This window comes from Enterobacter cloacae complex sp. ECC445, from assembly GCF_021892025.1.
GTDB lineage: Bacteria > Pseudomonadota > Gammaproteobacteria > Enterobacterales > Enterobacteriaceae > Enterobacter > Enterobacter chengduensis.
The window spans coordinates 170,761-282,115 of the sequence record NZ_JAKLRZ010000002.1 but is presented as its reverse complement, the minus strand read 5'-3'; the positions used below and the strand labels follow the sequence as shown (position 1 = coordinate 282,115).

121 protein-coding genes and 1 pseudogene (2 of these 122 running past the window's edge) are annotated in these 111,355 nt (G+C 56.9%); 75 read left to right on the top strand and 47 right to left on the bottom strand.

The features are described from left to right. The 7 genes in view from L6R44_RS02805 to L6R44_RS02775 are tightly spaced (at most 52 nt apart) and all read right to left on the bottom strand, a layout consistent with a single transcriptional unit that may run on beyond the window. On the bottom strand, positions 1 to 380 hold the 5' portion of the coding sequence (locus L6R44_RS02805; RefSeq protein ID WP_237423173.1) for a DUF3164 family protein. 232 nt of this gene lie to the left of the window's left edge; only the first 380 of its 612 coding nucleotides appear in the window; it begins with the start codon at positions 378 to 380; the stop codon falls past the left edge of the window. Between the two features lie 17 nt (positions 381 to 397). Then, positions 398 to 667 (bottom strand): hypothetical protein, encoded by a 270-nt coding sequence (locus L6R44_RS02800; RefSeq protein WP_237423172.1) that lies wholly within the window; start codon positions 665 to 667, stop codon positions 398 to 400. A gap of 2 nt (positions 668 to 669) precedes the next feature. Continuing rightward, on the bottom strand, positions 670 to 1,827 hold the full coding sequence (locus tag L6R44_RS02795) for an ExeA family protein (RefSeq protein ID WP_237423171.1): 1,158 nt from the start codon (positions 1,825 to 1,827) through the stop codon (positions 670 to 672). Between the two features lie 10 nt (positions 1,828 to 1,837). After that, a complete protein-coding gene (locus L6R44_RS02790) occupies positions 1,838 to 3,607 on the bottom strand; it encodes a DDE-type integrase/transposase/recombinase (protein ID WP_237423170.1) in 1,770 nt (589 codons plus the stop codon). Positions 3,608 to 3,610: 3 nt separating this feature from the next. Next, positions 3,611 to 4,519, bottom strand: coding sequence for a DUF3102 domain-containing protein (locus L6R44_RS02785; RefSeq protein ID WP_237423169.1), 909 nt, complete (start codon positions 4,517 to 4,519; stop codon positions 3,611 to 3,613). A gap of 9 nt (positions 4,520 to 4,528) precedes the next feature. Continuing rightward, a complete protein-coding gene (locus L6R44_RS02780; RefSeq protein ID WP_114683027.1) occupies positions 4,529 to 4,834 on the bottom strand; it encodes a helix-turn-helix domain-containing protein in 306 nt (101 codons plus the stop codon). Positions 4,835 to 4,886: 52 nt separating this feature from the next. Beyond that, the gene (locus L6R44_RS02775) at positions 4,887 to 5,075 is read right to left on the bottom strand and encodes a DNA-binding protein (RefSeq protein ID WP_032438825.1); all 189 of its coding nucleotides are present in this window, start codon (positions 5,073 to 5,075) and stop codon (positions 4,887 to 4,889) included. Between the two features lie 89 nt (positions 5,076 to 5,164). On the opposite strand from L6R44_RS02775, the gene L6R44_RS02770 reads away from it, so the two are divergent. Continuing rightward, on the top strand, positions 5,165 to 5,530 hold the full coding sequence (locus tag L6R44_RS02770) for a helix-turn-helix domain-containing protein (RefSeq protein WP_237423168.1): 366 nt from the start codon (positions 5,165 to 5,167) through the stop codon (positions 5,528 to 5,530). Between the two features lie 119 nt (positions 5,531 to 5,649). Here the strand turns inward: L6R44_RS02770 and L6R44_RS02765 are convergent, their stop codons facing one another. Then, positions 5,650 to 5,916, bottom strand: a complete 267-nt coding sequence (locus L6R44_RS02765; protein ID WP_237423167.1) for a hypothetical protein — start codon at positions 5,914 to 5,916, stop codon at positions 5,650 to 5,652. A 57-nt stretch (positions 5,917 to 5,973) separates the two neighbouring features. After that, complete coding sequence (locus tag L6R44_RS02760; protein WP_237423166.1) at positions 5,974 to 6,744, bottom strand: DNA adenine methylase; 771 nt, start codon at positions 6,742 to 6,744, stop codon at positions 5,974 to 5,976. Positions 6,745 to 6,987: 243 nt separating this feature from the next. Between L6R44_RS02760 and L6R44_RS02755 the strand changes: the two genes are divergently transcribed. After that, positions 6,988 to 7,554 (top strand): DUF2441 domain-containing protein, encoded by a 567-nt coding sequence (locus tag L6R44_RS02755; RefSeq protein ID WP_059386490.1) that lies wholly within the window; start codon positions 6,988 to 6,990, stop codon positions 7,552 to 7,554. Here the strand turns inward: L6R44_RS02755 and L6R44_RS02750 are convergent. Further along, positions 7,475 to 7,798 carry a hypothetical protein gene (locus L6R44_RS02750; RefSeq protein ID WP_237423165.1) on the bottom strand — a complete coding sequence of 108 codons (324 nt, stop codon included), beginning with the start codon at positions 7,796 to 7,798 and terminating at the stop codon, positions 7,475 to 7,477. The two genes, L6R44_RS02755 and L6R44_RS02750, sit on opposite strands and share 80 nt — an antisense overlap. 131 nt (positions 7,799 to 7,929) lie before the next feature. On the opposite strand from L6R44_RS02750, the gene L6R44_RS02745 reads away from it, so the two are divergent. The 30 genes from L6R44_RS02745 (at position 7,930) to L6R44_RS02600 (ending at position 30,256) form a co-directional block, all read left to right on the top strand. Beyond that, positions 7,930 to 8,280 carry a putative holin gene (locus tag L6R44_RS02745; RefSeq protein WP_237423164.1) on the top strand — a complete coding sequence of 117 codons (351 nt, stop codon included), beginning with the start codon at positions 7,930 to 7,932 and terminating at the stop codon, positions 8,278 to 8,280. Between the two features lie 2 nt (positions 8,281 to 8,282). Then, a complete protein-coding gene (locus tag L6R44_RS02740; protein ID WP_237423163.1) occupies positions 8,283 to 9,011 on the top strand; it encodes a transglycosylase SLT domain-containing protein in 729 nt (242 codons plus the stop codon). After that, positions 8,995 to 9,645 (top strand): hypothetical protein, encoded by a 651-nt coding sequence (locus tag L6R44_RS02735; protein ID WP_237423162.1) that lies wholly within the window; start codon positions 8,995 to 8,997, stop codon positions 9,643 to 9,645. The genes L6R44_RS02740 and L6R44_RS02735 overlap by 17 nt, the downstream gene beginning before the upstream one ends. Beyond that, positions 9,642 to 9,974 (top strand): hypothetical protein, encoded by a 333-nt coding sequence (locus tag L6R44_RS02730; RefSeq protein WP_182315781.1) that lies wholly within the window; start codon positions 9,642 to 9,644, stop codon positions 9,972 to 9,974. The genes L6R44_RS02735 and L6R44_RS02730 overlap by 4 nt, the downstream gene beginning before the upstream one ends. Next, positions 9,967 to 10,278 carry a hypothetical protein gene (locus L6R44_RS02725; protein WP_182315779.1) on the top strand — a complete coding sequence of 104 codons (312 nt, stop codon included), beginning with the start codon at positions 9,967 to 9,969 and terminating at the stop codon, positions 10,276 to 10,278. Before L6R44_RS02730 ends, L6R44_RS02725 begins: the two co-directional genes overlap by 8 nt. Then, on the top strand, positions 10,278 to 10,820 hold the full coding sequence (locus tag L6R44_RS02720) for a DUF3486 family protein (protein ID WP_115454734.1): 543 nt from the start codon (positions 10,278 to 10,280) through the stop codon (positions 10,818 to 10,820). Before L6R44_RS02725 ends, L6R44_RS02720 begins: the two co-directional genes overlap by 1 nt. Beyond that, positions 10,817 to 12,340: a hypothetical protein gene (locus tag L6R44_RS02715; RefSeq protein WP_237423161.1), complete on the top strand. Its 1,524-nt coding sequence runs from the start codon at positions 10,817 to 10,819 to the stop codon at positions 12,338 to 12,340. The genes L6R44_RS02720 and L6R44_RS02715 overlap by 4 nt, the downstream gene beginning before the upstream one ends. Beyond that, positions 12,340 to 13,836 (top strand): phage portal protein family protein, encoded by a 1,497-nt coding sequence (locus L6R44_RS02710; RefSeq protein WP_237423160.1) that lies wholly within the window; start codon positions 12,340 to 12,342, stop codon positions 13,834 to 13,836. Before L6R44_RS02715 ends, L6R44_RS02710 begins: the two co-directional genes overlap by 1 nt. Next, the gene (locus tag L6R44_RS02705) at positions 13,817 to 14,638 is read left to right on the top strand and encodes a phage head morphogenesis protein (RefSeq protein WP_237423159.1); all 822 of its coding nucleotides are present in this window, start codon (positions 13,817 to 13,819) and stop codon (positions 14,636 to 14,638) included. The genes L6R44_RS02710 and L6R44_RS02705 overlap by 20 nt, the downstream gene beginning before the upstream one ends. A gap of 2 nt (positions 14,639 to 14,640) precedes the next feature. Beyond that, on the top strand, positions 14,641 to 15,108 hold the full coding sequence (locus L6R44_RS02700) for a phage virion morphogenesis protein (protein ID WP_237423158.1): 468 nt from the start codon (positions 14,641 to 14,643) through the stop codon (positions 15,106 to 15,108). A 204-nt stretch (positions 15,109 to 15,312) separates the two neighbouring features. Then, complete coding sequence (locus L6R44_RS02695) at positions 15,313 to 16,410, top strand: peptidase (RefSeq protein ID WP_237423157.1); 1,098 nt, start codon at positions 15,313 to 15,315, stop codon at positions 16,408 to 16,410. A gap of 13 nt (positions 16,411 to 16,423) precedes the next feature. Next, complete coding sequence (locus tag L6R44_RS02690) at positions 16,424 to 17,377, top strand: major capsid protein (protein ID WP_237423156.1); 954 nt, start codon at positions 16,424 to 16,426, stop codon at positions 17,375 to 17,377. Between the two features lie 10 nt (positions 17,378 to 17,387). Further along, on the top strand, positions 17,388 to 17,744 hold the full coding sequence (locus L6R44_RS02685) for a DUF2190 family protein (RefSeq protein WP_237423155.1): 357 nt from the start codon (positions 17,388 to 17,390) through the stop codon (positions 17,742 to 17,744). A 1-nt stretch (position 17,745) separates the two neighbouring features. Then, positions 17,746 to 18,192 (top strand): gp436 family protein, encoded by a 447-nt coding sequence (locus L6R44_RS02680; RefSeq protein WP_182315882.1) that lies wholly within the window; start codon positions 17,746 to 17,748, stop codon positions 18,190 to 18,192. Further along, a complete protein-coding gene (locus L6R44_RS02675; protein WP_237423154.1) occupies positions 18,192 to 18,656 on the top strand; it encodes a Gp37 family protein in 465 nt (154 codons plus the stop codon). Before L6R44_RS02680 ends, L6R44_RS02675 begins: the two co-directional genes overlap by 1 nt. Continuing rightward, positions 18,656 to 18,922, top strand: coding sequence for a hypothetical protein (locus L6R44_RS02670; protein ID WP_237423292.1), 267 nt, complete (start codon positions 18,656 to 18,658; stop codon positions 18,920 to 18,922). Before L6R44_RS02675 ends, L6R44_RS02670 begins: the two co-directional genes overlap by 1 nt. Then, on the top strand, positions 18,912 to 20,339 hold the full coding sequence (locus tag L6R44_RS02665) for a phage tail sheath subtilisin-like domain-containing protein (RefSeq protein ID WP_237423153.1): 1,428 nt from the start codon (positions 18,912 to 18,914) through the stop codon (positions 20,337 to 20,339). Before L6R44_RS02670 ends, L6R44_RS02665 begins: the two co-directional genes overlap by 11 nt. Continuing rightward, positions 20,336 to 20,860, top strand: a complete 525-nt coding sequence (locus L6R44_RS02660) for a phage major tail tube protein (RefSeq protein WP_237423291.1) — start codon at positions 20,336 to 20,338, stop codon at positions 20,858 to 20,860. The genes L6R44_RS02665 and L6R44_RS02660 overlap by 4 nt, the downstream gene beginning before the upstream one ends. A gap of 105 nt (positions 20,861 to 20,965) precedes the next feature. Continuing rightward, positions 20,966 to 21,301, top strand: a complete 336-nt coding sequence (locus L6R44_RS02655; protein WP_237423152.1) for a phage tail assembly protein — start codon at positions 20,966 to 20,968, stop codon at positions 21,299 to 21,301. Next, on the top strand, positions 21,243 to 21,383 hold the full coding sequence (locus tag L6R44_RS02650; RefSeq protein ID WP_114683004.1) for a GpE family phage tail protein: 141 nt from the start codon (positions 21,243 to 21,245) through the stop codon (positions 21,381 to 21,383). Before L6R44_RS02655 ends, L6R44_RS02650 begins: the two co-directional genes overlap by 59 nt. Positions 21,384 to 21,457: 74 nt before the next feature. Continuing rightward, complete coding sequence (locus tag L6R44_RS02645; protein ID WP_237423151.1) at positions 21,458 to 23,926, top strand: phage tail tape measure protein; 2,469 nt, start codon at positions 21,458 to 21,460, stop codon at positions 23,924 to 23,926. Beyond that, positions 23,926 to 24,810, top strand: a complete 885-nt coding sequence (locus L6R44_RS02640; protein ID WP_237423150.1) for a phage tail protein — start codon at positions 23,926 to 23,928, stop codon at positions 24,808 to 24,810. The genes L6R44_RS02645 and L6R44_RS02640 overlap by 1 nt, the downstream gene beginning before the upstream one ends. Next, complete coding sequence (locus L6R44_RS02635; protein ID WP_237423149.1) at positions 24,810 to 25,022, top strand: tail protein X; 213 nt, start codon at positions 24,810 to 24,812, stop codon at positions 25,020 to 25,022. Before L6R44_RS02640 ends, L6R44_RS02635 begins: the two co-directional genes overlap by 1 nt. Beyond that, a complete protein-coding gene (locus tag L6R44_RS02630; protein WP_237423148.1) occupies positions 25,010 to 26,179 on the top strand; it encodes a phage late control D family protein in 1,170 nt (389 codons plus the stop codon). Before L6R44_RS02635 ends, L6R44_RS02630 begins: the two co-directional genes overlap by 13 nt. Then, positions 26,176 to 26,772, top strand: a complete 597-nt coding sequence (locus tag L6R44_RS02625) for a phage baseplate assembly protein V (protein ID WP_237423147.1) — start codon at positions 26,176 to 26,178, stop codon at positions 26,770 to 26,772. The genes L6R44_RS02630 and L6R44_RS02625 overlap by 4 nt, the downstream gene beginning before the upstream one ends. 55 nt (positions 26,773 to 26,827) lie before the next feature. Continuing rightward, complete coding sequence (locus L6R44_RS02620) at positions 26,828 to 27,175, top strand: GPW/gp25 family protein (RefSeq protein WP_237423146.1); 348 nt, start codon at positions 26,828 to 26,830, stop codon at positions 27,173 to 27,175. After that, on the top strand, positions 27,166 to 28,269 hold the full coding sequence (locus L6R44_RS02615) for a baseplate assembly protein (RefSeq protein ID WP_237423145.1): 1,104 nt from the start codon (positions 27,166 to 27,168) through the stop codon (positions 28,267 to 28,269). The genes L6R44_RS02620 and L6R44_RS02615 overlap by 10 nt, the downstream gene beginning before the upstream one ends. After that, a complete protein-coding gene (locus L6R44_RS02610; RefSeq protein WP_237423144.1) occupies positions 28,262 to 28,840 on the top strand; it encodes a phage tail protein I in 579 nt (192 codons plus the stop codon). Before L6R44_RS02615 ends, L6R44_RS02610 begins: the two co-directional genes overlap by 8 nt. Positions 28,841 to 28,842: 2 nt before the next feature. Continuing rightward, on the top strand, positions 28,843 to 29,820 hold the full coding sequence (locus L6R44_RS02605) for a gp53-like domain-containing protein (RefSeq protein ID WP_237423143.1): 978 nt from the start codon (positions 28,843 to 28,845) through the stop codon (positions 29,818 to 29,820). A 1-nt stretch (position 29,821) separates the two neighbouring features. Continuing rightward, complete coding sequence (locus tag L6R44_RS02600) at positions 29,822 to 30,256, top strand: tail fiber assembly protein (RefSeq protein ID WP_237423142.1); 435 nt, start codon at positions 29,822 to 29,824, stop codon at positions 30,254 to 30,256. Here L6R44_RS02600 and L6R44_RS02595 read toward each other — a convergent pair. Together L6R44_RS02595 and L6R44_RS02590 are read right to left on the bottom strand one after the other, a co-directional pair. Then, positions 30,228 to 30,827: a tail fiber assembly protein gene (locus L6R44_RS02595; protein WP_237423141.1), complete on the bottom strand. Its 600-nt coding sequence runs from the start codon at positions 30,825 to 30,827 to the stop codon at positions 30,228 to 30,230. The two genes, L6R44_RS02600 and L6R44_RS02595, sit on opposite strands and share 29 nt — an antisense overlap. After that, positions 30,827 to 31,318, bottom strand: coding sequence for a phage tail protein (locus L6R44_RS02590; protein WP_237423140.1), 492 nt, complete (start codon positions 31,316 to 31,318; stop codon positions 30,827 to 30,829). The genes L6R44_RS02595 and L6R44_RS02590 overlap by 1 nt, the downstream gene beginning before the upstream one ends. Positions 31,319 to 31,367: 49 nt before the next feature. Between L6R44_RS02590 and L6R44_RS02585 the strand changes: the two genes are divergently transcribed. Further along, positions 31,368 to 31,949 (top strand): recombinase family protein, encoded by a 582-nt coding sequence (locus L6R44_RS02585; protein ID WP_200028543.1) that lies wholly within the window; start codon positions 31,368 to 31,370, stop codon positions 31,947 to 31,949. Here the strand turns inward: L6R44_RS02585 and L6R44_RS02580 are convergent. Further along, a complete protein-coding gene (locus L6R44_RS02580; RefSeq protein WP_442876496.1) occupies positions 31,919 to 32,401 on the bottom strand; it encodes a BLUF domain-containing protein in 483 nt (160 codons plus the stop codon). The two genes, L6R44_RS02585 and L6R44_RS02580, sit on opposite strands and share 31 nt — an antisense overlap. A gap of 93 nt (positions 32,402 to 32,494) precedes the next feature. Next, the gene (locus L6R44_RS02575) at positions 32,495 to 33,976 is read right to left on the bottom strand and encodes an alpha/beta hydrolase (RefSeq protein WP_237423139.1); all 1,482 of its coding nucleotides are present in this window, start codon (positions 33,974 to 33,976) and stop codon (positions 32,495 to 32,497) included. A 266-nt stretch (positions 33,977 to 34,242) separates the two neighbouring features. Between L6R44_RS02575 and L6R44_RS02570 the strand changes: the two genes are divergently transcribed. From L6R44_RS02570 to L6R44_RS02540, 7 genes are read left to right on the top strand one after another with little or no spacing between them, the layout of a single operon-like run. Next, positions 34,243 to 35,097: a MurR/RpiR family transcriptional regulator gene (locus tag L6R44_RS02570; RefSeq protein WP_237423138.1), complete on the top strand. Its 855-nt coding sequence runs from the start codon at positions 34,243 to 34,245 to the stop codon at positions 35,095 to 35,097. A gap of 12 nt (positions 35,098 to 35,109) precedes the next feature. Then, the gene (gene ddpX, locus L6R44_RS02565; protein ID WP_032640681.1) at positions 35,110 to 35,685 is read left to right on the top strand and encodes a D-alanyl-D-alanine dipeptidase; all 576 of its coding nucleotides are present in this window, start codon (positions 35,110 to 35,112) and stop codon (positions 35,683 to 35,685) included. Positions 35,686 to 35,700: 15 nt separating this feature from the next. Further along, positions 35,701 to 37,233, top strand: a complete 1,533-nt coding sequence (locus L6R44_RS02560; protein ID WP_237423137.1) for an ABC transporter substrate-binding protein — start codon at positions 35,701 to 35,703, stop codon at positions 37,231 to 37,233. Positions 37,234 to 37,255: 22 nt separating this feature from the next. Continuing rightward, positions 37,256 to 38,278: an ABC transporter permease gene (locus L6R44_RS02555; protein WP_008501701.1), complete on the top strand. Its 1,023-nt coding sequence runs from the start codon at positions 37,256 to 37,258 to the stop codon at positions 38,276 to 38,278. Next, a complete protein-coding gene (gene ddpC / locus L6R44_RS02550; protein WP_237423136.1) occupies positions 38,275 to 39,168 on the top strand; it encodes a D,D-dipeptide ABC transporter permease in 894 nt (297 codons plus the stop codon). Before L6R44_RS02555 ends, ddpC begins: the two co-directional genes overlap by 4 nt. Beyond that, positions 39,168 to 40,154 carry an ABC transporter ATP-binding protein gene (locus L6R44_RS02545; RefSeq protein ID WP_237423135.1) on the top strand — a complete coding sequence of 329 codons (987 nt, stop codon included), beginning with the start codon at positions 39,168 to 39,170 and terminating at the stop codon, positions 40,152 to 40,154. Before ddpC ends, L6R44_RS02545 begins: the two co-directional genes overlap by 1 nt. Then, entirely contained in the window at positions 40,147 to 41,076 is a 930-nt protein-coding gene (locus L6R44_RS02540) for an oligopeptide/dipeptide ABC transporter ATP-binding protein (protein ID WP_237423134.1), read from the top strand. The genes L6R44_RS02545 and L6R44_RS02540 overlap by 8 nt, the downstream gene beginning before the upstream one ends. On the opposite strand, the gene L6R44_RS02535 is transcribed toward L6R44_RS02540, so the two are convergent. Then, positions 41,073 to 41,822 carry an SDR family NAD(P)-dependent oxidoreductase gene (locus tag L6R44_RS02535; protein WP_008501706.1) on the bottom strand — a complete coding sequence of 250 codons (750 nt, stop codon included), beginning with the start codon at positions 41,820 to 41,822 and terminating at the stop codon, positions 41,073 to 41,075. The genes L6R44_RS02540 and L6R44_RS02535 overlap by 4 nt on opposite strands. Before the next feature lie 115 nt (positions 41,823 to 41,937). On the opposite strand from L6R44_RS02535, the gene L6R44_RS02530 reads away from it, so the two are divergent. After that, positions 41,938 to 42,843, top strand: a complete 906-nt coding sequence (locus L6R44_RS02530; protein WP_237423133.1) for a LysR family transcriptional regulator — start codon at positions 41,938 to 41,940, stop codon at positions 42,841 to 42,843. Between the two features lie 23 nt (positions 42,844 to 42,866). On the opposite strand, the gene L6R44_RS02525 is transcribed toward L6R44_RS02530, so the two are convergent. Continuing rightward, positions 42,867 to 43,295: an OsmC family protein gene (locus tag L6R44_RS02525; RefSeq protein WP_014883900.1), complete on the bottom strand. Its 429-nt coding sequence runs from the start codon at positions 43,293 to 43,295 to the stop codon at positions 42,867 to 42,869. A gap of 75 nt (positions 43,296 to 43,370) precedes the next feature. Next, positions 43,371 to 44,252, bottom strand: a complete 882-nt coding sequence (locus tag L6R44_RS02520) for a LysR family transcriptional regulator (RefSeq protein ID WP_237423132.1) — start codon at positions 44,250 to 44,252, stop codon at positions 43,371 to 43,373. A 110-nt stretch (positions 44,253 to 44,362) separates the two neighbouring features. Between L6R44_RS02520 and L6R44_RS02515 the strand changes: the two genes are divergently transcribed. From L6R44_RS02515 to L6R44_RS02445, 14 genes are all read left to right on the top strand, one after another. Next, positions 44,363 to 45,214: a Vmh family MBL fold metallo-hydrolase gene (locus L6R44_RS02515; protein WP_237423131.1), complete on the top strand. Its 852-nt coding sequence runs from the start codon at positions 44,363 to 44,365 to the stop codon at positions 45,212 to 45,214. Between the two features lie 232 nt (positions 45,215 to 45,446). Continuing rightward, a complete protein-coding gene (gene bdm / locus L6R44_RS02510) occupies positions 45,447 to 45,662 on the top strand; it encodes a biofilm-dependent modulation protein (protein WP_237423130.1) in 216 nt (71 codons plus the stop codon). Between the two features lie 95 nt (positions 45,663 to 45,757). Further along, positions 45,758 to 45,895 (top strand): stationary-phase-induced ribosome-associated protein, encoded by a 138-nt coding sequence (sra, locus tag L6R44_RS02505; protein ID WP_032640700.1) that lies wholly within the window; start codon positions 45,758 to 45,760, stop codon positions 45,893 to 45,895. A gap of 176 nt (positions 45,896 to 46,071) precedes the next feature. Beyond that, positions 46,072 to 47,769: an NAD-dependent malic enzyme gene (locus L6R44_RS02500; RefSeq protein WP_008501715.1), complete on the top strand. Its 1,698-nt coding sequence runs from the start codon at positions 46,072 to 46,074 to the stop codon at positions 47,767 to 47,769. A gap of 335 nt (positions 47,770 to 48,104) precedes the next feature. After that, on the top strand, positions 48,105 to 48,797 hold the full coding sequence (locus tag L6R44_RS02495; protein ID WP_237423129.1) for a hypothetical protein: 693 nt from the start codon (positions 48,105 to 48,107) through the stop codon (positions 48,795 to 48,797). A 234-nt stretch (positions 48,798 to 49,031) separates the two neighbouring features. After that, a complete protein-coding gene (locus tag L6R44_RS02485; protein WP_237423127.1) occupies positions 49,032 to 49,511 on the top strand; it encodes an Hcp family type VI secretion system effector in 480 nt (159 codons plus the stop codon). A 414-nt stretch (positions 49,512 to 49,925) separates the two neighbouring features. Further along, positions 49,926 to 51,638 carry an ABC-F family ATP-binding cassette domain-containing protein gene (locus L6R44_RS02480; RefSeq protein WP_237423126.1) on the top strand — a complete coding sequence of 571 codons (1,713 nt, stop codon included), beginning with the start codon at positions 49,926 to 49,928 and terminating at the stop codon, positions 51,636 to 51,638. A 196-nt stretch (positions 51,639 to 51,834) separates the two neighbouring features. Further along, positions 51,835 to 52,845, top strand: coding sequence for an alcohol dehydrogenase AdhP (adhP, locus tag L6R44_RS02475; RefSeq protein WP_237423125.1), 1,011 nt, complete (start codon positions 51,835 to 51,837; stop codon positions 52,843 to 52,845). A 149-nt stretch (positions 52,846 to 52,994) separates the two neighbouring features. Further along, positions 52,995 to 54,614 (top strand): TIGR04028 family ABC transporter substrate-binding protein, encoded by a 1,620-nt coding sequence (locus L6R44_RS02470; RefSeq protein WP_237423124.1) that lies wholly within the window; start codon positions 52,995 to 52,997, stop codon positions 54,612 to 54,614. 10 nt (positions 54,615 to 54,624) lie between these two features. Further along, complete coding sequence (locus tag L6R44_RS02465) at positions 54,625 to 55,569, top strand: ABC transporter permease (protein WP_237423123.1); 945 nt, start codon at positions 54,625 to 54,627, stop codon at positions 55,567 to 55,569. Beyond that, positions 55,566 to 56,417, top strand: a complete 852-nt coding sequence (locus L6R44_RS02460) for an ABC transporter permease (RefSeq protein ID WP_237423122.1) — start codon at positions 55,566 to 55,568, stop codon at positions 56,415 to 56,417. The genes L6R44_RS02465 and L6R44_RS02460 overlap by 4 nt, the downstream gene beginning before the upstream one ends. After that, positions 56,414 to 58,021: a dipeptide ABC transporter ATP-binding protein gene (locus tag L6R44_RS02455; protein ID WP_237423121.1), complete on the top strand. Its 1,608-nt coding sequence runs from the start codon at positions 56,414 to 56,416 to the stop codon at positions 58,019 to 58,021. The genes L6R44_RS02460 and L6R44_RS02455 overlap by 4 nt, the downstream gene beginning before the upstream one ends. Beyond that, the gene (locus tag L6R44_RS02450) at positions 58,018 to 59,007 is read left to right on the top strand and encodes a putative FMN-dependent luciferase-like monooxygenase (protein ID WP_237423120.1); all 990 of its coding nucleotides are present in this window, start codon (positions 58,018 to 58,020) and stop codon (positions 59,005 to 59,007) included. Before L6R44_RS02455 ends, L6R44_RS02450 begins: the two co-directional genes overlap by 4 nt. Positions 59,008 to 59,017: 10 nt before the next feature. Further along, the gene (locus L6R44_RS02445; protein WP_237423119.1) at positions 59,018 to 60,109 is read left to right on the top strand and encodes an alkylhydroperoxidase domain protein; all 1,092 of its coding nucleotides are present in this window, start codon (positions 59,018 to 59,020) and stop codon (positions 60,107 to 60,109) included. A gap of 6 nt (positions 60,110 to 60,115) precedes the next feature. Here L6R44_RS02445 and araJ read toward each other — a convergent pair whose 3' ends face one another. Next, positions 60,116 to 61,291 carry an MFS transporter AraJ gene (araJ, locus tag L6R44_RS02440; RefSeq protein WP_032640721.1) on the bottom strand — a complete coding sequence of 392 codons (1,176 nt, stop codon included), beginning with the start codon at positions 61,289 to 61,291 and terminating at the stop codon, positions 60,116 to 60,118. Positions 61,292 to 61,456: 165 nt separating this feature from the next. On the opposite strand from araJ, the gene ppk2 reads away from it, so the two are divergent. Beyond that, positions 61,457 to 62,275, top strand: coding sequence for a polyphosphate kinase 2 (ppk2, locus tag L6R44_RS02435; protein WP_237423118.1), 819 nt, complete (start codon positions 61,457 to 61,459; stop codon positions 62,273 to 62,275). A gap of 60 nt (positions 62,276 to 62,335) precedes the next feature. On the opposite strand, the gene fdnI is transcribed toward ppk2, so the two are convergent. The 3 genes from fdnI to fdnG are packed head-to-tail and all read right to left on the bottom strand — an operon-like array spanning position 62,336 to position 66,928. Continuing rightward, positions 62,336 to 62,992, bottom strand: a complete 657-nt coding sequence (gene fdnI / locus L6R44_RS02430) for a formate dehydrogenase-N subunit gamma (protein WP_237423117.1) — start codon at positions 62,990 to 62,992, stop codon at positions 62,336 to 62,338. After that, a complete protein-coding gene (gene fdxH, locus L6R44_RS02425; RefSeq protein WP_032640729.1) occupies positions 62,985 to 63,869 on the bottom strand; it encodes a formate dehydrogenase subunit beta in 885 nt (294 codons plus the stop codon). Before fdxH ends, fdnI begins: the two co-directional genes overlap by 8 nt. Positions 63,870 to 63,880: 11 nt before the next feature. Beyond that, on the bottom strand, positions 63,881 to 66,928 hold the full coding sequence (gene fdnG / locus L6R44_RS02420; protein ID WP_100249851.1) for a formate dehydrogenase-N subunit alpha: 3,048 nt from the start codon (positions 66,926 to 66,928) through the stop codon (positions 63,881 to 63,883). Positions 66,929 to 67,149: 221 nt separating this feature from the next. On the opposite strand from fdnG, the gene yddG reads away from it, so the two are divergent. From yddG to L6R44_RS02405, 3 genes are all read left to right on the top strand, one after another. After that, complete coding sequence (gene yddG, locus L6R44_RS02415; RefSeq protein ID WP_237423116.1) at positions 67,150 to 68,028, top strand: aromatic amino acid DMT transporter YddG; 879 nt, start codon at positions 67,150 to 67,152, stop codon at positions 68,026 to 68,028. A gap of 589 nt (positions 68,029 to 68,617) precedes the next feature. Beyond that, positions 68,618 to 69,700: a porin OmpC gene (ompC, locus tag L6R44_RS02410; protein ID WP_032640739.1), complete on the top strand. Its 1,083-nt coding sequence runs from the start codon at positions 68,618 to 68,620 to the stop codon at positions 69,698 to 69,700. Between the two features lie 77 nt (positions 69,701 to 69,777). Beyond that, positions 69,778 to 70,218, top strand: a complete 441-nt coding sequence (locus L6R44_RS02405) for a GFA family protein (protein WP_237423115.1) — start codon at positions 69,778 to 69,780, stop codon at positions 70,216 to 70,218. Here the strand turns inward: L6R44_RS02405 and L6R44_RS02400 are convergent. Continuing rightward, the gene (locus L6R44_RS02400; RefSeq protein WP_032640741.1) at positions 70,208 to 71,152 is read right to left on the bottom strand and encodes a LysR substrate-binding domain-containing protein; all 945 of its coding nucleotides are present in this window, start codon (positions 71,150 to 71,152) and stop codon (positions 70,208 to 70,210) included. The genes L6R44_RS02405 and L6R44_RS02400 overlap by 11 nt on opposite strands. A gap of 170 nt (positions 71,153 to 71,322) precedes the next feature. Here L6R44_RS02400 and L6R44_RS02395 point away from each other — a divergent pair, with 170 nt between their 5' ends. The 7 genes from L6R44_RS02395 to L6R44_RS02365 are packed head-to-tail and all read left to right on the top strand — an operon-like array spanning position 71,323 to position 77,774. Further along, positions 71,323 to 72,273 (top strand): branched-chain amino acid ABC transporter permease, encoded by a 951-nt coding sequence (locus L6R44_RS02395; protein ID WP_237423114.1) that lies wholly within the window; start codon positions 71,323 to 71,325, stop codon positions 72,271 to 72,273. A 7-nt stretch (positions 72,274 to 72,280) separates the two neighbouring features. Then, the gene (locus L6R44_RS02390; protein ID WP_032640746.1) at positions 72,281 to 73,387 is read left to right on the top strand and encodes a branched-chain amino acid ABC transporter permease; all 1,107 of its coding nucleotides are present in this window, start codon (positions 72,281 to 72,283) and stop codon (positions 73,385 to 73,387) included. Beyond that, complete coding sequence (locus tag L6R44_RS02385; protein WP_237423113.1) at positions 73,384 to 74,160, top strand: ABC transporter ATP-binding protein; 777 nt, start codon at positions 73,384 to 73,386, stop codon at positions 74,158 to 74,160. Before L6R44_RS02390 ends, L6R44_RS02385 begins: the two co-directional genes overlap by 4 nt. Beyond that, positions 74,145 to 74,864: an ABC transporter ATP-binding protein gene (locus L6R44_RS02380; RefSeq protein WP_237423112.1), complete on the top strand. Its 720-nt coding sequence runs from the start codon at positions 74,145 to 74,147 to the stop codon at positions 74,862 to 74,864. The genes L6R44_RS02385 and L6R44_RS02380 overlap by 16 nt, the downstream gene beginning before the upstream one ends. A gap of 28 nt (positions 74,865 to 74,892) precedes the next feature. Beyond that, positions 74,893 to 76,050, top strand: coding sequence for a branched-chain amino acid ABC transporter substrate-binding protein (locus tag L6R44_RS02375; RefSeq protein WP_237423111.1), 1,158 nt, complete (start codon positions 74,893 to 74,895; stop codon positions 76,048 to 76,050). 18 nt (positions 76,051 to 76,068) lie between these two features. Next, a complete protein-coding gene (locus L6R44_RS02370) occupies positions 76,069 to 76,551 on the top strand; it encodes an L-2-amino-thiazoline-4-carboxylic acid hydrolase (RefSeq protein ID WP_032640754.1) in 483 nt (160 codons plus the stop codon). Next, complete coding sequence (locus L6R44_RS02365) at positions 76,548 to 77,774, top strand: Zn-dependent hydrolase (protein ID WP_237423110.1); 1,227 nt, start codon at positions 76,548 to 76,550, stop codon at positions 77,772 to 77,774. Before L6R44_RS02370 ends, L6R44_RS02365 begins: the two co-directional genes overlap by 4 nt. A 39-nt stretch (positions 77,775 to 77,813) precedes the next feature. Here L6R44_RS02365 and L6R44_RS02360 read toward each other — a convergent pair whose 3' ends face one another. Together L6R44_RS02360 and L6R44_RS02355 are read right to left on the bottom strand one after the other, a co-directional pair. Further along, positions 77,814 to 79,697: a potassium transporter Kup gene (locus L6R44_RS02360; protein ID WP_237423109.1), complete on the bottom strand. Its 1,884-nt coding sequence runs from the start codon at positions 79,695 to 79,697 to the stop codon at positions 77,814 to 77,816. 77 nt (positions 79,698 to 79,774) lie between these two features. Continuing rightward, on the bottom strand, positions 79,775 to 81,262 hold the full coding sequence (locus L6R44_RS02355) for an MFS transporter (RefSeq protein ID WP_237423108.1): 1,488 nt from the start codon (positions 81,260 to 81,262) through the stop codon (positions 79,775 to 79,777). 116 nt (positions 81,263 to 81,378) lie between these two features. Here L6R44_RS02355 and L6R44_RS02350 point away from each other — a divergent pair, with 116 nt between their 5' ends. Further along, entirely contained in the window at positions 81,379 to 81,972 is a 594-nt protein-coding gene (locus L6R44_RS02350) for a TetR family transcriptional regulator (protein ID WP_237423107.1), read from the top strand. Positions 81,973 to 82,029: 57 nt separating this feature from the next. On the opposite strand, the gene L6R44_RS02345 is transcribed toward L6R44_RS02350, so the two are convergent. The 12 genes from L6R44_RS02345 to L6R44_RS02290 all read right to left on the bottom strand — a co-directional run bounded on the left by L6R44_RS02345 (position 82,030) and on the right by L6R44_RS02290 (position 95,315). Beyond that, positions 82,030 to 83,469, bottom strand: coding sequence for an anion permease (locus L6R44_RS02345; RefSeq protein WP_237423106.1), 1,440 nt, complete (start codon positions 83,467 to 83,469; stop codon positions 82,030 to 82,032). Positions 83,470 to 83,565: 96 nt separating this feature from the next. Continuing rightward, complete coding sequence (locus L6R44_RS02340; protein ID WP_237423105.1) at positions 83,566 to 86,160, bottom strand: bifunctional aconitate hydratase 2/2-methylisocitrate dehydratase; 2,595 nt, start codon at positions 86,158 to 86,160, stop codon at positions 83,566 to 83,568. A 17-nt stretch (positions 86,161 to 86,177) separates the two neighbouring features. Further along, positions 86,178 to 86,726: an RBBP9/YdeN family alpha/beta hydrolase gene (locus tag L6R44_RS02335; protein ID WP_237423104.1), complete on the bottom strand. Its 549-nt coding sequence runs from the start codon at positions 86,724 to 86,726 to the stop codon at positions 86,178 to 86,180. 27 nt (positions 86,727 to 86,753) lie between these two features. Next, on the bottom strand, positions 86,754 to 87,629 hold the full coding sequence (gene citG / locus L6R44_RS02330) for a triphosphoribosyl-dephospho-CoA synthase CitG (RefSeq protein WP_237423103.1): 876 nt from the start codon (positions 87,627 to 87,629) through the stop codon (positions 86,754 to 86,756). Next, positions 87,604 to 88,143, bottom strand: a complete 540-nt coding sequence (citX, locus tag L6R44_RS02325; RefSeq protein WP_237423102.1) for a citrate lyase holo-[acyl-carrier protein] synthase — start codon at positions 88,141 to 88,143, stop codon at positions 87,604 to 87,606. Before citX ends, citG begins: the two co-directional genes overlap by 26 nt. Positions 88,144 to 88,148: 5 nt before the next feature. After that, complete coding sequence (gene citF / locus L6R44_RS02320) at positions 88,149 to 89,669, bottom strand: citrate lyase subunit alpha (RefSeq protein WP_237423101.1); 1,521 nt, start codon at positions 89,667 to 89,669, stop codon at positions 88,149 to 88,151. 28 nt (positions 89,670 to 89,697) lie between these two features. After that, entirely contained in the window at positions 89,698 to 90,573 is an 876-nt protein-coding gene (gene citE / locus L6R44_RS02315) for a citrate (pro-3S)-lyase subunit beta (RefSeq protein WP_237423100.1), read from the bottom strand. After that, complete coding sequence (gene citD, locus L6R44_RS02310) at positions 90,573 to 90,863, bottom strand: citrate lyase acyl carrier protein (RefSeq protein ID WP_032647419.1); 291 nt, start codon at positions 90,861 to 90,863, stop codon at positions 90,573 to 90,575. Before citD ends, citE begins: the two co-directional genes overlap by 1 nt. 24 nt (positions 90,864 to 90,887) lie before the next feature. Then, positions 90,888 to 91,955 (bottom strand): [citrate (pro-3S)-lyase] ligase, encoded by a 1,068-nt coding sequence (citC, locus tag L6R44_RS02305; protein WP_237423099.1) that lies wholly within the window; start codon positions 91,953 to 91,955, stop codon positions 90,888 to 90,890. An 18-nt stretch (positions 91,956 to 91,973) separates the two neighbouring features. Beyond that, entirely contained in the window at positions 91,974 to 92,837 is an 864-nt protein-coding gene (locus tag L6R44_RS02300; protein ID WP_237423098.1) for a fumarylacetoacetate hydrolase family protein, read from the bottom strand. Between the two features lie 71 nt (positions 92,838 to 92,908). Then, the gene (locus L6R44_RS02295) at positions 92,909 to 94,153 is read right to left on the bottom strand and encodes an MFS transporter (protein WP_237423097.1); all 1,245 of its coding nucleotides are present in this window, start codon (positions 94,151 to 94,153) and stop codon (positions 92,909 to 92,911) included. 73 nt (positions 94,154 to 94,226) lie between these two features. Beyond that, positions 94,227 to 95,315: a 4-oxalomesaconate tautomerase gene (locus L6R44_RS02290; protein WP_237423096.1), complete on the bottom strand. Its 1,089-nt coding sequence runs from the start codon at positions 95,313 to 95,315 to the stop codon at positions 94,227 to 94,229. A 154-nt stretch (positions 95,316 to 95,469) separates the two neighbouring features. Here L6R44_RS02290 and L6R44_RS02285 point away from each other — a divergent pair, with 154 nt between their 5' ends. From L6R44_RS02285 to L6R44_RS02275, 3 genes are all read left to right on the top strand, one after another. After that, positions 95,470 to 96,396: a LysR family transcriptional regulator gene (locus tag L6R44_RS02285; protein WP_237423095.1), complete on the top strand. Its 927-nt coding sequence runs from the start codon at positions 95,470 to 95,472 to the stop codon at positions 96,394 to 96,396. Positions 96,397 to 96,497: 101 nt separating this feature from the next. After that, complete coding sequence (locus L6R44_RS02280) at positions 96,498 to 97,211, top strand: isochorismatase family protein (RefSeq protein ID WP_237423290.1); 714 nt, start codon at positions 96,498 to 96,500, stop codon at positions 97,209 to 97,211. Between the two features lie 61 nt (positions 97,212 to 97,272). Further along, a complete protein-coding gene (locus tag L6R44_RS02275; protein WP_237423094.1) occupies positions 97,273 to 98,226 on the top strand; it encodes a GlxA family transcriptional regulator in 954 nt (317 codons plus the stop codon). A gap of 9 nt (positions 98,227 to 98,235) precedes the next feature. Here L6R44_RS02275 and nhoA read toward each other — a convergent pair whose 3' ends face one another. Beyond that, on the bottom strand, positions 98,236 to 99,072 hold the full coding sequence (nhoA, locus tag L6R44_RS02270) for an N-hydroxyarylamine O-acetyltransferase (protein ID WP_237423093.1): 837 nt from the start codon (positions 99,070 to 99,072) through the stop codon (positions 98,236 to 98,238). 108 nt (positions 99,073 to 99,180) lie between these two features. On the opposite strand from nhoA, the gene L6R44_RS02265 reads away from it, so the two are divergent. From L6R44_RS02265 to L6R44_RS02250, 4 genes are all read left to right on the top strand, one after another. Beyond that, positions 99,181 to 99,753: a flavin reductase family protein gene (locus L6R44_RS02265; protein ID WP_237423092.1), complete on the top strand. Its 573-nt coding sequence runs from the start codon at positions 99,181 to 99,183 to the stop codon at positions 99,751 to 99,753. A gap of 138 nt (positions 99,754 to 99,891) precedes the next feature. Further along, the gene (locus tag L6R44_RS02260; RefSeq protein ID WP_237423091.1) at positions 99,892 to 100,605 is read left to right on the top strand and encodes a hypothetical protein; all 714 of its coding nucleotides are present in this window, start codon (positions 99,892 to 99,894) and stop codon (positions 100,603 to 100,605) included. Between the two features lie 186 nt (positions 100,606 to 100,791). Next, entirely contained in the window at positions 100,792 to 101,271 is a 480-nt protein-coding gene (locus tag L6R44_RS02255; protein ID WP_237423289.1) for an Hcp family type VI secretion system effector, read from the top strand. A gap of 86 nt (positions 101,272 to 101,357) precedes the next feature. Beyond that, a complete protein-coding gene (locus L6R44_RS02250) occupies positions 101,358 to 101,783 on the top strand; it encodes a DUF3828 domain-containing protein (RefSeq protein WP_237423090.1) in 426 nt (141 codons plus the stop codon). 56 nt (positions 101,784 to 101,839) lie between these two features. Here the strand turns inward: L6R44_RS02250 and fusA are convergent, their stop codons facing one another. After that, positions 101,840 to 103,942 (bottom strand): elongation factor G, encoded by a 2,103-nt coding sequence (gene fusA, locus L6R44_RS02245; protein WP_237423089.1) that lies wholly within the window; start codon positions 103,940 to 103,942, stop codon positions 101,840 to 101,842. A gap of 160 nt (positions 103,943 to 104,102) precedes the next feature. On the opposite strand from fusA, the gene L6R44_RS02240 reads away from it, so the two are divergent. Continuing rightward, a complete protein-coding gene (locus tag L6R44_RS02240; RefSeq protein ID WP_063142676.1) occupies positions 104,103 to 104,402 on the top strand; it encodes an ArsR/SmtB family transcription factor in 300 nt (99 codons plus the stop codon). Here L6R44_RS02240 and L6R44_RS02235 read toward each other — a convergent pair. The 9 genes and pseudogenes from L6R44_RS02235 to L6R44_RS02195 all read right to left on the bottom strand — a co-directional run. After that, entirely contained in the window at positions 104,395 to 105,036 is a 642-nt protein-coding gene (locus L6R44_RS02235; protein ID WP_237423088.1) for a helix-turn-helix domain-containing protein, read from the bottom strand. The two genes, L6R44_RS02240 and L6R44_RS02235, sit on opposite strands and share 8 nt — an antisense overlap. Before the next feature lie 168 nt (positions 105,037 to 105,204). After that, positions 105,205 to 106,206: a Kdo(2)-lipid IV(A) acyltransferase gene (locus tag L6R44_RS02230; RefSeq protein WP_237423087.1), complete on the bottom strand. Its 1,002-nt coding sequence runs from the start codon at positions 106,204 to 106,206 to the stop codon at positions 105,205 to 105,207. A 190-nt stretch (positions 106,207 to 106,396) separates the two neighbouring features. After that, positions 106,397 to 106,627, bottom strand: coding sequence for a tautomerase PptA (gene pptA, locus L6R44_RS02225; RefSeq protein ID WP_032640783.1), 231 nt, complete (start codon positions 106,625 to 106,627; stop codon positions 106,397 to 106,399). Between the two features lie 37 nt (positions 106,628 to 106,664). Next, positions 106,665 to 107,282, bottom strand: coding sequence for a glutathione S-transferase family protein (locus tag L6R44_RS02220; protein ID WP_237423086.1), 618 nt, complete (start codon positions 107,280 to 107,282; stop codon positions 106,665 to 106,667). Between the two features lie 42 nt (positions 107,283 to 107,324). Beyond that, a complete protein-coding gene (locus L6R44_RS02215; RefSeq protein ID WP_032640787.1) occupies positions 107,325 to 108,212 on the bottom strand; it encodes a transporter substrate-binding domain-containing protein in 888 nt (295 codons plus the stop codon). A gap of 9 nt (positions 108,213 to 108,221) precedes the next feature. Beyond that, positions 108,222 to 108,995 (bottom strand): amino acid ABC transporter ATP-binding protein, encoded by a 774-nt coding sequence (locus tag L6R44_RS02210; protein WP_045326522.1) that lies wholly within the window; start codon positions 108,993 to 108,995, stop codon positions 108,222 to 108,224. After that, positions 108,979 to 109,905 carry an amino acid ABC transporter permease gene (locus tag L6R44_RS02205; RefSeq protein WP_237423085.1) on the bottom strand — a complete coding sequence of 309 codons (927 nt, stop codon included), beginning with the start codon at positions 109,903 to 109,905 and terminating at the stop codon, positions 108,979 to 108,981. Before L6R44_RS02205 ends, L6R44_RS02210 begins: the two co-directional genes overlap by 17 nt. Positions 109,906 to 109,914: 9 nt before the next feature. Further along, positions 109,915 to 110,424, bottom strand: a complete 510-nt coding sequence (locus L6R44_RS02200; protein WP_237423084.1) for a GNAT family N-acetyltransferase — start codon at positions 110,422 to 110,424, stop codon at positions 109,915 to 109,917. A 9-nt stretch (positions 110,425 to 110,433) separates the two neighbouring features. After that, a pseudogene (locus tag L6R44_RS02195) lies at positions 110,434 to 111,355 on the bottom strand (NtaA/DmoA family FMN-dependent monooxygenase) (it continues 1,342 nt past the right edge of the window).

Sequence of the window (111,355 nt, the reverse complement as noted above, 5' to 3'; positions counted from 1 at the left end):
TTGTCGTTCGCGCCTTCAGACCATTCGGTAACGCATTCGTCAATCAGGTCTTTGGCAATCTGCAGTTCAGGCCCGAACGTCAGGGTTTCCTGCACGCGGATAGTGATTTGCTCGCTACCATCAAAACTGCTGAAGGTCACGTTACCTTTGGCCCCGCCGCGTGTTCTGCCGTACTTCTCAGCCACAAGGTCAAGCCATGCATAGCACTCGTCGAAAGCGCGTTGCTTGAAGTCGCTGAGGTCAGCGCTTTTGACTTTCGCCGCAGCGACCTGCTCCCGGACGAAAGAGTCCATGGCAAGGTCATAGTCAGATACCTGATTAATCGGCACCAGGCGCCCCTTGCGGTCTTTCATGTAGTCTTCTTTATTTACTTCGTTCATCTTCGTTCACCTTATGGTTAATGTAATGACTCTGACCAGGTAATACGGCAGCCATGCAACTCAAAGACACCCTGACGAAAGCGCCCCGAACCGTCATGGCCAACGTGGGTATAGCTTGCCTTGCCCTGTTCCAGCAGGCGGGCGCAGTGGCCGTTGCGGGCGATACGGATAACCGGCTTACTGCCCGCAATCATGACGCTCTGCACGGTGGTATTCATCGCGTTAAGCGCCATAATGGCGGACTGGACCTTGTTCATCTGCTGGTTGATATCAATGATGGTTTTCATGGCTAAACCCCTTTGACAACGTCGGCGTTGACCTGTGGAACCCCGATTTCAGCGGCCAGATTCATGGCGGCTATCACCAGGTTACTGACGGCCAGCGGATACAGCAGGCTGACCATGCTTTTACGGCTACTGCCAAGATTGCTCAGGCGGGCGCGGATAGCGTCCACCGCGCTGGCGTCCATGACGTCGGCCAGCTGCTTACCGGCGCGTTGCAGCTTGAACGCCAGAAACTCTTCGAGGCTGTTGTCCAGCGGCAGCAGTTCAACCACCTCGCAGCGCTGCACGACTTCACGCACTTCCATGTTGCGCTCGGACAGCTTGTCCGCCAGTTCAGGCTGGCCAATCAGCACGATGGACAGCAGTTTTTTGAAGCCGGACTCCAGCTCAAAAAAGCGCTTGAGGTGCTTCAGCGTCGGGATGGGCAGACTATGGGCCTCTTCAATCACCAGAACGTGGCTGAAACCCGCCTGGCTGCTGTCCTTCAGGACACGGTGCAGCTGACGGAAGCGAGCGTCCTGGCTGCGCTTGATGTTTTCCAGCGGCGCGATAGTGCTGATGATGGCCTCGGCGATAGCCGCTGCCTTCAGGGTTTTACCCTTCACGTCGTTGTCTTCCATGGCGATGATGTACGGTTCGATAACCACCACTGGCGCATTTTCGCGGTTGATGCGTTCAATCATGTCGCGGCGCAGCGTGGATTTACCCGCGCCGGACTCGGCAATAATCGCGATAAAACCACCGTGGCGGGCGGTCTGGAACAGCGCCTCACGCACGTAGCGGATATCCGGCGTGGTGAACACGTCGTCCGCACCCTGCATGGCCTCATCGGCGAACGGGTCACGGAAAAGGCCAAACGCTTTTTTAGTTGCTGGAAATAACACCTGCTTTTTGAGTAACATGTTCTCTTCCTCACTGAGGTTGGTTGTACCCGCTGTGCGGGGCGTGGCAGCGCCCTGTGCAGCATCAAAACTCTTCGCTGTATCAATCCCCTGACTTTCCAGATAAGACGCCAGACGCTGACGTACTTCCTCCGGGCTGGTGCGGGGCCACTCGTTATGGTTCACAATCTGGGCAAGCGTAGCCTCGGAGACGGCGACGGCTCTTGCAACCACCGCCTGCGGGATACGGGCCTCTTTAAGTTGTTGTTTCAGTACCAGCATGTTGTCCTCCTTAGTTGCCGTTAACGATGCTGATAACGCTGCTGCGGGCCGGGGTGATCAGCGTGGCCATCACCTCATCCAGCGCAGCTTCCGGCACACCATCAGGGTACTGCGCCGCTAACTGGCGGTAATGCTCCGGTGTCCAGGCCTGACCGCAGGCCGAGAACCTCTCGCGCAGGGCTTTCGCCGCCTCCACATGGGTCAGCGGACGCTGCTCGATACGCGGGCCGCGCACGTCTGAAGCCTGACCACGCTTAGGCATATAGGCTGGAAGCGTGGTGTCGTCGATATGTTTATACGGGTCAAGCTTCCCGCCGAACGGCAGCGCCTTCGCCTTACGCGCAGCAGCTGCATCGGCGGCGTTATCCGTGCCGGTGACCAGCTCTTCGATTTCTTTTGCTGCCGTCTGCGCCGGGGTCTCCGGCAGGGCTTTATAGCTTTCGCCAAACACCGCCGCGCTTTCGGCAAAGCCAAACTCGTTCTTTCTGACCTCATCAATCAGCAGGAAGGTTTCGTGGCCGTCTTCGCCGGTCAGTACCACCTGCGCCACATCGCTGCGCCATGGGTTACGGGTAATCATCAGCTTTTCACCAACCAGCACGCCCGGTACCGCCGACACGTCATACTCAACGCCCCGGAACGAGACACGCAGTTTTGGCGTGACCTTACGGAGTTCAGGTGCTGCCACCGCCAGCTCGCGGCAGACCTCAACGGATGGCGCTTTTTTCAGCTGCTCAGCGGTGATTTTCAGCCAGATATCCGTGCGTGTTTTACGGTGGCGACTGTGGACCGCAGTGGCATTAAAGTGGCTGCGCCATTTCACGGCCAGCGCGTTCAGCTCTTCCAGACTGTGAACCGGCTGGAACTTCAGGCCCGGCTCCAGCTTGCGCTCGATAATGTCACGCGCCTTTTCCACCTGCCCGGTGGCGCGGGCGTTATGCGGCTTGTGCGCTATCAGGTCAACGCCCAGCGAGCGGCACATGTTTTTCGTCATACCGGCGGTGTTCGCCGAGCCGGGGTCGAGGTAGAGTATTTTCGGTACGCCGTGCAGCACATCCGCACCACCGCGCTCCTGCATCGCATTAATAAGGACGGAGCAAAGGTTCTCGCCGGACTCCGCGCCCATCACGTACTCAACGTAAATCCAGCCGCTGGTATGGTCGGTAATCTCGTAACTCCATACGCGGTCGCTTGCGATACGCGCGACGTTAGCAGGCTTGTTTTTGTAGAACTTCGCGCTGTCCATCACCTGCAGCCCCTTGTGGCCGTTGCTCAGGTAGTAAAGCGTACAAAGCGACGCATCAATCTCCCAGACATGGTTGGGGTGCAGACTCGCCATCTCGGAGGACGGTGCCGGTGCGTCCAGCTGTTCCGGGTGCAGACCATAGTTGCGCAGGGCGCGGCTGATGGTGTCCTCAGACAGCGGGAAAAACTCGCCCGTCGCCTCGTCCGTTCTGCCAGCGGAGATAAAGCCGTTTGACCGCAGGGTCTCCACCGCATCGGCGATGGAGTACAGACGCTTTCCGTTTTTACGGGTAGCTTCGCGCAGCGTGGCAGATATCAGCGCGGCTTCGTCGCGGCTCAGGGCACTGCGCCCGGCGTCAGCGCGTTTTTTACGTTTGTCAGTCACTGATACCTCCTTCAGCTTGCGTAGCAGGGTGGCGCGGGACAGGCCCAGTTCGGCGCATGCGGCCTCGTAAATTGCACCGCGCTTACCATGCCCCGCATCACGTGCCGCGCGGGCAACATAAACCAGTCGTTCAGTCAGGGCGGCACTCATCGGTTATGCCTCCTGCCCGTTAATCTTCGGCGTCGGTTCAGTCAGCCATGAAGGGGCAACGTTGCCTGTCAGCTCATCCGGCAGGTCAAAGGTGGCGCGCAGGTTGCTGGCCGCGCGCTCCAGCTCGCAGACCAGACCCGCCATAAAGTCTTTGGGCGTATCAATGGTATTTTCAGCACAGTAGGCACATAAGGTTTCAAAGGCACTGGACAGTCGGACAGCGATGGCAGACTCCGCTTCGACCGCTAACCCCGTCACTTCCGCCCGCAGCTTTTTCACTTCTTCGTCAGGTTTCGGGGGCTGGACACGGGATTTTTTCTCAAGCTTCGTGGAAAGCGTGTCAATTTTTTCGTTCTTGTCGGCAAGCACACGCTGCTGTGCTGCGTTGGTTTCGCGGGCTTCGCGTAATGCAACCCGGAGTTCGCGGCTGGTCATGCGATCGATATCATCGAGGGTTAAGCCTGCAATTGTGCCACCTTCGGCTAACTCTGATAGTTCTTCGTCGTCCTCTGCTATCAATTCGAATAGTTTTGTTTTACCCAAATGTGCCAGCGCTGGCACATTTGATTTCAGTGTGGGAGATAAATATTTAGTAGCAGCCTGCATCATCCTTACGGAGGTTCGGTATGGTAAGCCAAGTTCATTTTCTAGGACGTTGATAAACTCCCCATGTGGCTCATTCTCTTTCAGTATCACTAAACGCTTACCGGCTTCGAGCATAGACTCAGCACTCTGAGCCATATAAAAGCGAGCTTCGTGAATAATTCGATCACGTTCATACGGCAGACCATCACCAAATTGCTGCATGATTTCGATGCGATGTTCGGTCATGGCGTTAAGGCTGACACTGAGGTCATCGGTCAGTGGTACATCTTCCACTAATTCAACTTGTTGTACTTTTGTGCGTCCCATGTCAACTCCTTAGCGACTGCCAGCCATAACGCGCTGGTTAATTTCATTGATTCGATCCTGTGCCCGCGCCATCTCGGTGCTATGCGCCATGGCGATTTGTAATAGCTGGACTCCTGGAGCAAAACGTCCGTTATCCAGTTTCAGCGCAAGGCCTTCCTCGATAAGGGTATTGAGTGCCCGATTGATATTTGCCGGGGACTCGCCCAGAGCTGATGCCAGTTCACCGTTAGAAACACCGTTCAGAGCGTGACCGCGCAGAGCTTTAAGGACACGCAGAATGCGAGAGCCAGAACTGGAAATATTTGCCTTACTCATGTCACATTCCCCTTTTTGCGATATGTGATAATCTGTTACATGGGCTAAAACGTTATGCCGCATTTGAATCTGGTTTCAGACCCAGCTTCACGGCAATTTCGTGGGATTTGCCGTAACGGGCTTTGGTGAAACCGTTAAGAACACGGTAGACCTCATTGCGGCTGTAGCCGTTTTCTTCTGCCCAGCGGGTGAACGTGACACCGCGCTGACGGAAGAGTGATTTGACTTGTTCTGCAGTCATCGTTGTCTCCTTTGTTGATGCAATGATGTTTGCCTTATGTGTGATAGATTATATACACAAACGTGTATAAAGCAACGAAAGAGACGCAAATGTGTATAGCCGAGCGATTAAAAGACGTACTGAAAGAAAAGAAAATCAGCTCAATCAAAGAGTTTGCTGAGATTTGCGAGCTACCCTACCGTACAGCCCAAAGCTATTTGAATGGCGACAGGGAGCCGAATATTGCAGGTCTAACAAAGCTATGCACACAATTGGGTATAAACCTCAATTGGCTTCTTACCGGTGTAGGTGAACAATTTATCCTGGGGGATAAAACTTCATTGGTGCAGGGAATATCAACAGAGAAGCAGGCTCTGATGGATGCGTTTGATGAAATGAGTCCTGAGCAGCGGAGGGCTATTCTTGAGGTTGGCAAAGTCCTCGCTCAACCAAAACCCAATAAATATGCTGGATAAAGTGAGGTATCACGTAAGCACCTCAGTAAAGGGGATGTTGTTGATCTGGCTGCTTTTCGGAGTAAAGGTTTAAAAAAGTGATATGGCAAGGACTAAAGCGCCTTGCCATGCGTGAAACATTAGTCTTTTACTGTGAACCAACCCTCGAAGTAAGTTCCTTTAGTTCCAGTTTCTTTCTTCTCACAGCCAAAAGCTTCATCGTTTGGCAACATTCCAGTCACCTTATCCGGAGTGTCCTGCACGATTTTCAAAGGCTCACCACCCTTGAGTTTGATGGCGGATAAACACTCCTGAAGCGAATGAAACTCTCCCTTCATTACATCATCAGCTAGTGAGTTTCCGGTAACTGCAAGAGATGCAACAAGTACAACTATCTTTAATTTCATGATGTTACCTATTATTAAATGGTCCGAGCATGGATGGTTTTTAACGATTTTATTTAATTAAAAGTTACAAATCACCAATTCTTTCCGTGGCGTAGCCTTGCCCGTTACTTTCAGGTTGTAGCTAATATCCACCGACTGAATGTTTAGCCCGTTAAAAGCTTGTCGCATTTCAGGGATGTCGTTCACCGATATAATCATTTTCCCCTTGATGCTTCTGGCCAGCGTCGCCATTCGGATATAGTTGCCTATTGGAAAATCCACGCCGTAGCCTTCTGTTCCCCAGTACGGCGGGTCACAGTAGAACAGCGTATGCGGGCGATCATAGCGCTCTATGCACTGATGCCAGTCCAGATGCTCAATTAGCGTTCTCGACAGGCGCAGGTGCGCCATTGACAGTTCTTCTTCGATACGCAGCAGGTTGAAGCGCGGAGCACTGGTGGTGGATGTTCCGAAAGTGTGATCGGCGACCTTACCACCAAACGCCTGCTTCTGAAGGTAGTAGAACCGGGCCGCCCGCTGAATGTCGGTGAGCGTATCTTCCGGAGTATCCTGCAGCCATTTGTAAATCTGACGGCTGACCAGTGCCCATTTGAACTGCCGAACAAACTCTTCCAGGTGATGTTTTACCACCCGATACAGATTCACCAGTTCGCCGTTGATATCGTTAATGACTTCGATCGTGCTGGGTGCCTTAAGAAAATAAAGCGCAGCTGCTCCGCAGAACGGCTCCACATAGCAGGTATGGGCCGGAAACAACGGTAAAATATGCTTCGCCAGACGACGTTTACCGCCAATCCAGGGAACGATGGGCAAAGATTGTTCTTTCATTATCCGTAAGCCTTTTGCAATCAGTGAAAATATGGCAGGCTAGTCTGGTCTCGCGAGACTGACTGAACCCTGGTCGGCTCACAGCACATACCTGTGGGTTGATGACCAGTCCGGTGTTCGAGCACCGGGCTGGTCGTTCTTTCACTGCCAGGATGCGGTTTATGGATAACTGTTTTCTATTAACGCAATTTACTGGATGTGTAACCTACGTGCAGTGTTTGTTCGATAAGGATTGTTTTCTGAATGGGAACGTATTACACACTTGATTCCGCTAATCGTCTGCCTTCGCCTTGCCATGTAATTACCGGAAAATACGAACCTGAAGTGCCGGAGCTGGCCGCTTTCCTTCATCAGATGTATCCCGATGGTCTTTCCAAGCACGGTCATAACTATCTCTATAACCCCGGCCCTAAAATGGAAGATGACAGCGGAGTCAGCAGAAGTCTGCTGGTCGGTCTGGTGTTTGAGTTAGTTCGCCGTAGCCATTTTCCTGACAAACCCTCCCGCTATCAGTCACTGTTTGCCTGTCAGCATCTGAGTGAAGTCAGGAAGTTTCGGGGATTACTGGCCGATGAGAGAGGCGAAGAGGAAATCAGAACGGCACCGATATATGAAGTCATCACAGATGAGCCGGTGCATCGCGGAGATATGAGGTTATTGAACAGTGATTGCCCGGTGCTGGAACTGTATCACCGGGCCTGGCTTTACTGGTCGGGAGAAGCGGCCCCGGTTAAGACTGGTGAGGAAGAACCGTTCTGGGAACTGCTGATTCCGCTTCCAGTATTCGTTGGTCGCAGGATAACTGAGTAGCAGGATTAGGTGCGGCTTTAAATCGTGATGTCGCCGCCACATTGCCAATCATCATGACGTTGTTTTCTCCGCTGGCGAAATGACTTCTTCTCTCTTCAAGTGCATCCAGCGCGTTTTTCAGTTCTGCAATCGCTTCGGTTGGGCAACATGCATCCACGCTTAGCGTGTAAGTTTTATTTTTCTCTCCGGTCCTGATCCCAAAGAGGAACCCTTTTTTAAAACCTGGCTGTTTCGGTTCAGTCATCGTGCTTGCCTCCCCTGTGTTTTGTGTGCCACCATTCTGGCCGCTTCCCTCTGCGAACACTTATAACGCGCTTTAAAATCCGTATCCCGCCACATTTGTGATGCTGTCTCCCACACAACAAGGAGACACTCATGAAAAACCTGAAAAAATTCATTCCCCCTGTTAAAAAGCCCCGCCTCAGCGGCTGGCTGCTGACCTCTGTGCTGTTGCTCGGCACCATCGGTCTGGTCTCGCCCCAGCAGCTGCCGGTGGTTGTCTACAAGCTGTCGCTCATCTCGCTGGCGGCTGTGCTGGGCTACTGGCTTGACCGTTCGCTTTTCCCCAAAGCCCGCCCCGGCCAGTACCTGAAGCATGATGAGAAGCTGATGGCTGACGGTCGCTTCCCCGTCCAGACCGGTCTCCACCTGGTGTTTTCCGCCGCGTTGATCCGCCGTGCGCTGATTGTTGCCGCAGTCTGTCTGGCCGTGGCGATGGGGCTGTGACCATGAACTGGCCTCAAATCACTCTCATCATCCTGCTCGCCTTCGGGCTGGGCGTAACGGCCATCAGGCATGGCGAACCACGCAACGATAAATACAGCTTCTGGTGGCAGCTCGCTGGCAACCTGGTGATTGCCTGGCTGCTCTGGTGCGGCGGTTTTTTCAGTCAGGCCAGTGCGGCCCAGCCTCCGCAGGCCGCGCAGCAGTATCGCAGTGATGTGATCCGCAATGCCCGACTTGAGTGGGGAATGTCAGCGCCGGTGGCGGACTTCGCCGCGCAGCTGCATCAGGAAAGCGGCTGGCGGCCCGATGCGGTCTCACCGGTTGGCGCTCAGGGTCTGGCGCAGTTTATGCCCGCCACCGCCGACTGGATAAGCCAGATGGTGCCTGAGCTTAACAACCGTGAGCCGTTTAACCCGGCATGGGCCATCCGGGCGCTGGTCAGCTATGACCGCTGGCTGTGGCAGCGCGTCAGCGCCACCGACAGCTGCGAACGCATGGCCATGGCGCTGTCGGGCTATAACGGAGGCTTAGGCTGGGTGCAGCGTGACAAGCGCCTTGCATCACAGAAGGGGCTGGACAGCGCCCGCTGGTTTGGTCATGTCGAGACGGTGAATGCCGGACGCAGCGCCGCCAGCTGGCGTGAGAACCGCCATTACCCGCAGCGCATCCTGCGGGAGCTGGCCCCCCGTTATCTCACATGGGGAGGCAGCAGCTGTGTGGAACCTGGTTAAAAGACTACCGTGGCGCGGCATGGTGCTGGCGCTTGTCCTGGTGGGTGCGCTTTATGGGCTGAACCGCTGGGGCTATCACGACGGTACTGAAGACGCAAAACGCGACGGTGACGCGGCGCTCAGTCGGCTGCAGTCGGCGTTTGATGCGTACAAAACCGAACAGACAACCCTTGAGAACGCCGCGCTCCGGGCATGGGCGAAGCGTTATCAGGAGCAGGTTGCCGCAGGCCATCAGGCCGAGGCCAGCTACCTTGAGCAAATCGCTCTGCTTGAGAGCCAGAACCAACAACTACAGGGGCAGATTAACGATGTCACACAGCGCTGGATTGATGAAAAAGGCAAGAGCCATCCCATTAACTGCGTGTTTACTCGCGGCTTCGTGCGCCAGTACAACGCCGCGCTCGGTTACGACAACGCCTCCGTCGACGCCGGTCCTTCAGGAACATCTGCCACCGCTGGCACCGGCGCTGGCGAAGCGTCCCGGCAACCTGAAGCCGCTGACGCCAGGCTACGCGACTCAGGCGTCAGCCAGCGCGACGTCCTTGCCAACATCATCGACAACGCAAAACAGTGCCGGGTCTGGCGAAGCCAGATAAACGGGCTGCTGGACGAACGAGAAGGATTACAGAAATGACGCTGCAGGTTGAATTCTGGACGGTGGTGGGCTTCCTCATCACCTTCATGAGCTTTGTCGGAGGGATGGCCAAGTGGCTTTTCAGTAAAGCAGAAGAACGACAGGCGGCGCGGTTTTCCTCGCTGGAGCAGTCGCTGCAGCAGTCCGCCTCCAACTGGGGTGAGCTGGAGAAAGAGTTCATGCGGTTTAAGGCGGACTTACCGCTGAACTACGTCCGTCGTGAGGACTATATCCGTGGTCAGACGGTCATTGAGGCCAAGCTGGACGCGCTTTATAACAAACTGGAAGTGGTACAACAGTACCGTATTACCGGAGGTAAACATGGTTGATATCGCCCGCGTGCGCCGGGAATCCCTGCGCTGGAGCCTGCTGGTCGCGCTGAATAAAACCCGCCCGTACACCGCCAGCGAAACGCTGCTGCTGGACGTGGCCCGCGCGATTTATCCCGACACCACCTCGCTTGAGCTGCGTCGTGAGCTGGACTACCTGTCTGACCGCAAAATGGTTGAGCTTGAGAAGAGGCCCTCCGGCGACTGGTTTGCCGACCTGACCCGCCTCGGCGTTGACCTCGTGGAATATACCGTGGAATGCGGCCCCGGCATCGCCCGTCCGGAAAAATACTGGAGTGAATGATGGCCAGACGCAGCACGATAGACAAGCTGCCGGAAGACGTGCGCCGCTGGCTTGAGCGGGCGCTGAACGAGTCCGGCTTCAGCGGGTATACCGAACTGGAGACCCTGCTGCGCGATCGGGGATACGTCATCAGCAAATCGGCTATCCATCGCTATGGTCAGAAGATTGAGCGCCGCTATGGTGCCATCCGCGCGGCCACCGAAGCGGCCCGGATGCTGACCGAGGGAGCCGCAGACGATCAGGATGCACGCTCTGAGGCGGTGATTGCCCTGATTCAGACCGAGCTGTTCGAGAGTATTGTCCTGCTGCAGGAGGACGAAGAAGAAATCGACCCCAAAGAGCGCGTGGCGCTGCTGTCCAAGGTCGCAAAGAACGTGGCCACGCTGTCCCGCGCCTCGGTCAACCTGAAGAAATTCCAGACCGAAGTCCGCGCCAGAGCGCAGCAGGCAGCCAGCAATGCCGAGAAAATTGCCCGCAAGGGCGGTCTGTCACATGAAGCGGCTCAGGCCATACGCCGCGAAATTCTGGGGATCGCATCGTGAATCCATTACCGCCAGTGGTACCCGACACCTCAGCCTCCGACGTTCCCGTCGTACTGATGCCCTACCAGCAGCGCTGGGTGGCTGATACCTCTCCGCTCAAGATTATCGAGAAGAGCCGCCGTACCGGTATCACCTGGGCCGAGGCGTCCGATAACGTCCTGACGGCGGCATCAGCGGTGACAGCCGGTGGCATGAACGTCTATTACATCGCCTACAACCAGGACATGACCGTCGAATACATTCAGGCCTGTGCGATGTGGGCGCGTATGTTCAACTATGCCGCCAGTGAAATCGAGGAAGGCTTCTGGGAAGAGGACGAAGACGACAAGCACATCAAGACCTACACCATCAAGTTTCCCGACTCCGGCTTTCGCGTTGTCGCGCTCTCCAGCCGTCCGTCTAACCTGCGTGGTCGTCAGGGCATCATCGTTATCGACGAGGCTGCGTTCCACGAGCAACTGGACGAACTGCTGAAAGCGGCGCTGGCGATGCTTATCTGGGGCGGCAAGGTGCGCGTTATCTCCACCCATGACGGCGATGATAACCCGTTCAATACGCTTATCGGCGATATCCGGGCCGGGCGTCAGGGCGGCAGCGTGCAGCGCATCCCGTTCAAGGAGGCCGTCGCGGAGGGGCTGTTCCGCCGCGTCTGCCTGCGTACCGGAAAGGTATGGTCACAGGAGGCGGAAGATGCCTGGATGGCGTCGGTGTACAAGTTTTACGGGACCGGTGCTTCTGAAGAGCTTGACTGTGTTCCGGCGAACGGTGGCGGAGCATGGCTCTCACGTGCCCTGATTGAGTCACGAATGTCGGCTGAAACGCCGGTGCTGCGCCTGACCTGCCCGGAGGGCTATGAACTGCTGTCCGACGAGGTGCGGTGGAGCGAGACGCAGGACTGGCTGGAGGAGAATCTGAAGCCGCTGCTGGAAGCGCTGCCTGCGGATGCCCGCTCGTTTTTAGGGCGTGACTTTGGCCGCAGCGGTGACCTGTCGGTGGACTATCCCCTGCTGCAGCAAAAGAACCTGGTACGGCGCGTGCCGTTCGTGATGGAGCTGCGTAACGTGCCGTTTAAACAGCAGGAGCAAATCACCTGGTACCTGATGGACGGTCTGCCCAACCTGATGGGGGCGGCGCTGGACGCCCGTGGCAACGGCTCCTATCTGGCGGAGTATGCCATGCAGCGCTACGGCTCCAGCCGTGTTAAGCAGGTCATGCCCACCGAGGGCTGGTACCGGGAACATATGCCGCCGGTCAAGGCCGCGCTGGAGGACGGTAACCTGGTGGATTTACCGAAGGATGAAGACACGCTGGACGACCTGCGGGCCGTGCAGGTCGTGAACGGTGTCCCCCGCGTGCCGGAGCAGCGGTCTAAGGCAAAGTCCGACAGTGGCAAACGCCACGGGGACTCGGCGGTCTCGCTGGCGCTGGCGTACTTTGCCAGCCGTGAAATTAACAAAGGGCCGGTGAAGGCAAGCTCACGCCGTCGTCGTCAGGCGGCCCGGATGCTGGAGGATTACTGATGGCCCGTGGAATCTGGGTTTCCCCGACTGAGTTTGTCTCTTTTGCCGAACCCGATAAAACGCTGACGGAGCAGATTGCCTCGCGCAGCCGCTCCATCGATTTCTTTGGGCTGGGTATGTATCTGCCCAACCCGGACCCTATCCTCAAGTCTCAGGGGCGGGATATCCGCATCTATCGCGAACTGCGTACCGACCCGCTGGTCGGCGGCTGTATCCGCAGGCGCAAGGCGGCGGTCCGGTCGCTGGAGCGAGGTCTTGAGCGTGGTCACGCCCCGGCGCGGGTGTTCAGCTTCATCCGGGATATGCTGGACGATCTCGATATTTCCCGCATCATCGGCGAGATGACCGACGCCGTGCTCTACGGGTACCAACCCTGTGAACTCATGTGGGGCCGTTCGGTGAAGTCGTGGACCCTCGACGATATCGTGGGCAAGCCCCCGGAGTGGTTCCAGTTCGACAGCAACAACCTGCTGCGCTTTCGGGCCAGAGATACCGGGCTGGAAGGTGAAGCCCTGCCGCTGAATAAGTTTGTGGTCCCCCGACAGGATGCGACCTACGACAACCCGTATGGCTTCCCGGACCTGTCCATGTGCTTCTGGCCCGTCACCTTCAAAAAAGGCGGCATGAAGTTCTGGGTACGCTTTGCTGAGAAGTACGGCTCACCGTGGGTCATTGGTAAGCATCCGCGCGGGACGGCGCAGGGCGAGATTGACCTGCTGCTGGATTCCATGGAGTCGATGGTCGAAGACGCGGTGGCCGCTATCCCCGATGATTCGTCAATTGAAATCAAAGAGGCCGCAGGCAAGGCTGACAGCAGCGATATTTATAAAGACCTGATAACGCTTGCCCGCAGTGAGATTTCCATCGCGCTGCTGGGGCAGAACCAGACCACCGAAGCCAACAGCAACCGCGCGTCTGCCATGGTAGGGCTGGAGGTCACCGATGATATCCGGGACGCTGATGCCGATATCGTGGTAAGCGCGGTGAATCAGGCCATCAAAATGGCGGTCTCGATGAACTTCGGCGACGTGGCCAGCCCCGTCTGGAAGATGTGGGAACAGGGCACGGTCGACGATACGCAGGCCACCCGTGACGAGAAACTCAGCCGCGCCGGTGTGGCCTTCCTGCCACAATACTGGAAGCGCGAGTACCAGCTGCAGGACGGGGATATCGACGAGACGCCCCCGTCTGAGCACCAGAAGAATGCGCTGCCGTTGTCTTTCGCCGAGGCGATTGATGCCGATATACAGGCCCAGCAGGACCTTGATGACGCGCTGGATATTCTGATGAACGGTGGCACGTTAAACGGCGTGCTTGCGCCGGTGCTGGAGCCGCTCTTTACGCAGGTGAAGGATGGTGTAAACCCGTCTGAGCTGCTGGGAGAGCTGGCCGAACTGTACCCGCAGATGAATGCGGATGACCTGCAGGAACGGCTGGCCCGCATCCTGTTTGTTGCTGGCATCTGGGGGCGTCTGCATGAGCGTAACCACGACTGAGCTAGCCTACTGCATGACGCTACCGCCTAAACGGGCCATCAGCTATCTGAAGTCCAAAGGGTATAGCTTCACATGGGACTGGGAGGAGATGTGGCAGGAAGCCCACGCCCGCGCCTTTACCGTCGCTAAAGTGACCCGGCTGGATATTCTGGAAGATATCCGAAGCGCCCTGCAGCAGGCGCTGGATGAGGGTAAGACTGACCGCTGGTTCCGCCAGCAGCTGGAGCCGGAGCTGCAGCGCAAGGGATGGTGGGGGCCGCGTGATACCACCGACCCGGTAACGGGCGAGCCAGTCACCATCCAGCAGGGCAGCCCGTGGCGGCTCGATACCATCTTTCGCACCAATATGTCTGTCCTCTACAGCGCCGGGCGCTGGGCGGAGCAGATGGAGAACGTCGACGACAGACCGTACTGGATGTATACCGGCATCAACGACAGCCATACCCGCAAGGCGCATCTGCTACTTCACAACCTAGTGCTTCGCTATGACGACCCGTTCTGGCAGGCGTTCTACCCGCCGAACGGCTGGCGCTGCCGCTGTGGGGTCATTGCCCTGAGCGCCGCCGAGGTTCGCGCCCGTGGTCTGAAGGTGACGAACTCAGGCTCCGCCATGGGGTGGGAGCTGAAGTTGGTGTCAGAGAAGACGGGCGAAATGCAGAACGTCGCCACCTTCAACACCGGCACCACGAAGGTTGCCACCGACGTCGGCTGGTCATACGCACCGGGTGCGGCGTACCGTCCTGACCTTGCCCGGTATCAGGGCACGCTCAAACCACTGGCACAGCAGGAACTGAGAGGATAACGATGGCTTCAGACAACCTGGTCACAATCACCATTAACGATAAATCCCTTCGCCAGAGCCTTCGTGCGCTGGAGCTGGCGGTGACGGACCTCTCGCCCGCGATGCGTAAAATCGCCGGAACTCTGCTGACGGAAACGTTGCTGAACTTCGAAGATGAAGGCCGCCCGGCCTGGACTCCCTCGCTGGCCGCGCAGGAGCGGGATGGCATGACCCTGCAGGACAAGGGGAATGCCGGTGGCCTGAAGGGGAGCATTTCCACTGATTATGATGCCAGCCACGCGATGCTCGGCACCAACAAAGTGTATGGCCCGATTCACCAGTTCGGTGGCGAGGCCGGGCGTAATCATTCCGTTGAGCTGGAAGCCCGCCCTTATCTGCCGCTAACCGGCGACGGTGAGCTGCAGCCGGAAGCCGAAACCTCGGTTCTGGATACGATTGTCCGGCATCTTGAATCAGCGGCCCACCGTTGAATTTAACCCTCTGGGGCGGGTGATTTACCGCATTACCCGCTCCGGAACCTTTATAAAGGTTTACAGCCCCCTCGTTTACCGCTTTAATCATCCCTGTTTCCCTTCGCCATACTTCTCTCCCCCAGTTTTTTCTAAAGCAGATTAAAAGCGCCATTGCGTGCTTTTCCGCAGACTGTCTCCGACAACGTAACGCGGGACAGCAAAATGTCAGCCATTCATATTTTTAAAGCCGGTACCCATACCGATATGCACGGCACGAAACTGCCGTTCACGCAGAGCGACCTTGCCGCCTGCGTCAAAGCCTACGATCCATCCGTCCACGAAGCTCCTCTCGTCATTGGTCACCCGAAAACCGAAGACCCGGCGTGGGGCTGGGTGAAGTCCCTGTCGCTCAGCGGCGCTGACCTGCTGGCAGAGCCTGAACAGCTCGACCCGCAGTTTGCCGAAATGGTGGGCAACGGGCGCTTCAAGAAGGTTTCCGCCTCGTTCTATCTCCCGGACTCACCGAACAACCCGAAGCCCGGCACGCTTTACCTGCGCCATGTTGGCTTTCTGGGGGCGCAGCCGCCTTCCATTAAGGGGCTGAAGCAGGTCTCGTTTGGTGAGAAAGAGGAAGGCGTCGTGGAGTTTGCCGACTGGAGTGATATCACCAACGCCTCTTTATGGGGTCGTCTGCGTGATTTTCTGATCGCCCGGTTCGGGATCGATGAGACCGACAAAATCATCCCGTCGTGGCAGCTGGATTCACTGCGTGATGAGGCTTACCGCGATGATGCCGTCAAAACCCCCGATTTCAGTGAACGTAATCCATCCCCTCAAAAAGAGAGTAACGCAATGACCGAAGACGAAATCAACGCGCTGCAGGCGGAAAACACCCGTCTGAAAGCGGAAGCGACCCAGCGTGCCGAGCTGGAAGCGAAGAGCAAGCTGGATACGCTCCATGCGGACAACGTCTCCTTTGCCGAGACACTGGTCGGCACTGGCCGTCTGACCCCGGCAGCAAAGCCGGTAGTGGTGGCCATTCTTGATGCGGTAGCCGGTGGCGACGAGCCGGTTGAGTTCGCCGAAGGCGATACCCGCACCCCGCTGGCCACGGCGTTTAAGTCGCTGCTGGACGGCGCTGCTCCGGTGCTGAGTTTCGGTGAGCACGCCACCAAGGACCGCGTGGACACGGATATCAAAACGACTTCAGCAGAGTTTGCTGAGGCCGACCCTGAGCGTCTGGCGCTGCATCAGAAAGCGCTGGACCTGTCGAAAAAAGAAGGCATCAGCTACGACGCTGCTGTCTCACGCTGCCTGTAATTGAGGAGAGAGCATGTCTGATTATTTAAAGGGTAAACGCGTCGTTGATCCGGTGCTGACCAGCATCGCACGCGGTTATAAAAATGCCGCCTTTGTCGGCGAGCACATCTTCCCCATCGTACTGACCGATAAAGAAGGGGTGAGCGTACCGACCTTCGGTAAGTCGGCCTTTGTGGAGTACGACACCGAGCGTGCCGTGGGGGCTGACAGCAACATCCTGGTCCGTGAGAAGACCGGCAAACTGGATCTGGTTCTCAACGAGCACGATCTGGCCGCGCCGGTGGACTACCGTGAGCAGGCGGAGTCGATGTTCAACGAAGAGGCCAAGGCCATCCGCCGCGTCACCAGCGGCGTCAACCTGCGTCGCGAGCTGTATGCCGCCCGACTGGCTCAGGACCCGAAGGTCTACACCAAAGAGAACGTCAAGGCGCTGGCCGCTGCCGAACGCTGGGTCGGTGGCAAAGGTGACCCGATTGGGGTCATTGAAGCCGGTATCGAGGCAGTGCGTAACAAAACGGGCCTGCGTCCGAACCTGATGACCATGGGGGCCAGCGTCATGTCGCTGCTGAAGTTCCACCCGGCGATTCAGGCGGCGATTGGCGCCAACGAGCGCAAGCGGATCACCCTCGAAATTCTGAAAGACCTTTTCCAGCTGGAAGACGTGGTTATCGGCGAGCCGGTGTCCATGACCTCCATGAAAGATGCGCAGGATAAGGACAAGACCCCGTCCGATATCTGGACCGACAACCTGATGCTGCACTACGTCGGTAAACCGCAGCCGGGTACCGACAGCGCGGACGAAAACGAGCCGTCGTTCGGCTATACCCTGCGCCGTAAGGGGATGCCGGTCGCGGATAAATATCAGGGTGTGGGCGGCAAGGTGAATTACTGCCGTTATACCGATATCTACAAAGTTGCCGTCGTCGGTGGCGATGCCGGGTATCTCATCAGCAACATCGTGAAATAAGGAGAGGACCATGGGTGCAACTCAACAGGTCATTCTGACCACGTCCGTGACGGCGCTGGCCGCCCTGACGCAGCAACGCTTTGTCGGGGCCGATAACGCCCCCTGTCAGGCCGGAGCGGTGGCGCTCGGCGTGGCGGAGGTGGATGCCGCTGCCGGTGATGTCGTGCCGGTGAACGTTCTCGGCATCATTGTCGTAGAGGCCGGTGCGGCAGTGACCAAAGGGCAGAACGTCCAGTCGGATGCGAACGCCTGCGCCGTTCCTCAGGTTCCCGCCGCCGGTGAGACCCCGGCAGGGATTTCCGCCGGGATCGCGCTGGATGACGCGCTGGCTGCCGGTGATGCCATCCGCATTCTGCGCGGGGTGTGACATGTACTGCACCCTGGCGGATTTGCTGGAGCAGGTGCCGGAACGGACGCTCATCGAGCTGACCAATGAGTCGGTGGGCTTTGATGAGCAGCCGCCGGTCAACGCGACCGTGGTGGAGAGCTGCATTCGCTACGCCGGTGAACTGATAGATGCCCACCTGCGCGGGCGCTATACCCTGCCGCTGGCGGAGGTACCGACCGTTCTGCGGGATATTGCCATCACGCTGACCCGTTACCGTCTGTACGTCCGTCGCCCGGAAGGGGCCACACCGGATACCGTCAAGGATGACAATAAGGAGGCCCGCCGACAGCTGGAGGCCATTCGCGACGGGAAGCTCACGCTGGGGCTGCAGTCCACTCAGAAGGATGTACCGGAGTCCGGAGAAATCCGGGCACGGTCACGCCGCCCCACCTTCGGCGGGCGCGACGGCTTACTGGAGAAGTACTGATGAACGTTCTGCCCGTTATTGATGCCGTGGTGGCCCGCCTTAGAGAGAAGCTCCCGACGCTGGCGGTGGAGTATTTCCCGGAGAAACCGGCGGAATACCGCCTGAACCATCCGAAGGGAGCACTGCTGGTGAGCTACGCCGGGTCGCGCTTCGACAAACCCAACGATATTGGCGCGGTGATCCAGTCCCAGACTATCCAGCTCTGTGTCACCGTGGTCTTTCGTCAGCTTAACGGTAAGCAGGGGGCGGTGGATGTGCTGGACGTGGTGCGCCGCATCCTCGGTGGATACACCCCGCCGAACTGCCGCCGTCGTATCTGGCTGACCCGTGAAGTCTTTATCGGGGAAGTTAAGGGGCTGTGGCAGTACACGCTCGACTTTGCGACGGAGAGCGTCTTTATCGAGGACAGCGACTTACCGTCCGGCCCGCTGTTAACCGAAGTGAACTATGAGGAGCGCGAGTGATGAAAGCACAAGCGACGAAAAATTATCGCTATTCCGGCCCGGCCAGCGGCGTAACGCTGTCGGACGGAACTGAAGTCCTGCTCTGGCCGGGGAAGACCATTCCCCTGCCGGAGGAGCATGACTATGTGAAGGTACTGGTGGCGCTGAAACATCTGACCCCGGTAGACGAAGAGACGCCGCCCGCCAGCCCACCGGAGACTATCCCGGTAAAACGCCGCAGCGGTAACGACACGGACACGAAAGCGGAGGACACCCATGTCAGCTAACTACCTGCACGGCGTTGAAACCATTGAGGTGGAGAACGGTGCCCGCCCGGTCAAAACGGTAAAATCTGCCGTTATCGGGTTGATTGGTACCGCCCCCATGGGGAGCATTAACACCCTGGTACAGTGCCTGTCCGAGAAGGATGCCGCTGCGTTTGGCAGCCAGCTTACCGGCTTCACCATCCCGCAGGCGCTGGACGCTATCTATGACCACGGCGCAGGCACGGTGCTGGTGATTAACGTCCTTGATCCAGACACCCATAAAACCGCCGTGGCCGATGAAGTGGTGACGTTCGACAAGGCCACCGGCAAAGCCACGCTCGCTCACCCTGTCGTCGCACAGCTGGTGCTGAAACCTGATGGCGACGGTCAGCCTTACGCTGAAGGTGAGGACTATGCGCTCGATGCGCAGACAGGCGTGCTGACAAACCTCGGTAAAAGCATCGCGCCGGGTGCCAAAGCGAAAGCCAGTTACAACTATGCCGACCCGACGAAGGTCACGGCAGCGGATATCATCGGTGCCGTTAACGCGGCGGGCAACCGCACCGGCATGAAGCTGCTGAACGACAGCTTCAACCTGTTCGGCTACTTTGCCAAAATCCTGATTGCCCCGGTGTTCTGTACCCAGAACAGCGTCTCGGTGGAGCTTATCGCCATGGCTGAAAAGCTGGGCGCGGTGACCTACATCGACGCGCCGGTTGGTACCACCTTCGCGCAGGCGCTGACGGGTCGTGGCCCGGCGGGTACCATCAACTTTAACACCAGCTCCGACCGTGTCCGCCTGTGCTATCCGCACGTTAAGGTGTATGACGCGGTCACCAACAGCGAACGGCTGGAGCCGCTGAGCCAGCGTGCTGCGGGCTTGCGTGCCAAAGTCGACCTGGACAAGGGCTACTGGTGGTCGTCCTCCAACCAGGAACTGCTGGGCATCACCGGCGTGGAGCGCCAGCTGTCGGCGATGATTGACGACCCGCAGAGCGAGGTGAACCTGCTCAACGAACAGGGCATCACGACGGTCTTCAGCAGCTACGGCAGCGGCCTGCGCCTGTGGGGCAACCGGACGGCAGCATGGCCAACGGTCACGCATATGCGCAACTTTGAGAACGTCAGGCGTACCGGTGATGTGATCAACGAGTCTCTGCGCTACTTCAGCCAGCAGTACATCGATATGCCCATCACCCAGGCGCTGATTGATGCGCTGACGGAGTCGGTCAACGCCTACGGGCGCAAGATGATTGGCGACGGTGCGCTGCTCGGCTTTAAATGCTGGTTTGATCCCGCCCGTAACGAAGAGACGGAGCTTGCCGCCGGTCACCTGTTGCTGAGCTACAAATACACGCCACCGCCGCCGCTGGAGCGACTGACGTTTGAGACCGAGATCACCTCGGAATACCTGTTAACCCTGAAGGGGAATAGCTGATGTCAAAGATTGAGATCAACCGCATCACCAATGCCAACATCTATCTGGATGGCGCTAACCTGCTGGGTCGGGCCGAGGAGGTCAAACTTCCTGACGTCTCCATGACCATGCAGGAGCATAAAGCGCTGGGGATGGTGGGCAAGGTAGAACTCCCGGCAGGCTTCGATAAGCTGGAGGGTGAGATTAAGTGGAACAGCTTCTACCGCGATGCGATGCTGTCTGCCGCTAACCCGTATAAGTCGCTGGCGCTGCAGTGCCGCTCCAGCGTTCAGCGCTACAGCTCTCAGGGCCTGATCGATGAAGTGCCGCTGGTGACGTTCCTGACCATCATGTTCAAGAAGAACCCGCTGGGTACCTTCAAACAGCATGAGAATGCGGAGTTCTCCAGCGCCTTCACCTGCACGTACATCAAACAGGTGATGGATGGCGAAGAGCTGCTGGAGCTGGATTATCTGGCCAACATCTTCCGCGTCGGCGGCGTTGACCAGTTGACCGATTACCGCATCAATATTGGCGGGTAGTCATTTTTCAGGGGGCCGCAAGGCTCCCTTTCTTCTTAACCCCCTTTAATATCCGCTCTCCCCTCAACTGGACATACTGCTCTGAAACCACACAGGAGCATGAACATGTCACAGGTACAACCCGAAGTATTCATTCCGAAATATCCATTCACGACCGCTGCCGGGACGCGCATTGAGCGCATTGAACTCAAGCGTCTGACCGTTAAGGACCTGAAGCTGGTTCGAAAAACCTCAAAAGACCCGGCTGACTGGGATGAAACCCTGATTGCCCGTAGTACTGGTTTCCCAACGGAAGACCTGGACAATATGGACCTTGCTGATTATCTGGAGCTGCAAACCCGATTTCAGAAAATCACAGGGGTGGGCAAGAAGCCCGGAGACGATGACAAAGGCGCAGGGGCTGCTGGCGAGGTGGTTCCGGTTCCAGCCGGGGGAAATTGACGCTCTCGATATTGACGATCTGGAAATGTGGCTGGAACAGGCTGAAGAACAGATCGCCAGCGAGTACGGCGACAAATCCTAGTATGAGCAGCCGCCAGTGGTGGCTGTTCTGCATTATCCCCCACATATTTTCATTCACCCCAGAGGTTAACCACTATGTCGGGTCAGTTTTCAGTCGGCGTTGTTATCGGCGGGATGATTGGCAGCACTTTCCGCTCTGCGATGAGCGGCACCCGTCGTGCGCTTGACTCCCTTAATGATACCTCCCGCCGTCTGCAGGAACGCCAGAACGCCTTAACACGTGCAACAGAACGTTATGGCCAGTTGGGTTCTTCTCGGATGCAGCGCCTCAACACTGACCTGCTGCGTGTCAGCCGAACGATGGAGCAAGTTGAGCGCCAGCAACGCCGTCTGTCTGCGGCCACTGCCACCAGTGATGCCCTAAAAGCCAACCGGATGGCGCTCTATGGTCAGGGAGCAGAAACCTACGCTATCGGTCGAACACTGGGTGCTCCCGTCATGGCATCCGTCAAACAATATGCCTCGTTTGAGTCTCAACTGCGCGATATCAGCGTGACCGGCGATCTGGATGCGAAGCAGGAAAGGGCAATCGGTCTGGCTATCAGGCAGGCTTCGCTGAAAGTTAACCAGCTACAGGAGTCCCTGATGGGCGGTGTCGGCCAACTGGTTGCTGATGGTATGGCCCCGGAACAGGCGGCAACATTTGCCGGGATGCTGGGCAAAGCAGCCACCGCCACGAAAGCAGATATGACTGACCTGGCAAAAATGACCTATGCCTTCAGCGATGCTCTCAAAATTACCGATGCGAAAGAGTTGGAACAGGCATTTGGGATGGCAGCGACAGGTGCGAAGCTCGGCTCGTTTGAACTGAAAGACATGGCAAAAGCTCTACCGGGGATGACAAAAGCTTTTGCAGCCCGTGGAATCACTGGAAAAGAAGCGATTATGCAGATTGTCTCCAGCCTTGAGGTGGGAAAAGGTAGCGGCTCTTCTGAAGAAGCCGTTACTAATATGTCCAACTGGCTGGCCGCTATGGGGCGTGGTGACACCATTCAGAAATATGGGAAAGCTGGGGTTGATTATCAGAAGTCGATGCAATCTTACGTTGCTCAGGGATTCTCCCAATATGAAGCATCTTTAATGATTGCTAACCGCTTTATCGATGGTAAGGGCAAGGCATTTTTACAACAATGGAATAGTGCAAAGGACTCAGGCGATCAGGAGGGTCAGCAAAAGCTGATGGAGTCTTTCGGGCTTGCAGAGGTGTTCACAGATATTCAGACGGTAAATCACCTTTTGTCAATGCGCCAAGGTTGGGACAAGTACCTCTCCAACAAGCAGGAAATGAAAAGCCCCTCAGCTCAAAATACGTTGAGTACTGATTTTACGAAGCAAAACGACACACTTGAAGCTCGTTGGCGTAGAACACAGGTAGGTTTTAACGAGGCGGCCATCAGTATTGGTGAGTCACTGCGTCCGGCATTGATTCAGTTGGGTGAAACGTTCATCCCATTAATGGACAGCGTCGGCAAGTGGATCGCAGCTAACCCACAGCTCGTCAGCGGTACCATCAAAGTGGTCGGTGCGCTGCTCGCGTTTAAGATGGCCACCATCGGTCTCAAGCTGGGGCTGAACCTGCTGATTTCCCCCTTTGTGAACGTCTGGAAAAATGCCATTTTGCTGCGTGCCAACTGGCTACGTCTGACGCTGTCGCTGGGGGAAGGTGGTAAGCTCCGCTGGCTGGTGACCGGCTTCAGTACGGTCGCTAAAGGAGCCGGAACGCTGGGGCGTGTACTGGCTGGCAGCCTTGTTCGCGGCATCATGCTCGTCGGACGGGCTGTTCTCTGGATGGGGCGGGCGCTGATGATGAACCCTATCGGTCTGGCCATCACCGCTGTTGCCGTGGCGGCTTACCTTATTTACCGCAACTGGGGAGCGGTCAGCGGCTGGTTTAAACAGCGCTGGGCAGACATTAAAACGGCGTTTAACGGCGGTATTGTGGGGATTGGCAAGCTGCTGATGAACTGGTCGCCGGTTGGCCTGCTGTACAAAGCTTTCGCTGCAGCTATGAAATATCTGGGCGTTGACCTGCCCGCAAAGTTTACCGACTTCGGCAGTAACCTCATCGACGGGCTGATTAACGGCATCAAAAACAAGTGGGACTCGCTCAAAACCACCGTCACCGACATGGGCGACAGCGTCGGCGGCTGGTTTAAAGAAAAACTGGGCATCCATTCGCCGAGTCGGGTGTTTATGGGCTTCGGTGACAATATCGCGCAGGGTGCCGCCATTGGCCTGCAGCGAACCACTCCGCTTGCGGCGCTGGCCGGACAGCGGCTGGCCGAAGAGATGACCCCGGACGTCCCCCGCCTTCCGTCACCAGAGATTATGGCCGCAGGATATGGCGGGCGTGGAGCCAGTGCTGCAGCCGGTAGCGGAGCGGCTGGCGGCATTCATGTGGATTTTAACCCCCAGTTCTACCTTAACGGTAAAGAGACGTCGACGCCCGCCGGGTTAACCGGTGCGCTGAATATGAGCGTGCACGAGCTGGAGAAAATGCTGGAGCGCCTGCTGGCCCAGCAACAACGCCGGAGGTACAGCTGATGTTTGCGGTTCTGGGCGATATTGAGTTTGAGCTGATTACCTACTGGGACGGCTTCGAGGCGACGTTCGGCGTCGATTATGCCGAGCATCCCCGCATCGAAGGGAAGCCCGGCCTGCAGTTCATCGGCGACAAGCTGGACGAAATCCAGATAAGCCTGGTCTTTCACCAGCACTATTGCGTGCCCGACGTCGAACTGGCCCGCCTCAGAACGGCGATGAAGGCCCATCAGGCGCTGGCGCTGGTCTTTGGCAACGGTGACTATCGCGGCTGGTTTGTGATAACCGACGTGACCGCGACCAGCGAACAGACCGACAGCACCGGCAACGTGCTGGCGGTCAACGCTACCGCATCGCTCCGGGAGTACATCGGCGACCCTAAAAACCCGCTGAAGCCGCCCGCCATCCGCACGCAGGTGCCGGGCATCGGCGCGGTGTCTTCTGCGGTTCCGTCGCCTTCAGGCGTGGCGCAGTACGTCCGGGACGGCGTCAACTATGCAAAGCAGGCACAGTCGATGCTCCAGACCACCATGAGCGCGGTGCGGATTGCGGAGAAAATGAAGGATAACCCTACCGTCGCACTGACCCGCGTGCCGGGTATGATGAGCGGGCTGGGGAATATCTCCGGGTCGCTGGGGAGCAGTATCCCGGCGTTTAATGCGCTGGCCGAGTCCATGCCGGAGGCCGTCAGTCTGGCTCGGGCCACCAGTGAGGCCGCTTCGTATGTTCAGCAGGCGCAGTCTTCGCTGAACGGCGTCGACGGTAGCAATATTGCGGCGGCGCTGGATGCGGTTTCCGGCCAGCTGAACTCCGCCAGTACCACCTTTACCCGCATGTCACCAGGGTTAAGCACCATGGCAGCCAGAATTATGGCGAGGAGTGTCTGATGTTCCTTAAACATGTCACCCGTAACGGGGAGCGCTGGGATGCGCTTGCATGGCAGTACTACGGCGACCCGATGGGCTACCCCCGGATTATTGCCGCTAATCCGCACGTAGCCATCACGCCGGTGCTTCCCTCCGGGCTGCTGTTGCTTATCCCGGTGATTGAGGCTGAAGAAGCCACATCAGAAGAGGATACCCCGCCATGGCTGAGGTAAGCAGCACGCAGGCATCGTCTGCCCTTACAGGCGTCAGCGACGTGTTGTCGCCGGTGTTCACCCTGTGGTACCTGAAAAAGAATATCACCAGCGATATTACCCCTTACGTCACCCGCATTACGTACAGCGATAACATCAAAAATGAGTCCGACACCATCGAGGTGGAGCTGGATGATACCGACGGTCGCTGGCTGGATGCGTGGTATCCGGGCAAAGGCGACACGCTGACCCTGAAGGTGGGCTACCGGGGGGAGAAGCTACTGGCCTGCGGTACCTTCTCCATCGACGAGATAGAGGTCAGTTCGCCCGCATCCGTGGTCTCCATCCGGGGCGTGGCCACCTCGGTCAACAGCGCATTGCGGACGAAATCAAACCGGGGCTTTGAAAGTACCACGCTGGCGGCCATCGCCGGGCGCATTGCCAAAAAGCATCAACTGAAACTGGTGGGCAGTATCGAGGCCATCAAAATTGACCGGGTGACGCAGTACGCCGAGACCGACGTGGCCTTTCTGCACCGACTCGCCAGCGAGTACGGCTATGCGGTGAAGATTGTCAGCGACCAGCTGATATTTTCGCATCTGGCCACACTTCGCAGCCAGGAGCCGGTTAAGCAGCTGAAGCCACAGGACGTGGCCCGCTACTCGTTGCGCGATACCATCAATCGGGTCTACAAATCCGCCAGGGTCAAGCACCAGAAGAGCAGCACGAAAAAGCTGATTGTGTATGAGGCTGACGGCGGCACCAGTGAGAGCAGCAAGCAAACCAAAGGTGGCAAGGTCACCAGCGCCGACCGTCTTCAGGTCAACAGCCGCGTCAGTGACCCGGACAGCGCCCGCATCAAGGCAGATTCCGCGCTGGCCCGGCACAATGAATATCAGCAGAGCGGCTCTCTGACCCTGATGGGAGCGTCCCAGCTGATAGCGGGTAATAAAATTGAGCTGTCTGGATTTGGTCAGCTGTCCGGGCCGTGGCTGATAACCACCGCCCGCCATACCCTCGACCGCAGCAGCGGCTACGTGACCGAACTGGACGTGGCACGGGGGCCGGTGACGCGGGGTAAGGCAAAGAAAGGTAACAAAACCGGCAAAACCCAGACGCTCACCGTCTACAAGCCTGACGGCAGCACATCCACGGTAATAAAGGAGAAGAAAAAATGACAGGCGTAACCCTGCAGACCGGTACAATCAGCGCTGTCGATGCTGATGGCGTGAAAGCCCGCGTCCGGCTGCCCGAGTGCGACAACATGCGCACCAACTGGCTGGACGTCCTGCAGCGCAACACCCAGAACAACAAAGACTACTGGCTCCCGGATGTGGGAGAGCAGGTCAAGGTGCTGCTGGACGAAAATGGCGAAGATGGCGTGATCCTCGGCGCGGTCTATTCAGCAGTTGATAAACCCTCGTTCAGCGACAAGGACGTTCGCGGGACAACATTCAGCGACAGGGCCGAGTTCAGCTACCACCGGGGCACCCATACTCTCACCATTAAGGGTGGAATCGAGCATCTTGTGATTGAGTGTAGTGCTGACGTGCTCGTGAAAACGCAGAAAGCCACGATTGATGCGCCACAGACCGAAATGACTGGGGACCTTCTTGTCAGGGGTAAGCTAACTTACGAGGGAGGCATGGCTGGCTCTGGCGGTGAAGGTGCCACCGCGACGATTAAGGGCAACATTGAGATTGAAGGGAATGCCCACTCCACCGGCAGCATGCTGTCTGATGGCGCAAACTCTAACCACCACTCCCACTGAACCTTCTTAAACGCCTTTAATATCGGCAATTCCTTCCGGGGGCAATACTGCCCCCATGAAAACGACCTCAGTATTCTGGCAACCGGCCCTGCAGGCCCCCGGCGAAATTGTCCAGGGGCTGGATGATATCTGGCAGGCCATTCAAATCATTCTGCGCACTCCTCGCGGCAGCGACCCGCACCGCCCGGAGTTCGGCAGCAATCTGCACCTTTATATCGACTGGCCCGTTGAGCGTGCCATTCCGCACGTCGTGCGCGAGTCCGTCGATGCCATTCGTCGCTGGGAGCCTCGCTGCCAGCTGACGTCGGTTAAACCCGCCGTTGACGGTGAACATCTTACGCTCCTGGTGAGCTGGAAAGGCTCGGATGGACAACCCCGGACTCAGGAACTGCTATGGCGCTGACAGAACCCGATTTTATTGAACGCGATGCCGACAAAATCACGGCAGAAATGATTGCGAAGTATGAGACTGACACCGGCAAGACGCTGTATCCGGCACAGGCCGAACGTCTGCTGATTGACCTGTGGGCCTACCGGGAAATGCTGGTCAGGGTGGCAGTGCAGGAGGCGGCAAAGCAGAATCTGGTCGCCTTTTCCCGTGAGCCGATGATTGATTACCTCGGTGAGCTGGTTGGCGTGTACCGTCTTGCCGCGCAGCCTGCATCCACTCCTCTCCAGTTCTCTGTCGACGAAGCGATGGTGGTGGATGTGCTGATACCGGCAGGCACCCGTGTCAGCGCCTCCGACAGCGTTATTTTCGCCACCGACACGGATGTGGTGCTGAAGGCGGGTCTGCTGCTGGTCAACGTCACGGCGACCTGTACCGAACCCGGTGATGCCGGTAACGGCTGGCAGCCTGCTCAGGTCAGCCAGCTGCTCGATGAGATTGACAACGTCGACCTGCAGGTCACCAACCTGTCCGCCAGTTCTGGCGGCTCAGAGCAGGAAGATAATGACCGGCTGCGTGAGCGCATCAGGCTGGCCCCGGAGTCCTTCACCAACGCCGGTAGCCGTGGCGCATACCGTTTTCATGCCATGGGGGCACATCCCAGCATTGTCGACGTCGCCGTTCTCTCCCCGGTGCCCGGTACCGTTGAGCTGTATCCGCTGCTCAGTACCGGCCTGCCGGACGACAGCATTCTCACGCTGGTCGAGAGCTTTTGCTCGGATGAGAAAGTCCGACCGCTCACCGATACCGTTCATGCCAGAAAGCCCGTCCAGGTGGACTACGCCATCGACGCCCGCATCACGGTTTATCGCGGTCAGGACGTCAATTCGATAAAAGACGCCGCTAATAATGCCATTCAGCGCTGGGTGGCGGCCCGTCGGGCAAAGCTGGGGCTGGATATCGTGCCGGGGCAGATTAACGCCGTGCTGTCCGTTGATGGGGTGTATCAGGTTGAACTACCCGGACTGGCGCTGGTTGTGGTGGCGGAAAACGAATGGGCCAACTGTACCTCCATCAACATCACCATGACGGGGGTTGCCGATGGCTGAGCCGCTGCTGCTTCCGCCGCCGCTTGAGGGGGATATCAGCCTCAGAACGCTGGGCAGACTGGCCGGGCGGCTGGACAACATTAACCTGGAAGCCCTGATGATCTACCTGGTGGATATCGTCGACAGCTCCGCGCTGCCGTGGCTGGGTGAGCAGTTCTCGCTGTTCGGTGATGGCTGGGAGCTGGCGGAAGCGGATGACGTGCGACGCGCTCTGATTAAATCGGCCATCGAGCTGCACCGCTACAAGGGGACGCCGTGGTCAATCAGGGAAATCATCCGCCGCTTTGGTTTTGGCGAGGTCGACCTGATTGAGGGGACCGGTCAAATCGGCTACGACGGCAGACACACGTACAACGGTAACTATGTCCACGGTGACGCCGAGGCATGGGCAGTTTACCGCGTTATCCTCCGGCAGCCCATCACTAACGACCAGGCGGCGCTGTTGCGACAGACCCTCGCTGCGTTCGCCCCGGCCCGCTGTCACCTTGCCAGCCTGGAATACCAGTCTGTCGCGATTCGCTACAACAACACCGTCAACTATGACGGCAGCTATAACCACGGGAGCAGTTAATTATGGCAAACCTACCTGAAACCCCGCAGTGGGAAGACGGCATCTACCAGATAGAGGTCTCTGACCCCGTTCTGGGTGGGCCTGACGGGATTTCTAACCGTCAGGCTAAGCAGCTGGCCAAACGAACGTCGTACCTGAAACAGCAGGTGGAGAAAGGCGATAAAGGTCTGGCGGACCATATTGCCGCGCCGGACCCGCATACCCAGTATGCACCGAAGGAAAGCCCGGCGCTGACTGGTACACCCACCGCACCAACGGCGGTAAAAACCGATAACAGCACCAAACTGGCCACCACCGCGCATGTCAAAACGGTGGTCGCCGATTATGCTCCGCTGGCCAGTCCGGGATTAACCGGTAAGCCGACAGCGCCAACCGCAGCGCAGACAGCCAATGACACACAGCTGGCCAACACAGCATTTGTTAAAGCTGCCATTGCGGCGCTGGTTGCATCCTCCCCTGAGGCGCTCGATACGCTGAACGAACTGGCGGCGGCTTTGGGTAATGATCCAAACTTCGCCACCACCATGACAAACGCGCTGGCAGGTAAACAGCCGCTGGACAATACGCTTACCGAATTGTCTGGAAAGTCCGTGGCAGCGCTTCTCAATTACCTTGGTTTGAAAGAAGCCGCAAAGCGTGAGGTCGGAACGGGGCCGGGGCAAATCCCCGATATGTCGGCTTTCACTTCTGGGCCAGGGTGGGTTCGCTTCCCAGATGGAACAACAATCCAGCAAGGTAGCGCTGGTTTTGCAATAGGCGTTAATAACCAGTACGTCACACTCCCACGTGCATTTTCCTCTGCAAATTTCAGGGTCGCTACGGTCTGGAATGATGTTGGGGTATCGCAAGGGGGAACTGCGGCACAAGCAGCGGCGGATATTGGTCTTGGAACCGGCTCAAAAACTACGACGCGGTTTGGGTTATGGCAGGGGGGCACAGGTGGTTTTAACGTTGACTGGATTGCTATAGGAGTGTCTTAAAATGACAATTGAATATGTATGGAGTCCGTCAACTGCGGGTTTTTATCCAATAGTTGAGAAAGAGCGCCTGATAGCTGCCGGGACATGGCCTAACGATGGCGTTGACGTTACAGGCGAAGAGTACTCTGCGTTGTTTCCTGCGCCTCCAGGAAAGTTTATTGATACGCTCGATGGTCGTCCGCAATGGGTTGATATGCCACCACCATCGAAAGAGCAGATGATTGCTGTGGCTGAAAATGCGAGATCGGCAAAGCGCTCTGTTGCTGATAATGAAATTAGCTGGCGTCAGGATGCAGTTGATGCAGGGACCGCAACAGAGGAGGAAACCGCTGACCTTACAGCATGGAAAAAATATCGGGTGCTGCTGATGCGTATTGATACATCAAAAGCACCCAACGTTGAATGGCCTACACCGCCGGTGGTTCGGGCCAAATGATTTCTGGCGCGGTACTGGTTTCGACTTTAGTTAGTCTGTATCGGTATCGCTGCCATTCTGCCAGGCGTGACACGTCTGCATCGTCGATATAGCCTCCAGTCTGAGCATCTGCCAGCGGGACGATAATTGCTGTCGCCTCCGCCAATAACGCGATTTTAGTTTGTTCCGCTTCTGTCACTGCTGCCTCGTGCAGTGCCTTCGTGTCGGTCTCCCACTCGCTGCCGTTCCACTTATCGTATGGAGTGGCAGGAACCAGCGTTGTGGTACCGAGCGGATAAACACCCAGTGCGGTGATGGCAATCGCTTCGCCTGTTCCAGTGCTGTATGCCGTTTCACCACGGTGATCAGCTACATATTCCCACGCACTTAGATCTGCTGTCCGGCAAATGGCAAAACCCTCTTTGCTTTCACCTGGCATATCGGTGCAGGAATTAGCGGGCAAACCAACACCTACCGCCAGATATTCTACTGATGAGGAAAAATATTCGCGTGTATCACCATCATAGTTAAACACGGAAATATTCCCGGCCACCGTGGCAATAAATTCACTGTTTAATTTTGCCTGAGTCATTATACGGCCCTCACAATGTAGTTAAATGCGATGTTGCGCGGTCGAGTTTCTGCTGAAGTTCGTGCAACACGAGAAGCATCAAACGAGTAGTTCTGCTGTTTGTAATTACCAGTAGTTGGAAGTTGTTGTAGGTTAGGTGTCAACACCGATGAGCTAAGCGCACCAGTAGCGTAGGCGTTCGTACCTGTAGTCACATCCCCAAATGTTGCTGTGATATTTTGTAGCGTGTCACCTTGTGCAGAAAGTAATGCACGCCCGCTATCAACCCCACGAGCATCATCCCATCCACGTATAAACTCCCCGCGTAAATCAGGCAATCTGAGCGCCGGATAAGCCAGTGCCAGCGTTGGGTACTGGGAGGCCGTAAACGCCGCTCCGTTGCACTTGAGCCACCCAGTTGGTGGCGTTGATGACGGCCACGGAACAGGAACACCGACAGGTAACGCCGAGCCCTCTCCTAAACCAAGGTTTTTGGAGAAACAGTTACACATAGCGAAATCTGCAAGAATCCTCCCACCATGATGTAGAGGAGGAAAATTGATGGCCGTTATTGGTTATATCCGCGTATCAACAATCGACCAGAACAGCGATTTACAGCGTAATGCACTCACAAGCGCAAACTGTGACCGAATTTTTGAAGACCGTATGAGCGGAAAAGTTGCTAGTCGTCCTGGTCTTAAACGCGCTTTAAAGTGCGTTAATAGCGGAGACACCTTGGTAGTGTGGAAACTGGACAGGCTAGGACGCAGCGTTAAGAACCTGATCGCACTCATATCAGAGTTACATGAACGCGGTGCCCACTTCCGCTCTTTAACAGACAGTATTGATACCAGCACTGCCATGGGGCGCTTCTTTTTCCACGTGATGTCGGCACTGGCGGAGATGGAGCGCGAGCTAATTGTCGAACGGACACTGGCCGGGTTGGCAGCAGCCAGAGCACAGGGACGCATAGGAGGAAGGCCCAACGCATTAAAGCCGCATGAGCGGGAACAGATTGCACGGCTATTGGTTAAGGGGCATACCCGTCAGCAGTTGGCCATTATCTACGGTGTGGGGTTATCGACGCTGTACCGGTACTTTCCGGTAGATGGTCAGAGGAAGAATGACGCAGTAGGATTGTAATTCTTTTGCAAATAATGAAACGCCGCAGCGATGCCATTTATCTCACGGAAATGGGCGCATTTATCGCGCGGCGCATCAACCCGGTCATCGGATGTCAGATAGCTATCAAGCTTGCTGTAATTCAGAACCGACTGCAGAACCTCTTTCGGCGACTGGATCTGCAAATCAAACAGCAGCATGCCGACGTTTTCGAAACGCCTGCGCGGGCCGTAATCCCGCATCAGTTCAACCACCCCGCTGTGCCGCCTGTCGTCGCGGATTTTATGGAACAGCGTAAGCACGCTTTCCTCCGATCCTTCCAGGATTTGCAGCACATCACTGCCCCTTGCAAGCAGAACCCCGGTGATATTCAGATTGGCATTGCGGATCCGGGCACGCTCCACCAGCTCCCGCAGTTCAGTGGGCGGCAGGGATAAATTCAACTGGCTTCGGTAAATCAGCGTGGTCAGCACAAAAAGGAGTTCCGATGAGCAAAAGGTGCCTTAAAGCTACTGTGTAACATACTTAGTCATCGTGACCTAACATATTCACGCAACTAATGAAGATTACTTTTTCTCATCCCCGATCCGGCCGTTAATCCTCTCCTGCATATAGTCATAAAACGGGTTCGAGGTGACCCGCATCAGCGCCTCTTTTCCGACGCTCAATACGGACGTTTCGCCCCAGAGCGCTATCGTTCCCAGGCTGATTCCGTAGCGGTTTTTCACCTCGGGCTTGCGACCATAGAGATCGTCATCCGGCGGGAACGGCACGGCAACGTGCGACAGGGAATAGACGTCCCGCGGCCAGGACTGCGCGAGCGGCACAACCGTCTCCTGCGTGCTGCCTGCCGGGGTGATTTTCGCTACCGTCGAGAAGCTATGTGCGTCCGCATTGGTAACAATCGTGACACCGTAACGCCTCTGCGCCACCGGCAGCAGCGACGTTGTGGCCGTCCAGGAGGACGGTTTAAACAGCGGGCGGAAGCTTGCCGCCTGGTTGATGTCAAACACCACCAGCTCGCTGCCGTTTGCCGGAAGCTGGTCAAACAGGCCGGTGACCACCGCGCGGGTGCTGACGGTCGAGTCCATGACCGACTGGAACGCCAGAACGGGCGGCAAATTCGTCAGCCTGTTCTCCCGCGCCTCTCGGCCTATCTGCTCCTGAAGAGCCTTCGTTAACAGCCACGACTGGCGGGCGGCGTTCACCGGGAACGAGTTGTATTTATACGGATTATATTCCGGGGAGATATTCAGCCACGCCGCTTTGGCAAACGCCGGGAGCAGCGCCGGTAATCCGGCGAAACCGGCGAACCGCGCAAAGGCCGTCACGCCGATCATCGGTGACAGCAGGATCACCTGCTGCGGTCTGCGCAGCGTAGAGGAGTCCAGGGCATCGAGGGCATATTTCATCGCCAGCGCTCCGCCGTTGGAGTAGCCCACCAGATGCAGGGGCACCCGATCTCCCGCCAGACGCGTCGCTTCCCGCACGGCAAGGCGCGTCGCCGCCAGCCACATCTCCCAGTCAACGTCCGTCAGCGCGCCGGGCGCGGTGCCGTGCCCGGGCAGGCGCGGTACCACGGCGACAAAGCCGTGTGCCTGATAATTCTGAGCAAGATGTCTGACGCTGTAGGGCGAATCCGTCAGCCCGTGCAGCAACACCACCGCGCCGCGCGGCTTTCCGGCGGGCATCAGCACAAAGGAAAGGTTGGCATCGGGTGCAAACTGACCGGGCCACACCAGGCTCTGGCGATAGTAGCGGTTTAACGGAGTCTGTTCCTCGCCCGCTGTTTTCGCCGTTACCGCGTTATCCAGATCGGTGAAAATCGCCTTTTCCCGGACCTGATACCCGGCAAAATCGGCATTGTCCATCTCGCGCACGGACATCTCGTCGGCCCGCCAGGTATGCCAGAGGTGCAGCTCCGGTCCCTGCTGCGAGAGGTACACCCTTACCGCCAGCAGGACGATCAGGACGATCCCAACAACCATGCCTGTTTTCTTTGCAAGCGCCATCAGACGCTCGCTGACTCGCCAGGGCCAATTCGCCATGCCGCGTTCCCTTTCATATTCACCGTGTATCTATCTTATCAAAAATGTGAACACGCTGACGTATTCACCAAATTCATACTTGCCGGGTCAGCCGGTGCACCAAAAGTGAACTACGCTGCACAAATGTTGATCATTAGTTAAACAAATATTGCATGAAGTTTACGGCGCAGCAGGTTTCACCGCCTCTGTGAACATGGCACGCGTCATGCATTGTTAATCTGGTAACACACATCCGGCTTTTGACAGCCTGTTAACAGCGAGGCGGTATGACGACGAAACCTGAGATGTTGAGCCGTATCGAAGCGACGTTCAGCCAGCTTACGCCCAGCGAAAAGCGGGTTGGAAGCTGGCTGCTGGCGCACGCCGCGCAGATACCTTTCGAAACGGCTGAAAGCGTCGGTCAGGCGAGCGGAACCAGCGGGATTACCGTTGGACGCTTCCTGCGCAAGCTGGGGTATCGCAACCTTGAAGATGCCAAAAAGAGCCTGCGCGATCCCTATCAGCCCTGGGGCATGAACGAGCGGCTTGACTCCTGGCAACAGCAGTCCCCCCTGCCCAACCGCCTTCAGCACGCCCTGTCGCTGGAAGTTGACGCCATCACGCAGGTTTATCAGCTGGCGCAAACGGACGTCTTCCGCCGGGTGGTGCACAACCTTGCCCATGCGGACGCGGTGTTTGTGCTGGGGATCCAGTCTACGCGCGGGATCGCCAACGCCTTCTTCAGCCACCTTGAGTACCTCCGCCCGCGCGTGAGCTATTCGGAGGGGGCATCCGGCAGCTGGGTAGAGTCCCTGAATTCGGGGTTTTCGCACCCGTATGTCGTGCTGACCGATACGCGCGCCTACTCCGCGATGGCCCGCCAGTACTGCCGCGTCGCGAGCGAAAAAGGTATTCCGCTGGCCTTAATTACCGATATCTGGTGCCCGTGGGCGCGGGATTATTCGATGGATTTACTGCAGGTGAAAACCGATACCGGTCATTTCTGGGATTCACTTGCCCCCGTGAGCTGTCTGTTCAACCTGCTGCTGTCGGGCGTGGTGGAGGCGCTGGGCGATGCGCTTCCGGCACGCCTGGCGGTAAACCGACAATTACAGCAAGAGTTTGGTCAATTCGAACGCTAAAGGAGCGGAGCCATGCCCGAAGAGAGTGAACTGATTGATGTGGCGAAGATGTTTCCCGCGCTGCATATCGATCTGAAGTACGCCACCGCCGATAACATCACCGGTCGCCCGATCTACCAGGAGGCGCTGTGCCTGCTTCATACCGATGCCGCCACCGCGCTCGCAAAAGCCATCAGCATTGCCGCGCTGGCGGGGCTGAAGCTGGTGGTTTACGACGCCTACCGACCGCAGCAGGCGCAGGCCCAGCTGTGGGATGCCTGCCCAAACCCGGAGTATGTGGTCGACGTGGCGATTGGCTCCAACCACAGCCGCGGCACGGCCATCGACGTCACGCTGATGGACGAGCATAACGCCGTGCTGGACATGGGCGCCGGTTTTGACGAAATGCACGATCGTTCGCATCCGTATCACCCTTCCGTACCGCCGCACGCTCAGCGCAACCGTCTGCTGCTGAACGCCATCATGTTTGGCGGCGGTTTTGTGGGTATCAGCAGCGAATGGTGGCATTTCGAACTGCCGAACGCCGCCAGCTATCCGCTGCTTGATGACCGTTTTGCCTGTTTTTCACTGACGCACACCCCTCTTTAAACCTGGAGCACTGCCATGAAAACATCGCTTCTCTCAACCGTCATTGCCGCCACGCTGGCCCTGAGCGCACCGCTGGCGCTGGCCGCCGTCCCGAAAGACATGCTGGCGATCGGTAAAGCCGCCGACCCGCAAACGCTCGATCCGGCCATCACCATTGATAACAACGACTGGACCGTGACCTATCCGTCCTACCAGCGTCTGGTTAAGTACAAGCCGGGCTCCACCGAGGTAGAAGGCGATCTGTCGACCGGCTGGAAAGCCTCCGACGACCAAAAAGAGTGGACCTTTACCCTGGCGGACAATGCAAAATTCTCCGACGGTACCCCGGTCACCGCCGAGGCGGTCAAACTCTCCTTTGAGCGCCTGCTGAAGCTCGGCCAGGGGCCATCTGAAGCCTTCCCTAAAGATTTGAAAATTGATGCGGTGGATGACCATACGGTGAAGTTCACCCTCAGCCAGCCTTTCGCGCCTTTCCTGTATACGCTGGCAAACGACGGGGCGTCCATCATTAACCCGGCGGTGCTGAAGGCCAATGCCGCGGACGATGCGCGCGGTTTTCTCGCGCAAAACACCGCCGGTTCCGGGCCGTTTATGCTCAAAAGCTGGCAGAAAGGCCAGCAGCTGGTGCTGGTGCCAAACCCCCACTGGCCGGGCGACAAGCCGCACTTCAAGCGCGTCTCGGTGAAAATTATCGGTGAGAGCGCATCGCGACGCCTGCAGCTTTCCCGCGGTGACCTGGACATTGCCGACTCCCTGCCGGTCGATCAGCTGGCGGCCCTCAAGCAGGAAGGCAAAGTGGCCGTCGCCGAATACCCGTCCCTGCGCGTGACCTACCTCTACCTCAACAACAGCAAAGCCCCGCTTAATCAGGTGGATTTACGCCGGGCCATTTCCTGGGCGACGGACTACCAGGGGATGGTGAAAGGCATTCTGAGCGGCAACGGCAAGCAGATGCGCGGCCCGATCCCGGAAGGCATGTGGGGATTTGACGCCACGGCCATGCAGTACAGCCTCGACGAGGCCAAAGCCAAAGCGGCCCTGGAGAAGGTTAAAGACAAGCCCGCCAGCCTGACCTTCCTCTACTCGGACAACGATCCAAACTGGGAGCCTATCGCCCTCTCAACCCAGGCCAGCCTCGGCAAGATCGGCATTAACGTCAAGCTGGAAAAACTGGCCAATGCCACCATGCGCGACCGCGTCGGAAAAGGCGATTACGACATCGCCATCGGCAACTGGAGCCCGGACTTTGCCGACCCGTACATGTTCATGAACTACTGGTTCGAATCGGACAAAAAAGGGCTGCCGGGCAACCGTTCGTTCTATGAGAACAAAGACGTTGATTCGCTGCTCCAGGCCGCGCTGAAAACCACCGACCAGACGGAACGCACCAGGGATTACCAGCAGGCGCAAAAGGTGGTCATCGACGAGGCGGCCTACGTTTATCTGTTCCAGAAGAACTACCAGCTGGCGATGAACAAAGAGGTTAAAGGCTTCACCTTTAATCCGATGCTTGAGCAGGTGTTCAACATCGCCACCATGAGTAAATAACCGTTTTGCCGGGGGAAAGCGTATGACGTTCTGGAGCATCGTGCGCCAGCGCTGCTGGGGGTTACTCCTGGTGGTGGCCGGTGTCTGTATTATCACCTTTATTATTTCACACCTGATCCCCGGCGACCCGGCCCGTCTGCTGGCCGGCGACCGCGCCAGCGACGACATCGTGCAGAATATTCGCCAGCAGCTGGGGCTGGATCAGCCGCTGTACGTTCAGTTTGGCCGCTACGTGGACGCCCTGGCCCACGGTGATTTAGGCACGTCCATTCGTACCGGGCGCCCGGTTGCAGAAGACCTGAAGGCCTTTTTCCCCGCCACGCTGGAGCTGGCCTTTTGTTCCCTGCTGCTGGCGCTGGTCATCGGCGTGCCGCTGGGGATTTTGTCGGCGGTGTACCGCAACCGCTGGCTCGACCACCTGGTGCGATTAATGGCGATGACCGGGATCTCCACCCCGGCCTTCTGGCTTGGGCTGGGCGTCATTGTCCTGTTTTACGGGCACCTGCAGATCCTGCCGGGCGGCGGCAGGCTCGACGACTGGCTCGATCCGCCGACGCACGTCACCGGGTTTTATCTGCTGGACGCGCTGCTGGAGGGCAACGGCGAGGTCTTTTTCAATGCGCTGCAGCATCTGATTTTACCGTCGCTAACGCTGGCGTTTGTTCACCTGGGCATCGTGGCGCGTCAGGTCCGTTCCGCGATGCTGGAGCAGCTTAGCGAAGACTACATCCGCACCGCCCGCGCCAGCGGCCTGCCCGGCTGGTACATCGTCCTGCGCTACGCCCTGCCGAATGCGATGATCCCGTCGATAACCGTGCTCGGGCTGGCGCTGGGCGATCTGCTGTACGGTGCCGTATTGACTGAAACCGTTTTTGCCTGGCCGGGGATGGGTGCCTGGGTGGTGACGTCCATTCAGGCGCTCGATTTCCCTGCCGTGATGGGCTTCGCGGTCGTCGTTTCGCTGGCCTACGTGCTGGTTAATCTGGTGGTCGATCTGCTTTACCTGTGGATTGACCCGCGAATCGGGCGCGGAGGTGCCGAATGATGTTAACGCAGGAAACGCCCGTCCCGGTGAAAACCGCCAGACGGCGCATCAGCTGGGCAAAGCTGTTCTGGATGCTGCGTCAAAGCCCGCTCACGATCGTGGGCGGCGTGATTATGCTCGTGATGCTTTTCATTATGGTGGCCGCACCGTGGATCGTGCCGCACGACCCGAACGCGCTGGATCTGACCGCCCGCCTGCTGGCGCCTTCTGCACAGCACTGGTTTGGTACCGACGAGGTGGGCCGCGATCTGTTCAGCCGCGTGCTGGTCGGCAGCCAGCAGTCGATTACCGCCGGGCTGGCGGTGGTGGTGATTGCCGGCGGCATCGGATCGCTGCTGGGCTGTCTGTCCGGCGTGCTGGGCGGGCGCGGTGACGCCGTCATCATGCGGGTGATGGACATTATGCTCTCCATTCCCTCCCTGGTGCTGACCATGGCGCTGGCCGCCGCGCTTGGCCCGAGCCTGTTTAACGCCATGCTGGCGATTGCAATCGTCCGCATCCCGTTTTACGTCCGACTGGCGCGCGGGCAAACCCTGGTGGTGCGCCAGTTTACCTACGTTCAGGCCGCCCGCACGTTCGGCGCCTCCCGCTGGCATTTGATCCGCTGGCATATCCTGCGCAACGCCCTGCCGCCGCTGATTGTGCAGGCGTCGCTGGACATCGGCAGCGCTATTCTGATGGCCGCCACGCTGGGGTTTATTGGCCTGGGCGCGCAGCAGCCCACCGCCGAATGGGGCGCAATGGTGGCCGTTGGCCGTAACTACGTCCTCGACCAGTGGTGGTACTGCGCCTTTCCCGGTGCGGCGATTTTGATTACCGCCGTGGGCTTTAACCTGTTTGGCGACGGTATCCGCGACCTGCTGGATCCGAAGTCAGGAGGCAAACAGTGATGACCGAACCGGTACTGCATATTGAAGACCTGCACCTGAGCTTCCCGATTTTTCGCGGGGAGGTCCACGCGCTAAACCACGTTTCGCTGGCGATCGGCAGGGGCGAAATCGTCGGCGTGGTGGGCGAATCGGGATCGGGTAAATCCGTGACCGCCATGCTCGCCATGCGCCTGCTGCCGGAGGGCAGCTACCGTATCCATCACGGTAAGGTGACATTGCTCGGCGAAAACGTCCTGACGGCGTCCGAAAAACAGCTTCGCCAGTGGCGCGGCGCAAAGGTCGCGATGATTTTTCAGGAGCCCATGACCGCCCTCAACCCGACGCGGCGGATTGGCAAACAGATGGTGGAGGTGATCCGCCAGCATCGGCCGCTTTCCCGGCGCGAGGCGCAGCAAAAGGCAATTACCCTGCTGGAAGAGATGCAAATTCCGGACGCGAAGCAGGTCATGGCGCGCTATCCGTTTGAACTCTCCGGCGGGATGCGTCAGCGGGTGATGATCGCCCTTGCCTTCTCCTGCGAGCCGGAATTGATTATCGCCGACGAACCGACCACGGCGCTGGACGTTACCGTCCAGCTGCAGGTGCTGCGCCTGCTGAAGCACAAGGCGCGGGCCAGCGGCACCTCGGTGCTGTTTATCAGCCACGATATGGCCGTGGTCTCGCAGCTGTGCGACAGAATGTACGTCATGTATGCGGGCAGCGTGATCGAGAGCGGCGCCACGCAAACGCTGATCCACCAGCCTGTACATCCTTATTCCATCGGCCTGCTGCAGTGCGCGCCGGAAAACGGCCAGCCGCGCGATCTGCTTCCCGCTATCCCCGGCACGGTCCCCAACCTCAGCCAGCTTCCGCAGGGGTGCGCGTTCCGCGAGCGCTGCTTTGCCGCCGGGGCGAAATGCAGCGAAACGCCACGCTTACAGCCGAATGGCTCAGAAGGTCAACAGGCCGCCTGCTGGTATCCGCAACGGGAGAAACACCATGTCTGATGTACTGCTGGAACTGGATAGCGTGCACGTGAACTTTGCGGCGCGTAAAAACTGGCTGGGGCGCGTGACGGAACAGGTGCATGCGCTCAACGGGCTCGATCTTGAGATCCGCCGGGGGGAAACGCTGGGCATTGTCGGGGAGTCCGGCTGCGGGAAAAGCACGCTGGCCCAACTGCTGATGGGCATGCTTAGGCCCAGCACCGGCGCGTGCCACCGCGCGCATCACGCGGGCGGCATGCAGATGGTGTTTCAGGATCCGCTCTCCTCGCTCGACCCGCGCCTGCCGGTCTGGCGCATCATCACCGAGCCGGTGTGGGTGCAAAAGCGCAGCCCCGAGCGGGAACGCCGCCAGCTGGCGGAGAACCTGGCGCTGCAGGTGGGCATTCGCCCGGAGTATCTCGACCGGCTTCCGCACGCCTTCTCCGGCGGGCAGCGCCAGCGGATCGCCATCGCCCGAGCGCTCTCGTCCGATCCCGATATTATCGTGCTTGATGAACCGACCAGCGCGCTGGATATCTCCGTGCAGGCGCAAATCCTCAACCTGCTGGTGAACCTGCAGCAGCAGCGTAATCTGACCTACGTGTTAATTTCACATAACGTCTCGGTGGTCAGACACATGAGCGACCGCGTGGCGGTGATGTACCTCGGCCAGATCGTGGAGCTGGGCAGCGCCGCGCAGGTGCTTGGCGAGCCGCGACACCCCTATACCCAACTGTTGCTCGATTCGGTTCCCCGCACCGGCGAACCGCTGGATGAAACGCTGGCGTTGCGCAAAACGGAACTTCCCGGCAACCGTCATCTGCCCGAAGGCTGTTTTTTCCGTGACCGCTGCCCGATGGCCGCGCAGGGGTGTGAACGTCCCCAACCGTTACAGCCCTCACGCGAGGGCCGTCACGTTCGCTGCTGGCGCAGCCTGGGTTAGATTTGCGCCATCCCACCGTCCACGAACAGCTCGGTGGCGTTAATAAAGCTGGCCGCGTCGGAGGCCAGAAACGCCACCGCTTTACCCACCTCACCCGGCGCGCCTAAGCGTCCGAGAGGGACCTGCGCGGCCAGCGCGTCGTACAGCCCCTGACGGTGTTCTTCCGGCACCAGGTCGCCGAGACCGGGAGTTTTGATCGGACCCGGGCTGACCACGTTGACGCGGATCCCGCGGCCCTGCAAATCCAGCGCCCAGGAGCGGGCAAAGTTACGCACGGCGGCCTTGCTCGCGCTGTAGACGCTAAAGTTTGCCGTCCCCTTAATGGACACCGTCGAGCCGGTCAGAATAATCGACGATCCGGCGGAGAGCAGCGGCAGCGCCTTCTGCACCGTGAACAGCACCCCGCGAACGTTAGTGCCGAAAATCCGATCAAACTGCTCTTCGGTGATGGCGCCCAGCGGCAGCATATCGCCGCCACCCGCATTGGCGAACAGAATATCGAGACGGCCTTCCTCTTTTGCGATCCGGGCATAAACCTCATCCAGATCGGCAAGTTTAGAAACGTCGGCGCGAATGCCCACTGCCGTTGAAGCGATTTCAGCCACCGCCGCGTCAAGCTCGGCCTGGCGACGCCCGGTGATGTAAACCTTCGCGCCCTGAGCCGCCAGCTCCTGCGCCGTGGCAAGACCGATGCCGGTGCTGCCGCCGGTGACCAGTGCGATTTTTCCTGAGAGAGTCGTGTTCATGTCATTTACCTTCAGTTGGGTTTGCGTTGAACAAACTTTAGCCCTTGCGGCATTACTGAAAAACAGGCAAAAATGAAAATGACTATTCACGCAGGGAAATAATCTGGAGAGCATAATGGACCAGCTGATGGCTATGCGCGCCTTTACGCGAGTGGTGGAATCCGGCAGCTTTACCCGCGCGGCGGACTCGCTCAATATGCCCATCGCCACGCTGAGCAAGCTGGTGAAATCTCTCGAAACGCATCTGGAGATCCGCCTCCTGCACCGCACCACGCGCAGGGTGGTCGCGACGCCGGAAGGGATGGAATATTATGAAAAAGCGCTCAGGGTGCTGATTGATATCGAAGATATCGACACGTCGTTTCGCGTCTCGCGCGCAACGCCTAAGGGGCATCTGCGCGTCGACGTGGGCGGCTCTACCGCCCGCGACGTGCTCATCCCCCTGCTGCCGGATTTTATGCAGCGCTACCCGGATATCCGCATCGATCTTGGCGTGGCCGACCAGCCCGTGGACTTAATCAGCGGTAACGTAGACTGCGTGATCCGCGGCGGCCCGCTGGACGATTCGACCCTTATCGCTCGCCATCTCGGGAACGCTGAAATGGTCACCTGCGCGACGCCGGGTTACCTGAGAAACCATGGCGTCCCGGCCTATCCGCAGGAGCTGCGCAACGGCCACAAGCTGATTAGCTATCTCTCTCCCGCCACCGGGCGGCCGTTTCCGTTTCGCTTCAGGCAGAACGGCGAGGTGCTGGAAATCAATATTCCGCACTATCTCGGCGTGAATGAAAGCAATGCCCATCTGGCCGCTGCCGTGGCAGGGTTGGGGATCGTGCAGACGTTTGAGTATTCGGCCAAGCCGTATTTGCAGGCGGGAACCCTGGCGGCAATCCTGGACGACTGGCGCCCTGCCGCATACCCGTTTCATGTGGTTTACCCCCAGAACCGACATTTGACGCACCGTCTGAAGGTATTTATCGCCTGGCTGGCGGAAGTCTTTCCCGCCGCGCTGAAGGGATAGCCGGGCGCGAACCCGGCTGGGGCTTAGTTGAGTTTGTAATCGAGCGTGATGTCGGCTTTCAGCAACTGCGACACCGGACAGCCCGCTTTGGCTTTCTGAATGATGCCGTCGAACTGCTGGGGGGCGATGCCGGGAACGGTCACCTTGCTTTTAAGCGCAACCTTTGTGATGGCAAAGCCGCCGTCGGTTTTGTCCAGGGAGACGTCCGCCGTGGTATCAATGGAATCGGCGGTGTAGCCCGCTTCCCCAAGCATCAGCGACAGCGCCATTGAGAAGCAGGCGGCGTGTGCCGCGCCAATCAGCTCCTCAGGGTTGGTGCCCTTTTCACCTTCAAAGCGGGTGTTAAAACCATAAGGCTGCTGATTGAGAACGCCGCTCTCGGTGGAAACCGTTCCTTTTCCGCGCTTAATGTCGCCAGACCAGTGTGCTGAACCGTGCTTATGAATAGTCATTCTTGCTCTCCTTTTGGCTTACAAAGGGTTAAGTATAGAAGGCTGCTCAGATTCTGCGGCGAAGACAGACGAGTCTTAGTCGCCGAGTAGATGATGCGCCAGCGCGTCGAGGAACACGCGCAGCGCGGCGGGCTGGTATTCACGGGACTGATAAATACCGTGGATTGCCAGCGGTTTCGGCTCCAGCTCACTCAGCACCGGCACCAGTAATCCCTGCTCCAGCGCGGCACGCGCTTCACGCTCCGGCAGCATGGCGATACCGCAGTGCTTCATCGCCGCGTCCATGAGCAGCGAAGAGATGCTGGCGCTCAGGTTACCGCTGACGGCCACGCTCAGGCTTTCGCCTTCCGGCGTCAGGAAATGCCAGGACTGACCGGCAAAAAAGCTGTAGTGCAGGCAGTTGTGCTGGGCTAATGCTTCAGGGCTGGCGGGCGTACCTTGCTGAGCAAGATACTCCGGCGAGGCGCAAAGCACCGAGCGACACTCTCCCAGCCGGCGGGCAATCATGCCGGGTTCGGGATTGTCGGTAATGCGCACGGCCACGTCAATACGCTCTCCCACCAGGCTGACCGGGTGGTTGTTCACGTCCAGCTCAATGCGCAGCTGCGGGTAGCGCGCGAGCACGCCGGGCAGCACCGGCGCTATCAGTTGCATCGCGGTAAAGTGCGCGCAGGCCACCCGCAGGGTGCCGGAGGGCAGATCTTTCTCCGACTGGCCTTCAATTTCCTGCGAGATCTGCGAGAGCGTGCGCGTTTTTTGCAGCACCTTTTCCCCTGCCGCGGTCAGCGTCAGCTTGCGCGTGGAGCGGTTCACCAGGCGCGTGCCCGCCCACTTCTCCATTTGTTCCAGGTAGCGGCTGACCATCGGTCGCGAGATACCCAGCGCGCGGGCCGCCGCGCTCAAACTGCCCAGCTCGCATATCCGGTTGTAGACCTGAGCGGCAATAACGCGATCCATAGAAGCTCCATTTGCTCGATTTATGAAACTAAGCATGTCCTGTTTCAGGAATTCTGGCAAATGCAATTATCCGTACAATAGAAACATTCCTGAACAACAGAGACAACAGCATGAAACTCACCCACCTTGCCCTGCTTTCCACCCTCTTCACGCCGGCTGTTTTTGCCGCGCCGTTGACCATTGATACGTATAACCCGCAGGAGAAAGGCATTTTCCCGGTCTCCTCCACCCTGGTTTCCGGTCCGAAAGAGGCGGTGCTGTTCGACGCGCAGTTCAGCGTGAAGGATGGCGAAGCGCTGGTAGAGAAAATTCGCCGCAGCGGCAAAACCCTGAATAAGATTGTGATCACCTCCGGCGATCCGGACTTCTATTTTGGCCTGCAGCCGCTGGTGAAAGCCTTCCCGAATGCCAAAGTGGTGGCCACGCAGCACGTGGTTGACCATATTAAAGCCACCAAAGACGCCAAGCTCGCCTTCTGGGGCCCGCAGATGAAGGACGGCGCGCCGACGGAGCTGATCGTCCCGCAGGTCCTCGCGTCCACGACGTTTATGGTTGACGGGGAAAAGGTCGATATCGAGCAGCCTGACGGCTACGCGGCCTATGTGTGGATCCCGTCAGCAAAAACGATCCTAGGCGGTACGGGGGTGGCCTGGGGGATCCACGTCTGGACGGCTGACACCCAGACGGCAGAAAGCCGTAAGCAGTGGCAGGAAACCCTTATGAGCATGGCGGCACGCAAACCCGAGCGCGTGATCCCGGGTCACTATCTCGGCACGCCACCCGCCGGTACGGGCGCGATTGATTTTACCCGCGACTATCTCCAGCGCTTTGACAAGGCCCTGGCCGCGCACAAAGATTCCGCAGGCGTCATCAACACCCTGAAAAAACAGTACCCGGGTCTGGCGGACGAGAGCTCGCTGGAATTAAGCGCCAAAGTGAATACCGGTGAAATGAAGTGGTAATTTAAACGCTGCTCCTGCTATATTTCCGCGATAGCAGGAGCGCAGTCATAATATCCCCCGCCGTTACCCGTCAATATATCCACACCGTTTAAATGTGCATAAAAGCATGCACTTATGTCATTTTTATTTCTAAGATGAATCTGAGCCACAATCGGGAAAATATTTGCCATTCTGTTTGTGAATTAAATTTTTGCGAGCCGTACCATTAAACAGACAACGACACGGAGGCAGCATGTTTACTTATTACCCGGCTAATACCGCAGCAGCACAACCTGAACTCGTTAACGCGATTGCACAGGGTCTTCACGCCGAGCACGGTGCTGTGACTGAAGATGACATTTTGATGGAGCTGACCAGGTGGGTGGAATCCACAGACAATGCCATCCTCAGTGACATCTACCAGCAGACCATTAACTATGTCGTCAGCGGGCAAAACGCACCCTTGTAAAAACCTGCTAAGCTGGATCTGCAACCTAAGGGGTTACATTTCGTTTGCGTAAGCAAACTGGTCCTTAAAACTATCAACAGGATTGAGGAGTTAACATGAAATCGAACCGTCAGGCACGCCATATTCTGGGACTGAACTACAAGCTTTCTAATCAGCGTAAAGTGGTGATTGAAGGCGACAACGAAACGCAGGTCACTCACGCCACCGGCAGAAAACGCCACGCGGGCAAGTAGGTTCCAGACTGAGATCCAGAACACCATCGGTAACCCCGGTGGTGTTTTTGTTTATGTGTTGCGGTAATTAATATTTAGCTCCTTTATAATACCGCCTGACCGCACCCCATCGCACAGGCCAGAAAGATGACAAACAGCAGTGCCAGGGACGGATCTTCATAAAAAGAGTGAGTGACATGGACAACAAACTGAAAAAACATCGTTCCTTATACATCCCATACGCCGGACCGGTTTTACTCGAATTTCCCCTGCTTAACAAAGGCAGCGCCTTCAGCATGGAAGAGCGCAGCAGCTTTAACCTGCTTGGCCTGCTGCCGGAAGTGGTCGAGACCATTGAAGAACAGGCGGAGCGCGCGTGGATCCAGTATCAGGGTTTCAAAACGGAAATCGACAAACATATCTACCTGCGTAACATTCAGGACACCAATGAAACCCTCTTCTACCGCCTGGTGCAGAACCATCTGGAAGAGATGATGCCGGTGATCTACACCCCGACGGTGGGTGCCGCCTGCGAGCGTTTCTCAGAGATCTACCGTCGTTCACGCGGGGTATTCATCTCCTATCAGAACCGTCACAACATGGACGATATTCTGCAGAACGTGCCTAACCACAATATCAAAGTGATTGTGGTCACCGACGGCGAACGTATTCTCGGCCTCGGCGACCAGGGCATTGGCGGGATGGGGATCCCCATCGGTAAACTCTCTCTCTATACCGCCTGCGGCGGCATCAGCCCGGCCTATACCCTGCCGGTGGTGCTGGACGTCGGGACCAACAACCAGCAGTTGCTCAACGACCCGCTCTATATGGGCTGGCGTCACCCGCGCATTACCGACGACGAATATTATCAGTTTGTCGACGATTTCATCCAGGCCGTGAAGCACCGCTGGCCGGACGTGCTGCTGCAGTTTGAAGACTTTGCCCAGAAGAACGCGATGCCGCTGCTGAACCGCTATCGCGATGAGATCTGCTCCTTTAACGACGACATTCAGGGCACCGCAGCCGTGACCGTGGGTACGCTCATCGCCGCCAGCCGCGCGGCCGGCAGCCAGCTGAGCTACCAAAAAATCGTCTTCCTTGGCGCAGGCTCCGCAGGCTGCGGTATTGCCGAGCAGATTATCGCCCAGACGCAGCGCGAAGGCTTAAGCGAAGAGCTGGCCCGCTCCCGCGTCTTTATGGTGGACCGTTTCGGCCTCCTGACCGACGGCATGCCGAACCTGCTGCCGTTCCAGACCAAGCTGGTGCAGAAACGCGAAAACCTGAAAAACTGGGATACCGACAACGAAGTCCTTTCCCTGCTGGACGTGGTGCGCAACGTGAAGCCGGATATTCTGATCGGCGTGTCCGGGCAAACCGGTCTCTTCACCGAAGAGATCATTCGCGAGATGCACAAGCACTGCGAGCGCCCTATCGTGATGCCGCTGTCTAACCCGACCTCCCGCGTGGAGGCGACGCCGCAGGACATCATCGCCTGGACCGAAGGCAACGCGCTGGTTGCGACCGGCAGCCCGTTCGATCCGGTGGTCTGGAAGGATAAAACCTATCCGATTGCCCAGTGCAACAACTCCTATATCTTCCCGGGCATTGGTCTGGGGGTAATCGCCTCCGGCGCGTCCCGCATTACCGATGAAATGCTGATGTCTGCGAGCGAAACCCTGGCGGGCCACTCGCCGCTGGTCAACGATGGCGAAGGTCTGGTTCTGCCTGAGCTGAAGGATATTCACAAGGTGTCGCGCGCTATCGCGTTTGCGGTGGGTAAAATGGCGCAACAGCAGGGCGTGGCGGTTAAAACCTCCGCCGACGCGCTGCAGCAGGCCATCGACGACAACTTCTGGAAGCCTGAATACCGCAGCTATCGCCGTACGTCGATTTAATTCTGCGCTCAAACCGTTCCTTCTCCTTAAAGGGAGAGGGAACGTGAATACCCTCCTGCCTTTATTTTATTTGCCTCTACTACAGCATTTCACTGAACATTATTTAAAAAATCAATATTGCAACAACAATGCATGCCTCGTTGAAATATAAATATTTTGCATAACATTTTTTGCCTAATAAACAGTTTGCTTTAGGGGTTTAGTAACGTTTGGCATTTCTCATATAAGGCATTTTGAAATGGCAATTCCGGTTTGTTGTTGGGTGAAAGGTAATGAAGTGCAGACATCAAAAGCGCTATTGATTTGCAAAGTCGCGAGGGAAGCAAGGAGCGGTTATGTACTATAGCGATGAAGTGATACGTTATTTACAGGCGAATAACATCCTTGCGTTGAAACTCGACCACGCATTAACGGGTGTAGGAAAAGCCGTATCAAATCAGATTGAAACTATCGGCGCGGGTGCTACGCGCGCGCTGTATTATACGTCTTGCTTTACTGATGAATATCAGGATGTATGTCAGAAGCAAAAGTCCGAAGACATTCGCTTCGCTAAGAATGTTTACCATATTATATTTGATGGAGATGTTGTGTTTGAAATGCTCAAAATCTATTTTGAAGAAGTATTTCGGCACAAAACCTCCGATCAGCTAGAGCACATCAAACAATTACTAATGACTGTAAATATTCATATCGCCGCAAGTTCACTTACAAACGCGGGATTTGCTTTAGCAACAGCATCATTTGTTGCTGCGGGCATGAGTTTAAGTCTTGAACTCAGTGCGCTGGTTGGACGAAGGGCGGGACAGGTTGTTGGGGGATTTGGCATATACGGCGTAGTGCAGAAAGCAGCAGATAGTGCGCATCGTCTTCATATTACTTATCCTGCGTACTACTCAGCGCTATACGCTCAAGAACTGGAAATGTTGTACTTCCTGATAGAGCCCTTGTTTGAGCGGGCTGAGGCGTTTAAAGCACAATGGGTCTCGGATGGTGAGATTACAGATATCATAACCAGGATGATTCAATAATCATGATGCATCTTATTAAAAGATTTTTCAGGCGGATATTCAGGTCATTGATATCAATGTACGGCCCTGCGTTTTTGACACTTTTATTTGCAGTTGTCTTTTTCCAATTTTTTCCTGACGGGCCATTATGGCCTGTTCCCATATTCTTTATTTTAGTGATGGTTGCTTTATCGATATATGAATTTGTAAATCTCAAACGTTAGATTTAACGTAAATTAATTATAAGGAAATAGTATGTCTACGCCCGCACACTTATGGCTTGAAGATGAAAATGGTTCAACGATTGTTGGCAGTTGCCTTATGCCACTTCGCCAGGGGTCTATCGAGTTAAAATCCTTCTCTCACGGTGTCACTATCCCGGTCGACCCAAGCTGGGGAAAACTAACTGGAACGCGTGTCCATCGTCCTATCATAATAGTGAAGGAGTTTGATCAAACAACACCACTTTTGTATCGCGCTGTTTGTGAAGGCCGAACTATGAAGAAGGCCACAATTAAAATGTACCGTATTCTGGAATCAGGTATTGAGGCCGAGTATTTCAATATCATTCTGGAAAACGTCAAGTTCACAACGGTTGCACCCTACCTGTCTCCTAACAGTATGAGTAGTACACACCTTGAAACGCTCGAATTACGTTATGAAGCGATTACCTGGAAGTATACGGAGGGTAATATTATCTATCGTGATTCATGGAACGATCGTTGTTGTGCATGATGACGAAGGAGGCAAAGGGTGCTCTTGGTATTTCTTTGTTGTACCGTATTTAAGCATAGCCGCATCCATGGCGTCAGTTCTCACGCTAGCCCTGTATTTGCTTATACATAAAAGATAATCCAGGGCGGCGATGCTGCCCTTCTGCTAGGTTTATTGGGAAAAAAGTTATATAGTGATAGCTACCTACAAACTCATAACATATAAGGAGGCCAATTATGCTGTACTGTGAAATTTTCAATGTTTCACATACATTTGGTGATCGCACCCGCTCAAGCGTTATCGGTATCGTGCTGCGATAACTTCTGCTTGAGCGAAGACACCACCCCCTGAAATCCCTTCTCTCGGGCTTACTGAGTTATCGTCAGCGATGTTTGACGAGGCATAAACATGCCTGTAACTCTTGGGTAAGCAACAATGAGCACTTTACTCACTGCACAATCTTTACGCGTTGATACGGCGTTTGGCACGCTTTTCGACTCCCTCTCCTTTACGCTGAAAAAAGGCGACCGCATTGGTCTGCTGGGCGATAACGGCTGCGGAAAAAGCACGCTGCTCAAGGTGCTGGACGGCAGCGATTCCCCTGCTGCCGGTACGGTGGCGCTGGCCGGGCACTGCCTGATGGCCCGCGTGGAACAGCATCTCCCGGACGACATTTTCCCGCTGACCATGATCGATGCCGTACTCGCACAGCTGCCTTTAGCGGAGCGCGAAAGCCTGCGCTGGAAAGCCGAAACGCTGCTGGCGGGCATGGGCTTCACGCCGCAGGATATGATGCTGCAATCCGCCACGCTGAGCGGCGGGCAGCACACCCGCCTGCTGCTGGCGCGGGCGCTGATTCGCGAGCCGGACCTGCTCCTGCTCGATGAACCCAGCAACCACCTTGATTTGCCGACCATGCTCTGGCTGGAACACTTTTTACAGACCTGGTCAGGCAGCTTCGTGCTGGTCTCGCATGATCGGCAGCTGCTGGATGCCGTCACCAACGGCAGCTGGATCCTGCGTGATAAAACGCTGCACTACTTTGCCCTTCCCTGCACGGCCGCACGCCGGGCGCTTGAGGCAAAAGATGAAAGCGATGCCCAGCGCCACAGGGCGGAGCAAAAGGAGATCGACCGCGTGACCGCCAGCGCCAAGCGGCTGGCAACCTGGGGCAAGGTTTACGACAACGAAGACCTCGCCCGCAAAGCCAAACAGATGGAAAAACAGGTCGAACGGCTGAAAGAGAGCCAGACGGCGCTCACGGCAGGCAGTCCGTGGACGTTAACCCTGCGCGGCGACGCGCTGCGGGCAGACCGCCTGCTGGAGATGGAGGGCCTGAGCGTCCCGCCCGCACCCGGGCTACCGCCGCTGTTTAACATCGAAACGGCCCGGCTGAAAAGCGGCGATCGCGTAGCGATTGTCGGGCGTAACGGCTGCGGCAAATCATCGCTGATGAAGCTTATCTGGCGCTGTTTTTGCGATGAGCAGAGCGACGCGGGGCTGAAAATCCACCCGCGCGTGTCGCCGGGCTATTACGACCAGACGCTACACCAGCTTGCGGACAACGCCACGCTGCTCGACGCGCTGGAGCCTTTCGCTCCGGATCCGCAGAACCGCAAAATGGCGCTGATAAGCGCGGGTTTCCCGTGGGCACGTCACGGGCAGACGGTCAGCACGCTCAGCGGCGGCGAACGCTCGCGCCTGCTGTTCGTGGGCCTGACGCTTGCCCGCTACAGCCTGCTGATGCTGGATGAGCCGACCAACCACCTCGACATGGAAGGCAAAGAGGCGCTGGCGCAAACCCTTCAGCAGTTCGACGGCGGCGTATTGCTGGTCAGCCATGACCGTCAGTTAATCAGCCAAAGCTGCAACCGTTTCTGGCTGATTGAAGAGGGAAAACTGAGCGAATGGCACGACGCCCAGGCGGTGTTTGAGCGCCTGCGGGAAAGCGCGGGGCTGGTGACATCCGCCACGCCTGACATCGCTGCGGCGACGGTGCAATCCTCGCCGTATGACGATCTGCTCGAAAGGCTGGTCGCGCTGGAAACGCTGCTGGCAGACGATCTGGCGCGTAAGCCGAAGCATCAAAAGCCGCAGCTGCAGGCGCAATGGCGTAAAGAGATAGAGGAGATAGAAGCACGGCTGTAGGTCTGCGCCCGGCGAGCGCCTCGCCGGGCCAGAATTTTCCCCCTTAATTATTAGAGGAACGCCGTATTCTTAATCTGAAATCGAATCAAATGATGACATTATGTTGCTGCAGCCTTGCATTACCAGGCTAATGTATTAATCCTTAAGAGGTACTACACCTGCTATGCAGATTCTTATCATGAACAAGGAGATACACATGAAGGCTGCTGTTGTTACTCAGGATCATCAGGTTAACGTCACCGAAAAAACCTTACGTCCGCTTAAGCACGGTGAAGCCCTGCTTAAGATGGAATGCTGTGGCGTATGCCATACCGATCTCCACGTTAAGAACGGTGACTTTGGCGATAAAACCGGCGTGATCCTCGGCCATGAAGGGATTGGCGTCGTGAAAGAAATCGGCCCTGGCGTGACGTCGTTGAAGGTCGGCGACCGCGCAAGCGTGGCCTGGTTTTTTGAAGGCTGCGGTCACTGCGAATACTGTAATAGCGGTAACGAAACCCTGTGCCGTGACGTGAAAAATGCCGGTTACTCGGTAGATGGCGGCATGGCGGAAGAGTGCATCGTTACCGCGGATTACGCGGTAAAAGTGCCGGACGGTCTGGATTCCGCAGCGGCCAGCAGCATCACCTGCGCGGGCGTGACCACCTACAAAGCGGTGAAGGTATCGGGCATTAAACCGGGCCAGTGGATTGCCATTTACGGTCTGGGCGGGCTGGGCAACCTCGCGCTGCAGTACGCCAAAAACGTCTTTAACGCCAAAGTCATCGCTCTTGACGTTAACGACGAACAGCTGAAGCTGGCGGCCAGCATGGGTGCGGATCTCACCATCAACTCCCGCAGCGAAGATGCCGCGAAAATTGTCCAGGAGAAAACGGGCGGCGCGCATGCCGCGGTCGTCACTGCCGTCGCAAAAGCGGCCTTCAATTCAGCGGTTGACGCCGTGCGTGCCGGTGGCCGTGTGGTCGCGGTGGGCCTGCCGCCGGAAGCGATGAGCCTCGATATTCCGCGTCTGGTGCTGGACGGTATTCAGGTGGTGGGTTCGCTGGTCGGCACCCGTCAGGACCTGCAGGAGGCGTTCCAGTTCGCCGCTGAAGGCAAGGTCGTGCCGAAAGTCACGATGCGTCCAATCGAGGACATCAACGCCATCTTTAAAGAGATGGAACAGGGCCAGATCCGTGGCCGTATGGTGATCGACCTGCGTTCATAATCGTCCACCTTTCATCACCGCTCCTCTCCGGGGCGGTTTTTTTATAGCCATTTTCCGGCAATCCTTATCTTAATTCCTTTGTTCCCTTGTTTTCCCCTGCGCCCGATGATGAATCCGACGCTAACAAGAAGATAACAAAGGAATTCACCATGCCAACCCCATTTCGTCTGCCGCTGCTGACGGCGCTGATTCTGACGACCACCGCAGCCTGGGCCGCGGATGCGCCCGTCAAAGGCGGCACCCTGATTTATCTGGAGCAACAGGCGCACACCAACCTCTATCCGCCTGCAGGTGGTTTTTACCCCAACGGCGGCATTCTTAACCAGATCACCGACAAACTGACGTGGCAGAACCCAAAGACGCTGCAGGTGGAGCCGTGGGTCGCCGAAAGCTGGACCACCAACGCCGATAAAACCGAATACACCTTTAAAATTCGCCCGGGGATCACCTTCTCCGACGGCACGCCGCTGGACGCCACCGCCGTGGCGAAAAACTTTGATACCTACGGCTTAGGCAATAAGGCGCAGCGCCTGCCGGTGTCAGAAGTAATCAATAACTACGATCGCAGCGAGGTGGTCGACCCGCTGACCGTGAAGTTCTTCTTCAAAAAACCGTCACCGGGATTCCTGCAGGGCACCGCCACCATCGGCTCGGGCCTGGTCTCGCTCAGCACGCTGAAGCGCAACTTCGAAGAGCTGGGAGACGCCCGGCATATCATCGGCTCCGGCCCGTTTGTGGTGAAGGACGAGAAGCTGGGTCGCGAGGTGACGCTTGAAGCGCGCAAAGATTACCAGTGGGGGCCAAAAAATCTGCCGCAGCAGGGGCCGGCCAATCTCGACGGCATCAAGTTTATCGTCACCCAGGAAGACAGCGTGCGCGTCGGCGCCCTGCTGGCCGGTCAGGCGGATTTTATTCGTCAGGTACAGGCGTATGACGAAAAGCAGGCCACCGATCGGGGCTATAAAATCTACGCTGCCCCAACGCGCGGGGTGAACGACAGCATCAGCTTCCGCCCGGATAACCCGCTGGTTTCCGACGTTCGCGTGCGACAGGCGCTTCTGCACGCCACCAATGCCAAACAGGTGGTCGAGACCCTCTTCTCGGCCAACTATCCGCAGGCGAAGTCGGTGATTGCCGATTCCGCCGCGGGCTTTGTCGATCTCAGCGACAAGCTGACCTTTGACCCGGCAAAAGCCAACCAGCTGCTGGATGAGGCAGGCTGGAAGGCGGGCAGCGACGGGATCCGCGCCAAAAACGGCCAGCCGCTGGCGCTGACGGTGTATGAGTCGCTGCCGCAGCCGCAGAACAAAGAGGTGCTGCAGCTCCTTGCCCAGCAGTGGCGACAGGCGGGCGTGGCGCTGAGCGTCAAGGCCGGTGACGCAGGCAGCCGCACGCTGGATAACCTTGACCCGCTGAAAACCCCGCTCACCGTCTCCGAAGTGGGACGCGCCGATCCGGACGTGATCAAAAGCATGTTCTACCCCGCTAACCGCGACGCGCTGCTGCAAAAAGGCGGATCCAGCGACAAGGTTAAAAACTTCCGCGACGACAAGCTGAATGCCCTGCTGGTGAACATTTCTGCCGAAGTCGATCCGCAAAAACGCCTCCAGCTGACGGGTGACGCCCAGCGCTACCTGCTGGATAACGCCTACGTCATTCCGATTTTCGAAGAGCCGCAGGTCTTTGCCGGCGCGCCGTGGCTGAAAGGCGTAAATTTCGAAGCGGTAGGCCGCCCGTCGTTCTACGGCGCGTGGATTGAGAAACACTGAGGAGCTGACGATGCGCCACGCACTTCTTCAACGCTTTGGGCACGGGCTGCTGGTGCTGTGGGCCGCCTTTACCCTCTCGTTCGTGTTGCTCCAGGTGCTGCCTGGCGACGCGGTGCTGATTAAATTTCAGAACCCGGACCTGGGCCTAAGCCCGGCGCAAATCGAGGAGATGCGCGTGGCCTACGGCGCGGACAGCCCGCTGTGGCAGCAATACGGCCACACGCTGCTGGCGATGCTGCGCGGGGATTTCGGCTATTCGTTGCAGGCCGGCGTCCCGGTCAGCGAGCTGATCGCCAGCAATCTGCCGGATACCCTGAGCCTTGCCCTGCCCGCGTTTGCACTCGCGGTCCTGCTGGCGTTTGCGATCGCCTTTGCGTCGCGCCTGCCGGGCCTGCGCTGGCTGAGCAATACCCTCCAGTCTCTGCCGGTTCTGTTTATCTCCTTACCGACGTTCTGGCTGGGGATTGCCCTCATCCAGCTCTTCTCTTTTCAGCTGCGGCTGATCCCGGTGATTAACCCGACGCCGCTGCAGGGGCTGATCCTGCCCGTCGTGACCGTCGCGATCCCGATTTCCGCCCCGCTGGCGCAAATTCTGATGCGCAGCCTGGACCAGGTGGCGACGCAGCCGTTTGTCGCCGTGGCGCGGGCCAAAGGGCTGAGTGAAACCGCCGTCCTGTGGCGTCACGTGACAGGCAACGCCCTGCTGCCGGTCCTGAACGTTGCCGGGCTGCTGCTGGGCGAGCTGATTGCCGGGGCGCTGATCGCGGAAACCGTTTTTGGCCGCAGCGGGCTCGGCCAGCTGACCCAGCAGGCGGTGAATAACCAGGACATCGCCGTGCTTCAGGCGGTGGTGATGATTTCCGCCCTCGGTTTTGTCCTGATCAATCTGCTGGTGGATCTGCTGATGCCGCTGCTGGATCCTCGTCTGCAAACCGTTACCGGAGGTGCATCATGAGCCTTGTAGATTACGCTGCCGCCGCGCGAAAACGCGTTCCGACGTGGCGGGGAATAGCATGGCAGCCGGGACTGTGGCTGGCATGGGCGGTGATGATTCTCGCCGTTTTTGCCGCCGTGGCCCCCGGCCTGTTAACCCACTTCAGCCCGATTGAGGGTATCGCTGGCGCGCAGCGCCTGTCCCCGCAGGCGGGACACTGGCTCGGCACCGATCAGCTTGGCCGCGACGTTTATACGCGCATTGTGTATGGCGCGTCCCACTCCTTAAGCGCGGCGCTCGCTGCCGTCACGATGGGGCTGGTGGTGGGCACCGGTCTGGGAGTCATCGCCGGCGCGTTCGCCGGACGCGTCGAGTCTCTGCTGATGCGTTTCGTCGACGTGCTGCTCTCCATCCCGTCACTGCTTCTTTCGCTCACGGTGATTATTCTGCTCGGGTTTGGCACCGTTAACGCCGCAATTGCCGTCGGCGTGGCCTCCATTGCCAGCTTCGCCCGCCTCGCGCGCGGTGAGGTCGTGCGCATCCGGCACACGGATTATGTCGAAGCGGCGTTTGGCAGCGGCGGGACGTTTTTCGCCGTGCTGTGGCGACACATCCTGCCCAACGCCTTAACCGCCGTCGTCGCCTTTGCCACGCTGCAGTTTGGTCAGGCGATCCTGGCGCTCTCCACGCTGAGCTTTCTCGGCTACGGCACCCCGCCGCCCGTGCCGGAATGGGGCTTACTCATCGCCGAAGGCCGTAACTATCTCTCTACCGCCTGGTGGCTCACCACCTTCCCCGGCGCGGTGGTCATCGCCGTGGTGCTGGCCACTAACCGTATCAGCCAGCAGTTCAGCGGAGGCCTGAAATGACCGTACTCTCGGTAGAAAATCTGACCATCAGCTACCGTACCGCCCGCCAGTGGCGCGAGGTGGTGCATAACGTGAGCTTCACCCTCAGGCGCGGAGAAATGCTGGCCTTTGTCGGCGAATCCGGATCGGGTAAAACGACCACGGCGCAGGCAATTATTGGCCTGCTGGCCGATAACGCCCGGCGCGACGCGGGAAAAATCGTCCTCAACGGCGAGGAGATCGGCCGCTGGTCAGCGAAGCGTCTTGATACCCTTCGCGGGGCGCGAATTAGCCTGGTTCCGCAGGATCCGGGTAATTCCCTCAACCCGGTGAAGACCATCGGCGTGCAGGTCGGGGAAATTATTCAGCTGCACCAGAAGGTGACCCGCGCCCAGCGCGACGAGCAGGTGCTTGCCCTGCTGACAAAGGTCGGCCTGAGCCACCCCGAACAGCGCATGACGCAGTATCCGCATCAGCTTTCCGGCGGCATGAAGCAGCGCGTGCTGATTGCCATCGCCATTGCCCTGCGCCCGGACGTCATCATTGCCGACGAGCCCACCAGCGCGCTGGACGTGACGGTGCAAAAACGTATTCTTGACCTGCTGGATATCCTGCGCCGGGAATCGGGTACCGCCGTTCTGTTTGTTACCCACGATCTGGCCCTGGCCGCGCAGCGCGCGGACAGGCTGCTGGTGTTTCGCAACGGTGAGGTTCAGGAGCACGGCGACACCGCCGACATTGTCCGCACGCCGCAGCACGCCTACACCCGTCAGCTGTTGAGCGACCTTCAGGGCCAGCGCCTGACCATTGCCCCAGTGGCAGGTCTGCCGCTCGCGTCCCCGGCCATTCGCGCCCGCGCCATCAGCAAACACTTCTCACTCGGCAAAGGCCATCAGCTTCAGGCGCTGGATCGCGTGACGTTTGACGTCAGGCGCGGCAGCACCCATGCGCTGGTGGGTGAATCCGGCTCAGGGAAAACCACCCTCGCCCGTATTTTGCTGGGTTTTGAACAGGCGGATAACGGACAGATCATTATTGATGACATTGATGCCACCGCGCTCAGCCGCGAGGCCCGCCGTCAGCTACGCCAGAAGATCCAGTTTGTCTACCAGAACCCCTTTGCCTCGCTCGACCCGCGTCAGACGCTGTTTGACATCATTGAAGAGCCCCTGAAAAACTTTTCTCGCCTCGCGAAGGCGGAGCGCAAGATCCGGGTGGAAACCGTAGCGCGGCGGGTTGCCCTGCCCGTCGAACTCCTGACCCGTACGGCCAGAGAGCTTTCAGGCGGGCAGCGCCAGCGCGTGGCCATCGCCCGGGCGCTGATCCTGGAGCCGACCATCCTGGTGCTGGACGAAGCCACCTCTGCGCTGGACGTCACCGTCCAGGCGCAGATCCTGGCGCTGCTTCAGCAGCTGCAGCAGCAGCTGGGATTAACCTACCTGTTTATCACGCACGATCTGTCTACCGTGCGCCGGATCGCCCACAGCGTCACGGTGCTGCGCAGCGGTCAGGTGGTCGAACACGGTGACGTCGAAACCGTATTCACGTCGCCGCAGAACGACTACACCCGCGAACTGATTGACGCCATTCCCCATTTTTCACTCGCTACGGAGGAGTTCGCATGACGCGAAAACGCCTGGGATTTTTCACCCGCCTGCTTGACGACGCCACGCCGAAGGAGCGCTATCGTCTGGCAACTGAGCAAATCCGCCACGCCGAACGCCACGGTTATGACAGCGCCTGGATTGCGCAGCACCACTTTCATGAAAGTGAAGGCGGCCTGCCGTCGCCGCTGCTGTTTCTGGCGCACGTAGCCGCGCATACCGAAACCATACGCCTGGGTACGGCCATTATTACCCTGCCGATGGAAAACCCGCTGCGCGTGGCGGAAGATGCCGCCGTGCTCGATTTGCTCGCCAACGGGCGTCTTGAAGTCGGTTTTGGTTCCGGCGGCACGCCGACCTCATTCCTGCCGTTCGGCCTGACGTTTGAACAGCGCGGCGCGGCCTTTGCTGACCATCTGCATGCGATCCAGAGCGCCTGGCGCGGGGATTCGCTCACCCATCCGGATAACCACCTTTACCCGCCTGCGCCGCAGCTGGCCGACCGTATCTGGATTGCCACCTTTTCCGTCGACGGTGCCGTTCGCGCCGCGCGGGCCGGACACGGTTTAATGCTCTCCCGCACGCAGCCGCGCCCGGCAGACCGGCCGGATCTCACGCTCGACGCGATCCAGAACCCGATTGTGGATGCCTACCTTGAGGCATTGCCCGCCGGTGTCGCACCGCGCATTCTGGCCTCCCGTACGGCGTTCGTCGCCGACAGCGACGACTATGCGCTGAGGGTCGCCACGCCGGGTCTCACTAAACAGGCCCAGCAGCATCGCGCTGCCGGACACGCGGTTAAAGGTGACACTGTCACCGATTTTCGTCGCCAGTTCGACGCCCATATCGGTTCGCCCGAGACGGTGCTGCGTTCGCTGCAGGCCGATTCCGTTCTCCGGCGCGCCACGGACATCTCATTCCAAGTCCATTCGGTCGAGCCCACGCATCGCGACACGCTGCGGTCCATCGAACTGATCGCCGAACATATTGCCCCCCATATCCATTGAGGAGATACCTATGTCATTAAGTCAGGACATTCTCGCCGAGCTGGCGGAAATTAAACCCGGTTCCCCTCTGGCAGAGGCGCGCGCCACGCGGGACGCCGCCACGCGCCATGCACAGGGCAGCTACGAAATTTTATTTACCCAGCAGGATAGCGATTTTGCGCTGGACGAGCGATTCGCCGTGGCGGCAAAAGTCGCCAGGTGGCACAGCGCCGAGGCGCTGGCCGCGCACTATGCGGGGTTTGGCCTGGCAGACCCGACCTCAGACCGTCTGACCCCGGCGCTGAACTTCGCGCGGCTGCTGACCTTCTCCCCCGTCGAAGCCACGCCGACATCCTTAAGGGCGCTGACCCAGGCGGGATGGAGCAAGGAAGGCATCGTGACTCTGGCGCAGCTTATCGCCTTTGTCAGCTTCCAGAGCCGACTGATTGCCGGGCTGCGGCTGCTGAACGACAGGCCCGTCGCCACAAGCGACGCGCCGGTGGCGGCAGGCGTCTGGCACACGACCGCAGCCACGGCTACCGGAAAGGCGGCTCCCGTCGCGTTTACCCAGCGGGAGCTGGGCTGGGAGCCGTGGATCGCCGCCAGACCGCTGGCGGATTTCCGTGACCACGAGGTGGCGATTCTGGCGAAGTTTGGCCATACCGATTCCGACTATTTCCGCCTGCTTGGGCGCAACCTGCCGGTGCTTGAACAGCGCACGCTGACCGATAAAGGGATTTTTTATACGCCGGGGGGATTGCCGCGCGCCGAGCGCGAGCTGGCGGCAACGGTCGCCAGTAAAATTAACGGCTGCATCTACTGCGCATCTGTCCATGCGCGCAAAGCCAGCCAGCTGTCAAAGGATGACGAGGCGGTAGAAGCCCTGCTGGCCGTGCGTCCGGGACAATCCCTGAGCGAGGGGCAGTCTGCGCGCTGGCAGGCGGAAATCAACTTTGCGGCGGCGCTGTCGGTGACACCGCCTGCCGCCACGCCGCTGCACCTCGCCGCGCTGGAAAAAGAGGGGCTGGATACCTTAGCCCAGCTTGACCTGGTGCAGTCCGCGGCGTTCTTCGCGTGGGCCAACCGACTGATGCTGACCCTGGGCGAGCCCTGGCTTGCCTGAATGAAATCAGGCTAGCGCGCGAGCGTTAGCCTGGGCCCGTCGGGCGCGCAGGTAACCGTAGATCAGCAGCGCGCTCATGGCCGAGAACGAGAGTATCGCCGCAGGCAGCGTGACGTAGCGCCAGCTAAAGCCGAGGGTAATCATCATCCCGCCAAAGTACGCGCCAATGGCACTGCCGAGATTAAACGCCATCTGCCCCCCGGCCGCCCCCAGCATCTCACCGCCCTTCGCATTTTGCAGCAGCAGGATTTGCAGCGGCGCAGAGAGCGCGAACAGCCCGGCACAGCAGATAAAGCCCATGACCAGCGAGGCCGTTTTCAGTCCGCCAAAGGCGAAAAGCAGCAGCAGCGAGGCGACAATCACCATGTCGGTGGTGGCCGCTATGCGCAGCGGGCTAAAGCGTCCCGAGAGTTTGCCGCTCAACATATTGCCCAACACCATGCCGAGGCCCATCAGCATCATGATGGCGGTCATCACCCCTTCCGAAAAACCGGAAACGTTAACCATAAACGGCTTAACGAAGCTGAACCAGGCGAACACGCCGGCGTTGCCAAACATGGTGGCAGCAAAAATCAGCCAGGGCTCCGGTTTCTTCAAAAAGTGGAATTGCTCGGTCAATTTGATTTCTGATGTGTCGCGGATGTCCGGCACCCAGAGCAGAACCGAGAGGATCACCAGCGCATCGAACACGGCTATCAGGAAAAAGGTATAACGCCAGCTAAACTGGTGCCCCAGCCAGGTGCCCAGCGGAACGCCCACCAGGTTGGCCACGGTCATCCCGGCGATCATGCCTGCCACCGCAACGGTCACCTTCCCCGGTGGCGCAATTTTAGACAGGATAATCGCCCCGACGCCAAAAATGGCCCCGTGCGGAAAACCGGAAATCAGCCGCCCCATCGCCAGCCAGAAATACGATGTTGAAAACGTAAACAGGGCGTTCCCAACCGCGCACATGGCGACCAGAAACAGCAGCGTCGTTTTTAACGAGAACTTACCGGAGAACAGCGCCACGATGGGGGCGCCAATCACCACGCCGAACGCATAAAACGAGATCATATTCCCGGCGGCGGGAATCGAAATACCGGCGTCACGCGCCAGCTCGGTGAGCACGCCCATAATGCCAAATTCGGCCATGCCGAGGCCAAATGTGCCCAGCGCCAACGAAAATATTGTCTTTTTCATGCCTCAACCACGGGTTAATCACTCGCAACGGGCATTATTGAATAATCTTGTATGGTGAGCCAGTTCAAATCAGCTGGCTGACAGGTTAATCCATTAATTCAGGTGGATTACACTTCATAGTGCGGCCTCGCTTTTCCCGCGCCGGACAACCTGAGGATGACAATCATGGGAAGCAAAAAGAAAATCAGTGTCGCTGTTGATGTCGAAAAGAATGCGCCGTTAAAGACCAAAGAGTATGAACAAGAGCTACGTCGCCTGCACGTTGAACTGGTTAAACTCCAGCAGTGGGTCGTCGCCAAAGGACTCAAGGTGTGTATTGTTTTTGAAGGACGCGACGGCGCCGGTAAAGGCGGTACCATTAAAGCGATCACCGAGCGCGTTAGTCCTCGCGTGTTTCGAGTGGTTGCGCTCCCTGCCCCGACTGAAAAAGAAAAAAGCCAGCTCTACTTCCAGCGCTATGTGCCGCACCTGCCCTCGGCAGGCGAGATCGTGATATTCGATCGCAGCTGGTATAACCGCGCGGGCGTGGAGCGGGTGATGGGGTTCTGCACGGAGGAGCAGGCAGAGAAATTTTTGGACGGCGCGCCGGTCATGGAAAAAGCGATGGTCGATGCCGGCATTATCCTGCTGAAGTACTGGCTGGAGGTAACGCCGAAAGAACAGGAACGGCGTTTACGCGATCGTATTAACGACGGCCGTAAAATATGGAAGCTCTCGCCGATGGATATTAAATCCTTTAACCTGTGGGATGAATATACTCGCGCACGCGACGCCATGTTTGAAGCCACCGATACCGCCTGGGCACCGTGGTTTGTCGCGCGTTCTGAAGATAAAAAGCGCGTGCGCCTGAATATTATTTCGCACCTGCTAACCCAAATTCCGTATAAAGAAATACACGTTGAAAAGGTGGATTTACCGAAACGCAAAATTGGTAAAGTTAAACCCACAAAATATCCGTTCCGTTATGTGGAGGAGCGGTTCTGATATAGCAGGAGTAGGCCCGCGCAAGCGCAGCGCCGCCGGGCAAAGCCGACGGCGCAGGGTTTACTTCATTCCTTCCGTACTTTCCTGTTTCGCTTCCAGCCGTTCCACATCCCGATACCAGCGGGGATGGTGTTTCTGCGCCCAGCGGCGGCTCACCTTCCCTTCAATCATCCCTTTAATCGACCCCTTCACCCAGAACGCCATATACATATGGATCAGGATGGCGTGGATCAGAATAATGGCCGACGTGGCGTGGATCAGCAGCGCGTAGCGAATCACCTGTATAGGGAAATAGTGCGCAAAATACGGACGCCAGATAATGACGCCCGTCACCAGCAGCACAAAAATCATGCTCATGATGGTCCAGAACATCATCTTCTGCCCGGCGTTGTATTTGCCCACCTTTGCGACTTTATGCTCGTTGCCCTTCAGGACTTCAACGATCCCTTTTACCCACGGAATGTCCTGCCTGTCCGGGATGTTGTGATGAACGAAGCGCGCGAACATGAACATCAGCACCACGAAAATCAGCACGCCGAAGAACGGGTGCAGAATGCGCCCCATCTGCGGGGTGCCGAAGGTTTCGGTTAACCACTGCAGCGTCGGGAAGAAGAACGAGATGCCGGAGACCGCCACCAGGAAGAAGCAGATGACCACCGTCCAGTGACATGCGCGGTCAACAAACTTCGTGCGCACAATCATTTTCGACTTACTCATGATGCTCCTCCTCCTCGTCATCCACCTCTTTATTTGGCCCGATACCAATGTAGTGATAAATCAGCCCGGCAAAGGTGGCGATAAAGCCCGCCGCTGAGAGCGGCTTGAGCGCCCCTTTCCACAGGTTGATCGAGGTATCGATCGCCGGATCTTTCGGCAGATTGTGGTACAGCTCCGGCTGGTCGTTGTGGTGCAGCACGTACATCACGTGCGTGCCGCCCACGCCCTGCGGGTTATAAATACCCGCCCTCTCGTAGCCGCGCGCCTTGAGCTTGTCGACGCGTTCCTGCGCAACGTCCAGCATCTCTTTTTTCGTGCCGAAGTGGATCGCCCCGGTGGGACAGGTCTTGACGCAGGCGGGTTCCTGCCCGACGCTGACGCGGTCCACGCACAGGGTGCATTTGTATACCCGGTTATCCTCTTTATTGAGGCGCGGGATATTAAACGGACAGCCCGCGATGCAGTAGCCGCAGCCGATACAGTTATCCTGCTGGAAGTCGACGATCCCGTTGGCGTACTGAATAATCGCTCCGGCGGACGGGCACGCCTTCAGACAGCCCGGATCCTCGCAGTGCATGCAGCCGTCTTTACGGATCAGCCACTCTAGCCTGCCGTTCTGGTCGGTTTCGCTAAAGCGCATCACCGTCCATGACCTGGCGCTCAGATCCGCCGGGTTATCGTAGACCCCGACGCAGTGCCCCACCTCGTCGCGGATATCGTTCCACTCGGAACAGGCCACCTGGCAGGCCTTGCAGCCCACGCAGGAGGAGACGTCGATAAGCTTGGCGACTTCTGCCTTATAATCCCGCGCGCGGGGCGCGGGGGTAATCGGGTTGGTCGCGGAGCGCTTAATAATGTCTTGTGTTTCCATCGCCATTTAATCGCTCCTTACGCTTTCTCGATGTTGACCAGAAACGCCTTGTACTCCGGCGTTTGCGAGTTGGAATCGCCGACGTTTGGCGTCAGGGTGTTGGCGATGTAGCCTTTCTGCGCCACGCCCTCAAAGCCCCAGTGCAGCGGGATGCCCACGGTTTCCACCTGCTGGCCGTGAACGTTCAGCGACTGAAGACGACGGGTCACCACCGCCACCGCGCGAATAAAGCCGCGCTTGCTGCTCACCTTCACGCGGTCGCCGTTGGCAATGCCTTTCGCCTTCGCCAGCGTTTCGCTGATCTCCACAAACTGTTCCGGCTGGGCGATGGCGTTAAGCCGCGCGTGCTTGGTCCAGGTATGGAAATGCTCGGTCAGGCGATAGGTCGTCCCCACGTACGGGAACTTGTCCTTTTTGCCTAAGCGCAATACGTCATCTTCGTAGATCCGCACCACCGGGCTGGAGACCACGTTCGGGTGCAGGGGGTTGGTGCCGAGCGGCGTTTCCATCGGCTCGTAATGTTCCGGGAACGGCCCTTCCGCCAGCTTGTTGAGCGCAAACAGGCGGCCCAGCCCTTCCGGCTGCATGATGAACGGCCCGGTGCTGCTGCCCGGCGCGGCGGTGCTGTAGTCCGGGATATCGTTCCCCGTCCACTTCGCCCCGTTCCACTGGATCAGCATGCGCTTCGGATCCCACGGCTTGCCGTTCACGTCTGCAGACGCGCGGTTGTAGAGCACGCGACGGTTCAGCGGCCACGCCCAGGCCCAGCCCAGCGTGTTGCCCAACCCGGACGGGTCGGCGTTATCGCGGTTTGCCATCTGGTTGCCCTGCTCCGTCCAGCTGCCGGCGTAAATCCAGCAGGACGATGCCGTCGTGCCGTCATCGCGCAGCAGCGCGAAGCTGTTCAGCAGCTGGCCTTTCTTCGCCAGCAGGTTACCGTTGGCGTCATACAGATCCGCCAGCGCCACGCCGTTGTTCTCTTTCGCCACTTCCTCTGACTCAGGGCGATCCGGCTGCTTGTAGTGCCAGCTCATCTTCAGCAGCGGCTCGGCGCCCTTGCCGCCCTCGGTGCGGTACATCTCGCGCAGGCGATGGTAAATGCCCGCCAGAATTTCACCGTCGTTACGCGCTTCGCCCGGCGCGTCCTGGCCCTTCCAGTGCCACTGCAGCCAGCGGCCGGAGTTAGCAATGGAGCCGTCCTCTTCCGCAAAGCAGGTAGACGGCAGGCGGAACACCTCTGTCTGAATCGACGCCGGATCGACATCGTTCGCTTCACCGTGGTTCTGCCAGAAGGTGGAGGTTTCGGTCACCAGCGGATCGATAACGACCATGTACTTCAGCTTGCTGAGGCTGCGCACGACTTTGTTCTTGTCCGGGAAGGAGGCCACCGGGTTAAAGCCCTGGCAGATATAGCCCGTAACGTTGCCCTTATCCATCATGTTGAAATACTTAATGACGTCATAGGCCTGGTCCCACTTCGGCAGCCACTCGAAGCCCCAGTCGTTCTCCTTCTGCGCCGCGTCGCCGTAGAAGGATTTCATCAGGCTGACGTAGAACTTCGGATAGTTGCTCCAGTAGTTCACCTGATCCGGCAGCGTCGCTTTTGGCGTGTTGGCCTCAAGATACGTTTGCAGATCCGCCTGCTTTTCGGACGGCAGCGTCAGGTAGCCCGGCAGGCTGGTGGAGAGCAGGCCGAGGTCGGTCAGCCCCTGAATATTGGAGTGACCGCGCAGCGCGTTGACGCCGCCCCCCGCCATGCCCATGTTGCCGAGCAGCAGCTGGATCATCGCCATGGTGCGGATGTTCTGCGCGCCCACGGTGTGCTGCGTCCAGCCCAGCGCATACAGGAAGGTCGTGGTTCTGTCTGCCGCGCTGGTGGAAGCCAGCACTTCGCACACCTTCAGGAAGTCCGCTTTTGGCGTGCCGCAGATGTTCTCCACCACCTCGGGCGTATAGCGGGAAACGTGCTGCTTCAGCAGGTTCCACACGCAGCGCGGGTGCGTCAGGGTTTCGTCACGCATCGCATAGCCGTTTTCATCGAACTGATAGTTCCATGACGTTTTGTCGTACTGGCGTTTTTCCGCGTCATAGCCGCTGAACAGCCCGTCATCGAAGGCAAAATCATCCCGCACCAGCAGGTTCGCATTGGTGTAGTGCTTAACGTATTCCGCGTTAATTTTGTTGTTTTCGATCAGGTACAGCAGTACCCCGGACAGGAACGTAATGTCCGTACCGGAACGGATCGGCGCATAGATATCCGCCACCGATGCCGTGCGCGTAAAGCGCGGATCGACGACGATAAGCGTTGCGTCGTTGTTGTTCTTCGCTTCCATCGCCCAGCGGAACCCCACCGGATGGGCTTCAGCGGCGTTTCCGCCCATCACCACCACGACGTTAGCGTTTTTGATATCAACCCAGTGGTTGGTCATCGCACCGCGACCAAATGTTGGAGCAAGACTTGCTACCGTTGGTCCGTGTCAGACGCGCGCCTGGTTGTCTACCGCCAGCATGCCGAGAGATCGCACAAACTTTTGCGTCAGCATGCCGGTTTCGTTACTCGCCGCAGAAGCGCATAGCATACCGGTGGAAAGCCAGCGGTTGACCGTCACGCCCTGCGCGTTCTTTTCAATAAAGTTGGCGTCGCGGTCGGCTTTCATTAATTTCGCAATGCGCGAGAAGGCCTCATCCCAGGAAATACGCTGCCATTTGTCCGAACCCGGCGCGCGGTATTCCGGGTAGCGCAGGCGGTTTTCGCTGTGAACGTAGTCCAGCAGCCCCGCCCCTTTGGGGCACAGCGCCCCGCGGCTCACCGGATGATCCGGATCCCCTTCAATATGATAAATCGCTTCTCTGGCGTTCTTCGCGCCATCGCCCAGGCTGTACATCAAAAGCCCACAACCTACGGAGCAGTATGTGCAGGTGTTACGGATCTCTTTCGCGCGCAGCAGCTTAAAGTTGCGTGCCTGAGCCAGCGCCATTTTGGGAGCAAATCCCAGCATCGCGGCTGTTGTTCCGGCCATACCGCCCGCGCAGATTTTAAAAAATTGTCTGCGGCTGACGTCCATTGTTGTCCTCGTTATCAAATAAGACTTCGCGCCGCAAACTAACAGCAAAGCCCCTGTTTTTTTTGCGTCAAATCAAGGTCGCGCGACTTCGCCCTCTTAATTGTCATCGCTCGCGCCTTGAAATACTCCTTTAGGGTTAAGCACATGCGAGAATAATTCGCAACGCCGTCTGGATTAATGCTATATCTTTTTCCTTTGATTTTTTTAGCGATGAAGACGTAATGGACAGAAAGAGAGCAACGCTTATCGGGCTGGCAGCGATTCTGTTGTGGAGCACAATGGTGGGCCTGATTCGCAGCGTGAGTGAGGGACTGGGGCCCGTCGGCGGTGCGGCGATGATATACACCCTCAGCGGATTATTGTGTCTGGTGACGGTAGGATTTCCTGATATTAAAGGTTTTTCCCCCAGGTATCTTATTGCAGGCAGCGTGCTGTTTGTCAGTTACGAAATTTGCCTCGCCCTGTCGTTAGGCTATGCCGCCACGCGCGCGCAGGCCATTGAAGTAGGGATGGTCAATTATCTCTGGCCGAGCCTGACGATCGTCTTTGCTATTTTGTTCAACGGACAGAAATCAACGCTGTGGGTCATCCCCGGTCTTGTCCTCGCGCTGCTCGGGGTATGTTGGGTATTAGGCGGTGAGCAAGGATTACATCCTGATGAAATAATCCGCAATATTGTATCGAATCCGCTCAGCTATGCGCTGGCTTTTGCCGGAGCATTTATCTGGGCGGCCTACTGCACGGTAACCCGTAAATTTGCTAACGGGCAAAACGGCATAACCCTGTTTGTTTTGCTGACCGCGCTTAGCCTGTGGATGAAATATGCCTTGAGCGATCAGCCGGAAATGGTCTTCAGCGTTCCGGTTGTCGTGAAACTCGTTATGTGTGGCGTGGCGCTTGGGTTGGGTTACGCCGCCTGGAACGTTGGCATTCTGCACGGTAACGTCACGGTGCTGGCCGCCGTGTCCTATTTTACTCCCGTCCTCTCCGCCGCGCTTGCCGCCGCGCTGCTGAGCTCCCCCCTCTCTTTCTCGTTCTGGCAAGGCGCGCTGATGGTCTGCGCCGGGTCGTTGCTCTGCTGGTACGCCACGCGGAAATAATTCCGGTTCTGCTGTCGGGAAATATTCATCCCGACAGCAAAAAATTAACATAAATTTAATATTTGAGCGCACGTTTAGGTTCTGTTTATATTATCGTCCTTGCGTAACGTTTCGTCTTTTAATATTGACATAAACTGACACCGCAAGGTGATTAATCGCCGTCAAATACTCACAGCGTTAATAGCACAAAGTGCAATAGTATGTTTCTGTGTGTTTCTCATTAAACAACGGAATTTCCGTGCAATTAAGGGCGGTAAACCGCCGTACAGGGTTAAATTCACTATACCACCCCACCAAAAAGAACGGCATTGCCGATAATTAACGTATTTTATAAAAACCCGGCGAAACTATATCAACCAAAATAAATCCCACCAAAAACCGATCAAATACGCATCACTTCGGGCTATTTCCCGGCCATTTATCCGATCTCGATCACACTAAATGAAATTATTATTAATAATTTGAAACTTATTATTGAAAGAGGACTACAAGATTTTTAAAAATAACGTGCCATTGACGAGCGGCCTCGTTTAAAACTCGTTCAAAGTGGCTCAGGAAATACCTAAGAAAATTATAAGGAATATTTAAGATGAAACTTAAATTAGTTGCAGTGGCAGTGACTTCCATGTTGGCGGCAGGCGTTGTAAACGCGGCTGAAATTTATAACAAAGACGGTAACAAGCTGGATCTGTACGGTAAAGTAACAGGTCTGCACTATTTCTCTGATGACGCTGGCAACGACGGCGACAAAACCTACGTTCGTCTGGGCTTCAAAGGCGAAACTCAGATCAACGATCAGCTGACCGGTTACGGCCAGTGGGAATATGAGTTCAAAGGCAACCGTTCCGAATCCCAGGGCACTGACGGCAGCAAAACGCGTCTGGCCTTCGCGGGTCTGAAATTCAACGAATTCGGTTCTTTCGACTACGGTCGTAACTACGGTGTTGCTTACGACATCGGCGCATGGACTGACGTTCTGCCAGAGTTCGGTGGTGATACCTGGACTCAGACCGATGGCTTTATGACTGGCCGTACGACTGGCGTTGCGACCTACCGTAACACCGACTTCTTCGGTCTGGTTGACGGTCTGAACTTCGCTGCTCAGTACCAGGGTAAAAATGACAACCGCGACATCACCGAAGCGAACGGTGACGGCTGGGGTCTGTCTTCTACCTATGAAATGGACGGCTTCGCTGTCGGTGCCACCTACGCGAAATCTGACCGTACTGACCGTCAGGTTGCTGCAGGTCGCGTAGCCAATACCGTTAACGCTGGCGGTGAGAATGCAGAAGTATGGGCTGCTGGCCTGAAATACGATGCGAACAACATCTACCTGGCAACCACCTACTCTGAAACCCGCAACATGACCAACTTCGGTGACGGTTATATCGCGAACAGAGCTCAGAACTTCGAAGTTGTTGCTCAGTACCAGTTCGACTTCGGCCTGCGTCCATCCATCGCTTACCTGAAATCCAAAGGTAAAGACCTGGGTTCATACGGCGACCAGGATCTGGTTGAATACATTGACGTTGGCGCGAGCTACTACTTCAACAAAAACATGTCTACCTATGTTGATTACAAAATCAACCTGGTTGACGACAACAGCTTCACCAAAGCAACTGGCGTTGCTACCGACAACATCGTTGCTGTCGGCCTGACCTACCAGTTCTAAGATTTGTCACGCTAAGAAGCCAGCCCATGTGGCTGGCTTTTTTTATACGGATTTCTGGCGTCAAAAAGGAGAACGCCATGCACCTGTTCAAAGGACGCTGCCTGTGCGGAATGAGTCAGTTCAGCGCGAGCCTCAACAATTTTGACGTATACGCCTGTCACTGTACGCAATGCCAGAAGTGGTCAGGCGGCATTGCCATGTATCTTGAGACGCAGGGCGCGCCGCTTGTGGAGCAAGACTCCATTGCCCCGTCTCATTTTGCGTCATCCGCGCGCGGCGAACGCTGGTTCTGTCCAGGCTGCGGCTGCCCGCTGTGGTTCAAACTGACCTCAACATCGCGCTATTTCATTCCCTGGACGCTGCTTGAGATGAGCGAGGACGAACGACGCCGACTGGTGCTTGCCGCAGAAATCTACACCGAAACCCAGCCCGCGTTTTTTGGCCTGACCGGGCAATACGCGCGCTACAGCGGATCGGAAATTGAAGCGCTGGATAAGCACTGCCTGCTTACGTCGTAGACGGTTCAACGCTCGCAGCCCGACGCAGCCAGCTTTGCAGCAGCTTGCCGTCCTCGGTCATTTCTGAATCTGAACGCACGCAGAGGTAATAGTCGCGCCCGTCGTCTATGGGTAAGTCAAATATCTTCACCAGCTCGCCGCTCTCCAGATAAGGCGCAATCAGCGGCTCACGCATCAGCGCGCAGCCCAGCCCCGCCTGCACGCCCGCCAGCGTCAACAGCCCGTCTTCAAACAGGGGGCCGCTGCGCCGGAGAGGACGTTTTTCCCCCTGCAGCTGAAACCACTGCGGCCAGGTGGTGCGCTCCTCATCGTGCAGCAGCGGCATTTGCAGCAGCTGCTCCGGGGTGTCGATATGGCCATGAATGCGCAAAAACGCCCGGCTGCACACCGGCACCATCTTGCCGGAAATCAGTTTTTCACTCTGATAGCCCGCCCACTGCCCGTTGCCGAAACGGATCGACATGTCCGACGCGTCGCTCAGATAGTTACGATGGTTGGCATACACCACGTTGATCTCGGTCTGCGGGTTGGCGCGCATAAATGCGGGCAAACGCGGGATAAACCACCCCATGCCAAAAAGCGGGATCAGGCTGATGGTGACCTGACGCGTTTGCGCCTGCTCTGCCAGATGCTCCGTCGCCTGGCGCAGCACGTTAAACGCCGCGCGGATCGAGCGGTAATATTCACGGCCATGCTGGCTCAGCGCCAGCCTGCGCCCCTGACGCTCCGTTAGCGGCATTTGCAGATACCCTTCAAGCACCTTGAGCTGATGACTGACGGCCGACGGGGAAATATCCAGCTCCTGCGCGGCCAGCGTCACGCTGCCCAGGCGGGCGATGGCCTCAAAGGCACGGACAGCCCGAAGCGGCGGATCGTTTGCCAGGCGACTGTCTGCATACGCAGATAACGCTGCCGACTGTTCTGTTTTATTCATATGTTGATTTCTTTAGGCTTTTTACCAGAAAACATAATTTTATTATGTTTATATAAATCATAAAGATAAAGCAATACGGGTTTATCATAAGAAATAATATATGTGTATTTTACAATTTAATTCATTTATCGGATGGTAGCCGCAGAAAGAGCACTTTGCGGGTACAGACGTTGGATACACTCATACAACAACTGATCAACGGCGTAATGCTGGGAAGCATTTATGCGCTGATCGCGCTGGGCTATACCATGGTGTATGGCATCTTGCGCATTATTAACTTTGCTCACGGCGATATTCTGATGGTCGGCGCGCTCACCACGCTATCCGCCATTAACGCCCTGAATGCCACCTTCCCCCACATGCCGCAGCTGCTGCAGCTTGGCGTGGCCCTGGTGATTGCCATGGCCGTTTGCGCCCTGCTGGCGATGGCCGTGGAGCGCTTTGCCTACCGTCGGCTGCGCAACGCTCCGCGCCTGGCACCGCTGATCTCGGGTATTGGCGTTTCGGTCCTGCTGCAAACCGTGGCGATGATTATCTGGACCCGCAACCCGCTGATGTTCCCGCAGATCCTGCCCATGGATCCGATCGCCGTGACGTCAGGAAGTGACATGCATCCTCCTGCCATTGCGACCGTCACCGGCATGGTTACCGTGGCGCTGGCGCTGACGGTGATGATCGGGCTGTGGCTGCTGGTGGAATACACCCGCCTGGGCCGCGGCATGCGCGCCGTGGCGGAAAACCCGCGCGTGGCCACGCTGATGGGGGTAAACCCCAACGCGATTATTACGCTGACGTTCGCCATTGGCGGCGTGTTTGCCGCGCTGGCAGGCGTCATGATGGCGAGCAACTACGGCAACGCCAGCTTCTCGATGGGCTTTTTGCCGGGAATTAAAGCCTTTACCGCCGCCGTGCTGGGGGGAATTGGCAACATTCGCGGCGCCATGATTGGCGGGATCCTGCTCGGCATAATTGAAGCGCTGGGCGCAGGTTATCTGGGGGAACTGACCCACGGCGTCTTTGGCAGCAACTATCAGGACGTCTTTGCCTTTATGGTTCTGATTCTGGTGCTGGTCTTCCGTCCGGCAGGACTTCTGGGCGAGCGCGTGGCGCACAGGGCATGAGGAAATGATGACAACGCTTCAACTACAAATTCCGACGGCGACGCGTAAATTCTGGTCAGGTATGATCCTGTTCTGCCTCGCGCTGCTGGTTGCGCCCGTGGTGGCCACGCAGCTTGGCGGCAACTACTGGGTGCGCGTTATCGACTTTGCTCTGCTCTACATCATGCTGGCGCTGGGGCTCAACATTGTGGTGGGCTATACCGGCCTGCTGGATATGGGGTTTATCGCGTTTTACGCGGTGGGCGCCTACCTCGCGGCGCTGATGGCCTCCCCACACCTGCTGGAGGTGTTTCCGATCCTCGGCGTCTGGTTCCCCGGCGGGCTGCACACCTCCTATCTGCTGATTATTCCGCTGGCCGCGCTGGTGGCGGCTGTCTGCGGCATTCTGCTGGGTGCCCCGACGCTGAAGCTGCGCGGGGACTATCTGGCGATAGTGACCCTCGGCTTTGGCGAAATCATCCGCATCCTGATGCGCAACCTCGACCGTCCGGTCAACATCACCAACGGTGCAAAGGGCATTACCGGGGTGGATACGCTGAATCTGTTTGGCCTGAAGTTCAGCGGCGTCTACCACTGGTTCGGCTTCAAGGTGCCCGCACTGTGGCTGTGGTACTACCTGCTGATGCTGGTGATTGTGGCGATTATTTTTGTCTGCCTGCGCCTGCAGCACTCGCGCATTGGCCGCGCCTGGCACGCCATCCGTGAAGATGAGGATGTGGCCCGCGCGATGGGCATCAACGTGCGCAACTATAAGCTGCTGGCCTTTGCGATGGGTGCCTCCTTTGGCGGCGTGGCGGGTGCTCTGTTCGGCGCGTTTCAGGGCTTCGTCTCCCCGGAATCCTTCACGTTACAGGAATCCATTGCCGTGCTGGCGATGGTGGTGCTGGGCGGGATGGGACACATTCCGGGGGTGATCCTCGGCGCAATACTGCTTACCGCCCTGCCGGAACTGCTGCGCAGCCAGGCGGCCCCGGTTCAGCAGGCGCTGTTCGGCACGGTGCTGATTGACCCGGAAGTGTTACGCCAGCTGTTCTACGGCCTGGCGCTGGTGCTGGTCATGCTGGTGCGCCCATCCGGGATCTGGCCGGTGCGCCACAAGGAGGTGAAGGCATGAGCCTGTTAACCGTTCGCAACATGTCAAAACGCTTCGGTGGCCTTACCGCCGTGGATGACGTTTCAATTACCGTAAACAAGGGCGAGATCTACGGCCTGATTGGCCCTAACGGGGCGGGGAAAACCACCTGCTTTAATCTGATCACCGGGCTTTACCCGGCGGACAGCGGCGAGTTTTCGATTGCCGACAGGCCCTATTTTCCAAAGCACATTGAGAAAGTGACCGCAGCCGGGATTGCCCGCACGTTTCAGAACGTGCGCCTCTTTAACGACATGTCGGTGCTGGAAAACGTGATGGTGGGTCGCCACGTGCGCACCCGTAACGGCCTGTGGGCCGCGCTGAGCCGCCATAAACGCGCCCGGGCGGAAGAAAAGCAGACCCGCGAACAGGCCTGGCACCTGCTGGAGTACACCGGGATTGCGAAGTTCGCCCACTATCGCGCCTGCGATCTGGCCTACGGTCATCAGCGTCGACTTGAAATTGCCCGTGCGCTGGCAACGGATCCGCTGCTGCTGGCGCTGGACGAACCCGCCGCCGGAATGAACGCGGCGGAAAAAGTGGCGCTCGGCGAGCTGCTTATCCGCCTTCGCGATGACGGTAAAACCCTGCTGATGATTGAGCATGACGTCAAGCTGGTGATGGGCATCTGCGATCGCCTGACGGTGCTGGATTACGGCAAAACGCTCGCCAGCGGCACGCCGGAGAGCGTACGTCGCGACCCGGCAGTGATCGCCGCCTGGCTTGGAGGCAACGCCCAATGTCTGAATTACTGAAGGTGGAACGTGTGGACGTGCATTACGGCGGTATTCAGGCCGTACGCGATGTCTCTTTTACCCTACGCGAGGGCGAACAGGCTACCCTGATTGGCGCTAACGGCGCGGGGAAAAGCTCCACCGTGCGCGCCATTACCGGTCTGGAAAACTTCAGCGGCCGTATTGAATTCAACGGAAAAGCGGTACGCAAGCACAGGCCTGAAGCCCTGCTTCGTGACGGGCTGGTGATGGTCCCGGAAGGCCGTGGGATCTTCTCTCGCATGACGGTACTGGAAAACCTGCAGATGGGCGCCTGGCTCAGGCGTGACGCTGTCACCGTCAGGCGGGAGATGAATGAGATTTTCGAGCGCTTCCCGCGCCTGGGCGAACGCCAGCATCAGCTTGCCGGCCTGCTTTCCGGTGGCGAGCAACAGCTGCTGGCCCTTAACCGCGCCCTGCTCAGCCAGCCGCGTCTGCTCATTCTCGACGAACCCTCAATGGGCCTTGCGCCGAAGATGGTCGAGAACATTTTTGCCGTCATTGCCGGCCTGCGCGAGCGCGGCGTCGCCCTTCTGCTCATCGAACAAAACGCCCGACTCGCGCTGGAGGTGACCGACAGCGCGTGGGTGATGGACAGCGGCAGCATTATCCATCATGGGGAATCGAAAGCGCTGCTCAATGACGACCAGATTGCACAGATTTATTTGGGCGAAATGCCCGTTTAACAACACCAGCCAACATCAGGGAAATACAATGAAAACAGTAAAAATCAGTGCGCTCAGCGCCGCTATTCTGCTCAGCGGTTTTGCCTCAACGGCCACATGGGCCGCTGACGGCGAAACCGTGGTTATCGGCCTGGCGGGCCCGCTCACCGGCCCGTCTGCCCGTATCGGTAAAGATCTGGAGAACGGCGCGCAGCTGGCCATTGACGACATTAACAAGCAGCACCCGACCATCGGCGGCAAAGCGGTGACCTTCAAACTGCAGTCAGAAGACGATCAGTCCGACCCGCGTACCGCCGTGGCCGTCGCGCAGCGTCTGGTGGATAGCGGCGTCGCGGGCGTCGTGGGTCACTGGAACACCGGCACCAGTATTCCGGCAGCCCGCGTCTATCACGATGCCGGCATCGCGCAGGTCGCACCGGTCGCGACCGGTCATGCCTATACGCAACAGGGTTTTGATACCAGCTTCCGCGTGATGGGCCACGATGACGACGGCGGCCAGCTCGCCGGTCAGTACGCGGTGAATACCCTGAAAGCCAGGCGCATTGCGGTGATCGACGACCGTACCGCCTTCGGTCAGGGCCTGGCGGACCAGTTTATAAAGTCGCTTGAAGCGCAGGGCGTGAAGATTGTCGACCGTCAGTACGTGGATGACAAAACGGTTGACTTCAGCGCGGTACTGACCGCCATCCGCAGCAAAAACGCCGATCTGATCTTCTTCGGCGGCGTCGACAGCCAGGCCGCACCGCTGGCGCGCCGCATCAAACAGCTGGGCATGAACGCCACGCTGATGGGCGCTGGCGGATTTGTCAGCCAGACGTTCCTGAAGCTGGCGCAGAAAGAAGGCGAAGGCGTGGTCGCGCTGGAGCCGGGTCTGCCCGTCGACCAGATGCCGGGTGGAAAGGCTTTCGAGCAGGCCTGGCAGTCCCGCTACCACACCCATATCGAACTGCACGCGCCGTTCGCCTATGACGCCACCCGCGTGCTGGTTGCGGCGATGGAAAAAGCAGACTCCGTCGATCCGTCCGAGTATCTGCCAGCCCTGCGCGGCATTAGCTACTCCGGCGTCACCGGGCAAATTGCGTTTGATAAAGAGGGCAACCTGAAGTCGCCGTCGTTCACCGTTTACAAAGTTGTCGAGGGCAAATGGCTGCCGCAAACCGTGCTGGGTGGCGCAAAAGCGAAGTAACGCAGTGAGGGCAATGTGATGAGTGATAATAACGAGCTGGGCATTCTCGCCCGCCGCAAAATTGAAGCAGAAATTATTAAGCCAATTTATGAAATCCTGGTGCGCGAGATAGGGAAAACCCGCGCCCAGGCGGTCATCGGCGAGGCGATTGAGCAGGCGGCAATTGACGCAGGCAAAGCGTTTGCCAGCAAAGAGCCCAACGGCGCGGACGTAAAGAGCTTTATCGCCCTTCAGTATCTGTGGGAGAAAGATAACGCGCTGGAGGTGAAGGTGCTCGACGCCGACGACCAGCAGTACAACTACAACGTGACCCGCTGCCGCTACGCGGAGATGTATCATGAAATGGGGCTGGGCGAGATTGGTCATCTTCTCTCCTGCGCGCGCGATGAAAAGTTCATCGTTGGCTATGCGCCGGACGTGAAGCTGACCCGCACGACCACCATCATGCAGGGCGGTGCGTGTTGTGACTTCCGCTACCGCAGCGCTAAGGACAAGACATGATCCGCGTCAACGCCGAACGGCTGTGGTCAACGCTAGAGATGATGGCGCAGATTGGCGGCACCCCCGCCGGTGGCGTCACCCGTCTGGCACTGAGCGAGGAAGATCGTATTGCGCGCAACCTCCTGCGCGACTGGGCGCTGGAGGCAGGATTCACCTGCGATATCGACAGCATGGGCAATATGTTTATCCGTCGCGCGGGGAAAAACCCGCAGCTTGCCCCAGTCATGACGGGTTCCCATTTGGATACCCAGCCGCTGGGCGGAAACTACGACGGGGTGTACGGCGTGCTGGCCGGGCTGGAGCTGCTGCGCACGCTGAACGATAACGCGATTGAAACCGAGCGCGACGTCGTGCTGGTCAACTGGACCAACGAAGAAGGCGCGCGCTTTGCCCCGGCGATGCTGGCCTCCGGCGTCTGGGCAGGCCAGCTCACGGAAGACTTTGCATACGCCAGGATGGACAACCAACGGATAACCGTTCGCGAGGCGCTGGAAGCGATTGGCTATCGCGGCGAACGCCCTGCCCGCGCATTTCCGCTTCACGCCTGCTATGAGCTGCATATTGAGCAGGGGCCGATCCTCGAAGAGGAAGAGATCGACATCGGGCTGGTGCGGGCGGCCATGGGCCAGCGCTGGTTTACGGTAACGCTCGACGGTTTTGCCGCCCATGCGGGAACGACGCCGATGCACAGCCGCCGCGATGCGGTTATCGCCTTCGCCGGGCTGGCGCTGAACGTGGAGGAGATTGGGTATCAATTTGCGCCGGACGGACGCGCGACCATCGGCATGGCGCAGGTTACGCCGAACTCGCGTAACGTTGTCCCTTCGCGAGTGGAATGCAGCGTGGAGTTTCGCCACCCTTCACAGGACGCACTTGAAGCCATGGAAGCCGCGCTGCATGTGGCGACAAAAAACCTGGCCGCACGCGGCGTGACGGCCAACGTCGAGCGCATCTTCGACTATGCGCCAATCGACTTTAACGAAGCCTGTCTGGCCCGTACGGAAAACGCCGTCGCCGCGCTGGGCTATTCGTCAAAATCGATGGTCTCCGGTGCCGGACACGACACCTGCTACGTCAGTAAGGTGGCCCCTGCCAGCATGATTTTTATCCCCTGCGTGAAGGGCGTCAGCCATAACGAAGCGGAAAGGATCCTGCCGGAGTGGTCAGAGAAAGGCGCGAATGTGTTATTGCACAGCGTCCTGTCTGCGGCGCTTGAGCGATAGAGCGGTGCGAATGCAGAAGATCTCTGCTTTCGCCTGAATCTACACGGCAACGCGTCGGCTGATTTCGACGACGCGATCGCTGGGAAGGTGATAGTGGTTGATGACGTGCGTGCAGTTGCGCTTCATAAAAGCAAAGATGTGCCGCTGCCAGGCCGCCATGCCCGCCTCACCTTCACCTGCCACAATGGTTTCATGCCCGACATACCAGGTGGCGTCATCCGTGGCAAAAATTGCGTTGACCTCGCTGACGCCCTGCAGCAACCGCGGGATGTCCGGGTGTTCCATAAAGCCATACTGCGCCACGCCGTGCCAGTAGCCCGGTGCGCGCTGCTCCACTCTTATACGTTGTTCTTCCCCCACGTAGGGCACGTTGAGAATATCAATGGTCAGCGACAACACGTCCTGCTGTAGCGCCCGGTTGCGCGCGACGTGCCAGCGCATGACCGGCGGGATATTGTTCTGGGTTCGGGTCAAAAAGATGGCGGAGCCCGCCACTCTGGGCACCGTCTTTTGCTGAAGCTGGGCAAAGAAGGCATCCACGCTGACGCCCATCTCGCCCACCGATGCCGATACCGCCTTAACGCCCCGGTGCCAGATCAGCATCACCGTGCAAACAGCGGCGGCCATCAGCAGCGGAATATAGCCGCCTTCCAGCACCTTAATCAGATTGGCAAACAGGAAGGTGGCATCAATCACCAGGAAACAGAAGGCAATGACCGCGCTGCTGACCAGGCTCCAGCGCCACACTTCCCGCATAGCGACAAACAGAAGGCCCGTGGTCATCAGCATGGTTAATGACACGGCGATGCCGTACGCCGCGGCAAGCTTGTCGGAGGATTTAAAGAACACCACCAGCCCGATGGTCACCCCCATCAGCAGCCAGTTTATTATCCCGATGTAAATCTGGCCGTAGCTTTCTGCCGCCGTCTGTTTGATGCGTAACCGGGGCAACCAGCCAAGCTGAATGGCCTGGCGCGTCATCGAAAAAGCGCCGGTAATAATCGCCTGGCTGGCGATGATTGTCGCCAGCGCGGCAAGAATGATGAGCGGAACCTGCAGCGCAGGCGGACACAGCGTATAGAAAAGATTCTGTTTGCTGTCGGCACCTGCCAGAATCAACGCTGACTGACCGGCGTAGTTGAGCAGCAGCGAAGGAAAGACGACGCCGTACCAGGCAAGCCAGATGGGCTTTTTACCAAAATGCCCCATGTCGGCATACAGGGCTTCGGCACCCGTCACGCAGAGAAACACGCCGCCCAGGACCAGGAAGCTGGTGTACCCGTTCGAAAACAGAAACGCGATGCCATACGCGGGATTGAGGGCCAGCAGTACCGAGGGGTGTTGCACGATCCCCCGCACGCCAAGAGCTGCAATCGCCAAAAACCACACCGCCATCACCGGGCCAAATATTTTCCCTATACGGGCGGTACCAAAAGGTTGGATAAGAAACAGCGCCAGCAGAACCGCGACCGTCAGGGGTAGTATGTACGGCTGGGACGCCGGGAACACCATTTCCAGCCCTTCGAGGGCAGACAGGACGGAGATGGCCGGGGTTATTGCGCCGTCACCGTATATCAGCGCGGCGCCAATCAGGGCGGCAAAAATGACCCAGCGTCCGCCTTTGCCCTTTTCCACCAGAAGCGACATCAGGGCCATGATGCCCCCTTCGCCATGGTTATCAATTCGCATGGCAAAGGCGGCATATTTTATGGACGTCACCAGGATGAGTGTCCAGGTTATCAGGGAGAGCAGGCCGAGTATGACGCCGGGCGTCGAGTCATGCTCAGAGAGCGAAAGCACCGTCCGGAAGGTATAAAGCGGGCTGGTGCCAATATCACCAAAAACGACGCCAAGCGCCCCTCCTGCAAGCAGGGTTAACCGGGAGAGCGGTTGGGACGCTTCACTGCTGTGGCGAGGGCTCATATTTTCCAGCAAGAGTCAGATAATCCTATAAAAAACATAGCGCATCTGCCCCACCCGCGCCAACCGCGCGCCCTGTTTTACTGCGGATTGACCTTCGCCAGGCTGAACCAGATCCCCACCGCCAGCAACAGCAGCATTCCCCCCGCACTGCCCAGCGCCACGCTGTGTGAGGTGATAAACGCGCTTTTCGCCGCCTCTATCACCGGTTCCGCCAGGGTCGGCGTGAGATCCTGCGCCACCTTCATCGCCTCACCGATGGATGACGAAGCTTTATCGACGAGCGAGGCATCCAGCCCCCGCGGCAGGTCAATCGACGCCGAGAAGCTGCGGGTCAACAGCAGACCAAAGATGGCGATCCCCAGCCCGGCCCCAAGCTCATAGGACATGGTTTCAATTGCGCCTGCGGCGGCGGCTTTCTCTTTCGGCGCGGCCGCCATAATGGCCGAGGTCGAGGCCAGCAGCGCGCTGGCGGCGCTGAAGCCGAGCAGCACCATTAGCCCCCACGCCTGCCACTGCTGCGTGCTGAAGTCGAGCATCGACAGGCCGATAAAGCTCACGGCACTGAGCCCCATTCCGCCTGCCGCAACGATGCGTAATCCTAAACGCCCGACCAGCACGCCCGCGATCGGGCCACTGAACCCGCTGGCGACCATCACCGGCAGCATGAACATGCCCGCTTCAAACGGCGTAAAGCCATGAACAAACTGCAGCTCCTGGGCCATCAGGAGCTCAAAGCCGACCAGGGCAATCATGGCGGTCATCGCCATGACCACGCCGCTCAGGATGATGCGATGGCAGAACAGACGCATGTCGATCATCGGTACGCGAGCGCGAAGCTGAATACGCACGAAAATGAACAGCAACATCGAGCCGGTAACCAGCGCGGACGCGACGATCCACGGTGACAGGGTGCCCTTCAGGGCGGTTTTCGCGCTGTAGACCAGCAGTAAAACCGCCACAATCAGCATCACGGCATGGCTGATATTCAGCGGCTGCTCCGGACGCCCCTGCTGAGGCGGCACGAAGCGCGCGGCCAGCGACACCACCACCAGCACAATCGGCACGTTGATCAAAAACACCGAGCCCCAGTAAAAATGCTCGAGCAGCATACCGCCAATCAGCGGGCCAAACGCCGCCCCGCCGGACCCCACCGCAGCCCAAACGCCCAGCGCGATATTACGATCCCGCGCGTCGGTAAAGAGCGTGCGGATCCCGGCCAGCGTGGCTGGAATAATCATTGCTGCACCGATTGCCAGCGAGGCGCGCGCCGCAATCAGCCACCCGGCTGATGGCGCAAACGCTGCCGACAGCGACGACAGGCCAAACAGCGTGCTGCCAATCATGAGCAATCGTTTAAAACCGATACGGTCGCCCAGCGCGCCCATCGGCAGCACCATTCCCGCCATCACCAGCGAATAGATATCGATGATCCACAGCAATTCATTGCCGCTGGCGCCCAGCGTCATGCTCAATGTCGGTGCCGCCACGTGCAGCACCGTCGCGTCGATCGCCACCGGGATATAGACCAGCACGATAATCACTAACGCTAACCACTGACGAAACATAAATTTCCTTTTCATTTTAAACATGGACACATGTCCAGGATGCGATCCTACGTAAAGTTGAACGAGTGTCCAGCTTTTTGTTACACTCGTTTCATTCCCATTGAGAGTGAGTAAACATGCGATATCTGAGCAAGGATGAACGGCGGGAAGCCATCTTACAGGCAGCCATGCGCGTGGCGCTGGCAGAAGGACTGGCGGCAATGACGGTACGCCGCGTTGCGGCTGAAGCCGGAGTCGCCACCGGACAGGTGCATCATCACTTTACGTCCGGCGGGGAGCTAAAATCGCTGGCCTTCGTACGGTTGATTCGCGAGCTGCTGGATGCAGATGTCGCGGGTAAACAGGCCGGTTGGCGGGAGCAGCTTCATGCCATGCTCGGCAGCGATGACGGGAGGTTTGAGCCCTATATTCGCCTGTGGCGTGAAGCCCAGATCCTTGCCAGCCGTGATGCCGACATCAAGGGCGCCTATGTGATGACTATGGAGATGTGGCATCAGGAAACGGTGGCGCTAATCAAAGCGGGAACGAAGGCCGGGGCATTGCATCCGGGCGATCGGGCAGAAAATATTGCCTGGCGCTTGATTGGTCTGGTGTGTGGTCTTGACGGGATGTATATCTTAAACATGCCCGAAATGGACGAGGCCGCGTTTAACAGGCATCTCGATACATTAATTACGCTCGAGTTGTTTACTACCCCGGCTGAGCAGTGATGTTGCCGGGTGGCGGCGACGCCTTACCCGGCCTGCGTTTCACCATCTCCTCATCCGTTAAGACTGCAGCATGCCGTGCTGCATCAGGAAGCCCCACCAGGGAATGCCGAGGAACATGTGGATTAAAAACGTGCACAACGCCACGAGCGTACCGATAGTCCACCATGACTTGATGTCGTTGTACCCGGCAGCAAAGATAATCGGTCCCGCTGCGCCGCCATAATGCGTGATGCAACCCCCATAGGAGTTGGAAAAAAGAATGGCGAGAGCAAGCAGAACGGGTGCCGTTCCGGTAACCAGCCCCACGGTGGCAAAGACCGGCACCATCGCCGCGACGTACGCCCCACCTGAGGCAAAGAAATAACGAACCAGCACGCTGAGAAACACGATAATAACGATGGTCATATTCCCCGCGCTGAGAAAATTGAGGTGCGCTGACAGGAAATCAGCCAGCCAGCGGAAAAATCCCTCCTTGCTCAGCGTGGCGCTCAGACCGATGATGCCCCCGTACCACATCAGGGTATTCCAGCCGCCTTTGTTTTTCTGCACATCGCTCCAGCCGATAATATTAAACAGCAGCGCCGCGCCCATTGCGATAATGGCGACGGCGGATTCATTGAGCCCAAGCTGACGAGAAAAGATCCAGCCCAATAAGGCAGCGATAAAAATAACGACCAGGCCCTTCTCTTTGAGGCTCATTGCCCCGAGACTTTGCAAGCCGTTGGTAGCAATAGCGACATTATCAATTTTTTTAATTTCAGGAGATGCAACGCGATAGCAAATATAGGGAATAATACACAGCATCAATAACCCCAGCGGAGCTCCCGCCAGCATCCAGCCTATCCAGCTAATATGAACATGGAAGATATCGGAAATTAGCTGTAGCGCTAACGCGTTTCCGGCAAAGCCCGTTAAAAACATATAGCTGGTCGTTTTAGTCACCATATAGACATTGACCATTAAATAACGGCCAGCCTTGCACGGCGTCTCTTTTGGCGTTGAGCCTAATACCGTCGCGATGCTGTTAATAATAGGGAAAACCACGCCACCTGCCCGCGCGGTATTTGAGGGTGTCGCCGGTGCCAGCACCAAATCCAGCAAGGCGGTCACATACCCCAGCCTCAGCGTCGTGCTGCCAAACTTGAGGATAAACCAGTAGGCAAGGCGTTTCCCCAGACCAGTAGTAACAAACGCCGCGCTAAGCGTAAAGGCGCTAAACACCAGCCAGGTTGTACCTGAGGCGTATCCGCTCAGGACATCCATTGATTTGACAGGAGAATCCGGGAATTTTGTTACGGTAAAACAGGTTAATGCCACCGCGACCAGCATAATGACGGGTTCGGGATACGGTTTAATGACCAGCCCAACGATAGCAGACAGATATATGCCTGCCAGTATCCACGCCTCTTTGGTTAATCCATCAGGCGGAGGAATAAATATTGATAGTAATATTATTACGGCAAGTAAGATTGTTTTTAAAACATTGGATTTAAGCATATCTCACCCATGAGAAAAGGGTCCCTGAATAGCAGAGGCCGCACCAGAAAGAGGCCTCCACCGATTAAATACATTTGCCAAATGAATAACTAAAAATCACACACTAACAATATCGATATTATCACTCTCTTTGAATTGATATTCGGGCAGGGTATCAAAACTGAGATAGCGATAGATATTTTCATGCGCATCGTGAAGTTTATCCGTATAGCTAAAATAGTCTTCCACGGTTGGCATTTTACCCAGTATGGCAGCGACGGTGCTTAATTCAGCTGAGGCAAGGAAGACTTTCGCATTTGTTCCCAGACGATGCGGGAAATTTCGAGTGGACGTCGATACTACGTTGCTCCCCTCACGCACCCTCGCCTGGTTCCCCATACACAGGGAACAGCCCGCAGGCTCGATTCTCGCCCCCGATTTAATAAACTGATTAAAATAGCCTTCGCGGGAGAGCTGTTGGGCATCCATTTTTGTCGGCGGTGCGAGCCACAAACGCGCCTGGTTTTCGCTGGCACCGGCCATGATTTTCCCCGCAGCGCGGAAATGACCGATGTTTGTCATGCAGGAGCCAATGAAGACCTCTTCAATAGGGGTGCTGGCAACCTCCGAAAGTAACCGGGCATCGTCCGGATCGTCCGGGGCACAGACCACCGGCTCGGTGATTTCATTGAGATCGATCTCAATGACTGCCGCATATTCCGCGTCAGGATCGGCGCAGAGCAGTGACGGGTTAGCCAGCCACGCCTCAATTTCAGCAATGCGGCGCTCAAGCGTGGCGGCATTCTCATACCCTTGCTTAACCATCCAGCGCAGCAAGGCCGCATTGGAACGCAGATATTGCGCGACATTCTCTTCCGCAAGGCGCATAACGCACGCGGCAGCTGAGCGTTCGGCGGAGGCGTCAGCCAGTTCAAACGCCTGCTCTGCGCTTAACGTTTCCAGGCCTTCAATCTCGAGGATCCGGCCCGAGAAAACGTTACGCTTATTCTTTTTCTCGACCGTCAACAGCCCCTGCTTTCTGGCGTAGAGCGGAATGGCATGCACCAGGTCGCGCAGGGTGATCCCTTTCTGCATCTCGCCCTTGAAGCGCACCAGCACCGACTCAGGCATATCCAGCGGCATGATGCCGGTGGCCGCTGCGAACGCAACCAGCCCGGAACCGCCCGGGAAGGAGATCCCCAGCGGGAAGCGGGTATGGGAGTCGGCACCCGTGCCTACCGTATCCGGCAGCAGCATGCGGTTAAGCCACGAGTGGATAATGCCGTCACCCGGCTTGAGCGCCACCCCATTCCGGCGGGTGATAAACTGCGGCAGGGTTTCATGCAGTTGCACATCTACCGGCTTAGGGTAGGCAGAGGTGTGGCAGAAAGACTGCATCACCAGGTCGGCTGAAAACGTGAGGCAGGCCAGGTCGGTCAGCTCGTCGCGCGTCATCCCGCCGGTGGTATCCTGCGATCCCACGGTCGCGATCTTCGGCTCGCAATACTGCCCGGGACGGATCCCCGCCACGCCGCAGGCTTTCCCCACCATTTTCTGTGCCAGCGTAAAGCCGGTTTCGGATGGCGCAGGCAAAGCGGGCGTGCGGAATACCGCGGAAGGCCCAAGCTTCAGCGATTCCCGCGCTTTCGCGGTCAGGCTGCGTCCGATAATCAACGGGATCCGCCCGCCGGCGCGTACTTCGTCAAGCAGCACTTCGGTTTTAAGGGTAAAGGTCGTCACCAGCCGCTGGCTTTCTGTCTCACGAATTTCGCCCTTGTACGGGTAAAGATCGATCAGCATCCCGGTCGTCAGCGCGGAGACATCCATCTCTATTGGCAGCGCACCGGAATCTTCCAGCGTGTTGAAGAAAATGGGCGCGATTTTGCCGCCAAACACAAACCCGCCGTTACGTTTATTCGGCACGTACGGAATATCGTTCCCGATGTGCCACAGGATGGAGTTGGTGGCGGATTTACGTGAGGATCCTGTCCCCACAACGTCACCGACGTACACCAGCGGCCAGCCCGACGCTTTGAGTTCTGCCAGCTGGCGCAAAGGGCCACGTACGCCGGGTTCATCAGGTGCTACCCCTTCCCTGACGTTACTGAGCATGGAGAGTGCGTGCAGCGGAATATCAGGACGTGACCACGCCTCCGGTGCCGGAGACAAATCGTCGGTATTGGTCTCACCGGGAACCTTAAACACCTTCAGGGTAATTTTTTCAGGCATGGCCGGGCGGCGCGTGAACCACTCGGCATTTGCCCAGGAGTGAAGCACCTCTTTTGCCCGGACGTTGCCTCTCTTCGCTTTGGCTTCCACCTGGCTGAATTTTTCAAAGATCAGGATGGTAGAAGAGAGTTGCTCAGCGGCCAGCGGTGCCAGGTTCGGATGGTCAAGGAGCTCAATCAGCGGCTGGACGTTATAGCCCCCCTGCATGGACCCCAGCAGCGTCGTAGCCGCTTCAGGAGAAAGCCCGTTAACACGGTATTCCTGCAATGCCACCTTGAATAAAAAATCGGCTTTTAGCTTTGCCGCAGGATCGACGCCCGGCGGGACCCAGTGGGTTAATAAATTGATTAATAGCGGATGATGCGCGGGCGCATCATTTATTAAACGATAAATAAGTGCATCGGTTTGTTCCGCTGTTAACGGTTTCGCCGGAATACCCGATTCAGCGCGCGCTTTCTGGTGCTGATGATAATCATCTAACATAGGTTCTCCTGTTAAAGCTAAAGTTGTTCACAAAATTCGGTTAATCGTTCGAGTCCGTAAGGCCATTCGCCAAAACCGGACTCAGAATTAATATGTCCGGCCTCACCGATATCGATGAGATGGCCGCGCCAGCACGTTGCCCAGTAGTGAGCGCGAGCAAAAGGCATCAGAGGATCGTTTCGGCTGGCAAATATCATGCAGGGGACGGGTAATGGCGTTGGCTGAATGGCCTCTTCGAGGCCGAAAAAAGCGGGTTCAGCCGGTGCGACCATCACCACCCCGGCGACGTTTACCCGCCGCGTTTGCAGCAGCCGACATGATGCCAACGCGCCAAAGCTGTGGCCGACGAGGACGGCGGGCAGCGGGCACATTGCCAGCTCGCGGGTAATGGCGGAGACCCAGTTTTCGATATCGGGCTCAAACCAGTTTTTCTGCTGGATCCGTTTCCAGAAGGGAAAACGCCGACCCCAGCAGCTTTGCCAGTGATGTTCATCGCTGTCTCTGAGACCCGGGACCAGAACAAGGGTATAACCCTTACTGAGCTGTTGCAGGCGTTGTTCAATCATGACGTTTTCCTGTTACGCTATTCGCGATTAGTCGGGTGGAAATTGCGACAATAACCAGCCAACGGAAATAAGATCGGCGCTACCGCCGGGGCTTAAATTGCGTTTGATAAATTCCGCGTCCATTCTGAGCAGCGCGATAACTAATTTATCCGCCGTGAGACGTTTTATTTTTAATAACCGCCTTGAATAACGTCTGGCATAATTCAGCCCTTCAATTCCGCCTCGGGAAACCAGATTGGTATCCGGATTCGCCGCCATCAAACCCAGCAGCATTCTCAAGAGCGCTACGTCTTCGGATTCGCCCTGACCTGACGCGGTGCGCAGGTGCGGGAGACCCGCCTGGCGAACGGTGATAAAACCGCTGGCCGCTTCCCCTCTCGCCCCGGTAAACCCGTATGTCTGGAACTGCTGCTCGCCCTTCGTTCTGGCGATACCGGTCGTTTTCAGCTCCTGTTCAACGATGCCGGTACAGATAATGCGGGTCTCGCGGCATAAGCTGCGCTGCGTAAGCGTTTCATCCCTTTGCGACAGACGTCCCGCCGCGGCACACAGCAGCCCCAGAGAGAAGATCCCGCCTTTATGGGTATTCACCCCGCCAGTGGCGTCAAACATCGCCTGCTCGCAGGCCAGACCGGTCGGTCTTATGGCCCGTAGCGTTTGCGGGCCAGTAAGATGAGCCGTCTCTCTGCCAACGTTAAAGAACGTCGAGAACCAGGGCGCAATCGCCGCGATACTCGTTATGAAAAGCGCAAAATCCATGTCGTGATGCGCCCCGCTGTTTACACGATCCACCAGACCCGGCTTCGGGGTTAAGCGAATTTCCCGATACATGGCCTCGGTAGCCAGCTCAGCGAAGGTGCGCTGAACCTCTGGCGCATTACATCTGGCAAGCGAAGTAGTCATCGGTTAACGCCTCGATTACGCGCGTGAGTTCGGCCTGCGAATGATGCCGCGCACGCGAGCAAACATGGGCCGGTTCATGACAGATAAAGCATCGGCGCATCGGCTGCTGGATGGCGTTTCTTTTCAACAGTCCCGTCTTCGGACAAAACACGTCGATATCCCACAGGCGTCCCAGAGGATGGTTATCTTCCAGATGCGCCGTGACGTGTTTTATCATCCACGCGGGTGCCGACACCGACCAGAGCGCTTCTGGCCCCGTGACCGGCTGCAGAATCTGATGCCGACAGACCGTCCACTGATGCATGCGGAATACCTCGCCGAGGGCCTGATTCGCGACGGCCATCACCCGTCTGGTCAGGTCGGTATCCTTCACCTCCCCCGGCCAGACCAGCGTGACGGATACAACCGTATGTTCGGACTGAAACAGCCACGCCTGCTGGCGACGGGCTCGCTGTTCTCTGGCGCTCAACACCTGTTCCAGAGTGACTTTCACATTCGAGGCTTTATCCGTCATGAGGATTACTCCTTCACCTGGCGAACCACGTCTATCACGCTCCCGTCGCGGTAACGCACCACGCCGACGATCCGGTCAGTGAACTCGACAGGCTTGGGTTCACCCGAGATGAGCAGCGCCTTTTGATACAGAGCGTCGATGTCTACGACGGTCAGCCCGGCGTTAATCAGGCGTTCGCGAATTTCCGGGCGCGCCGGGTTCACGGCAATACCGTGATCGGTAACCAAAACGTCAATACTTTCGCCCGGCGTCACCAGAGTCGTGACCTGTCTGACGACGGTAGGAATGCGGCTGCGGATCAGCGGGGCAACCACGATGGTGAGATTGGCCGCCGCGGCGACGTCGCAGTGTCCGCCCGACGCACCGCGCATCACACCGTCGGAACCGGTCAGGACATTGACGTTGAACTGGGTGTCCACCTCCAGCGCGCTGAGGATGACCACGTCCACCCTGTCGCAGCAGGCAGCTTTTGCAGCCGGGTTCGCATAGACGTTGGTGGAAATTTCCACGTGTTCGGGATTGACCGCCATAGAAGCTGCCGCCGTGCCGTCAAAGCTTTGCGTATCGAGGATCTTCTCGATTAACCCTTTCTGATGCAGATCGACAATGCTGCCGGTGATCCCACCGAGCGCGAAGCGAGCAACGATATTGTGTTTGCGCATCCGGATTTCCATAAACCGTGTACAGGCGGTTGACGCCGCCCCTGAACCGGTCTGAATCGAAAAGCCGTTGCGGAAATAGCCGGAGTGTTCGATAACGTCGGCAGCAGAGCGGGCAATCATCAGCTCGCGCGGATTGCTGGTGACCCTGGCGGCACCTACGCTGATTTTTGCCGGGTCACCGACGCTCTCAATCTGCACCACATAGTCAACCTGATCCTGAATAATACTGGCCGGCAGGTTGGGGAACGGCTTCAGGGTTTCGGTAAGCAAAACCACCTTTCTGGCATATTTTGCGTCGACCATCGCATAGCCGAGAGAGCCGCACTGCGATGTGCCGCCGTTGCCGCTGGCATTGCCATATTCGTCGCTGCACGAAACAGCCAGAAACGCGACATCAATGGCGATTTCGCCCTTCTGAATCAAATTTACCCGCCCGCCGTGGGAGTGGATTTGTACCGGCTCGTCCATCAGCCCGTGCGAAATCGCATCTGCCAGTTCGCCACGCATCCCGGAGGTGTAGATTTTGCCGATCACGCCATTGCGTATGTGATCTATAAGCGGCGTATTGCAGGACATTAATGAGCTGGACGCGAGCGTGATGCCTTTCAGGCCGCGCTGAGCCAGTTTGTCCATTACGTAATTGATGACCTTATCCCCTTCGCGGAAGGCGTGATGGAAAGACACGGTCATGCCGTCATGCAGATCGCAGCGGGCCAGCACCTCGTCCACGCTGGCAAACAGTTTGCGCTGTGACTTTTGCTGGCTGTCAGCAAGATAAGGCGTCGTCGCGTTAGCGCCGCTGAAGGCGACGTATTCACGGCGAGAGCCAGGAATGTGATGCAGGGTTTCAGTTAGGTTTTTCATTGTTCATCCTGTCGCTTGCAATAAGGGATTACTGACGAATGCCGGAGGCATTTTTGCGTTCGATCACCACGCGGGCATGGTTGATGATTGGTGCATCGATCATTTTGCCGTTCAGCGAAATCACCCCCAGTCCGTTGCGTTCCCCCTCCTCTGCGGCGGCAATCACGCGCTCGGCGTAGTCCACTTCTTCCTGCGTTGGCGCGTAGGCGTTATGAAGAATTTCAATTTGGCGCGGATTAATCAGCGATTTTCCGTTGAAGCCCATCCGGCGGATGAGATCCACTTCTTTCAGGAAACCGGCCTCATCATTCACATCGGCGTATACCACGTCGAAGGCGTCAATACCGGCCCCGCGCGCGGCATGTAATACGGCGCACCGGGCATAGAAGAGCTCTGTCCCGTCGCCCCGCTCGGTTTGCATATCCATCACGTAGTCAAAGGCGGCCAGCGCAATACCCATTAAGCGGTCGGAGGATTTCGCAATGGCGACAGCGTTAATCACGCCCACGGCAGATTCTATCGCCGCCATTAATTTGGTTGAGCCAACGGGACGTCCACAGGTTTCTTCGATGCGGACGATTTCACGTTCGAGCTGATGAATATCTTCCGGGGAGTCGGTTTTGGGTAAACGAATGACATCGACACCCGCCCTGACGGCGGCTTCGAGATCTTTTAATCCAAAAGGCGTATTCAAAGGATTAATTCTGACAACGGTTTCAATATCGTTGTACATAGGATGTTGCAGGGCATGAAATACCAGAAGACGGGCGCTGTCTTTTTCTTTTAACGCGACGGCATCTTCCAGATCAAACATTATGGAGTCAGGTTTATAGATAAATGCCGTCGAAAGCATGGCGGCACTTGAACCGGGAATAAATAACATACTGCGGCGTAACTTTTTCATTATAACGTTTCCCATGTGATGTCTTCCCGGGCCATTCCTCTGAGCAGAGCAGCCTGCACGCGGGCGCGGATCACGCAATCCAGCGCGCCTTTATCATCAACGACGATCAGCCCCTGCTCGATGTTGAACGAAGCCAGGGTTTCATTGACAACCTCTGTAATACGTTCGCCAAATTGCTTATACACTTCGCTCTGGATGACCACATCCAGCCCGCTCTCGACGGGACTCACCTTCACCATCAGGTCGCTGGACTCCAGCGTCCCCGCCATTGCGGCTTGCACAATTTTCATATCAATTTTCCTGTGATCATGCGGTTAAACCGCTGCCGACATCGGTTCGGATAAACAAGGCTGATGCTGTACCTCTTTATTCAGAAACGCGCGCGTGGTGGCCGGCACCATACGGCTGGCGGCAGAGATTTTGTTTTCATTCAATAAACGACGAACGGCTGAAGCCGACACCGGAACATTATTGCCATCCGTTTTTCTTTCTATTTCGTGCACACTGATACGGGCCGCCGTACTCGTTTCATCTTCCAGCCAGCGATGCATCGCCCGGTTATACTCTGCGGTTAACGGGCAAAACGGTTCGGTACCGACAAAACGATGGTTAATATTCAGCGCGGGGGCGATGTAATTTCTGAAAAGCATGAGATCAATGGCAGCGTAGGCTTTATCAATAACCTGCTTATCCTTCAGGAAATAGTCCGGGAATGTGCCTCGGGAAATAATATACGCAGACCCCGGATGAATCGTGACATTAGGGAGATGCTGCGTTCCGTTCCTGACCATCGCAAACCGTTCTTTAAACGAAAAAGCGGAGACATCTTCCTGAACAACGAAAACATGCAGCCAGTCGCACTGGCATGCCGCATGCTCGATCAGATATTGATGGCCCAGGGTGAATGGATTGGCGTTCATCACGATCGCGCCAATGTTTTGCCCCGGCACGAAATGATGGCGACGCAGCTGGCTGCAGTAACGATGAATACCGACCGGCGTATTCTCCATTAATGCCGCACAATTCTCGACTGTCACCAGCGGATAAAACCCGCATCCGCGAAACGAATTTACGTTATCCGGGCAGGTAAAAAGAAAGAGCTGATGTTCGCCGTTTTGTGCCGCCAGAAGCTCGGCCTCATGAATTAACGTCAGGCTTAACGACGTACCCCGCCACCCGGCATCCACGGCAATGCATTTTAGCGTGTTACCCGCAATGCCGGTGCAGGCGACAAGCTGACGCTGATAGCGCGCAACGATAAATTGCTCGATATCGTTATCAATGCCTAAACCGTTGCGGGCCAGAAAACGGGCTACCTCCTCTCTGGCCTTCGCGTTACCGGCGTTAATCACCTCAAATTCTGGCGCTGTGGCGGTGTACATCGTCTCTCTCCTGAGCGTTTAGACGGTCAATTCTTGCTGCTGGGGTTGCGCTTCCACGATGGTGTTCATCAGGCGGCCAATGTTTTCGATTTCGACTTCGACGCGATCGCCATCGCGCATAAACAGAGGCGGATTACGTTTTTTCCCGACGCCACCAGGCGAGCCGGTGATAATGACGTCCCCGGCGCTGAGGGAGGTGAACGTACTGATATAGGCGATGAGATCCGCGACTTTGTGGATCATGCTGCCGGTGGAATCATTCTGAACCAGCATGCCGTTCAGCCAGGTGTGGATGGTCAACGCGTGAGGATCGGGGATCTCATCCGCCGTGGTCATATAGGGGCCGAAGGCGCCGGTCTGCTTCCAGTTTTTACCGGCGGTGAACCAGGCGTGCTGCCAGTCGCGGACGGAGCCGTCCATATAGCAGCTGTAGCCCGCGACATGGCCGAGCGCTTCTTTAGCGTCAATGCCGCTGCCAGACTTGCCGATGATGACAGCCAGCTCACCTTCGTAATCGAATTCACTTGAGAGAACCGGTTTCATGACTGGCCGCGCGTGGCCCGTTTGCGAGTCTGGAAAACGAATAAAGAGCGTCGGCGCATTATTCGTCTCAGCAAACTCTTTTCTTTTTTCAGCGTAATTCATTCCCACGCAGAAAATTTTTCCAGGCTCTTCTATAACGGGCAGGAAGGTAATGTCTTCAGGCATAATATCCACAGGGTAATCGTGATATTGTCTGGCAACCTCGACCGCATCCCATTGAAGGAGATCTTTCAATGTCGCATATTGATGGCCGATTTTATTACCCAAATCGATAATGCCGTGTTGCGTATAAATCCCGTAGCTTTTACGGCCCTGATGAATATAACTTGCTAATTTCATAATGATACCTGATTGATATTCTTACTCATTTTGTGTTCACACCCCAGGGCGTGAACACATTGTCATGCTATTTATTCTGCTGACTGCGCTGGAACCAGTACCTGCTTATTACCGGATGCCAGATACGTAGCCACGACTACGCCAACGCCAAGTAATGCCAGAATAAATCCGGTCATTCCCTGCCAGCCCATTGAATGGAAGACAAAACCGTTGATAAAACCAATCACCGAACCGCCCATGTAGTAGAAGAATAAATAGAGCGCGACGGCCTGGCCTCTTGCGTGCGTGGCATTTTTACTGACCCAGCTTAAACCGATAGAATGGCAGCCGAAGAAACAGCCGGTAAAAATCACAGCACCAACAATAAAGGTGACGACATTCGACGTCAGCGTCAGCAGCATCCCCAAGGCCATCACCAGGAACAGCACACGCAAGACTTTCATTGCGCCATATTTCGCCGATAAGCGACCAGCCTGTGGCGCCGTAAAGAAACTCAGGGCGAAGCTAAAGGAAAGCAGACCCGCGTTTGCCGGTGAAATATGGAACGGCTCGCCTTTCAGGAAGAAGGCCAGATAGTTATACAGTGATGTAAATGCGCCGAAAATAATGAAGCTGATGACAAACGCCAGCGCCAGATTTTTGTTTTTGAAATGCGATGCCGCCCCTTTCACCATACGCATAACGTTAAGGTTCTGCGTAGGCGTAAAGTTTTTCGATTCCGGCAGCAGGAACTTCACCAGAATGGCAACTGCAATCAGACTGACCGCAAACCCGTAGAAGATCACATTGATTGAAACGTGGTCGATCAGCTGGCTAGCCACAATACGCCCGGACATGCCGCCCATTGAGTTACCGAAAACAAAGTATCCCGTCACGATGCCTGCCGCCACCGGTGCGACCTCTTCGCTGATATAGGCCGTTGCTGCCGCAGCGATGCCGCTCAGTGCCAGACCAATCACCGCACGCAGCGCCACCAGCATTGCCCAGGATTGAACCAGCGGGCAGAGCAGCGTCAGAATGCCGCCCAACAGAAGAGAGACAATAATTAACCGCTTCCTGCCATAGTGATCGGATAATGTTCCGGTAAACAGTAGTCCAATTGCCAGCAATGCCGTTTCTGCGGATAAGATAATACTCACCTGGCTGACCGGGACATTATATTCCACAGCAAGCATCGGGAGCAGTGGTTGGATAAAAAACAACGAAGCCAGTTCCGCAAGCCCGGATAAAGCCAGGGCCAGAATCACGCGAATATTTGCGCTTGCTTTTGCCGGATCGGGTGCTTTCAGGATATTGTTAGCATGCGTTAACGCCATAATAACCTCAGTATTATAGTTAAGGTACAGAATGTATTATTTAAGATGGTTAATTTTTTATTTGAGACTTTATTCAATCAACTTCAGAGAGCATTTTTTCAGGTACACAAACAACACCTTCAAATAACTTTCGTGAAGTTCGAATAACCGCAGCACGGGTATTTTCGATATTGTCATCCTCTCTTAGCAATGACACCGATATTTTTCCACTTGGGTGTTCAATATCGATAATGTTGGTAAAACGCTCCTTTGGACGATCGGCAACAATTTTCGCGGCGACGGAGCCTTCAATAAGCGTCGCGGTCGAAATACCAATCGAGCCGGTAATCGCCAGTGATTTATGGCAGGTATGCGGCATGAAATAACGCACCTGAAGCGTTCCGCCGTTACGCGCCCGGCTAAGAAGAACCGGTTTAGGGATCACTTTGTTGGATACATCTCCTAAGCCCATCGCCGCGCCAGCCTGACGGCGCAGGTTCTCCAGCCTTTCCTTAAACGCCCTATCGCCATCTAATTCTGCAGGTGACTCCCCACCTGTTTTGCCCAACGCCGACGCGTCAATCAAAACCATCGGCATCGCCATATCAATACAGGTGACTTCAATACCGTCGAACACGTTTGTCACGCTACCGGTCGGCAGCAGTTTTCCCGTTTTGGAACCCGCAGAATTCAGGAAGGTTAAGCCTATCGGTGCCGCTGTACCCGGGACACCGTCGATTTGAGTTTCGCCTTCATAAACGACGCGATACTCAGGCGTTTGTACTTCGGCATCGACCAGCGTTCCGGTGTTCAGATTGCGGATACGCACCGTCGTCACCGGGCTTTGCGCCTTGACCAGCCCCTTTTCAATGGCAAAGGGGCCCACGGCACAGAGCATATTGCCGCAGTTCGGCGTGGTATCAACGCGACGTTCGTTCACCATCACTTGTGCGAACAAATAATCCACATCCGCGTCCGGACTGTCGGACGGACTGACGATCGCCACCTTACTGGTTTGCGGACTTCCCCCGCCAATACCGTCAATTTCGAGTTCATGCCCAGCGCCCATCAGGCTGAGTAAAACTGCATCACGCGCTTCGGTTTCCGCTGGCAGGTCGCTGGCCAGAATGACCGGGCCTTTTGAGGTACCGCCACGCATTAATACGCAAGGGATCTTTAACATTTCTTTTTCTCATTTCGCGTTTATCAGGAACGCAATTAGGTTTTCACACTCCTGTTGATAACTCTAATGTCGAAAAAAGCAGGATTAATACGCTTTGCGTATTAATAGCCCTTACGTTATCGTGGATTTAGGAAAACAATAATCAGGTGCGGATATGCAGCATGAATTACAGGGAATACAAGCGTTTGTAAAAATTGCAGAAATCGGATGTTTTACAAAAGCGTCTCAATTTCTTCACATTTCACAACCAGCTTTAACACGCAGAATTCAGAAGCTGGAAGAGAGCCTGGGAACCACGCTGTTTGAACGTTCCACGCGCAGCGTTAAGCTCACAACTGTGGGACGGGAATTTTTACCTAAGGCAAAGAATTTAATCGATTTTTATGAAAGCTCGATCCTGAGTATTAAAGAGATGGCGACGCATCAGGCAGGGGTTATTACCGTTTCCTGTATTCCGACTGCCGCGTTCTATTTTCTGCCTTCCGTGATACGAGATTATAACAATGACTACCCAAACATCCGTATTCGCATACTTGAGCACAGCGCCAGCGATTGTCTCGAAGCGGTGTTAAATGGCGACGCAGATTTCGGCATAAATATGATAAACATCACACATCCCAATATCGATTTTGCGCCGCTGGTGAACGAACCCTTTGTCCTGGCATGCCGACGGGATAATCCGCTGGCAAAAAAACCGCTGGTCACCTGGGACGATCTGGCTGGCATGAAGCTGATCGGCGTCAGGCGCTCCAGCGGAAACCGTTCGCTTATCGATCAGGCTTTCGAAAAGATGGACTGGAAACCGAACTGGTTTTACGAGGTGCGTCATCTGTCAACGTCGCTGGGGATGGTAGAGGCGGGTCTCGGGGTGTCAGTTGTGCCGAGTCTGGCGATGCCAACCGATGAACATCATGTCCTTGTCAGCCGCCCGCTGATAGAACCGGTTATCCGACGAACGCTGGGGCTGGTACAACGCAGGGAAACCCCTCTCAGCCCGGCGGCGGAAAAATTCAGAGAGCTGCTTGTTCAACTTTGGTCTGGTGAAAACAACAGCCCGTGGATCGGCAAGTTTACGCAGTAATATGGCCCAAAAGTACCGTTATTGGTTCTCCAGGTGACTCCTGCCGTTGACTACTGTGCGGAATAATGGCTCCCGAACACAACACAGAGGGAGTGAATGTGATGAAACGATTTTTTCGTACGGCAGTGATGATCGGCATGATGAGCGCATTTTCCACTTATGCTACCGCACAGGAGACAACCAGCATGAATACCAAAACCATTCGCGCAATGACTGGCGCAAAAGCTACCCCATCCTTATCGGCATCTGAAACTGCGTTAATCGTGGTGGATATTCAAAACGAATATTACGCATCAAAAGATTTTCGCGGTCAGATGGTGATCCCGGAAGGTGAAAAAGTACTGAAAAACAGTCAAAAACTGGTCAGCTATGCCCATCAAAAAGGGATGCCGGTCTACTTCGTTCGTCATATGGGGCCGAAAGACAGCCCGCTCTTTGCCGAAGGATCTGTCTATGCGCAGTTCCATAAAGATCTGCAGCCTTCTGCGCAAGACGCCATTATCACCAAAGCGACCCCGAGCTCTTTTGTTGGCACCGATCTGGATGCGCAATTAAAGAAAAAAGGGATTAAAAAGGTGATTGTGATTGGCCTGATGACGCACATGTGCATCTCGTCGACCGCGCGTGACGCTGTACCGCTGGGTTACAGCGTGATTATTCCTGAAGATGCAACGGCAACCCGCGATCTGGATGATGGCCAGGGCGGCGTGGTGGATCACAAGACGCTGCAGCGGGCAGCATTAGCCGGTGTGGCCGATGTATTCGCTGAGGTAATGACCACCCAGGACGTTATGGCACTGCCGGTCACAAAATAAGACCGGACTTGATCCCTGTCGCCAGCCAGACTTCTATACTGGCTGGCACATGGAGGCTTTTATGACGTTGAAAATTGGTATTGTGGTATTTGATGGCATCATCCCTTTTCACCTTTCAGTACCGTATGCCGTGTTTGAGAAAGCGCTCACGCCACAAGGTGAGCCCCTTTGTCAGTTGGTCGTTTGTGCCACAACACCCGGCGTACTGAAAACCAATGCCGGCTTTTCGATTGTCGTTGAACGCGGGCTGGATGCGTTGGCCGGAATGGATATGGTGATTGTCCCAAGCTGGGATGTTCCCGAGCGAGCCCCGGATCCCAACCTCCTGCTGGCGCTGCAAAAGGCCCATGCTGCGGGGGCACGCATTGTGGGTTTGTGCATGGGCGCATTTGTGGTTGCCGCCGCCGGGTTACTGGAACATCGTCCTGCGACAACGCACTGGCGATGGGCAGCTGATTTTCAGCGCCTCTATCCCTCCGTGCAAATGGATAAAGACGTGCTTTATATTGATGATGGTGACGTTGTCACTTCTGCGGGAACGGCGGCGAGCATTGACTGCTGCCTGCATCTGGTGCGTCAGGCATGGGGTGCCGAAGTGGCAAACGGCGTGGCGCGAATGTTGGTTGTCCCGCCCCACCGCCAGGGTGGGCAGCGGCAGTATGTCGAGCTGCCGGTTCAGAATACGCGTCGCGGGGATTATTTCACCGATGCGCTGGCCTGGGCGACGGAGAATCTCCAGCTCGCACTCACGCTGGACTGTGTGGCAGAGAAAGCCTGCATGAGCCGACGCAGTTTTACCCGGCGGTTTCAGCAAACCACGGGGGAAAGTTTTTCGCGCTGGCTACTCAACCAGCGCATTATTGTCGCACAGCGCTATCTCGAAAAAACCGACCAGCCGGTGGATGACATTGCCGAGCGCGTTGGTTTTCCCTCGACGACCTCTTTACGCCGCCACTTTCACAACCAGCTCAATACCTCACCTTCCCGCTATCGACGCGAGTTTCGCGGTCGATAGCGAAGTGAGTTATTTCCCCTGCGTTTCAAAACCTGCCATCACGGACCGGAGCTCAGCCAGTGAAAATCCGTGTTTGGCATCGTCAACGCCCAGTGCAAAGCGTTCCTGCATCAGTTGGTAAAGCGCCTCAGCATCCGGCAAGTGGATCTGCTCCTCCACATGGCCATTCTGCCAGTGGGTAAAGTTGAAGTTAGTTAACGTCAGCTTGCCGCCGTCAGGCAGATGGCGGCACATCAACAGATGATGACGGAAGTGCGACTGCGGCCAATGTGCTGACCAGAAATTCCCCATCACGTAATCACTGAAATACTGCGTCGTCAGGTCAAACTGGTACATCGACTGCCAGTGCTCGTGGTGACGGAACTGCAGCACCCAGTCGTTACCCTCGCTCAGCAGACGATACAGACCGTGCGGTGTTTCCTGTTCTTCACTCGCGAACAGACGAATCGGCGCCGTCAGCGTCTGGCCGCCAAACCCCACGTCCGCAATCCAGCGCTCGCCGTTAAGATCAACCAGCAGCAGGCGGTGCGTGCGCGGTGGCATTTGCGGTGGATTCGCTAATATCACGCGTCCCAGCACGCTGCGCACCGTAAAGCCAACTTCGCGCAATACGCGTTCGAACAGGCCGTTTTGCTCAAAGCAATAGCCTCCGCGGCGCGCGGAGACCAGTTTGTCGACAAGATTCTGATCCTCAAGATGGATCTCTCGCGGCAGAACGACATCAATATTTTCAAAAGGAATCGCACAGTTGTGATGTAAATGCAGCGCGCGCAGGGTATCAATATCAACAGCGGTCGGTTGCGTCCAGCCGATGCGGGCGAAATAGGCGGTCAGGAATGGGGACATTAATCAGTTTCCTTTGATTGTGATGTTCTGTTTATAAACTAATTTTACGCACTCACTTTGATTTACGTGCTTTTTCGTCATACTCATCGTTACAGATGAGGAGATCCTATGAGCCACTTTCGCCCTGTTGAATTACGTCATGCCAGCCGTCTGCTGAACCACGGCCCTACTGTGCTTATCACCAGTCGGGATGAAAGCCTCGACAGACGCAACGTGATGGCCGCCGCATGGTCAATGCCCGTTGAGTTTGAGCCGCCGCGCATCGCAATCGTGGTGGACAAAAGTACCTGGTCGCGCGAGCTGATTGAACGCAGTGGGAAATTTGGCATCGTCATCCCCGGCGTGGCGGCGGCCAACTGGACTTACGCGGTCGGCAGCGTCAGCGGGCGCGACGAGGACAAATTCAACTGCTACGGCATTCCGGTCGTAAACGGCCCTGAACTCGGCCTGCCGGTTATCGAAGAGAAATGTCTGGCGTGGATGGAGTGCCGGTTATTACCCGTCACCTCCGCGGCAGAAAAATACGATACGCTGTTCGGAGAAGTGGTTTCAGCGGCAGCAGACGAACGCACGTTTGTCGCCGGACGCTGGCAGTTTGACGAGGATAAGCTGAATACCCTGCATCATCTTGGAGCCGGGACGTTTGTGGCGAGTGGGAAGATGGTGAAGGCGCCGGATTGATAAGATCAATCATATATCATTGAAATATTATGATTTTATATAACATTTAATGCTTACCCGCAGTCAGAAAAAAAGAGGAAACTCGCTATGTTGTAGCACTAATGACGTAAATATAAAGCTTACAAAGGGCCTTACATCATGACAGCATCTGATTATTTAAGGATAAAATTTCAGAGTGACCACCATTTAGCCCTCACTATGGAGAACGCAATTGGCGGCATTTTGCAGTCGGCAAAAGGAGTTGCATCCGACATATATTCAGGTATTGAGCGAGTCAGTTGGTATTCTTCATGCTTTATTCCCAGGTACAATGATATCTGTCAGGAGTTACAAGCTCAAGAAATCAGAACGCTTTACTCAATAGAGTCGATATTCAAACACGCCGATGTTATTGCTCACGTATTTTATCTGTACTTGAAAACCGTATGTGATGACGTAAAGGATGGCAACCCAGAAGGTTCAGCCCGTAAACTCACAAAAAGAATTGCAGAATTCAGCTCTCACATAAACGTAGCGGGAGCTACACGCTATGCGTTTGCTACTGCTGCCTCGATCACGCTTTCTCACTCTAGTCTTATGTCCAAACTTGTTGTTGAACGCCTGTCTGCGAAATTGCCACAAGGGATCTTCGTCCTTCAATTTTATGGCATTCAACAAAAATGCGCACTCGCTGCCCGCCATTTGAAAGCGATTAACCCCGATTATTACTGGATTCTGTACCAGGCGAAACTGGAGATGCTTTATTATTTTTGCGAACCCATTCTTTCAAAATTATTTGAAAGAATGAAATTAAATTCCTTTTCAAACCTGGATGATTTAGCCGATTTTATAGAAAGGGATTTAAATGTTTAAGAACCTAATCAGACTGTTATTAGAAAGCGTAGTCTTTCCTGCGCTTGTCATTGGTTTTGGCTTGCTATGGCTTCATCTATTTCCGGAGCATTGCTTATTATTGACATTGCTTACAATCTTCATTCTGATTTGGTTATTTCCTCGATTAACTTCACGCATAACGGAACTGAAATAAAAGGATATACTATGTCTAATCCAGCTTATATGTGGTTAACGGATGAAAATGGTTCACCCATGACGGGTTCATCGCTGGTCTCCGGACGTATTGGGGCTATTGAGCTAAAATCACTCACTTATAATGTCAATATTCCAGCCGATAGCAATACAGGTCGCCTGACAGGTACACGAATTCACGCACCGATTATGTTTCAGAAAGAGTTCGATCGGGTAACGCCTCTTTTATACAAAGCCTTAACTACCGGGGTCACGCTCAAATCAGCAATAAAAGAAATGTACATAATTAACGAAGCAGGAGTAGAAAGCGAGTATTTTAACATTCTACTTGAGAATGTTAAAATCACGTCGATAACACCTGATTTATACCCTGGCGTAGGCTCCGGCACCCACCTGGAAACAGTTCTTCTTCGATATGAAAGTATTACCTGGAAGCACTGTGAAGGTAATATCGTTTACAAAGATAGCTGGAACCATAGAGTGGTAGCATAAGCTATTGACACTGCCTCAATGACAGCGTCCTATTTCTTCCGCCTGGTATTTGATCAACCTCATTACGAACTGTTCAGGCATGACTAATGAAAATACTCTGCTTCGTTCTTTTCGCTCTGTCTCCTTATGCGGTCGCTCATAGTAGCTCTGCACCAGGCCAGGCGGCGCTTAAATTTAATCAATGGTATATCGCACAGTTAAATCAGAATAAACCGCCAGTATTAAATCCCGACATCATGAAAGATTACGTTGTCTCAGGGACAATTTCTGCAATTAAGGAAATGTACTCAGGCGACAGTAACGAAAAAGATATGCCCGATGCGGATATGTTCATCAAGTCTCAGGATTGGGACGAAGACTGGAATCAGATCGCGGTATTGAATTCTGACTTTGATGCGGTTTGCACAAATGTGTATATCGCGTTTGGCAAAAAACAAGATCACGTTGTGGCAGATTGTCTCGTTCAGGAAAAAGGGAAATGGAAAATTCGATCCGCAACGCTAATTAAGTAAAAGGATGATATGCCGAAAAGACGCATGGTAGCCCAGATGCTACCATGCGCACTTCATTAACTCTTCGCGCGCTTCGAAATAATCTCATCCGCAACATTCCGCGGGGCTTCCGCAAAATGGTGGAACTCCATCGTATACGTCGCGCGTCCCTGGGACATCGAGCGCAGCGTTGTGGCGTAGCCAAACATCTCGGCCAGCGGCACGTCAGCGCGGATAATCTGGCTGCCGTACTGCTCTTCCATGCCCTGCACCATGCCGCGACGAGAAGAGAGATCGCCTATGATGTTACCGGCGTACTCTTCCGGTGTTTCCACCTCCACGTGCATGATCGGCTCAAGGATCGCCGGATCCGCTCTGCGGGCGCCCTCTTTAAAGCCGAGAATGGCCGCCATGCGGAATGCCATCTCCGAGGAGTCGACGTCGTGGTACGAGCCAAACGTCAGCGTCGCTTTAACGTCAACCACCGGATAGCCCGCCAGCACCCCGCTGTTCATCGCTTCCCGCAGCCCTTTCTCAACGGACGGGATATACTCGCGCGGCACCACGCCGCCCTTAGTGGCATCTTCAAATGTAAAGCCACTTCCGGGCTCCTGCGGCTCAAGGCTCAGCACCACATGGCCGTACTGGCCTTTGCCGCCGGACTGACGGACAAATTTGCCTTCGATATCCTTCACCGCCTTACGCAGGGTTTCTCGGTAGGTCACCTGCGGACGACCGATATTTGCCTCCACGCCAAACTCACGCTTCATGCGGTCGACGATAATCTCCAGATGTAGCTCACCCATCCCGGAAATAATGGTCTGACCGGACTCTTCGTCAGTATGCAGGCGGAACGACGGATCTTCCGCCGCCAGGCGCTGCAGCGCGATCCCCATTTTCTCCTGATCGCCTTTGGTTTTCGGCTCGATAGCCAGCGAGATCACCGGGTCCGGGAAATCCATTCGTTCAAGCGTGATCACCGCGTTCGGATCGGTGAGCGTGTCACCGGTGGTCACGTCTTTCAGCCCCACGCAGGCCGCGATATCGCCCGCACGCAGTTCATCCACCTCGTGACGATCGTTGGCATGCATCAGCACGATACGCCCGATACGCTCTTTTTTGCCTTTCACCGGGTTATACACCGCGTCGCCTTTGCGCAGCACGCCGGAGTAGACGCGGATAAAGGTCAGCTGCCCGACGTACGGGTCGCTCATCAGCTTGAACGCCAGGGCCGAGAACGGCTCATCATCGCTCGGGTGACGCTCCGCGTGCTGCCCTTTTTCATCCACACCGTCAATGGCCGGCACGTCCAGCGGCGACGGCATCAGCTCAATCACCGCATCCAGCATCCGCTGCACGCCCTTGTTTTTAAACGCGCTGCCGCACAGCATCGGCTGGATTTCGCCCGAGATGGTGCGGATACGCAGGCCTTTAATAATGTCCGCTTCCGTCAGGTCGCCCGTTTCGAGGTACTTATCCATCAGCTCGTCGCTGGCTTCCGCCGCCGCAGAGACCATTTTTTCCCGCCATTCCCGGGCGGTACTGACGAGATCATCCGGCACGGGCGCATAGGTAAACACCATGCCCTGAGTCGCATCGTCCCACAAAATGGTGCGCATCTTGATGAGATCCACCACGCCGGTAAAGTGCTCTTCTGCACCAACCGGGATGACAATCGGCACCGGATTGGCCTTCAGGCGCTCCTGCATCATCCGCACCACGCGAAAGAAATCGGCCCCCGGACGGTCCATTTTGTTGACGAAGGCCAGCCGCGGAACGTGGTATTTATTGGCCTGACGCCAGACGGTCTCCGACTGCGGCTGCACGCCGCCCACGGAGTCATACACCATCACGGCACCGTCGAGAACGCGCATGGAACGTTCAACCTCAATGGTGAAGTCAACGTGCCCCGGGGTGTCGATGATGTTGATCCGGTGCGGTTCGAACCCTCTGTCCATACCTGGCCAGAAGCAGCTCACCGCCGCGGAGGTAATCGTGATCCCGCGCTCTTGCTCCTGCGCCATCCAGTCAGTGGTTGCCGCGCCATCGTGTACTTCACCCAGCTTGTGGCTCATCCCGGTATAAAACAGGATGCGCTCGGTGGTGGTGGTTTTACCGGCATCGATATGCGCGGAGATACCGATGTTGCGATAACGTTCGAGAGGGATGGGTCGGGGCATGATATTTCCTTAAGTCATATGACTTGTCTGTGACGACCAGGATGGCCGTGCATTCGTTCATTTGCTATAATAGTCCTATTGTACGAGTATTATCGAACTATTTTTTAACGGTTGACCTATTGTTGATATAGCTCAATCTGACGCCATACGCAGGAAAACGATGATCCCAAACCACCCTGAAACTGAACAAATACTGCTGGAAAATGTGCTGTTTGCCCTCGGCAACCCGCTCCGGCTGTCGATAATTCGCCGGCTGGCCGATGGCAGCGAACTCAGCTGTAACGCGCTGCGCCCGGAAGATGTGGTGAAGTCTACGATGACCCATCACTGGCGCGTACTGCGCGACAGCGGCGTGATCTGGCAGCGTCCACAGGGACGAGAAAACATGATTTCATTGCGAAGAGAGGATCTGGATGCCCGCTTCCCGGGGCTGATGGCGATCCTGCTTCAGGTTAAGTAATGTCCATTCCTTCCAGACGATAGAGAGGGATTTGCCGGGTTGTTTTGGTCAGCGTATCGAACACCTCGGCGTTGGAGGTCACAATCCGCATCCCTGTTTTACGTAGCCTTTGCACATCCGCCGCGATGCGCTGAATGCCAAACCAGAAAAGCCCGTCGAGTGCCGTCACGGACAGCCCGCTTTCCAGAGCCAGCTTGAGGCGTTCCTTTGGCGCTTTTACCTGCTGGGCAATTTGCCTGTAAGGGAGTTCATTACATCCCGTTGCGTCACTGCGCTGGATACGCGTTTTCAGCTGGTAGGTAAACTCGTCAGGTATTCCGGCCAGATCTTGTTTAAGGCTATAGACGCAGCCAAAGCGCTTGCCGTTAAACAGAACGTTTTTCTGGCTGAGCGGCAGCTCTTTCCTGACAACGTCAATCAGCTGCGGCGCACGGGTGAGGAGCAGTCTGAAGGGCAGCTCGAAGCTGGTGACATAATCCACATTAAGCAACGCGAGACGCAGCCGCTCCTCTGCGCCGGATTGTTGCTCACGACACTCCTCCAGCACCTCTGCCCACTGGCGCGTCAGGCGCGCCGGTTCGGCGGCTTCGGTCAGGAGATATTTTTCAATCTGATAATCAACTCTTGCGGTCACCGTGTGATATCCCGTCGCTGTGGATGCGGCAATTCTATACAGCGCGGTGAGTTTTATAAAGCACTGAACCGCAGCGACATCCTGAAAATGTCGTTGCGATTCAGTATCCTTACGTTTCGGATCGGTGCGCCATCAGCCAGCCCACCAGCGGCGCGGCGAAACTGAGGTTTAGTGCTGTATGCCTGAGCGGTCAGAAAAATCGCCGGCGGAAAGAATGTCATCCCGTGTTGCCGTCTGTTTCGGAGGGGCATATCGGTCAGGTACGCCTTCAGGACGCGTTTTGAAGCGCCGGTGCAGCCACATATACTGCTCTGGCGCCATCCGTACCGCTTGCTCAATCGCCCTGTTCATCTGCGTTGCAACGGATTCTTTATCTCCTCCCTGCAGCGCCTCGCTAATATCCTCCAGAATAATCAGCTCGTAGCCGGTGCCATCCGCCCTGCGGCGCGGCACAAAGGGGATCACGGCAGGCTTAGCGCTTTTGACCAGCATATAGCTTCCCGCGGTCGTGGCCGCATTCGGTACCGCAAAAAACGGCACAAAGACGCTATTGGTTTTGCCATAGTCATGGTCCGGGGCGTACCACAGAATCTCATTCTGCTTCAGCGCGCGGATCATGCCCTTTAAATCATGACGATCGAGCATGGTTTTATTGGCGCGCAGGCGCCCGCGCGTCTGCAGCCAGTCCAGCAGCGCGTTATTGTTAGGGCGATACACCCCAATGCCGGGGTTCAGCATGCCAAAGATCCGCGCGCCCAACTCAAGGGTGAGAAAGTGCATGCCAACGAGCACCACGCCATTGCCTTTCGCCCGCGCCTTTTCCATGTGCTCATAACCCGTCACGGTAAAGCATTTCCGCACCCGCCATGCAGGCCAGAACCATGCCATTCCGGTTTCGATCACCCCCATTCCTACCGATTCAAAATTACGCTGCAGCAACGCCTCACGCTCGTTGGCATCCATTTCGGGAAAGCATAGCTCGAGGTTGCGGCGGGCAATCGCGACGCGGCGGGGAAGCAGGCGCATCGCCAGCCGTCCAAGCCCGTGGCCGATACGGAACAGCAGCGGATAAGGCAGGAGCATAATCAGCCACAGCGCGGCAATGCCGACCCAGCTGAGCCAGTAACGCGGGTGAAGAAAGGCGGGTGAAAAACGGGGTAATTTTGTCATCAGAAAATTATCCTTTAACGTATCTGTCCTTAACTGATTCTGTTGAACATCTTTCCTAAAGAGGTATGAAATATAGCCATAAACGTAAAGTGTAGCGGATAAAATAAAATATTTTTTTATCGATTTTTGCGAAAAGCGGGAAAACAAGAAGGGAAAAACCGGGGAGAGGCGATCGCCCCGGCATACGCGCTTACATTGAATAGCCTGGTTTTTTAATTAACTCTTCCAGCTTCGGTCCTATTTCGGTGTCCCAGACCTGGGCTTTCCACTCCTCTGGATCCACCTGATTCAGCGCAACGGATATTGAGCTGTCTTTACTGTTGAGATGACGAATAATGACCCCGGCAATATCCGCCGCCAGGGCCGTTTTTTGTTCATCGTTCAAATCACGGGGAAAACATTTAATATCGACGTGCGGCATGTGCAAGCTTCCGTTTGTGAATAAGAGTTCCACGTTATCAGATAATAGCGTTGGCCTTTAACACCTTGTGCAGTTCCGGCAGCTGACAGACGGTGTCCGCAACAGCCGTAAACCTCGGCGTATTTGTCGCAAACCAGTCATGGCGCGGCCCCCAGGTGCGCGCTACCGCAATATATACATCCAGCAGCGTCAGCCTTTCCCCCAGCGCAAACGGGGCAGCCCTGAGCTGACTTTCAAACCATAGATAGAGCGATTTCCGGTATTCGATGCAGTTTTTCTGCAGCTGTTCCGGCGCATCCGGCACCCAGCGTTCGGGGTAGTCCGCATAGGTAAAAGTGGGATAGACGTTGGCTACAAACCAGATCAGCAGACGCTGAAACTGCTGGCGTTCAGCCTGCCCCACCGGCGGGGCGAGATCGGGACATCTGTCGAGCACCATCAGGGCAATGGCCGCCGTTTCGGTCATGATGGCGCCATTTTCCAGCTCCAGCGTGGGGACCTGACGCAGCGGGTTAAGCTTTTGCAGCAGTTCACGCTGCGGACCGGGCTGGTCAAACCCGTCCACGTTGATAAATTGATAAGGGATATCGGCCAGGACTAGCATCACTTCACCGATCGCCGAGCCCCAGCCGGGTACGCCATAGAGTTTAATCATGTTGCCCCCCTCAGGAGTGAAAATCCTAAGTGTAGAGCACCCTCAGTAGGTTATTCCAGGCGGGTTGACCACCGACTGTTCCACCCCTTCCTCCTGTTCACCCCAGCGCGCCAGCACCTTCTGGTACTCTCCCCGCGCAATCGCACCGTTCAGCGCGGCCTGCAGCGCGTAGACCAGCTCATTGCCTTTTTTGGTGGTGGTTGCGACCCAGGCTTTTTTCGGCCCTAATCCGACCACGCGGGTCGTGCCGGTGAGCGCCGCCTTGTAGGCTGAAACCGACTGAGGGCCAAAGAATACGTCTGCCCTGCCGGACTGGATATAGAGATTGCCCGAAGCATCATCGTGAAGATAGACGGGCAGCGCTGGCGCCCGCCCCGCCTTTTTATTCTCTTCGTTCCAGCCCAGCAGGATGCGCTCCTGATTCGTCCCCGAGCCGACGATCACCTTTTTCCCGGCCAGATCTTCCGCGCTTTTGATTGACTGGATCTCGCTGGTGGATTTCACCGAAAACGCCAGCGAATCGACGCGGTAGGCCGCAAAATCAAATTTCTCTTTCCGCTGTTCGGTCACCGCAATGTTCACCAGCGCCACGTCGTAGCGCCCGGAAGCGATCCCCAGCGGCCAGTCTTCCCACGCCGTCGGCACCAGCTTGAGCTTCAGCCCCAGGCTGCCCGCCAGCAGGCGAGCGATATCCGGGTCGCTGCCAATCCGCGTGCGGTTATCGCTGGCCAGAAGCGCCAGCGGCGGGGAGTTAAGCATCGAGATGGCGACCGTCAGCGTTCCCGGCTCAACAAATTTGTAACCGGCGGGGATCTTCGCCACGGCCTGGCGATCCACCGTCACCGGCAGCGGCTGCTCGTTGGCTTTCAGATCGATGCTGGCGTGGCCCGCGGTCGTAAAAAGCAGCCCCGCCAGAAGTCCGTATTTCATTTGCGCTCCTTACAGCACTTTTGACAGGAACTGGCGCGTTCGCGCATGAGACGGACGGTTCAGCACCGCGTCGCTGCTGCCCTGCTCTACGATTTTCCCGTCGACCATAAACACCACCTGATCCGCCACCTCCCGGGCAAAGCCGATCTCGTGAGTGACCACCACCAGCGTGGTGCCCGACCGGGCCAGTTTTTTGATGACGTCCAGCACTTCCCCCACCAGCTCCGGATCCAGCGCCGAGGTGGGTTCATCAAACAGCATCACCCTAGGACGCAGCGCCAGCGCGCGGGCAATGGCAATGCGCTGCTGCTGCCCACCGGAGAGATGGCGAGACCAGGCATCGGCTTTATCCCGCAGCCCGACCACGTCCAGCAGGCTGTACGCCCTTTCGACCGCCTCTTTTTTACTGAGCTTTTTATGCGCGATGGGCGCCTCAATCAGGTTTTCCAGCACCGTGAGGTGCGGAAAGAGATTGAAGTTCTGAAACACATAGCCCACGTTGACGCGCTGCTTGAGGATCTCTTTCTCCTTCAGCTCGAAGAGCCTGTCGCCCTGACGACGGTAGCCAATGTAGTCTCCGTCGATCTGAATAAAGCCTTCGTCCACGCGCTCCAGATGGTTGATGGTGCGCAGCAGCGTCGATTTGCCCGACCCGGACGGGCCGAGGATCACCGTCACGGATCCCGGCGGGATCTCAAGCGAAACGTTGTCGAGCGCCTTGTGTCGGCCAAAGTACTTGCTGACGCCGGTTATTGAGATGTGTCCTTCAGGAGAGGCTTGCATGGATAGGCTCCTGTGCTGGCGTGGTCGCGACCGAGCGGGGGCGACGGGCGACGCGGTTCTGATTAACGGCAGATCGGCGTTCGCTGCGGGCAAGCGCGCGTTCAACGCCATATTGAATAGCGGATAAGACGGTGGTGATGACCAGATACCAGGCCGCGCCCACCATCAGCAGCGGGATCACCTCCTGCGTGCGGTTGTAAATCATCTGGATGGTATAGAACAGCTCCGGCATCGCCAGGACGTACACCATCGCCGTGCCCTTGGCGAGGCTGATGATTTCGTTGAAACCGGAAGGCAGAATGGTGCGCAGCGCCTGCGGTAAAATGATGCGCACCGTGCGGCGCCAGGCCGGCAGGCCGAGCGCGGCGGCGGCCTCATACTGCCCGTGATCGACCCCGAGGAATCCACCGCGAACGATCTCGGCGGTATAGGCGCTCTGCACCAGGGTGAGCCCCACCACGGCGGTAGAGAACTGCCCGAGCACGTTGATGGTTTCGAAGCGGCCCCAGGTGATGCCGGTGAACGGCACGCCGAGCGAGAGGGTGTCGTAGAGATAGGAAAAGTTGTACAGGATAATCAGCACCACGATCAGCGGCAGCGACCGAAACAGCCAGATGTACGCCCACGCCAGGCTGCTCAGCAGCCAGGATGACGAGAGTCTCGCCAGCGCCAGCATGCCGCCAAACACCACGCTCAGCGCGGTGCCAATCAGCGTCAGCAGCAGGGTCTGCCCAACGCCTTCGAGGATCACCGGATCAAAGAACCAGCGGGCGAACACCGCCCACTCCCAGCGCGGGTTAAAGGCCACGGACTGAATCACGACAGCCAGGACAAACAGCGCCACCGCGGCGCCGACGGCCCGCAGCGGATAACGCGCCGGGACCACCTTAATGGTTTCAACGTTGCTCATCGTCGTTCCTCATGCGGTTTTACTGAACGCTTCGCGTACCAGCGTTTTGGTGAAGCGCAGCCGACCGTCAAACGGCGGCTGGCTGTACTCTTCCGGATCCCGATTGAGATCGAACTGCGGCTGATAGCCCTGGCTAAGATAAAGCCTGACCGCCTCCGGCTGGCGAAAGCCGGTTGTCAGGTAGATGTGGCTATACCCTGCCAGCACCGCCCTGCGCTCCAGCTCCTGCACCACGCGTCCGGCAAGCCCCTGCTGACGCAGGGTTTTGTCCGTCCAGATTCGTTTGATTTCCGCGGTGCGTTCGTCGAAAGGCTTGTACGCGCCGGTGGCGATAATCTTTCCGTCCCGCTCCAGGACGATAAACAGCCCCTGCGGCGCTAAATACCACTCGGTGAGTTCAACCTCCGCGTCTTTAGAGAAGTAGTCCCCGTAGCGGGCCGCATATTCCCCGAACAGCCCCTCGATGATGGGCTGAAGCTCGGCGTCTTCCGGTGAAACATCACGATATCGTTCGCTCATTACGCCTCCTTAATCGCCCAGGCCCGCCGGGTTCACCTCTGACTGAGGAATACGCTCCACCCCTTCCCCCCAGCGGTTCAGCACTTTGTCGTAATCACCGTTTTTGATGACGCCGTTCAGCGCGGTTTGCACCGGCTCAACCAGGCCGCTGCCTTTTTTCAGCGTCACCGCGATGTGCGCCGCCTTCGGCCAGCCGCCGTCGACGCTGCCCACCAGCCTGGTTTTCCCGTTCAGCGCCGCTTTCCAGGCGCCAATCACGTTCGGGCCAAAGTAGGCATCCGCGCGCCCGGACTGTAGCGCCAGCGTTTGGGCCGCATCGTCTTTGGTGTAGATCGGGGTAAAGGGCTTCAGCCCCTTCTTCAGGTTCTCGGCGTTCCAGGCCAGCAGGATGGCCTCCTGGTTAGTACCGGAGCCGACGATAATCCGCAGCCCGGCGATGTCCTCCGCCTTCTCAAGCGACTTGATCGGGCTGCTTGATTTCACGTAGAACCCGAGGGAATCTTTACGGTAAGTGGCAAAGTCAAACTTCTCTTTACGCTCTTTGGTGACGGTGATGTTGCTGATGGCGGCATCATATTTCCCGGACGCCACGCCCAGCGGCCAGTCTTCCCAGGAGGTCGGCACCACGTTCAGCTCCAGCCCGAGGCTGTCCGCCACCAGGCGGGCGACGTCGACCTCGCTTCCCAGCAGCGTTTTGTTGTCGTCGGAGAAGACCGTCAGCGGCGGCTGATTGAGTCCCGCCACCGCAACGGTAAATTTCCCCGGCACGGCAAAGCGATAGTCTTTCGGCAGCTGCGCCACCGCCTCTCCATTTTTGACGGTATTAACCGGCGTTTTATTGGCCTCGATGCTCACGCCGGTGCCGTTAATATTCACATTCTCTGCCCAGACGGCAGGGGTAAAGGCCAGCGCGAGCGCCAGAACAAGCGAT

Bases quoted from the DNA above. Each gene is read 5' to 3' on its own strand.
- L6R44_RS02800 (WP_237423172.1), bottom strand. From the start codon at position 667: ATGAAAACCATCATTGATATCAACCAGCAGATGAACAAGGTCCAGTCC.
- L6R44_RS02795 (WP_237423171.1), bottom strand. From the start codon at position 1,827: ATGCTGGTACTGAAACAACAACTTAAAGAGGCCCGTATCCCGCAGGCG.
- L6R44_RS02790 (WP_237423170.1), bottom strand. From the start codon at position 3,607: ATGAGTGCCGCCCTGACTGAACGACTGGTTTATGTTGCCCGCGCGGCA.
- L6R44_RS02785 (WP_237423169.1), bottom strand. From the start codon at position 4,519: ATGGGACGCACAAAAGTACAACAAGTTGAATTAGTGGAAGATGTACCA.
- L6R44_RS02780 (WP_114683027.1), bottom strand. From the start codon at position 4,834: ATGAGTAAGGCAAATATTTCCAGTTCTGGCTCTCGCATTCTGCGTGTC.
- L6R44_RS02775 (WP_032438825.1), bottom strand. From the start codon at position 5,075: ATGACTGCAGAACAAGTCAAATCACTCTTCCGTCAGCGCGGTGTCACG.
- L6R44_RS02770 (WP_237423168.1), top strand. From the start codon at position 5,165: ATGTGTATAGCCGAGCGATTAAAAGACGTACTGAAAGAAAAGAAAATC.
- L6R44_RS02765 (WP_237423167.1), bottom strand. From the start codon at position 5,916: ATGAAATTAAAGATAGTTGTACTTGTTGCATCTCTTGCAGTTACCGGA.
- L6R44_RS02760 (WP_237423166.1), bottom strand. From the start codon at position 6,744: ATGAAAGAACAATCTTTGCCCATCGTTCCCTGGATTGGCGGTAAACGT.
- L6R44_RS02755 (WP_059386490.1), top strand. From the start codon at position 6,988: ATGGGAACGTATTACACACTTGATTCCGCTAATCGTCTGCCTTCGCCT.
- L6R44_RS02750 (WP_237423165.1), bottom strand. From the start codon at position 7,798: ATGACTGAACCGAAACAGCCAGGTTTTAAAAAAGGGTTCCTCTTTGGG.
- L6R44_RS02745 (WP_237423164.1), top strand. From the start codon at position 7,930: ATGAAAAACCTGAAAAAATTCATTCCCCCTGTTAAAAAGCCCCGCCTC.
- L6R44_RS02740 (WP_237423163.1), top strand. From the start codon at position 8,283: ATGAACTGGCCTCAAATCACTCTCATCATCCTGCTCGCCTTCGGGCTG.
- L6R44_RS02730 (WP_182315781.1), top strand. From the start codon at position 9,642: ATGACGCTGCAGGTTGAATTCTGGACGGTGGTGGGCTTCCTCATCACC.
- L6R44_RS02725 (WP_182315779.1), top strand. From the start codon at position 9,967: ATGGTTGATATCGCCCGCGTGCGCCGGGAATCCCTGCGCTGGAGCCTG.
- L6R44_RS02720 (WP_115454734.1), top strand. From the start codon at position 10,278: ATGGCCAGACGCAGCACGATAGACAAGCTGCCGGAAGACGTGCGCCGC.
- L6R44_RS02710 (WP_237423160.1), top strand. From the start codon at position 12,340: ATGGCCCGTGGAATCTGGGTTTCCCCGACTGAGTTTGTCTCTTTTGCC.
- L6R44_RS02705 (WP_237423159.1), top strand. From the start codon at position 13,817: ATGAGCGTAACCACGACTGAGCTAGCCTACTGCATGACGCTACCGCCT.
- L6R44_RS02700 (WP_237423158.1), top strand. From the start codon at position 14,641: ATGGCTTCAGACAACCTGGTCACAATCACCATTAACGATAAATCCCTT.
- L6R44_RS02695 (WP_237423157.1), top strand. From the start codon at position 15,313: ATGTCAGCCATTCATATTTTTAAAGCCGGTACCCATACCGATATGCAC.
- L6R44_RS02690 (WP_237423156.1), top strand. From the start codon at position 16,424: ATGTCTGATTATTTAAAGGGTAAACGCGTCGTTGATCCGGTGCTGACC.
- L6R44_RS02685 (WP_237423155.1), top strand. From the start codon at position 17,388: ATGGGTGCAACTCAACAGGTCATTCTGACCACGTCCGTGACGGCGCTG.
- L6R44_RS02680 (WP_182315882.1), top strand. From the start codon at position 17,746: ATGTACTGCACCCTGGCGGATTTGCTGGAGCAGGTGCCGGAACGGACG.
- L6R44_RS02675 (WP_237423154.1), top strand. From the start codon at position 18,192: ATGAACGTTCTGCCCGTTATTGATGCCGTGGTGGCCCGCCTTAGAGAG.
- L6R44_RS02670 (WP_237423292.1), top strand. From the start codon at position 18,656: ATGAAAGCACAAGCGACGAAAAATTATCGCTATTCCGGCCCGGCCAGC.
- L6R44_RS02665 (WP_237423153.1), top strand. From the start codon at position 18,912: ATGTCAGCTAACTACCTGCACGGCGTTGAAACCATTGAGGTGGAGAAC.
- L6R44_RS02655 (WP_237423152.1), top strand. From the start codon at position 20,966: ATGTCACAGGTACAACCCGAAGTATTCATTCCGAAATATCCATTCACG.
- L6R44_RS02650 (WP_114683004.1), top strand. From the start codon at position 21,243: ATGACAAAGGCGCAGGGGCTGCTGGCGAGGTGGTTCCGGTTCCAGCCG.
- L6R44_RS02645 (WP_237423151.1), top strand. From the start codon at position 21,458: ATGTCGGGTCAGTTTTCAGTCGGCGTTGTTATCGGCGGGATGATTGGC.
- L6R44_RS02640 (WP_237423150.1), top strand. From the start codon at position 23,926: ATGTTTGCGGTTCTGGGCGATATTGAGTTTGAGCTGATTACCTACTGG.
- L6R44_RS02635 (WP_237423149.1), top strand. From the start codon at position 24,810: ATGTTCCTTAAACATGTCACCCGTAACGGGGAGCGCTGGGATGCGCTT.
- L6R44_RS02630 (WP_237423148.1), top strand. From the start codon at position 25,010: ATGGCTGAGGTAAGCAGCACGCAGGCATCGTCTGCCCTTACAGGCGTC.
- L6R44_RS02625 (WP_237423147.1), top strand. From the start codon at position 26,176: ATGACAGGCGTAACCCTGCAGACCGGTACAATCAGCGCTGTCGATGCT.
- L6R44_RS02620 (WP_237423146.1), top strand. From the start codon at position 26,828: ATGAAAACGACCTCAGTATTCTGGCAACCGGCCCTGCAGGCCCCCGGC.
- L6R44_RS02615 (WP_237423145.1), top strand. From the start codon at position 27,166: ATGGCGCTGACAGAACCCGATTTTATTGAACGCGATGCCGACAAAATC.
- L6R44_RS02610 (WP_237423144.1), top strand. From the start codon at position 28,262: ATGGCTGAGCCGCTGCTGCTTCCGCCGCCGCTTGAGGGGGATATCAGC.
- L6R44_RS02605 (WP_237423143.1), top strand. From the start codon at position 28,843: ATGGCAAACCTACCTGAAACCCCGCAGTGGGAAGACGGCATCTACCAG.
- L6R44_RS02600 (WP_237423142.1), top strand. From the start codon at position 29,822: ATGACAATTGAATATGTATGGAGTCCGTCAACTGCGGGTTTTTATCCA.
- L6R44_RS02595 (WP_237423141.1), bottom strand. From the start codon at position 30,827: ATGACTCAGGCAAAATTAAACAGTGAATTTATTGCCACGGTGGCCGGG.
- L6R44_RS02590 (WP_237423140.1), bottom strand. From the start codon at position 31,318: ATGTGTAACTGTTTCTCCAAAAACCTTGGTTTAGGAGAGGGCTCGGCG.
- L6R44_RS02585 (WP_200028543.1), top strand. From the start codon at position 31,368: ATGGCCGTTATTGGTTATATCCGCGTATCAACAATCGACCAGAACAGC.
- L6R44_RS02575 (WP_237423139.1), bottom strand. From the start codon at position 33,976: ATGGCGAATTGGCCCTGGCGAGTCAGCGAGCGTCTGATGGCGCTTGCA.
- L6R44_RS02570 (WP_237423138.1), top strand. From the start codon at position 34,243: ATGACGACGAAACCTGAGATGTTGAGCCGTATCGAAGCGACGTTCAGC.
- ddpX (WP_032640681.1), top strand. From the start codon at position 35,110: ATGCCCGAAGAGAGTGAACTGATTGATGTGGCGAAGATGTTTCCCGCG.
- L6R44_RS02560 (WP_237423137.1), top strand. From the start codon at position 35,701: ATGAAAACATCGCTTCTCTCAACCGTCATTGCCGCCACGCTGGCCCTG.
- L6R44_RS02555 (WP_008501701.1), top strand. From the start codon at position 37,256: ATGACGTTCTGGAGCATCGTGCGCCAGCGCTGCTGGGGGTTACTCCTG.
- ddpC (WP_237423136.1), top strand. From the start codon at position 38,275: ATGATGTTAACGCAGGAAACGCCCGTCCCGGTGAAAACCGCCAGACGG.
- L6R44_RS02545 (WP_237423135.1), top strand. From the start codon at position 39,168: ATGACCGAACCGGTACTGCATATTGAAGACCTGCACCTGAGCTTCCCG.
- L6R44_RS02540 (WP_237423134.1), top strand. From the start codon at position 40,147: ATGTCTGATGTACTGCTGGAACTGGATAGCGTGCACGTGAACTTTGCG.
- L6R44_RS02535 (WP_008501706.1), bottom strand. From the start codon at position 41,822: ATGAACACGACTCTCTCAGGAAAAATCGCACTGGTCACCGGCGGCAGC.
- L6R44_RS02530 (WP_237423133.1), top strand. From the start codon at position 41,938: ATGGACCAGCTGATGGCTATGCGCGCCTTTACGCGAGTGGTGGAATCC.
- L6R44_RS02525 (WP_014883900.1), bottom strand. From the start codon at position 43,295: ATGACTATTCATAAGCACGGTTCAGCACACTGGTCTGGCGACATTAAG.
- L6R44_RS02520 (WP_237423132.1), bottom strand. From the start codon at position 44,252: ATGGATCGCGTTATTGCCGCTCAGGTCTACAACCGGATATGCGAGCTG.
- L6R44_RS02515 (WP_237423131.1), top strand. From the start codon at position 44,363: ATGAAACTCACCCACCTTGCCCTGCTTTCCACCCTCTTCACGCCGGCT.
- bdm (WP_237423130.1), top strand. From the start codon at position 45,447: ATGTTTACTTATTACCCGGCTAATACCGCAGCAGCACAACCTGAACTC.
- sra (WP_032640700.1), top strand. From the start codon at position 45,758: ATGAAATCGAACCGTCAGGCACGCCATATTCTGGGACTGAACTACAAG.
- L6R44_RS02500 (WP_008501715.1), top strand. From the start codon at position 46,072: ATGGACAACAAACTGAAAAAACATCGTTCCTTATACATCCCATACGCC.
- L6R44_RS02495 (WP_237423129.1), top strand. From the start codon at position 48,105: ATGTACTATAGCGATGAAGTGATACGTTATTTACAGGCGAATAACATC.
- L6R44_RS02485 (WP_237423127.1), top strand. From the start codon at position 49,032: ATGTCTACGCCCGCACACTTATGGCTTGAAGATGAAAATGGTTCAACG.
- L6R44_RS02480 (WP_237423126.1), top strand. From the start codon at position 49,926: ATGAGCACTTTACTCACTGCACAATCTTTACGCGTTGATACGGCGTTT.
- adhP (WP_237423125.1), top strand. From the start codon at position 51,835: ATGAAGGCTGCTGTTGTTACTCAGGATCATCAGGTTAACGTCACCGAA.
- L6R44_RS02470 (WP_237423124.1), top strand. From the start codon at position 52,995: ATGCCAACCCCATTTCGTCTGCCGCTGCTGACGGCGCTGATTCTGACG.
- L6R44_RS02465 (WP_237423123.1), top strand. From the start codon at position 54,625: ATGCGCCACGCACTTCTTCAACGCTTTGGGCACGGGCTGCTGGTGCTG.
- L6R44_RS02460 (WP_237423122.1), top strand. From the start codon at position 55,566: ATGAGCCTTGTAGATTACGCTGCCGCCGCGCGAAAACGCGTTCCGACG.
- L6R44_RS02455 (WP_237423121.1), top strand. From the start codon at position 56,414: ATGACCGTACTCTCGGTAGAAAATCTGACCATCAGCTACCGTACCGCC.
- L6R44_RS02450 (WP_237423120.1), top strand. From the start codon at position 58,018: ATGACGCGAAAACGCCTGGGATTTTTCACCCGCCTGCTTGACGACGCC.
- L6R44_RS02445 (WP_237423119.1), top strand. From the start codon at position 59,018: ATGTCATTAAGTCAGGACATTCTCGCCGAGCTGGCGGAAATTAAACCC.
- araJ (WP_032640721.1), bottom strand. From the start codon at position 61,291: ATGAAAAAGACAATATTTTCGTTGGCGCTGGGCACATTTGGCCTCGGC.
- ppk2 (WP_237423118.1), top strand. From the start codon at position 61,457: ATGGGAAGCAAAAAGAAAATCAGTGTCGCTGTTGATGTCGAAAAGAAT.
- fdnI (WP_237423117.1), bottom strand. From the start codon at position 62,992: ATGAGTAAGTCGAAAATGATTGTGCGCACGAAGTTTGTTGACCGCGCA.
- fdxH (WP_032640729.1), bottom strand. From the start codon at position 63,869: ATGGCGATGGAAACACAAGACATTATTAAGCGCTCCGCGACCAACCCG.
- yddG (WP_237423116.1), top strand. From the start codon at position 67,150: ATGGACAGAAAGAGAGCAACGCTTATCGGGCTGGCAGCGATTCTGTTG.
- ompC (WP_032640739.1), top strand. From the start codon at position 68,618: ATGAAACTTAAATTAGTTGCAGTGGCAGTGACTTCCATGTTGGCGGCA.
- L6R44_RS02405 (WP_237423115.1), top strand. From the start codon at position 69,778: ATGCACCTGTTCAAAGGACGCTGCCTGTGCGGAATGAGTCAGTTCAGC.
- L6R44_RS02400 (WP_032640741.1), bottom strand. From the start codon at position 71,152: ATGAATAAAACAGAACAGTCGGCAGCGTTATCTGCGTATGCAGACAGT.
- L6R44_RS02390 (WP_032640746.1), top strand. From the start codon at position 72,281: ATGACAACGCTTCAACTACAAATTCCGACGGCGACGCGTAAATTCTGG.
- L6R44_RS02385 (WP_237423113.1), top strand. From the start codon at position 73,384: ATGAGCCTGTTAACCGTTCGCAACATGTCAAAACGCTTCGGTGGCCTT.
- L6R44_RS02380 (WP_237423112.1), top strand. From the start codon at position 74,145: ATGTCTGAATTACTGAAGGTGGAACGTGTGGACGTGCATTACGGCGGT.
- L6R44_RS02375 (WP_237423111.1), top strand. From the start codon at position 74,893: ATGAAAACAGTAAAAATCAGTGCGCTCAGCGCCGCTATTCTGCTCAGC.
- L6R44_RS02370 (WP_032640754.1), top strand. From the start codon at position 76,069: ATGAGTGATAATAACGAGCTGGGCATTCTCGCCCGCCGCAAAATTGAA.
- L6R44_RS02365 (WP_237423110.1), top strand. From the start codon at position 76,548: ATGATCCGCGTCAACGCCGAACGGCTGTGGTCAACGCTAGAGATGATG.
- L6R44_RS02360 (WP_237423109.1), bottom strand. From the start codon at position 79,697: ATGAGCCCTCGCCACAGCAGTGAAGCGTCCCAACCGCTCTCCCGGTTA.
- L6R44_RS02355 (WP_237423108.1), bottom strand. From the start codon at position 81,262: ATGTTTCGTCAGTGGTTAGCGTTAGTGATTATCGTGCTGGTCTATATC.
- L6R44_RS02350 (WP_237423107.1), top strand. From the start codon at position 81,379: ATGCGATATCTGAGCAAGGATGAACGGCGGGAAGCCATCTTACAGGCA.
- L6R44_RS02345 (WP_237423106.1), bottom strand. From the start codon at position 83,469: ATGCTTAAATCCAATGTTTTAAAAACAATCTTACTTGCCGTAATAATA.
- L6R44_RS02340 (WP_237423105.1), bottom strand. From the start codon at position 86,160: ATGTTAGATGATTATCATCAGCACCAGAAAGCGCGCGCTGAATCGGGT.
- L6R44_RS02335 (WP_237423104.1), bottom strand. From the start codon at position 86,726: ATGATTGAACAACGCCTGCAACAGCTCAGTAAGGGTTATACCCTTGTT.
- citG (WP_237423103.1), bottom strand. From the start codon at position 87,629: ATGACTACTTCGCTTGCCAGATGTAATGCGCCAGAGGTTCAGCGCACC.
- citX (WP_237423102.1), bottom strand. From the start codon at position 88,143: ATGACGGATAAAGCCTCGAATGTGAAAGTCACTCTGGAACAGGTGTTG.
- citF (WP_237423101.1), bottom strand. From the start codon at position 89,669: ATGAAAAACCTAACTGAAACCCTGCATCACATTCCTGGCTCTCGCCGT.
- citE (WP_237423100.1), bottom strand. From the start codon at position 90,573: ATGAAAAAGTTACGCCGCAGTATGTTATTTATTCCCGGTTCAAGTGCC.
- citD (WP_032647419.1), bottom strand. From the start codon at position 90,863: ATGAAAATTGTGCAAGCCGCAATGGCGGGGACGCTGGAGTCCAGCGAC.
- citC (WP_237423099.1), bottom strand. From the start codon at position 91,955: ATGTACACCGCCACAGCGCCAGAATTTGAGGTGATTAACGCCGGTAAC.
- L6R44_RS02300 (WP_237423098.1), bottom strand. From the start codon at position 92,837: ATGAAATTAGCAAGTTATATTCATCAGGGCCGTAAAAGCTACGGGATT.
- L6R44_RS02295 (WP_237423097.1), bottom strand. From the start codon at position 94,153: ATGGCGTTAACGCATGCTAACAATATCCTGAAAGCACCCGATCCGGCA.
- L6R44_RS02290 (WP_237423096.1), bottom strand. From the start codon at position 95,315: ATGTTAAAGATCCCTTGCGTATTAATGCGTGGCGGTACCTCAAAAGGC.
- L6R44_RS02285 (WP_237423095.1), top strand. From the start codon at position 95,470: ATGCAGCATGAATTACAGGGAATACAAGCGTTTGTAAAAATTGCAGAA.
- L6R44_RS02280 (WP_237423290.1), top strand. From the start codon at position 96,498: ATGAAACGATTTTTTCGTACGGCAGTGATGATCGGCATGATGAGCGCA.
- L6R44_RS02275 (WP_237423094.1), top strand. From the start codon at position 97,273: ATGACGTTGAAAATTGGTATTGTGGTATTTGATGGCATCATCCCTTTT.
- nhoA (WP_237423093.1), bottom strand. From the start codon at position 99,072: ATGTCCCCATTCCTGACCGCCTATTTCGCCCGCATCGGCTGGACGCAA.
- L6R44_RS02265 (WP_237423092.1), top strand. From the start codon at position 99,181: ATGAGCCACTTTCGCCCTGTTGAATTACGTCATGCCAGCCGTCTGCTG.
- L6R44_RS02260 (WP_237423091.1), top strand. From the start codon at position 99,892: ATGACAGCATCTGATTATTTAAGGATAAAATTTCAGAGTGACCACCAT.
- L6R44_RS02255 (WP_237423289.1), top strand. From the start codon at position 100,792: ATGTCTAATCCAGCTTATATGTGGTTAACGGATGAAAATGGTTCACCC.
- L6R44_RS02250 (WP_237423090.1), top strand. From the start codon at position 101,358: ATGAAAATACTCTGCTTCGTTCTTTTCGCTCTGTCTCCTTATGCGGTC.
- fusA (WP_237423089.1), bottom strand. From the start codon at position 103,942: ATGCCCCGACCCATCCCTCTCGAACGTTATCGCAACATCGGTATCTCC.
- L6R44_RS02240 (WP_063142676.1), top strand. From the start codon at position 104,103: ATGATCCCAAACCACCCTGAAACTGAACAAATACTGCTGGAAAATGTG.
- L6R44_RS02230 (WP_237423087.1), bottom strand. From the start codon at position 106,206: ATGACAAAATTACCCCGTTTTTCACCCGCCTTTCTTCACCCGCGTTAC.
- pptA (WP_032640783.1), bottom strand. From the start codon at position 106,627: ATGCCGCACGTCGATATTAAATGTTTTCCCCGTGATTTGAACGATGAA.
- L6R44_RS02220 (WP_237423086.1), bottom strand. From the start codon at position 107,282: ATGATTAAACTCTATGGCGTACCCGGCTGGGGCTCGGCGATCGGTGAA.
- L6R44_RS02215 (WP_032640787.1), bottom strand. From the start codon at position 108,212: ATGAAATACGGACTTCTGGCGGGGCTGCTTTTTACGACCGCGGGCCAC.
- L6R44_RS02210 (WP_045326522.1), bottom strand. From the start codon at position 108,995: ATGCAAGCCTCTCCTGAAGGACACATCTCAATAACCGGCGTCAGCAAG.
- L6R44_RS02205 (WP_237423085.1), bottom strand. From the start codon at position 109,905: ATGAGCAACGTTGAAACCATTAAGGTGGTCCCGGCGCGTTATCCGCTG.
- L6R44_RS02200 (WP_237423084.1), bottom strand. From the start codon at position 110,424: ATGAGCGAACGATATCGTGATGTTTCACCGGAAGACGCCGAGCTTCAG.